Source organism: Neobacillus bataviensis, from assembly GCF_019969725.1.
Genome location: NZ_JAHXYW010000012.1, coordinates 1 through 114464, shown reverse-complemented (window position 1 = coordinate 114464; position 114464 = coordinate 1). Strand labels below are relative to the sequence as shown.

Annotated in this window: 129 protein-coding genes and 1 pseudogene; 82 read left to right on the top strand and 48 right to left on the bottom strand. The window is 40.6% G+C overall.

The genetic code is table 11. From position 1 onward, the window contains the following. Positions 1-150 precede the first annotated feature (150 nt). Complete coding sequence (locus LC455_RS24240) at positions 151-1650, top strand: mechanosensitive ion channel (RefSeq protein WP_223594843.1); 1500 nt, start codon at positions 151-153, stop codon at positions 1648-1650. A gap of 36 nt (positions 1651-1686) precedes the next feature. Here LC455_RS24240 and LC455_RS24235 read toward each other — a convergent pair whose 3' ends face one another. Together LC455_RS24235 and LC455_RS24230 are read right to left on the bottom strand one after the other, a co-directional pair. Then, positions 1687-2433, bottom strand: coding sequence for a hypothetical protein (locus LC455_RS24235; protein WP_223594842.1), 747 nt, complete (start codon positions 2431-2433; stop codon positions 1687-1689). A gap of 49 nt (positions 2434-2482) precedes the next feature. Continuing rightward, positions 2483-2755: a hypothetical protein gene (locus LC455_RS24230; RefSeq protein WP_223594841.1), complete on the bottom strand. Its 273-nt coding sequence runs from the start codon at positions 2753-2755 to the stop codon at positions 2483-2485. 140 nt (positions 2756-2895) lie between these two features. On the opposite strand from LC455_RS24230, the gene LC455_RS24225 reads away from it, so the two are divergent. The 3 genes from LC455_RS24225 (at position 2896) to cls (ending at position 5923) form a co-directional block, all read left to right on the top strand. Then, positions 2896-3831 (top strand): magnesium transporter CorA family protein, encoded by a 936-nt coding sequence (locus LC455_RS24225; RefSeq protein WP_223594840.1) that lies wholly within the window; start codon positions 2896-2898, stop codon positions 3829-3831. An 83-nt stretch (positions 3832-3914) separates the two neighbouring features. Then, positions 3915-4244 (top strand): general stress protein, encoded by a 330-nt coding sequence (locus LC455_RS24220; RefSeq protein WP_440446421.1) that lies wholly within the window; start codon positions 3915-3917, stop codon positions 4242-4244. A gap of 137 nt (positions 4245-4381) precedes the next feature. Beyond that, positions 4382-5923 carry a cardiolipin synthase gene (cls, locus tag LC455_RS24215; RefSeq protein ID WP_223594839.1) on the top strand — a complete coding sequence of 514 codons (1542 nt, stop codon included), beginning with the start codon at positions 4382-4384 and terminating at the stop codon, positions 5921-5923. A 121-nt stretch (positions 5924-6044) separates the two neighbouring features. Here the strand turns inward: cls and LC455_RS24210 are convergent, their stop codons facing one another. Continuing rightward, positions 6045-6902, bottom strand: a complete 858-nt coding sequence (locus LC455_RS24210) for an SDR family oxidoreductase (RefSeq protein WP_223594838.1) — start codon at positions 6900-6902, stop codon at positions 6045-6047. Positions 6903-7077: 175 nt separating this feature from the next. On the opposite strand from LC455_RS24210, the gene LC455_RS24205 reads away from it, so the two are divergent. The 6 genes from LC455_RS24205 (at position 7078) to LC455_RS24180 (ending at position 11969) form a co-directional block, all read left to right on the top strand. Continuing rightward, the gene (locus tag LC455_RS24205) at positions 7078-7554 is read left to right on the top strand and encodes a TraR/DksA C4-type zinc finger protein (RefSeq protein WP_223594837.1); all 477 of its coding nucleotides are present in this window, start codon (positions 7078-7080) and stop codon (positions 7552-7554) included. Between the two features lie 33 nt (positions 7555-7587). Next, positions 7588-8886, top strand: coding sequence for a hemolysin family protein (locus LC455_RS24200; protein ID WP_223594835.1), 1299 nt, complete (start codon positions 7588-7590; stop codon positions 8884-8886). Between the two features lie 227 nt (positions 8887-9113). Continuing rightward, positions 9114-9428 (top strand): anti-sigma factor antagonist, encoded by a 315-nt coding sequence (locus tag LC455_RS24195; protein ID WP_223594833.1) that lies wholly within the window; start codon positions 9114-9116, stop codon positions 9426-9428. Positions 9429-9440: 12 nt separating this feature from the next. Then, on the top strand, positions 9441-9923 hold the full coding sequence (gene rsbW / locus LC455_RS24190) for an anti-sigma B factor RsbW (protein ID WP_223594831.1): 483 nt from the start codon (positions 9441-9443) through the stop codon (positions 9921-9923). Beyond that, the gene (sigB, locus tag LC455_RS24185; RefSeq protein ID WP_223594830.1) at positions 9889-10677 is read left to right on the top strand and encodes an RNA polymerase sigma factor SigB; all 789 of its coding nucleotides are present in this window, start codon (positions 9889-9891) and stop codon (positions 10675-10677) included. The genes rsbW and sigB overlap by 35 nt, the downstream gene beginning before the upstream one ends. Before the next feature lie 155 nt (positions 10678-10832). Continuing rightward, complete coding sequence (locus LC455_RS24180) at positions 10833-11969, top strand: fused response regulator/phosphatase (RefSeq protein ID WP_223594976.1); 1137 nt, start codon at positions 10833-10835, stop codon at positions 11967-11969. Positions 11970-12254: 285 nt separating this feature from the next. Here the strand turns inward: LC455_RS24180 and LC455_RS24175 are convergent, their stop codons facing one another. Next, the gene (locus tag LC455_RS24175) at positions 12255-12713 is read right to left on the bottom strand and encodes a Dps family protein (protein WP_223594828.1); all 459 of its coding nucleotides are present in this window, start codon (positions 12711-12713) and stop codon (positions 12255-12257) included. A gap of 167 nt (positions 12714-12880) precedes the next feature. On the opposite strand from LC455_RS24175, the gene LC455_RS24170 reads away from it, so the two are divergent. Next, positions 12881-15610, top strand: a complete 2730-nt coding sequence (locus LC455_RS24170) for a CHASE3 domain-containing protein (protein WP_223594826.1) — start codon at positions 12881-12883, stop codon at positions 15608-15610. After that, complete coding sequence (locus LC455_RS24165) at positions 15607-16464, top strand: CheR family methyltransferase (protein ID WP_223594824.1); 858 nt, start codon at positions 15607-15609, stop codon at positions 16462-16464. The genes LC455_RS24170 and LC455_RS24165 overlap by 4 nt, the downstream gene beginning before the upstream one ends. 39 nt (positions 16465-16503) lie before the next feature. Here the strand turns inward: LC455_RS24165 and LC455_RS24160 are convergent, their stop codons facing one another. Continuing rightward, positions 16504-16758, bottom strand: a complete 255-nt coding sequence (locus LC455_RS24160; protein ID WP_223594822.1) for a GlsB/YeaQ/YmgE family stress response membrane protein — start codon at positions 16756-16758, stop codon at positions 16504-16506. 47 nt (positions 16759-16805) lie between these two features. Further along, positions 16806-17135 carry an IDEAL domain-containing protein gene (locus tag LC455_RS24155; RefSeq protein ID WP_223594821.1) on the bottom strand — a complete coding sequence of 110 codons (330 nt, stop codon included), beginning with the start codon at positions 17133-17135 and terminating at the stop codon, positions 16806-16808. Positions 17136-17261: 126 nt separating this feature from the next. Here LC455_RS24155 and LC455_RS24150 point away from each other — a divergent pair, with 126 nt between their 5' ends. From LC455_RS24150 to LC455_RS24110, 9 genes are all read left to right on the top strand, one after another. Next, entirely contained in the window at positions 17262-17588 is a 327-nt protein-coding gene (locus tag LC455_RS24150; protein WP_223594820.1) for a general stress protein, read from the top strand. Positions 17589-17644: 56 nt separating this feature from the next. Beyond that, on the top strand, positions 17645-17824 hold the full coding sequence (locus LC455_RS24145) for a hypothetical protein (protein WP_223594819.1): 180 nt from the start codon (positions 17645-17647) through the stop codon (positions 17822-17824). A 276-nt stretch (positions 17825-18100) separates the two neighbouring features. Then, complete coding sequence (locus LC455_RS24140) at positions 18101-18337, top strand: DUF1146 family protein (protein WP_223594818.1); 237 nt, start codon at positions 18101-18103, stop codon at positions 18335-18337. Positions 18338-18575: 238 nt separating this feature from the next. After that, the gene (locus LC455_RS24135) at positions 18576-19394 is read left to right on the top strand and encodes a YwmB family TATA-box binding protein (protein WP_223594816.1); all 819 of its coding nucleotides are present in this window, start codon (positions 18576-18578) and stop codon (positions 19392-19394) included. Between the two features lie 32 nt (positions 19395-19426). Continuing rightward, a complete protein-coding gene (murA, locus tag LC455_RS24130) occupies positions 19427-20737 on the top strand; it encodes a UDP-N-acetylglucosamine 1-carboxyvinyltransferase (RefSeq protein WP_223594814.1) in 1311 nt (436 codons plus the stop codon). Between the two features lie 344 nt (positions 20738-21081). Then, positions 21082-22119, top strand: a complete 1038-nt coding sequence (spoIID, locus tag LC455_RS24125) for a stage II sporulation protein D (protein ID WP_223594812.1) — start codon at positions 21082-21084, stop codon at positions 22117-22119. A gap of 533 nt (positions 22120-22652) precedes the next feature. After that, entirely contained in the window at positions 22653-23486 is an 834-nt protein-coding gene (locus tag LC455_RS24120) for a M23 family metallopeptidase (RefSeq protein WP_223594974.1), read from the top strand. A gap of 115 nt (positions 23487-23601) precedes the next feature. Beyond that, positions 23602-23802 (top strand): hypothetical protein, encoded by a 201-nt coding sequence (locus tag LC455_RS24115; RefSeq protein ID WP_223594810.1) that lies wholly within the window; start codon positions 23602-23604, stop codon positions 23800-23802. 128 nt (positions 23803-23930) lie between these two features. Further along, positions 23931-25952 (top strand): penicillin-binding transpeptidase domain-containing protein, encoded by a 2022-nt coding sequence (locus LC455_RS24110; RefSeq protein WP_223594808.1) that lies wholly within the window; start codon positions 23931-23933, stop codon positions 25950-25952. A 121-nt stretch (positions 25953-26073) separates the two neighbouring features. Here the strand turns inward: LC455_RS24110 and LC455_RS24105 are convergent, their stop codons facing one another. Continuing rightward, positions 26074-26388 carry an MGMT family protein gene (locus tag LC455_RS24105; protein ID WP_223594806.1) on the bottom strand — a complete coding sequence of 105 codons (315 nt, stop codon included), beginning with the start codon at positions 26386-26388 and terminating at the stop codon, positions 26074-26076. 647 nt (positions 26389-27035) lie between these two features. Here LC455_RS24105 and spoIIID point away from each other — a divergent pair. The 5 genes from spoIIID to LC455_RS24080 all read left to right on the top strand — a co-directional run bounded on the left by spoIIID (position 27036) and on the right by LC455_RS24080 (position 30303). Further along, complete coding sequence (gene spoIIID, locus LC455_RS24100) at positions 27036-27308, top strand: sporulation transcriptional regulator SpoIIID (RefSeq protein ID WP_007086083.1); 273 nt, start codon at positions 27036-27038, stop codon at positions 27306-27308. 274 nt (positions 27309-27582) lie between these two features. Then, the gene (locus tag LC455_RS24095) at positions 27583-28584 is read left to right on the top strand and encodes a rod shape-determining protein (RefSeq protein WP_223594802.1); all 1002 of its coding nucleotides are present in this window, start codon (positions 27583-27585) and stop codon (positions 28582-28584) included. Positions 28585-28961: 377 nt separating this feature from the next. After that, positions 28962-29276 carry a DNA-directed RNA polymerase subunit beta gene (locus LC455_RS24090; RefSeq protein ID WP_223594800.1) on the top strand — a complete coding sequence of 105 codons (315 nt, stop codon included), beginning with the start codon at positions 28962-28964 and terminating at the stop codon, positions 29274-29276. Positions 29277-29369: 93 nt separating this feature from the next. Continuing rightward, positions 29370-29804, top strand: a complete 435-nt coding sequence (fabZ, locus tag LC455_RS24085; RefSeq protein ID WP_223594799.1) for a 3-hydroxyacyl-ACP dehydratase FabZ — start codon at positions 29370-29372, stop codon at positions 29802-29804. A 121-nt stretch (positions 29805-29925) separates the two neighbouring features. Further along, the gene (locus LC455_RS24080) at positions 29926-30303 is read left to right on the top strand and encodes a hypothetical protein (RefSeq protein ID WP_223594797.1); all 378 of its coding nucleotides are present in this window, start codon (positions 29926-29928) and stop codon (positions 30301-30303) included. A 33-nt stretch (positions 30304-30336) separates the two neighbouring features. Here the strand turns inward: LC455_RS24080 and LC455_RS24075 are convergent, their stop codons facing one another. After that, a complete protein-coding gene (locus tag LC455_RS24075; RefSeq protein WP_223594795.1) occupies positions 30337-30594 on the bottom strand; it encodes a hypothetical protein in 258 nt (85 codons plus the stop codon). An 88-nt stretch (positions 30595-30682) separates the two neighbouring features. Continuing rightward, a complete protein-coding gene (locus LC455_RS24070; protein ID WP_223594793.1) occupies positions 30683-31114 on the bottom strand; it encodes a YwpF-like family protein in 432 nt (143 codons plus the stop codon). Positions 31115-31359: 245 nt separating this feature from the next. Between LC455_RS24070 and ssb the strand changes: the two are divergent. The 4 genes and pseudogenes from ssb to LC455_RS24050 all read left to right on the top strand — a co-directional run. Beyond that, positions 31360-31695: pseudogene (gene ssb, locus LC455_RS32105) on the top strand (single-stranded DNA-binding protein); the annotation flags it as partial. Positions 31696-31900: 205 nt separating this feature from the next. After that, positions 31901-32128, top strand: coding sequence for a hypothetical protein (locus LC455_RS24060; protein ID WP_223594791.1), 228 nt, complete (start codon positions 31901-31903; stop codon positions 32126-32128). Between the two features lie 291 nt (positions 32129-32419). Beyond that, complete coding sequence (locus tag LC455_RS24055; RefSeq protein ID WP_223594789.1) at positions 32420-32848, top strand: hypothetical protein; 429 nt, start codon at positions 32420-32422, stop codon at positions 32846-32848. Positions 32849-32999: 151 nt separating this feature from the next. Beyond that, the gene (locus LC455_RS24050; protein ID WP_223594788.1) at positions 33000-34112 is read left to right on the top strand and encodes a 3D domain-containing protein; all 1113 of its coding nucleotides are present in this window, start codon (positions 33000-33002) and stop codon (positions 34110-34112) included. Positions 34113-34254: 142 nt separating this feature from the next. On the opposite strand, the gene LC455_RS24045 is transcribed toward LC455_RS24050, so the two are convergent. Then, entirely contained in the window at positions 34255-34626 is a 372-nt protein-coding gene (locus LC455_RS24045) for a winged helix-turn-helix transcriptional regulator (protein WP_223594973.1), read from the bottom strand. 157 nt (positions 34627-34783) lie between these two features. Here LC455_RS24045 and LC455_RS24040 point away from each other — a divergent pair, with 157 nt between their 5' ends. The 3 genes from LC455_RS24040 to LC455_RS24030 all read left to right on the top strand — a co-directional run bounded on the left by LC455_RS24040 (position 34784) and on the right by LC455_RS24030 (position 37732). Next, positions 34784-35992 carry an MFS transporter gene (locus LC455_RS24040; RefSeq protein ID WP_223594787.1) on the top strand — a complete coding sequence of 403 codons (1209 nt, stop codon included), beginning with the start codon at positions 34784-34786 and terminating at the stop codon, positions 35990-35992. Continuing rightward, on the top strand, positions 35993-36829 hold the full coding sequence (locus LC455_RS24035) for an aldo/keto reductase (protein ID WP_223594786.1): 837 nt from the start codon (positions 35993-35995) through the stop codon (positions 36827-36829). It abuts the gene before it with no gap. Between the two features lie 492 nt (positions 36830-37321). Then, positions 37322-37732, top strand: coding sequence for a CBO0543 family protein (locus tag LC455_RS24030; RefSeq protein ID WP_317851476.1), 411 nt, complete (start codon positions 37322-37324; stop codon positions 37730-37732). Between the two features lie 167 nt (positions 37733-37899). Here LC455_RS24030 and LC455_RS24025 read toward each other — a convergent pair whose 3' ends face one another. Continuing rightward, positions 37900-40794, bottom strand: coding sequence for a DEAD/DEAH box helicase (locus LC455_RS24025; RefSeq protein WP_223594784.1), 2895 nt, complete (start codon positions 40792-40794; stop codon positions 37900-37902). 448 nt (positions 40795-41242) lie between these two features. After that, complete coding sequence (locus LC455_RS24020) at positions 41243-42883, bottom strand: SWIM zinc finger family protein (RefSeq protein WP_223594783.1); 1641 nt, start codon at positions 42881-42883, stop codon at positions 41243-41245. A gap of 246 nt (positions 42884-43129) precedes the next feature. On the opposite strand from LC455_RS24020, the gene LC455_RS24015 reads away from it, so the two are divergent. The 5 genes from LC455_RS24015 to LC455_RS23995 all read left to right on the top strand — a co-directional run bounded on the left by LC455_RS24015 (position 43130) and on the right by LC455_RS23995 (position 48010). Then, complete coding sequence (locus LC455_RS24015; RefSeq protein WP_223594782.1) at positions 43130-45505, top strand: Ig-like domain-containing protein; 2376 nt, start codon at positions 43130-43132, stop codon at positions 45503-45505. A gap of 334 nt (positions 45506-45839) precedes the next feature. Next, positions 45840-46286: a PaaI family thioesterase gene (locus LC455_RS24010; RefSeq protein WP_223594780.1), complete on the top strand. Its 447-nt coding sequence runs from the start codon at positions 45840-45842 to the stop codon at positions 46284-46286. A gap of 102 nt (positions 46287-46388) precedes the next feature. Then, the gene (locus LC455_RS24005) at positions 46389-46847 is read left to right on the top strand and encodes a VOC family protein (RefSeq protein ID WP_223594779.1); all 459 of its coding nucleotides are present in this window, start codon (positions 46389-46391) and stop codon (positions 46845-46847) included. A gap of 108 nt (positions 46848-46955) precedes the next feature. Then, positions 46956-47495 (top strand): CBO0543 family protein, encoded by a 540-nt coding sequence (locus LC455_RS24000; protein WP_223594777.1) that lies wholly within the window; start codon positions 46956-46958, stop codon positions 47493-47495. 116 nt (positions 47496-47611) lie between these two features. Further along, on the top strand, positions 47612-48010 hold the full coding sequence (locus LC455_RS23995; protein WP_223594774.1) for a YmaF family protein: 399 nt from the start codon (positions 47612-47614) through the stop codon (positions 48008-48010). A 39-nt stretch (positions 48011-48049) separates the two neighbouring features. Here the strand turns inward: LC455_RS23995 and LC455_RS23990 are convergent, their stop codons facing one another. Continuing rightward, positions 48050-48964, bottom strand: a complete 915-nt coding sequence (locus LC455_RS23990) for an N-acetylmuramoyl-L-alanine amidase family protein (RefSeq protein WP_223594971.1) — start codon at positions 48962-48964, stop codon at positions 48050-48052. A 654-nt stretch (positions 48965-49618) separates the two neighbouring features. Further along, entirely contained in the window at positions 49619-49759 is a 141-nt protein-coding gene (locus LC455_RS23985) for a hypothetical protein (RefSeq protein WP_223594772.1), read from the bottom strand. Between the two features lie 577 nt (positions 49760-50336). On the opposite strand from LC455_RS23985, the gene LC455_RS23980 reads away from it, so the two are divergent. Beyond that, on the top strand, positions 50337-50882 hold the full coding sequence (locus LC455_RS23980; protein WP_223594771.1) for a hypothetical protein: 546 nt from the start codon (positions 50337-50339) through the stop codon (positions 50880-50882). Positions 50883-50935: 53 nt separating this feature from the next. Here the strand turns inward: LC455_RS23980 and LC455_RS23975 are convergent, their stop codons facing one another. The 4 genes from LC455_RS23975 to LC455_RS23960 all read right to left on the bottom strand — a co-directional run bounded on the left by LC455_RS23975 (position 50936) and on the right by LC455_RS23960 (position 53836). Beyond that, positions 50936-51373, bottom strand: a complete 438-nt coding sequence (locus LC455_RS23975) for a hypothetical protein (RefSeq protein WP_223594769.1) — start codon at positions 51371-51373, stop codon at positions 50936-50938. Then, the gene (locus tag LC455_RS23970; RefSeq protein WP_223594767.1) at positions 51373-52017 is read right to left on the bottom strand and encodes a PspA/IM30 family protein; all 645 of its coding nucleotides are present in this window, start codon (positions 52015-52017) and stop codon (positions 51373-51375) included. Before LC455_RS23970 ends, LC455_RS23975 begins: the two co-directional genes overlap by 1 nt. Before the next feature lies 1 nt (position 52018). Continuing rightward, positions 52019-52591 carry a hypothetical protein gene (locus LC455_RS23965; protein ID WP_223594765.1) on the bottom strand — a complete coding sequence of 191 codons (573 nt, stop codon included), beginning with the start codon at positions 52589-52591 and terminating at the stop codon, positions 52019-52021. 411 nt (positions 52592-53002) lie between these two features. Then, on the bottom strand, positions 53003-53836 hold the full coding sequence (locus tag LC455_RS23960) for a MerR family transcriptional regulator (RefSeq protein WP_223594763.1): 834 nt from the start codon (positions 53834-53836) through the stop codon (positions 53003-53005). Positions 53837-53954: 118 nt separating this feature from the next. Here LC455_RS23960 and norA point away from each other — a divergent pair, with 118 nt between their 5' ends. Beyond that, the gene (gene norA, locus LC455_RS23955; protein WP_223594761.1) at positions 53955-55148 is read left to right on the top strand and encodes a multidrug efflux MFS transporter NorA; all 1194 of its coding nucleotides are present in this window, start codon (positions 53955-53957) and stop codon (positions 55146-55148) included. Between the two features lie 208 nt (positions 55149-55356). Beyond that, positions 55357-55986 carry a DUF421 domain-containing protein gene (locus LC455_RS23950; protein ID WP_223594758.1) on the top strand — a complete coding sequence of 210 codons (630 nt, stop codon included), beginning with the start codon at positions 55357-55359 and terminating at the stop codon, positions 55984-55986. A 184-nt stretch (positions 55987-56170) separates the two neighbouring features. Here LC455_RS23950 and LC455_RS23945 read toward each other — a convergent pair whose 3' ends face one another. Next, positions 56171-56506, bottom strand: a complete 336-nt coding sequence (locus LC455_RS23945; protein WP_223594756.1) for a L,D-transpeptidase — start codon at positions 56504-56506, stop codon at positions 56171-56173. A gap of 215 nt (positions 56507-56721) precedes the next feature. On the opposite strand from LC455_RS23945, the gene LC455_RS23940 reads away from it, so the two are divergent. The 4 genes from LC455_RS23940 (at position 56722) to LC455_RS23925 (ending at position 60314) form a co-directional block, all read left to right on the top strand. After that, entirely contained in the window at positions 56722-57360 is a 639-nt protein-coding gene (locus tag LC455_RS23940) for a cysteine hydrolase family protein (RefSeq protein ID WP_223594754.1), read from the top strand. Positions 57361-57721: 361 nt separating this feature from the next. Further along, entirely contained in the window at positions 57722-59113 is a 1392-nt protein-coding gene (locus LC455_RS23935) for a DJ-1/PfpI family protein (protein WP_223594753.1), read from the top strand. Positions 59114-59414: 301 nt separating this feature from the next. Beyond that, on the top strand, positions 59415-59639 hold the full coding sequence (locus LC455_RS23930) for a cyclase (protein WP_223594745.1): 225 nt from the start codon (positions 59415-59417) through the stop codon (positions 59637-59639). Between the two features lie 99 nt (positions 59640-59738). Continuing rightward, positions 59739-60314, top strand: coding sequence for a dihydrofolate reductase family protein (locus LC455_RS23925; RefSeq protein ID WP_223594743.1), 576 nt, complete (start codon positions 59739-59741; stop codon positions 60312-60314). 38 nt (positions 60315-60352) lie between these two features. Here the strand turns inward: LC455_RS23925 and LC455_RS23920 are convergent, their stop codons facing one another. Further along, complete coding sequence (locus LC455_RS23920; RefSeq protein ID WP_223594741.1) at positions 60353-60910, bottom strand: helix-turn-helix domain-containing protein; 558 nt, start codon at positions 60908-60910, stop codon at positions 60353-60355. Positions 60911-61031: 121 nt separating this feature from the next. Here LC455_RS23920 and LC455_RS23915 point away from each other — a divergent pair, with 121 nt between their 5' ends. Beyond that, on the top strand, positions 61032-62312 hold the full coding sequence (locus tag LC455_RS23915) for an MFS transporter (RefSeq protein WP_223594739.1): 1281 nt from the start codon (positions 61032-61034) through the stop codon (positions 62310-62312). Positions 62313-62378: 66 nt separating this feature from the next. Here the strand turns inward: LC455_RS23915 and LC455_RS23910 are convergent, their stop codons facing one another. Beyond that, on the bottom strand, positions 62379-62774 hold the full coding sequence (locus LC455_RS23910; RefSeq protein WP_223594737.1) for a DUF3224 domain-containing protein: 396 nt from the start codon (positions 62772-62774) through the stop codon (positions 62379-62381). 184 nt (positions 62775-62958) lie between these two features. Here LC455_RS23910 and LC455_RS23905 point away from each other — a divergent pair, with 184 nt between their 5' ends. The 4 genes from LC455_RS23905 to LC455_RS23890 all read left to right on the top strand — a co-directional run bounded on the left by LC455_RS23905 (position 62959) and on the right by LC455_RS23890 (position 66041). Further along, positions 62959-63471 (top strand): GNAT family N-acetyltransferase, encoded by a 513-nt coding sequence (locus LC455_RS23905; RefSeq protein ID WP_223594732.1) that lies wholly within the window; start codon positions 62959-62961, stop codon positions 63469-63471. Positions 63472-63515: 44 nt separating this feature from the next. Beyond that, positions 63516-64721 carry a macrolide family glycosyltransferase gene (locus LC455_RS23900; protein WP_223594731.1) on the top strand — a complete coding sequence of 402 codons (1206 nt, stop codon included), beginning with the start codon at positions 63516-63518 and terminating at the stop codon, positions 64719-64721. A 66-nt stretch (positions 64722-64787) separates the two neighbouring features. Next, positions 64788-65576, top strand: a complete 789-nt coding sequence (locus LC455_RS23895; RefSeq protein ID WP_223594730.1) for a hypothetical protein — start codon at positions 64788-64790, stop codon at positions 65574-65576. 6 nt (positions 65577-65582) lie between these two features. Continuing rightward, positions 65583-66041: a hypothetical protein gene (locus LC455_RS23890; RefSeq protein ID WP_223594729.1), complete on the top strand. Its 459-nt coding sequence runs from the start codon at positions 65583-65585 to the stop codon at positions 66039-66041. A gap of 73 nt (positions 66042-66114) precedes the next feature. Here LC455_RS23890 and LC455_RS23885 read toward each other — a convergent pair whose 3' ends face one another. After that, positions 66115-66270 (bottom strand): hypothetical protein, encoded by a 156-nt coding sequence (locus tag LC455_RS23885; RefSeq protein ID WP_223594728.1) that lies wholly within the window; start codon positions 66268-66270, stop codon positions 66115-66117. 271 nt (positions 66271-66541) lie between these two features. Here LC455_RS23885 and LC455_RS23880 point away from each other — a divergent pair, with 271 nt between their 5' ends. The 4 genes from LC455_RS23880 (at position 66542) to bla (ending at position 71937) form a co-directional block, all read left to right on the top strand. Continuing rightward, positions 66542-66928, top strand: a complete 387-nt coding sequence (locus LC455_RS23880) for a BlaI/MecI/CopY family transcriptional regulator (RefSeq protein ID WP_223594727.1) — start codon at positions 66542-66544, stop codon at positions 66926-66928. Further along, positions 66928-68724, top strand: coding sequence for a BlaR1 family beta-lactam sensor/signal transducer (locus LC455_RS23875; protein WP_223594725.1), 1797 nt, complete (start codon positions 66928-66930; stop codon positions 68722-68724). Before LC455_RS23880 ends, LC455_RS23875 begins: the two co-directional genes overlap by 1 nt. Before the next feature lie 116 nt (positions 68725-68840). Further along, positions 68841-70895, top strand: coding sequence for a peptidoglycan D,D-transpeptidase FtsI family protein (locus LC455_RS23870; RefSeq protein ID WP_223594720.1), 2055 nt, complete (start codon positions 68841-68843; stop codon positions 70893-70895). 127 nt (positions 70896-71022) lie between these two features. After that, positions 71023-71937: a class A beta-lactamase gene (gene bla, locus LC455_RS23865; protein ID WP_440446425.1), complete on the top strand. Its 915-nt coding sequence runs from the start codon at positions 71023-71025 to the stop codon at positions 71935-71937. A gap of 490 nt (positions 71938-72427) precedes the next feature. Here bla and LC455_RS23860 read toward each other — a convergent pair whose 3' ends face one another. The 5 genes from LC455_RS23860 to LC455_RS23840 form a co-directional block, all read right to left on the bottom strand. After that, positions 72428-73144, bottom strand: a complete 717-nt coding sequence (locus LC455_RS23860) for a HoxN/HupN/NixA family nickel/cobalt transporter (RefSeq protein ID WP_223594716.1) — start codon at positions 73142-73144, stop codon at positions 72428-72430. Positions 73145-73261: 117 nt separating this feature from the next. Beyond that, positions 73262-73582 (bottom strand): hypothetical protein, encoded by a 321-nt coding sequence (locus tag LC455_RS23855; RefSeq protein ID WP_223594715.1) that lies wholly within the window; start codon positions 73580-73582, stop codon positions 73262-73264. A 118-nt stretch (positions 73583-73700) separates the two neighbouring features. Continuing rightward, on the bottom strand, positions 73701-74168 hold the full coding sequence (locus LC455_RS23850) for a DUF3291 domain-containing protein (protein WP_223594713.1): 468 nt from the start codon (positions 74166-74168) through the stop codon (positions 73701-73703). 156 nt (positions 74169-74324) lie between these two features. Further along, the gene (locus LC455_RS23845) at positions 74325-74534 is read right to left on the bottom strand and encodes a helix-turn-helix domain-containing protein (RefSeq protein ID WP_223594711.1); all 210 of its coding nucleotides are present in this window, start codon (positions 74532-74534) and stop codon (positions 74325-74327) included. An 11-nt stretch (positions 74535-74545) separates the two neighbouring features. Next, positions 74546-75028: a DUF2975 domain-containing protein gene (locus tag LC455_RS23840; RefSeq protein ID WP_223594710.1), complete on the bottom strand. Its 483-nt coding sequence runs from the start codon at positions 75026-75028 to the stop codon at positions 74546-74548. Between the two features lie 207 nt (positions 75029-75235). Here LC455_RS23840 and LC455_RS23835 point away from each other — a divergent pair, with 207 nt between their 5' ends. After that, entirely contained in the window at positions 75236-75712 is a 477-nt protein-coding gene (locus LC455_RS23835) for a hypothetical protein (RefSeq protein WP_223594709.1), read from the top strand. Between the two features lie 139 nt (positions 75713-75851). Here the strand turns inward: LC455_RS23835 and LC455_RS23830 are convergent, their stop codons facing one another. The 6 genes from LC455_RS23830 to LC455_RS23805 form a co-directional block, all read right to left on the bottom strand. After that, positions 75852-76445: a YdeI/OmpD-associated family protein gene (locus LC455_RS23830; protein ID WP_223594707.1), complete on the bottom strand. Its 594-nt coding sequence runs from the start codon at positions 76443-76445 to the stop codon at positions 75852-75854. 18 nt (positions 76446-76463) lie between these two features. After that, positions 76464-76835, bottom strand: a complete 372-nt coding sequence (locus LC455_RS23825; protein ID WP_223594706.1) for an iron chaperone — start codon at positions 76833-76835, stop codon at positions 76464-76466. A 72-nt stretch (positions 76836-76907) separates the two neighbouring features. Continuing rightward, positions 76908-77435 carry a permease gene (locus tag LC455_RS23820; RefSeq protein ID WP_223594704.1) on the bottom strand — a complete coding sequence of 176 codons (528 nt, stop codon included), beginning with the start codon at positions 77433-77435 and terminating at the stop codon, positions 76908-76910. After that, positions 77432-77914 (bottom strand): hypothetical protein, encoded by a 483-nt coding sequence (locus tag LC455_RS23815; protein ID WP_223594702.1) that lies wholly within the window; start codon positions 77912-77914, stop codon positions 77432-77434. Before LC455_RS23815 ends, LC455_RS23820 begins: the two co-directional genes overlap by 4 nt. Beyond that, positions 77907-78248, bottom strand: coding sequence for a PadR family transcriptional regulator (locus LC455_RS23810; RefSeq protein WP_223594700.1), 342 nt, complete (start codon positions 78246-78248; stop codon positions 77907-77909). The genes LC455_RS23815 and LC455_RS23810 overlap by 8 nt, the downstream gene beginning before the upstream one ends. Positions 78249-78385: 137 nt before the next feature. After that, the gene (locus LC455_RS23805) at positions 78386-79480 is read right to left on the bottom strand and encodes a site-2 protease family protein (RefSeq protein ID WP_223594698.1); all 1095 of its coding nucleotides are present in this window, start codon (positions 79478-79480) and stop codon (positions 78386-78388) included. Positions 79481-79815: 335 nt separating this feature from the next. On the opposite strand from LC455_RS23805, the gene LC455_RS23800 reads away from it, so the two are divergent. Continuing rightward, complete coding sequence (locus tag LC455_RS23800; RefSeq protein WP_223594969.1) at positions 79816-81315, top strand: malate:quinone oxidoreductase; 1500 nt, start codon at positions 79816-79818, stop codon at positions 81313-81315. 62 nt (positions 81316-81377) lie between these two features. Here LC455_RS23800 and LC455_RS23795 read toward each other — a convergent pair whose 3' ends face one another. Continuing rightward, on the bottom strand, positions 81378-81761 hold the full coding sequence (locus LC455_RS23795; RefSeq protein ID WP_223594696.1) for a DUF1398 family protein: 384 nt from the start codon (positions 81759-81761) through the stop codon (positions 81378-81380). 614 nt (positions 81762-82375) lie between these two features. On the opposite strand from LC455_RS23795, the gene LC455_RS23790 reads away from it, so the two are divergent. Beyond that, positions 82376-82819, top strand: a complete 444-nt coding sequence (locus tag LC455_RS23790) for an RNA polymerase sigma factor (protein ID WP_223594694.1) — start codon at positions 82376-82378, stop codon at positions 82817-82819. Here LC455_RS23790 and LC455_RS31965 read toward each other — a convergent pair. Further along, positions 82767-82982 (bottom strand): spore germination protein, encoded by a 216-nt coding sequence (locus LC455_RS31965; protein ID WP_223594692.1) that lies wholly within the window; start codon positions 82980-82982, stop codon positions 82767-82769. The two genes, LC455_RS23790 and LC455_RS31965, sit on opposite strands and share 53 nt — an antisense overlap. Before the next feature lie 81 nt (positions 82983-83063). Further along, entirely contained in the window at positions 83064-84152 is a 1089-nt protein-coding gene (locus tag LC455_RS23780) for a GerAB/ArcD/ProY family transporter (protein ID WP_223594690.1), read from the bottom strand. A gap of 317 nt (positions 84153-84469) precedes the next feature. Here LC455_RS23780 and LC455_RS23775 point away from each other — a divergent pair, with 317 nt between their 5' ends. From LC455_RS23775 to LC455_RS23765, 3 genes are all read left to right on the top strand, one after another. Continuing rightward, positions 84470-85465 carry an aldo/keto reductase gene (locus LC455_RS23775; protein ID WP_223594689.1) on the top strand — a complete coding sequence of 332 codons (996 nt, stop codon included), beginning with the start codon at positions 84470-84472 and terminating at the stop codon, positions 85463-85465. A 22-nt stretch (positions 85466-85487) separates the two neighbouring features. Further along, positions 85488-85943 (top strand): NUDIX hydrolase, encoded by a 456-nt coding sequence (locus tag LC455_RS23770; RefSeq protein ID WP_223594684.1) that lies wholly within the window; start codon positions 85488-85490, stop codon positions 85941-85943. Between the two features lie 158 nt (positions 85944-86101). Further along, a complete protein-coding gene (locus LC455_RS23765) occupies positions 86102-86989 on the top strand; it encodes an AraC family transcriptional regulator (protein WP_223594682.1) in 888 nt (295 codons plus the stop codon). 23 nt (positions 86990-87012) lie between these two features. Here the strand turns inward: LC455_RS23765 and LC455_RS23760 are convergent, their stop codons facing one another. Together LC455_RS23760 and LC455_RS23755 are read right to left on the bottom strand one after the other, a co-directional pair. Further along, complete coding sequence (locus tag LC455_RS23760) at positions 87013-87168, bottom strand: hypothetical protein (protein WP_223594677.1); 156 nt, start codon at positions 87166-87168, stop codon at positions 87013-87015. A gap of 127 nt (positions 87169-87295) precedes the next feature. Then, positions 87296-87817, bottom strand: a complete 522-nt coding sequence (locus LC455_RS23755; protein ID WP_223594676.1) for an ECF transporter S component — start codon at positions 87815-87817, stop codon at positions 87296-87298. Between the two features lie 405 nt (positions 87818-88222). Between LC455_RS23755 and LC455_RS23750 the strand changes: the two genes are divergently transcribed. The 3 genes from LC455_RS23750 to LC455_RS23745 all read left to right on the top strand — a co-directional run bounded on the left by LC455_RS23750 (position 88223) and on the right by LC455_RS23745 (position 90791). After that, positions 88223-89011, top strand: a complete 789-nt coding sequence (locus LC455_RS23750) for a putative protein N(5)-glutamine methyltransferase (RefSeq protein ID WP_223594675.1) — start codon at positions 88223-88225, stop codon at positions 89009-89011. Between the two features lie 111 nt (positions 89012-89122). Further along, the gene (locus LC455_RS31960; RefSeq protein WP_369075767.1) at positions 89123-89638 is read left to right on the top strand and encodes a CBO0543 family protein; all 516 of its coding nucleotides are present in this window, start codon (positions 89123-89125) and stop codon (positions 89636-89638) included. Between the two features lie 511 nt (positions 89639-90149). Next, positions 90150-90791, top strand: coding sequence for a copper homeostasis protein CutC (locus LC455_RS23745; protein ID WP_223594672.1), 642 nt, complete (start codon positions 90150-90152; stop codon positions 90789-90791). A 51-nt stretch (positions 90792-90842) separates the two neighbouring features. Here LC455_RS23745 and LC455_RS23740 read toward each other — a convergent pair whose 3' ends face one another. After that, the gene (locus tag LC455_RS23740; protein ID WP_223594671.1) at positions 90843-91424 is read right to left on the bottom strand and encodes a TetR/AcrR family transcriptional regulator; all 582 of its coding nucleotides are present in this window, start codon (positions 91422-91424) and stop codon (positions 90843-90845) included. Positions 91425-91701: 277 nt separating this feature from the next. Here LC455_RS23740 and LC455_RS23735 point away from each other — a divergent pair, with 277 nt between their 5' ends. The 4 genes from LC455_RS23735 to LC455_RS23720 all read left to right on the top strand — a co-directional run bounded on the left by LC455_RS23735 (position 91702) and on the right by LC455_RS23720 (position 96445). Next, positions 91702-93147, top strand: a complete 1446-nt coding sequence (locus LC455_RS23735; protein ID WP_440446424.1) for a DHA2 family efflux MFS transporter permease subunit — start codon at positions 91702-91704, stop codon at positions 93145-93147. Between the two features lie 23 nt (positions 93148-93170). Then, entirely contained in the window at positions 93171-93929 is a 759-nt protein-coding gene (locus LC455_RS23730) for an SDR family oxidoreductase (RefSeq protein WP_223594663.1), read from the top strand. A 540-nt stretch (positions 93930-94469) separates the two neighbouring features. After that, a complete protein-coding gene (locus LC455_RS23725) occupies positions 94470-95825 on the top strand; it encodes a TrkH family potassium uptake protein (protein WP_223594660.1) in 1356 nt (451 codons plus the stop codon). 41 nt (positions 95826-95866) lie between these two features. Then, positions 95867-96445, top strand: a complete 579-nt coding sequence (locus LC455_RS23720) for a GNAT family N-acetyltransferase (RefSeq protein ID WP_223594658.1) — start codon at positions 95867-95869, stop codon at positions 96443-96445. Between the two features lie 161 nt (positions 96446-96606). Here LC455_RS23720 and LC455_RS23715 read toward each other — a convergent pair whose 3' ends face one another. Continuing rightward, on the bottom strand, positions 96607-97431 hold the full coding sequence (locus LC455_RS23715) for a M15 family metallopeptidase (protein ID WP_223594656.1): 825 nt from the start codon (positions 97429-97431) through the stop codon (positions 96607-96609). A gap of 267 nt (positions 97432-97698) precedes the next feature. On the opposite strand from LC455_RS23715, the gene LC455_RS23710 reads away from it, so the two are divergent. Then, positions 97699-98457, top strand: coding sequence for a M15 family metallopeptidase (locus LC455_RS23710; RefSeq protein WP_263297889.1), 759 nt, complete (start codon positions 97699-97701; stop codon positions 98455-98457). Between the two features lie 140 nt (positions 98458-98597). Then, complete coding sequence (locus tag LC455_RS23705; RefSeq protein WP_223594652.1) at positions 98598-98750, top strand: hypothetical protein; 153 nt, start codon at positions 98598-98600, stop codon at positions 98748-98750. Between the two features lie 30 nt (positions 98751-98780). Here LC455_RS23705 and LC455_RS23700 read toward each other — a convergent pair whose 3' ends face one another. Next, positions 98781-99404, bottom strand: a complete 624-nt coding sequence (locus LC455_RS23700) for a LysE family translocator (protein ID WP_223594651.1) — start codon at positions 99402-99404, stop codon at positions 98781-98783. A gap of 159 nt (positions 99405-99563) precedes the next feature. Between LC455_RS23700 and LC455_RS23695 the strand changes: the two genes are divergently transcribed. The 4 genes from LC455_RS23695 (at position 99564) to LC455_RS23680 (ending at position 101217) form a co-directional block, all read left to right on the top strand. Further along, positions 99564-99986 carry a CBS domain-containing protein gene (locus LC455_RS23695; RefSeq protein WP_223594646.1) on the top strand — a complete coding sequence of 141 codons (423 nt, stop codon included), beginning with the start codon at positions 99564-99566 and terminating at the stop codon, positions 99984-99986. A 114-nt stretch (positions 99987-100100) separates the two neighbouring features. Further along, complete coding sequence (locus tag LC455_RS23690) at positions 100101-100247, top strand: hypothetical protein (protein ID WP_223594641.1); 147 nt, start codon at positions 100101-100103, stop codon at positions 100245-100247. 112 nt (positions 100248-100359) lie between these two features. Further along, positions 100360-100830 (top strand): hypothetical protein, encoded by a 471-nt coding sequence (locus tag LC455_RS23685; protein WP_223594635.1) that lies wholly within the window; start codon positions 100360-100362, stop codon positions 100828-100830. Between the two features lie 198 nt (positions 100831-101028). Beyond that, entirely contained in the window at positions 101029-101217 is a 189-nt protein-coding gene (locus tag LC455_RS23680; RefSeq protein ID WP_088087141.1) for a hypothetical protein, read from the top strand. A 428-nt stretch (positions 101218-101645) separates the two neighbouring features. Here LC455_RS23680 and LC455_RS23675 read toward each other — a convergent pair whose 3' ends face one another. Beyond that, a complete protein-coding gene (locus LC455_RS23675) occupies positions 101646-101852 on the bottom strand; it encodes a DUF1657 domain-containing protein (protein WP_223594630.1) in 207 nt (68 codons plus the stop codon). A gap of 218 nt (positions 101853-102070) precedes the next feature. Then, complete coding sequence (locus LC455_RS23670; protein ID WP_223594626.1) at positions 102071-102241, bottom strand: hypothetical protein; 171 nt, start codon at positions 102239-102241, stop codon at positions 102071-102073. 257 nt (positions 102242-102498) lie between these two features. Between LC455_RS23670 and LC455_RS23665 the strand changes: the two genes are divergently transcribed. The 3 genes from LC455_RS23665 to LC455_RS23655 all read left to right on the top strand — a co-directional run bounded on the left by LC455_RS23665 (position 102499) and on the right by LC455_RS23655 (position 104823). After that, positions 102499-102708 carry a hypothetical protein gene (locus LC455_RS23665; protein ID WP_223594623.1) on the top strand — a complete coding sequence of 70 codons (210 nt, stop codon included), beginning with the start codon at positions 102499-102501 and terminating at the stop codon, positions 102706-102708. A gap of 284 nt (positions 102709-102992) precedes the next feature. Continuing rightward, complete coding sequence (locus LC455_RS23660; protein ID WP_223594622.1) at positions 102993-104018, top strand: DUF3231 family protein; 1026 nt, start codon at positions 102993-102995, stop codon at positions 104016-104018. Positions 104019-104274: 256 nt separating this feature from the next. Further along, positions 104275-104823, top strand: coding sequence for a DUF3231 family protein (locus tag LC455_RS23655; protein WP_223594619.1), 549 nt, complete (start codon positions 104275-104277; stop codon positions 104821-104823). Between the two features lie 163 nt (positions 104824-104986). On the opposite strand, the gene LC455_RS23650 is transcribed toward LC455_RS23655, so the two are convergent. Next, positions 104987-105901, bottom strand: coding sequence for a DMT family transporter (locus LC455_RS23650; protein ID WP_223594617.1), 915 nt, complete (start codon positions 105899-105901; stop codon positions 104987-104989). Positions 105902-106302: 401 nt separating this feature from the next. On the opposite strand from LC455_RS23650, the gene LC455_RS23645 reads away from it, so the two are divergent. The 3 genes from LC455_RS23645 (at position 106303) to LC455_RS23635 (ending at position 109144) form a co-directional block, all read left to right on the top strand. Continuing rightward, positions 106303-107529, top strand: a complete 1227-nt coding sequence (locus LC455_RS23645) for a phospholipase D-like domain-containing protein (RefSeq protein ID WP_223594615.1) — start codon at positions 106303-106305, stop codon at positions 107527-107529. Between the two features lie 362 nt (positions 107530-107891). After that, positions 107892-108533, top strand: a complete 642-nt coding sequence (locus tag LC455_RS23640) for a DUF421 domain-containing protein (RefSeq protein ID WP_223594614.1) — start codon at positions 107892-107894, stop codon at positions 108531-108533. Positions 108534-108706: 173 nt separating this feature from the next. Then, the gene (locus LC455_RS23635) at positions 108707-109144 is read left to right on the top strand and encodes a VOC family protein (protein ID WP_223594613.1); all 438 of its coding nucleotides are present in this window, start codon (positions 108707-108709) and stop codon (positions 109142-109144) included. 223 nt (positions 109145-109367) lie between these two features. On the opposite strand, the gene LC455_RS23630 is transcribed toward LC455_RS23635, so the two are convergent. The 3 genes from LC455_RS23630 to LC455_RS23620 form a co-directional block, all read right to left on the bottom strand. Then, complete coding sequence (locus LC455_RS23630) at positions 109368-110534, bottom strand: MFS transporter (RefSeq protein WP_223594968.1); 1167 nt, start codon at positions 110532-110534, stop codon at positions 109368-109370. Positions 110535-111045: 511 nt separating this feature from the next. Continuing rightward, the gene (locus LC455_RS23625; RefSeq protein ID WP_223594612.1) at positions 111046-111564 is read right to left on the bottom strand and encodes a GNAT family N-acetyltransferase; all 519 of its coding nucleotides are present in this window, start codon (positions 111562-111564) and stop codon (positions 111046-111048) included. A 24-nt stretch (positions 111565-111588) separates the two neighbouring features. Next, entirely contained in the window at positions 111589-112041 is a 453-nt protein-coding gene (locus LC455_RS23620) for a MarR family winged helix-turn-helix transcriptional regulator (RefSeq protein ID WP_223594611.1), read from the bottom strand. Positions 112042-112222: 181 nt separating this feature from the next. Between LC455_RS23620 and LC455_RS23615 the strand changes: the two genes are divergently transcribed. From LC455_RS23615 to LC455_RS23605, 3 genes are all read left to right on the top strand, one after another. Next, positions 112223-113308, top strand: coding sequence for a right-handed parallel beta-helix repeat-containing protein (locus tag LC455_RS23615; protein WP_223594610.1), 1086 nt, complete (start codon positions 112223-112225; stop codon positions 113306-113308). Between the two features lie 133 nt (positions 113309-113441). Then, entirely contained in the window at positions 113442-113894 is a 453-nt protein-coding gene (locus LC455_RS23610) for a C40 family peptidase (protein ID WP_223594609.1), read from the top strand. A gap of 130 nt (positions 113895-114024) precedes the next feature. Next, entirely contained in the window at positions 114025-114312 is a 288-nt protein-coding gene (locus LC455_RS23605) for a hypothetical protein (RefSeq protein WP_223594606.1), read from the top strand. A 56-nt stretch (positions 114313-114368) separates the two neighbouring features. Here the strand turns inward: LC455_RS23605 and LC455_RS23600 are convergent. Then, the coding region (locus tag LC455_RS23600; protein WP_223591631.1) for an IS3 family transposase at positions 114369-114464 on the bottom strand (96 nt) is incomplete at its 5' end.

Here is a 114464-nt window from a genome sequence, read left to right as displayed (position 1 = left end):
GAAAAAGATTTGAAACCTCACTTTTTTGAAAATTAAATTCCTTCTACTATATGTGTCTGGAAAAATAATTTTAGCTGCTTCAAATCGGTGGTTTTAAAAAAAATATCGAGGGTATTACAGTTATCAACCAAGATAAAAGGAGATGAATTCATGAATACACACGATATGATGCTAGGGTGGTACACCTACCTGGACAAGCTTCCAAACCTGCTATTTGCTCTTATTGTCCTGCTGATTGGCTGGATCATTGCCAAATTTATCGGAAAAGGGGTGGAGGCAGCCTTAAAGAAAACAAGCTTGGATAATAAGCTTTTTTCTAATTTCAGTAAGCGAAAATACTCTTCTGAAAAAATAGTAGGGAAAATTGTTTACTATCTTTTATTGGTTGTCGTTTGGATTATCTTTTTTAACATGCTGAGCTTGAGCTTTATTGCGACGCCGCTAGTGGGAATGCTATCGGCGATAACCGGTGCGATTCCCAATCTTTTAAAAGCAGCGCTGATTTTACTGCTTGCCTGGGCGGTGGCAACGCTCCTTCGTATGCTTTTTCATAAAGCGTCTGCCATGTTCCATTTACAACAAAGATTAGTCGGCTGGAGGATGGCGGAATCGGAAACGAGTGCCCAAAATAAGATTAATAGTATCGCCAAAGCGCTGTTCTATTTTGTTCTTTTATTATTCTTGCCAGGTGTTTTGGGTGCATTGCAGCTGGAAGGGGTATCAGAGCCGGTCGCGGGAATTTTGTCAGGCCTGCTTTCCTTTATTCCGAAACTGTTTGCAGCCGCACTTATCGTATTGGTCGGCTGGCTGATTGCGAAAATCGTCCGTGATATTTTGACCAATTTTTTAAGCAGTATTGGGACTGAGAAATTGGGTGAACGTTTTGGACTGAAGGTGGAAGGGACGAGCCTTTCCATTATTGCAGGAAACATCTCGTTTATCTTAATCTTAATTCCAACGATCATCACTGCTTTGGAGAAACTAGATTTAAAAGGGGTTTCCGAACCAGCTGTTGCCATGCTTCATAACGTGGTCACACTGCTTCCAAATATTGCAGTGGCCGTCATACTGATTTTAGCTGGCATAACCTTGGGGAAATGGGTGGAAAAACTGGTCGCGCAAATGCTGTGGCGTTTACGTTTTGATCATTTGTTCCAGCAAATGGGGATTGGCTCCGTTAAGCCTGAGCAATCCAAGTACAGCTTATCGAAAATCGTGGGATTGCTGGTAAAAATAGTTGTTGTTCTCTTATTTACGGTGGAAGCCCTGCAAATTGTTGGCCTGGACTTCCTGGTGACCCTGGCAACCGGAGTAATTGCCTATTTACCAATGCTATTTGCCGCTCTTGTGATCTTGGGAATTGGATTATATGTTGGAAATTTAGTAGAACGCATTTTACAAAATATTTTAAAAAATACCTACTCCAGAACCTTAGCATCGTTCGCCAAATATGCCATTTTCACGATTACTGTCTTTATGGCATTAGACCAAATTGGCTTGGCCCATTCAATTGTCAATGCTGCCTTCATCCTTGTTTTAGGCGGATTAGCCTTAGCGTTTGGCCTGGCGTTTGGTCTTGGCGGCAGAGACTTTGCTTCCAAGTATTTGCGGAAGCTGGACAATAAAATGGATCAAAATAATAGAATATAAGAGTTCAAGAAAAAATAGCAATCCTTGATTGGATTGCTATTTTTTTGACTGTGTTATTGCTCCTTGTTGATTTTCTATTGAATGGGGGATATTCTCCAATTTCTTCTCCATGATGGTAATAGCCTGTTTAAATTCCCGAAGGATGACCTCCTTATCGCCAAATAGAAAGATTTGGTCGCCTTCGTGTATTTCGGAATGATAGACATTTTTTCGAATAATCAAGTCACCTCGTTTGATAAACAATACGACGAAGTCCAACTGGTCAATGTCATTTATCGCTTGCTTCAGTGTTTTTGAAACAGCAAAAGATTCCTCAAACATATGAAGGTTAAGCAAGAGATCCTCACTATTTGTTAAAAATACTTCGCGTATGGGCAAATCGGCCAGCTCCACATTCTGTTTCATTTTTCGATTAAACAACCCTGCCAGTTTCTTCTTTGCCCAGGAAAGCTTTAATCCGCCAAATGCCAGTAGGATGGCCCCGCCCACATACAATACTTCTTCCATACTCAGCTCATCTGATAGGAAATTGCTAATCGATGAAATGATGACGGCCAGGGAGAAGGCGCCAAAGAGGATGAGGAAGGTGGCGAGTTTCCTTCGGACCGGATGGCCCAAGATTAGCTCGGATTCTCCTGTCGTAAAGCCGGTGCCAGTCATCATCGAAATAACCTGAAACCTGGAAACCTCCACTTTAAGACCGGTTAGCTGAAATAGTATAACGTGAATTTCGATAACCACTAGAATGATGATGAAATAGATGAATAAGAAAAGTAGATTCATTTTTCACCCCACAAAAAATGAGTTGAGGCACGCATGCCTCAACTTTCGATTATTGCATTTTCTCATTATAGAATTTCACGGAATACAAAGCTCCCTCGTCTACCATTTTATTATCCTCCACATCATGGGGATGCGGGACCCCTCCTTTTTCGATTGGGAGATTTTCGCTTTTATGAAAGGGGGTCGGTTTTACTTTTCGTTTCAAATCGCGAAGCTTGCTTTCAGCTTTTATCCGGTTGGGTTTTGACGATAACCACCATGCAGCAGATGCCCCCAAGCCTACAACAATCATTGATTTAATTGGCAGCGTTGTTTTCATCATCAAGGCCTCCTTTAGCTTTTCAATAGCTTTCAATGGCTATTTAACAGTTAAATACCCATTTGCATTCCGAATGAAACGTAAGTTTTATTTTTTTCAAAAACGGGGAATTAGATAGAAAATGGTTGCCGAAAGGAGACGTTATGAAAAAATATAATCGGTCCAAAAGGTGGAAATGGTCTCAATTCAGTGCAAACGACATGGAGCGAATTAAGCCGCTCCTCTTACAGGATGGCAGTGAATGGCTCAAAAAGGTACGGGATAATCGCAGCAATTATTTGAGAGTGAAAGCCCCCGAAAACGGAGAAAAGGTGGTTTATGGATCGCTTATCTATCAGCAAAGTTTTGAAGACGATCAAGATTATAAGATTTTTCATTTTTATGTAACAGAGGATCAATGGATCACCGTGGACCTTGCCCTTACTACGTTTAAACATATCAATCTTGAATTTCTTGTCAGGCAAATCAATCGAACGGAACATGCCGTGGATGGATTCTTCATTTTTCTGGGAGAACTGATGAATGAAATGCTGGTGGAGATCGATCAATTTGAAGTGGAGCTAAAAACCCTCATATGGAGCATTCGTAATAGAAATGAGACAGGAATTCTCGAAAAAGTCTATCGGCGCCGGCATGAGCTGCTGGTTTGGAAAAGTCTGCTGATTCCAATACGCGAATTAAAAATGGGGATTGAGGAAGCGGACTTTGAAGAAGTATCAAGAGGAGAAATATTTACAAGAACATGCAGGCGGATTGAACGGGCAGTTGTCCTGCTCAACGAATATGAACATGAAATCGACTCGATTATTAATTTAGAAGAAGTGATTTCCTCTCATCGCGGCAATGAAATCATGAAAACCCTAACGGTCATCACAATTATCTTCACTCCGATAATGGCTTACGGGGCCTTGTGGGGAATGAATTTCAAGTATATGCCGGAGCTTGGATGGAGACATGGATATTTATTTGCCTTTATCCTGGTAATCCTTACGACTCTCTTGCTGTATGGTTATTTGAAAGTCAAAGGCTGGACAGGCGATCTCTTAAAGGGAAAAAAAAGAGGTTCCTTTTTTAAATAATAGGTTTTGATCCCTGAAATTCGTGGTACTACATGAGTATAAGGTTAAACCAACCTTAAAAAAATCAGAAGGAGGAATTCAAGATGGACCGAAAAGATGATCAGAACATGAGCATGGAAGAACGAGGACGCAAAGGTGGACAAGCCACCGCTGAGAGACATGACAAGGAATTCTATCAGGAGATAGGTCGAAAAGGCGGGGAAGCCACTTCTGAAAACCATGACAAGGAATTTTACCAAGAGATTGGCCGCAAAGGCGGGGAAGCCACTTCTGAGAATCATGACAAGGAATTTTACCAAGAGATTGGCCGCAAAGGCGGGGAAGCTACTTCTGAAAATCATGATAAGGAATTTTATCAAGAAATTGGTCAAAAAGGCGGAGAATCGCGCAATAACCAGCGGAATGACGACTAATATACCGAAATGACGATATTAATAAAAAGCTTGCACAACATCGTGCAAGCTTTTTCCATTCTTTCAATCGGGAGAGTTTTTTTTAGCCAAAAACGGGTATTTATCTCTTAAACAGTGATAAGCAGGGAGAAGGGCATATGAAAAAGCATAGATTGGAATTTTTCTTGGTGATCTTGATGCTGGCTTTAGGATATTTAGTACTATTCAGAGACATCTCTTTTCAGTGGACAGTGGTATGTATCGCACTTTATGGTGTCATCATCCTCAGTACGGTGATTTCGTTAATCATGGAAAATCGCTCCGTACAAAGTACGCTCTTATGGATTTACATTTTAGTGTTATTACCTATATTCGGATACATCTTTTATTTGTATTCCGGTCAGTTGTTGTTAAAAGGCCTTCTCTTTAAACATAAGCGCATGAATGATCGTGAGATTTTTGAAACCAGTCACCACAGAGTTATGCTCGACTTTTCTCAGCTCAATGAGCGCCAGAGGTGTTTTGCCCGCTACTTGGAGCGGTCAACCTTAACCCATCCAAACACAAATACGAAAACAAAAGTTTTAAAAAATGGCAAGGAAACCTTTCGGGAAATCAAACAAAAGCTTTTGAATGCGAAGGAATTTATACACATGGAATATTATACATTCCGCTATGACCGGCTCGGAAAGGAGCTAGTCGCGATTTTAGCCGAGAAAGTGAAAGAAGGAGTAGAGGTTAGATTGCTCTATGATGCAGTAGGCAGTTTGTGTCTTTCGAGATCAGATCTTAAAGCAATGCAGGACGCCGGTGTGGCTGTTTATCCTTTTTTGCCCATCAAAAGCGGATTTTTGAATCAAAAATGGAATTTCCGCAACCATCGCAAGATCATTGTCATCGACGGCACATCAGGGTTTGTCGGCGGCTTGAATGTTGGGGTGGAGTATCTCGGGGAGGACGAAAACATCGGATTTTGGTGTGATACCCATGTCTATTTGGAAGGAGACGCGGTTCAGACGCTGCATAAGGTTTTTTTGGCAGATTGGGAGTATGTTTGCAGGGAGAGGCTGATGGAGGAGAGGAAACCCATGCAGGTGGAAAGGCAGCCGGAGGACAAATCAAGGCAAGAGGGTTCGAAACCAATCCCCGTTAATAAGGACGGCTTGGTCCATGTCGTGGCGACCGGTCCAGAAACTCGCAAGATGAGCGATCATTTTTATGCGATGATTACCTGTGCGGCCAAATCGATTTGGATTGCTTCTCCGTACTTTGTCCCTAATCAGGCGATTCTGACTGCCTTAAGGATTGCGGCTGCAAAAGGGATCCAAGTCCGGGTGATGGTACCTGAAGTGAATGACGGCTTTCTGACCCAATATGCTTCCCGCTCGTATTTTCCAGAGCTATTACGTGCCGGAATCGAAATTTACACGTACCAAAAGGGATTTTTACATAAAAAACTGATCATCGTCGATGGGTATATTGCCTCGATTGGAACCGCCAACATGGATTTGCGCAGTTTTCATCTAAATTTTGAAGTCAATTTATTTTTAACGGGGACGGAGTCAGTACAAGACTTGATTGTCCAATATGAAGAAGACCTAAGGGAATGCCGACGGATTCGTCCTGTTCAATTTTACAAACGCCCGACGTCTGAACGGGTGAAGGAATCTTTCGCCCGCCTGTTTTCGGGTGTATGGTAAACGGGACTGTCAACGAGGGAGAGAAAGATTTTATAGGGCAGGGCTCATTTAACAGTTAACAGCGAATCCTAATGATAATTAAAAAAGGCATTCGGATAAATTTCCGAATGCCTTTTTTGAATTAATTCGTCACAAATTGTCCGCCATTAATATGAATGATCTGCCCGGTCATATAGGAGGAATCGTCGGAGGCAAGCAGGACGTAGCTTGGGGCGAGCTCATAAGGCTGACCAGGACGCCCCATCGGAGTATTGGTACCGAATTTTTCCACTTTTTCTTCAGAAAAGGTCGAAGGAATTAACGGGGTCCAAATCGGTCCGGGCGCTATCCCGTTGACGCGGATTCCTTTTTTTACAAGCGATTTGGCCATCGAACGGGTAAAGGTGACAATCGCTCCTTTTGTAGAGGAGTAGTCAATCAGCTGCTCATTGCCCTCGTAGGCTGTAACAGAGGCTGTATTGATAATGCTGCTTCCTTCTTTTAAATGCGGCAGGGCGGCTTTGGTAAGATGGAACATCGAAAAAATGTTGGTTCGGAATGTTTTTTCCAGCTGTGCTGTGCTGATCTGCTCAATCCTGGGCTGTGGATGCTGTTCTGCTGCATTATTAACCAGAATGTCTAAACTGCCAAGCTCCTTTACCGTCTTCTCAACTGCGTCCTGACAGAAGGACTCCTCGCCGACATCTCCTGGGATAAGCAGACAACGGACGCCTTGCTCTTCTACTTGAGCTTTTGCTTCCTCCGCATCGTTATGTTCATCGAGATAAACAAAAGCAATATCTGCTCCTTCTTTCGCAAAGGTGATTGCCACGGCCTTGCCAATACCGCTGTCGCCACCGGTAATTAGGGCTTTTTTTCCTTTTAATTTGCCGCTCCCTTTGTATTGCGGATTATCGTCCTTCGGTTTTGGGTTCATTTTTGTTTCTACCCCAGGCTGTTGATCCTGATGCTGGGCAGGTTGTCCATTTTGTAGATTCATCGTAATCCTCTCCTTTATTTATTGAAATCTAGCAAAAAAGGGACTGCTTTTTCATAATCAGCCTTTAATGACGCTACAGTTAGTGAAATACCCTGATATTCCCGTCGTAAACACAGGTTTTACCATTTCACTATAAGGGTATGTACATGGCAGGAAAAGAAGAGGAGGAAACGATATGCTGACAGAGCAACAACTGATTTTTTTAAACCACAAATTAATCCAGACCAAACAAGAAATGCTGCAAGTGCTAGAGGGGAACCAGCCAATCACGTTCGAGGATTTTGGTGAGCTAACCAGCTATGACAACCACTTTGCCGATCAAGCCACCGAATTGGATGAAATTGAAAAACAAAAAATGATCCATCAGACAGCCAAAAATATAGTCGATGAAGTCGATGAAGCACTGGAGCGGATGCGGGAAGGAACATATGGACTCTGCATCGACACAGGAGAAGGAATTCCGTTTGCGAGGCTTGAAGCTCTTCCTTATGCCAAGCGGACAGTAGAGGCACAAGCAACGTTTGAGAAGGAAGGGGCTATAAGCTTTCTCGAGGAAAAATCATTTTCCACGTCAAAACAAAATACAAGAGGAGATACACGAATTCAGACAGCAGACGAATTGATGACTGTGCATGGCAACTCATCATCCTAACTCCAACACATTATTTAAAAGGAGGGGAAGTGGATGGTTATAAAGTTAGTAAGTGTTGCCCTATTAATCGCCTTAACGGGCTTCTTTGTTGCGATTGAATTTGCAATCGTCAAAGTACGTCCGTCGCGGATTGATGAATTGGTAATGAGCGGAAAAAAAGGGGCAGTTTCCGCAAAACGGGTCGTGACCCATCTGGATGAATATTTATCAGCCTGTCAGCTCGGGATCACCGTGACAGCGCTTGGACTTGGATGGCTGGGGGAACCGACCGTAGAAAAGCTGCTCCATCCATTGTTTGGACTGCTTCATTTGGGTGACGCAGCGGCAGGAATTTTGTCATTGATAGCTGCTTTCATTTTGGTCACTTTTTTGCATGTTGTGGTAGGGGAATTAGCACCCAAAACCGTCGCCATCCAAAAATCCGAAACCATCGCACTTCTTTTTTCCACGCCTATCATTTGGTTTAACAAGGTGATGTATCCCTTTATCTGGTTGTTAAATAGTTCTGCCCGGTGGCTGGCTGGCCTGTTTGGCTTAAAGCCTGCAAATGAGAATGAGCTGGCGCACTCGGAAGATGAGCTGCGGCTGCTGTTGGAGGAAAGCTATAAGAAGGGGGAAATCAATCAGAATGAGTATCAATATGTTAATAATATTTTCGAGTTTGATGAGCGTGTGGCCAAAGAAATCATGGTGCCAAGGGTAGAAATGAGCTGCCTTTCGGTAAGTGATACGCTGGAGGTAGTCATTCAAAAGTTGAAGACAGAAGGGTTTACCCGCTATCCGGTCATGGAGGAAGACAAGGATCACATTATTGGTGTGATGAACGTAAAAAGGTTTTTGACAGCCAAATTAATGAATAAAGGTCCTTATCAAAATTGGAAGATTAAATCCTTCATCCAGCCAGTGATTCGTGTCATTGAGACGATTCCGATTCATGACTTATTGATTCGGATGCAAATGGATCGCACCCATATGGCGATTTTAATGGATGAATACGGCGGCACGACTGGGTTGGTGACGATCGAAGATATCATTGAAGAAATCGTAGGCGAGGTAAGGGATGAATTTGATGCAGATGAAGTCGCCGAGATTCGGACGCTAGCAGCTGGAAAACACTTTATTGTCAATGCGAAAGTAGGAATTCGTACCTTAAACGAGCTGCTTGGGACCGACTTAACCGCCGAGGATGTGGACACAATTGGCGGCTGGTATTTAACACAAAGCACTAATGCATGTAAAGGTTCAATAGTGGAAGCAGATGGATATATGTTCAAAATACATGAAGCGGACGGGTGCCATCTCATGTATTTGGATGTGGAAAAGGTTGGTTAATAGAAGTGTGTTCACTATAGATATATAACGGGCTGTTTCGAAAAACAGCCCCCTAATTAAAAAACCTCATGATCTAGCTAAATTCACCCAGATCAGAAGGGATATACGGCCAGCTAGTATAATTTGGTATAATAAAAAAATAAATTCTGAAGTTTTCTAAAAAAATAGGTTTTGACTTTTAGAAATGCGGGTAAGCAAAAATAAATAGTTTCAGAGGTGAGGATGGCATGAATTTAAAGATAGAGAAGCAGCAGAGTGAAAAAGGAATATTGGTGCGGGTGGCAGGTGAAATTGATGCGTTTACGGCCCCGAAGCTCCGAGAGGAACTATTGCCGCTAGCTGAAGGAAGCAATAAATCGATTATTGTCAATCTAAAGGATGTATCCTACCTGGATAGTACCGGTTTGGGTGTCTTTGTCGGTTTGTTTAAACAGCTCAAGAAAAGTGACGGAGAATTACAGCTGACGGACTTATCAGACCGGCTCAAGCGCCTTTTCGAAATTACAGGCTTAAGTCATATTATGAATATTTCAGTAAATTAGAGGTGGGGGAACATGAACGAAGTCATGGATTATATTGAAATGAAAATTCCGGCAAAACCGGATTACGTTGGTGTTATCCGCTTAACGTTATCGGGAATTGCCAGCCGCATCGGATATACATATGAGGAGATCGAGGACATGAAGATCGCGGTAAGCGAGGCCTGTACCAATGCGGTTCAGCACGCTTACTCCATGGACGAAGGCGGCGAAGTGATTATCGGTTTTGGGATCTATCCCGACAAGCTGGAAATCATGGTCGCGGACAGCGGCAAGAGCTTTAATTTTATCCAGACAAAAAATGAACTGGGCCCTTACACTGAATCCAGTACGGTCGAACAGCTGTCAGAGGGAGGGTTAGGTTTATTTTTGATTGAGACGCTTATGGATGAAGTCAGGGTTTTAGAACATTCCGGAGTTACGGTCTTCATGGTGAAGTATCTGAGTGGGGAGCGTGAAAATCATGACCAAACCATCGCAAACCGTGAAACGAACTAAGGAAGAAATCGATGCCCTGATATGGGAATTCCAAGAAAACGAGAGCGCATCGGCACAAACGATCCTTGTGGAACATTACACCGCATTGGTCGGGAGCCTGGCGAGGAAATACTCACATGGGAAAGAATTTCACGAGGATATCATGCAGGTTGCGATGATCGGGCTGTTGTCCGCAATCAGACGGTATGATGCAAGCGTCGGAAGATCATTTGAAACGTTTTTAATCCCGACCGTCATCGGTGAAATCAAGCGTTTTTTACGGGATAAAACCTGGAGCGTACATGTACCGAGACGGATTAAAGAAACCTGGCCGAAAATTAAAAAAGTGGTGGACGAGCTGATGAATCGCTATCAACGCTCGCCAAAGATCCATGAAATAGCTGCACATATGGAGATTTCCGAAGAGGAAGTATTGGAAGCGATGGAAATGGGAAAAAGCTATCAGGCCGCTTCTGTCGATCAATCGATTGAAACCGGTAAGGATGGAAGTTCAGTCACGGCTCATGATATTATTGGAAGAGATGATGAAGGCTTTGAAAAAGTCGACCAGCGGCTCCTTCTCGAGAATGCTCTTCAGGTTTTAAACGACCGCGAAAGGGAAATCATCCATTGCACGTTTGTTTCGAACCATAGTCAAAAGGAAACGGGCGAGCGATTGGGGATTTCGCAGATGCATGTTTCGAGGCTGCAGAAAAAGGCGCTTGAAAAACTGCGAAAGGCCGTTGAGGACAATGCCTATCAGCGGGTGGAATAAGGTGTGCTTATAAAGCGGTTTAAAAGGCCGTCTTTTGGGCACAGCGGCACCTGTTCGACTATTGTTGCTTTAATACGTTAATACACTCAGGTGTCAGGCGCCTTCTCGGGAGCAGGAAGTTTTTTTACAAAAAAGGGGTTGGCTATCGGATGCCTATGAAAATTGCCATTGTGGACGATAATGTGACGAATTTAATGATTATTGAAAAAATCCTGAAGAAAGCGGGCTATCCTAGATTGGTTAAGATGACATCTGCCAAGGAACTATATCAGTTTTTGCAGTTGGATGGGGCTGGTCCTTCTTCTGTGGTGCCGGTAGATTTGATTTTAATGGATTTGATGATGCCGGAGATTGATGGGCTTGAGGCTTGCCGGACGATTCTGGCTGATGAGCGGTACTGCGACCTGCCAATCATATTTGTCTCGGCAATGGGAGATTCGTATAAGATGGCCGAGGCGATGGATGCGGGAGCGCTGGATTATGTGATGAAGCCGATCAATAAAGTGGAGCTGCTGGCGCGGATTCGGTCGGTGCTGCGGTTGAAGCATGAGAAGGATTTGCGCAAGGAACGGGACCAGCGGATTCAATATGAACTGGATTTGGCCAGGCAGGTGCAGCGAAGTATGCTCAGCCGCCCGATTCAGGAAGGCGATGTCACGATTTCTGCGGTGTATAAGCCGTCCTTTGAGCTGGCCGGGGACTTGTATGCCTGGTACAAGATCAGTCCGAGCCGGTATGGCGTGATTTTGCTTGATGTGATGGGACACGGGATATCGTCTTCATTGGTCTGCATGTATATTTATTCTGCTTTAAAAGATACGATTACGGGGATATCCGATCCGGAGGAAGTCATGAAGGAGCTGAACCGGCGCATGAATCAGCTTCACATGCCCGATAGTCTTTTAAACTATTATTTTACGGCGATTTATTTTGTGCTGGATACGGAAGAGCGTTGCATCGAGTATGTGAATGCCGGGCATCCGCAGGGGATGGCGCTGGTGGATGGGGAAGTAAGGATGCTGGATGAGGGTTGCTGTGCGCTTGGCTTTTTTGAGGAGATTGAGGTTAAAAAAGGCGTGATTCCGTATAAGGAAGGAGCGCGGATTTTGCTGTTTACGGACGGGCTCTCGGAGTGGCTGGAGGAGGAGTATGCGGATGCGAGCGAGAAGCTGATCAGCTGCTTGCAGGAAAATGACAATCCGGAGTCGCTGCTGCACCAGCTGCAGCCATGCTCCGAGCTGGTAAGTGCCCAAAAGGACGATATGTGTCTGGTGATGGTGTCGGCGAATTGAGTGTTGTTGCTGGATAGAGGATGTTGCGGGAAATGTTTAGGGTAGGCACTGTGGACGGATCATAGTGCCTGTTGGCATGGAAAAATAGCTAAGGCGGGCAATGTGCGTGGTTCACAGTGCCCGTTGGCAGGAAAAAAGTAGTACAGTCGGTCACTCTGGAGAGTTCACTTGTGCCCGTTAGCATAAAAAAGAGTACATACGGTCACTGAGGCGTGGACAGGGAATGGACTCACCTGTTTTGCCCCAGCCCAGCCGTATATCCTCCTACTCAAATGCCAATCCCATCTACTCCGCCAAATAGGCCTCCAGCATCCAACGGTGTTTTTCCAACGAAGTCCGAATCTCAATAAACAAATCCGCTGTCGGCTGGTCATCGTTGTCCTCCGCCGCCGTGATTCCTTCCGTTAACTCACCGCAGACCGTATTAAAGTCATCTGCCAGCGCCTGAACCATCTCGGACGACGACTCCTCGCCCGATGCCTCCTCAATCGAAGCCAGCTTTAATTGCTCCTTTAAAGTTGCCGTTGGCGAAGCCCCCAATGACAGCATTCTTTCGGCAATCGTATCCATATGAAGCGCCGCTTCCGCATACAACTCACCGAATTTGACATGCAGCGTGAAGAAATTTTCGCCTTTCACATACCAGTGATAATGGTGCAGCTTCATATACAATACCGAGAAATTGGCCACCTGTTTATCGAGCGTCTCTGTCAACATCACGTTTTTATCTTTTGTTTTTGCCATATAAATAACCTCCATAACTAGTGATACCTATGTAATACCCCAAGCCAAATATATGAAACTATGAAATTTTTTCCATAGAACTTAATTCCCATTGGTCTACCAGGAAATAAACGATATGATAGAATATAGATAGATTTTTCAAAAAATAGGGAGGCGGCTGCATCACAATGAAGGGCTTCAACTTCAACATACGAACAAAAATTATCACAGGCTACCTGACCATCCTGGCCTGCCTCGTGCTGGCTCTGCTCATGGTCATGAATAGGATGACAGCACTGCAGAACGAGGTTGACTTTATATCCCAGCATGATATTGAGGTTCACGATCTCGCCAATCAGATTCAAAAAAATGTGCTCGAGATGGAAACCGGAATGAGAGGGTACGCGATTACGGGCGAGGAAGAATATCTTGAGCCCTATCACGAGGGGAGCCGCAGCTGGCTCGACAACTACAATAAACTTCATTCCCTGATTAAGGGCAACAGCACTCAGCAGCGGAACCTCGAGGAGATTAAACCACAGATTGAAAAATGGCAGGCGGACTCCGGTGAATATGTCATCAATAATAAAAAGGCAAATAACACTGCCGCTTTAAACGAGCATTTCACGAAAAATGCCGGAAAGAAAGTGACCGATCAGCTTCGGACCCAGCTAGAATCCTTTCTTGATAAGGAAAAAAAAATGACGGATGACCGTACCGCCAAGCTTATACAAAACACTGCCAATGTAAAATTAATCATATATGCCATCATCTTTTTGGTCACGGTTATTACCGTTGCCACGGCCATTTTCTTGTCCAATTCGATTGTCAGGACGATACGACAGGTCGTGAAAACGATTAAAAGCATCACCGATTCTGAGGTCGACCTAGCAACAAGAATCGAAGTGCATACGAAGGATGAGACTCGAGAGCTGGCAGAGGCGATGAACAGCCTGTTGAACAGCCTCGAAAAACATAGCTGGGTGGAAAAGAGTATGACGGAAATTTCTACCATGTATCAGGGGATCACGGATATTACCGAATTGGCGAAATCCTTTATTACTAAGCTTGCACCCTTGCTTGACGCCACTAATGGAGTCGTCTATCTACGCAGAAATCAAGGCGGCGAGATCGACTTTGTCAAGGTAGCGGGCTACGCAGTCGCGGAGGAAGAACGCGCCGCTTCCAGCTTCAAGCTGGGAGAAGGGCTGATCGGCCAAGCGGCACTTGATAAAAGAATTTTTCTCATCGATCAACTGCCGGAAGACCATATCAAAGTGACCTCTGGCTTAGGCGCTTCTTCGCCAAGAAATTTAATGGTTGCCCCAATTCTCTATGAAGGCAGGGTGGAGGCCGTGGTCGAATTTGCCGCGCTCAAGCCGTTTCTTTCTCAGCACCTGACCTTGCTCGACCTGCTCCAGGACAAATTTGGCTCATCGATTACGAGCGTGCTTGGGCGGATGGAAGTGGAAAGGCTGCTTGGAGAATCGCAGGTATTAACTGAGGAATTGCAGGCGCAGTCAGAAGAGCTTCAGGCTCAATCTGAAGAATTGCAGATGCAGCAGGAGCAGCTCCGGATTTCAAATGACTTTTTGGAAGAACAGAAGCACGACGCCGAGCAAAGAGCGGCCGAGCTAAAAAAAGCGAAGGACGAGCTGGAGGAGTATTCACTCAAATTGAAGATGAGTTCGCAATTTAAATCCGATTTTCTGGCGAACATGTCGCATGAGCTGCGCACGCCGCTGAACAGCATCCTCATTTTGTCGCAAATGCTCATGGAGAATAAGGCGGAATTGGATCAAGATGAGGTCGGCGAGTACGCCCGCGTCGTTAATACAGCCGGTGCCGATTTGCTGCGGCTGATTGATGATATCCTCGATTTATCAAAAATTGAAGCAGGAAAAATTGAAATCCTGACCGATGAAGTCAATGTGACAGAGCTGCCGCAGATATTGAAAAGCTTATTTGCTCCGGTAGCGGCAAAAAAGAATTTGACGTTTGAGGTGCACAGACATCCAAATGTCCCTGCGGTCATTTCGACGGATGGCCAACGATTGCAGCAAATTTTAAAAAATCTGTTATCCAATGCCTTCAAATTTACGGAACAGGGCTCTGTCTCGGTACGCATTAATCTCGCTGACGCTGAAAAAGTACCCGACATTCCAGCAGGAGTGCCTGTGCTGGCGATCTCAGTCACGGATACCGGAATCGGGATTCCGCTCGAAAAGCAGCAAATTATTTTTGATGCTTTCCAGCAGGTCGACGGGACGACGAATCGGCAATACGGCGGGACGGGTCTCGGGTTATCGATTTGCCGCGAATTTACCCGTCTGCTTGGAGGTGCCCTTGACGTAGAGAGTGAGGTTGGCAAGGGAAGCACGTTTACATTATATATCCCGAGTAAACTGGACCAGGACATCCTTGCACTGGAGGAAGTGGCAGCTGCCATTAGCGTAACGACAGAGGACGAGGAGAGAATAGAAGAAGAATCGACTCCAGCCGAACAAACGGCAACCTCGAATGATCAGCTGTTTAAAGGGAAAAAAGTGCTTTTGGTGGAGGACGACGGACGAAATGTATTCGCCATCGTCTCGGCTCTTGAGCGCAAGGGTGTAGCTGTACAAGTGGCAAAGAACGGGAAACAGGCGATTGAAATTTTACAAAAACAAGAGTTTGATTTGATTTTTATGGACATCATGATGCCGATCATGGGCGGCTATGAAGCGATGACGATCATCCGAAATGAACTCGGGATGCACGATCTGCCGATTATAGCCTTGACGGCCAAGGCCATGAAGGGCGAGCGCGACAAATGTATGGATGCAGGAGCCTCGGATTATATCATGAAGCCATTAAATATCGATCAGTTGTACTCGCTGATGCGGGTGTGGCTGACTGAGCAGGTGAACCCGCGGTGAATCCTATCATATCTCAAGATACAGAGGTATTGGCGCTGAATGAGAGGCAGGAAGTCGAAATCAATCTGCTTCTAGAAGGTCTCTATCAAATGTACGGCTATGACTTTCGCAGCTATGTCCGCGCCTCATTGACCCGAAGAATCCTGAACCGGATGAAAGCGGAGCGGCTCCCGACGATTACGGCTTTATTGGAAAAAGTGCTGCATGAGCAAGGCTATTTGGAGCGTCTCCTCAATGATTTATCGATCCGGATGACGGAAATGTACCGTGACCCGAGCTTCTTCGCTGTCATTCGCAACGAAGTAGTGCCGCTCTTGCGGGAGCTTCCGGAGATTCGGATCTGGCACGCCGGCTGTGCGACAGGGGAGGAGGTCTATTCCATGGCCATCCTGATCGAAGAAGAGGGGCTGGCGGAAAAAACCCGCATCTACGCGACCGACATGAATGAAAAAGCCCTTGTCGCTGCTCAAAAAGGCGCATTTCCTTTAAAAAAAATGCAGCAATACACGAAAAATTATTTGAAAGCCGGAGGTAAAAAGGCCTTTTCCGAATATTATTCGACAGACCATCAATTTGCCTATTTTCGGCCGAATTTGAACGAGAACCTGATTTTCGCCCAGCATAATTTGGTGACAGACGGCTCGTTCAATGAGTTTCATATGATCCTCTGCCGCAATGTAATGATTTATTTTGACAATAACCTGCAGCAGCAGGTGCACCGCCTGATGTACAACAGCCTGGCGCAGGGAGGTTTCATGGGACTCGGAAGCAAGGAATCGATTCTGTTTATGCCAAAGGGGCTGCAATACGAGGAATTCAATCCACAGGAACGGATATATCGAAAAGCTTTTTAAAGAAGAAAAGACTGCCTCACATAGGGCAGTCTTTCTTCTTTAGGCTGAGCGTTTGAGACTTCTAAAAATTAGGCTGACGATAAATACGAGCACGATGGCTCCGACGAGAGCTGGAATGACATAAAATCCACCAATTACCGGCCCCCATCCTCCTAATATTATGGACCCGAGCCATGCACCGATAAAGCCTGCGATAATATTACCAAAAATACCTCCAGGCACATCACGTCCAAGAATAAGTCCGGCAAGCCAGCCGATGACTCCTCCAATAATTAATGACCAAATGAATCCCATGAAGCATCTCTCCTTTCTTTTCAATTAAGTACCCGCAGTATAAGAAGCTAAACCTGAAATTTTTTCTCATTGGATGCTGGTGCGATCTTGTGCTTTTTCATTGATTCATGACATGCCTTTAATTCTTCCGTTAACTTTTTAAACCCTTCTTCATCGCGTTCATCCAGGCATTTGTCAATCTGGCGCCTTAACAAAATGATGTTAGAAATGTTTTCCGCTTGGCGTTTTTGGGCGACATGCTCATTCCACGTTTTTGGCTTTTCCCAGCGATAATCGCTCAATTTGGTTAAGCGCAATCCGCATTTGCACAGCGCTTCATTCACATTAATCATATAAAATTCGGCATTCCCACAATCCCTGCATAACAATTTCTTCATCACCATACCACCTCCATATAATTGCTTCTTATATACCCACGCTAGCTGTATTAGTAACCTAAAAAAATAGGTTTTAATTTTTCAAAAGCGGTTATACAACCTGTAAACACGAAAGGAGGAAGAAAAATGAAACATGTCAAAGTAGTTGAAAATGGGGTACAGGCAAGAAAAGAAATCGAACAATTCATCATGGATGGTTATAAAAAGGATGAGATTTATTTATTGGCGCACGACCAACATCGCTCGGAAGATTTAACGGATCAACTGGACATTAGCAGCATCGGTGTCGCCGAGGAGGGAGTTCTGGATTCGCTGGCAAACGTTTTTCGGACGCGCGGTGACGAATTAAGGTCAAAGCTTGAGTCATTGGGTCTGTCCACTAATGAAGCCGAGCACTTTGAGGAAGAATTGGACCAGGGAAAAGTAGTTGTCGTCGCTTCAAAAACAGCCTAACCAGTCTCGCAGGCTCCCTTATGGGGGCCTGCACCTAAAAAGGGAGGAGAAAGAACATGAAATATTCCAAGATCAACTTTGAAAAATTAATCGGAGGACACAGGATGGCAAGACAAAAGATAAGACTCGCGCGCCGTTTGGAGGCTTATTTTGAGGAACCAATTATCCACCGTGAGATTCATGGAGAAAAAGTATATGTACCACTAAATTTGCACAGGGTGTGGAATGAAGTGTAAGGATAATTAACTGCCTAAACAGCGTTTAAACAGCAGTGAACGGTGTTTAGGCGGTTAATTTTTTTAGCTGTGTTTAAGGTTAAAATTGAATTTGTAACCATGTTGATTGGAGTAAAAAGACGAAGAGGAACCCGGGACTCACACGAAAAGCAAAGCGTTAGAAGCGGAATCATCGGCACTGAATTTTCAAAAAATTCTCCAATAAAAGGAAATCACTCGAATTTTTTAACGGCGATATGGTAGAATAGTCATTGGATTGAAAAAGGGGGTACCAGCATGATAAATGATTTTGGCCAAATAGCGCTAGTCAGTATTATCTCGCACATAGTGTTTATCGCGCTTTCGTGGTGGGCCTTGCAGGCGATCCGCCTTGAGAAGCTGCTGCGGCCAAACCATGTGTTTCAGGCGCGTTTACTGTACATATTATTAGCCATTTTCATCGGTTCATCAGTTAGTAACTTTTTCCTTGATTATCTGCAATGGTCCCAGCAGCTGCCGTTGATTTTACAATAAAAATGATAAAATGGAAAAAATTTAGGTCTTCGTACATGTTCCCATTTGTCCATATTTTGAGTACAATTCTCGTTGTGTGGAAAAAATATTAGTCAGTGATTTAATGTGATAAAGTGAACATGAAACCTTTGTACATTGTTTCACGTAATAGATATTGAAACTTGTCTAAAAGTGACGACATTTCCCAAGTATGCTCTGCTCTTCCTTGGAAATAATGGTAGTAAAGGGGAGACGAGAGATGAAGAGAAACAGTAAGATTTTTTTAGGCATGGTTTCAATTTTATGTTTTATTCTGGTTGTAATTGGGAACCGAACAACTGAAGCAAACGGCGGCCTGGATATTTTTAACAAAGAAAAAGTAGACGACGGGAGAGCGTCCATTTTTCAAAACAGCGGCGGACAGGATTTGGTGAAGATCGGCTCTGTTTTAAAAGCCGAAAATATTTTGCTCAATGAATGGTCGTATTATGCACGAGAACATCTGGCAGGCCTGAAGAGTGAGAAGGAAGTTCAGGAATACGTGGATAAGCTTCAAAAAAAGTTTCCCGAGTGGGATTGGTCCGTGAAAAACACCAGCGAATATCGGGAAGTGACAGCAGTATCTCCAACATCTAAACACCACAGTGAAATGCTTCAAATTATGGCAACCCACACAAAACAACCTATCGATGCGTATATAGTTTATAGAGTTAGCGGGAGAGATTGGAATAAGATGTCAGAGGTCTTTTTCACTACCGAGCAATTCAGAAATAGGATATCTGACATATTTCGAGGAAAACCTACAGTTTTCTCTTGTATGAAAGGCGTTTTCAGTGATAAGATTGATACGGCTTTACCTGTGGAGGCTAACAGGCTAATGTCAAGCTTTAATGCAACAGAGATCGAAGCGTTAAAAGAGGAGAATTTCATGTCTGTTTCGGCATCATCGCCAATGTTTACAGGCTCCATAGATAATAAAGAAAATAACATGAATTTACAAATTGGCATACGCTCCGAAGGATTGGGCGCAGGAACTACCGTCGTAGTTGGCACACCAATCATTACGATTGAATATTAATATAGAGAAAATGGACGCGGAGGGGAATACTCTTGGAAAAGATCATCGTCCGCGGCGGACAAAGGCTTAATGGAACGGTTAAAGTGGAAGGTGCAAAAAATGCCGTCCTGCCTGTTATCGCTGCAACATTATTAGCAAGTGATGGAAAAAGTGTAATTCGTGATGTACCTACACTCTCCGATGTATACACAATTAATGAAGTTTTACGCAACTTAAATGCTGAAGTGGTATTTAACAATAATACAGTTATTGTTGATGCATCCAGAGAGTTAAAAGTTGAGGCGCCATTCGAATACGTTCGTAAAATGCGCGCGTCTGTCCTTGTCATGGGATCTTTATTGGCACGTAATGGCCGGGCTCGTGTAGCTCTTCCAGGTGGTTGTGCCATCGGATCTCGCCCTATCGACCAGCACTTAAAGGGCTTTGAAGCCATGGGTGCAACAGTGAAGGTAGGGAATGGCTTTATCGAAGCGGAGGTAGAGGGCCGCTTGAAAGGTGCCAAGATTTACTTGGATTTCCCAAGTGTTGGTGCAACGGAAAACATTATGATGGCAGCAACCCTAGCGGTTGGAACGACTATCATCGAAAACGTCGCAAAAGAACCAGAAATCGTTGATCTTGCAAACTTCCTGAACAAAATGGGCGCTAAGGTACGCGGCGCTGGTACGGGCACTCTTCGAATTGAAGGTGTCGATGTGTTATTTGGCGCAGACCATAACATTATTCCGGACCGGATTGAAGCAGGTACCTTCATGGTAGCTTCGGCAATTACGGGTGGAAATGTGCTGGTGAAGGGAGCAGTTCCAGAACATTTATCTTCCTTAATTGCCAAGATGGAAGAAATGGGTGTAGAAATTCATGAGGAAGAGGATGGCGTCCGCGTTATCGGTCCTGATCGATTAAAGGCCGTAGACATTAAAACGATGCCGCATCCAGGCTTCCCAACCGATATGCAATCACAAATGATGGCTTTATTGCTTCGTGCTGAAGGAACTTCAATGATTACAGAAACGGTGTTTGAGAATCGTTTCATGCACGTTGAAGAATTCCGCCGCATGAATGCCGATATTAAAATTGAAGGCCGTTCTGTTATTTTAAATGGTCCTTCGAATTTACAGGGTGCAGAAGTGTCTGCGACAGATTTAAGAGCCGCAGCTGCATTGATTTTGACTGGTTTGGTTTCTGAAGGCGTGACACGTGTGACTGAGCTGAAGCACTTAGACCGCGGCTACGTGGATTTCCACGGCAAATTAGCTGGGTTAGGCGCAGACATCGAGCGCGTGAAAGAAGTCGACGAGAGCTTCATCGAAGTCCAGAAATACGTTTCGGATATGAATGCTTAGGTTTATTATATTGAATTGAGTTTCAGTTTGAGTTTGGGATTCAGTTTGAGTTTGGTGGAAACCGAAGATTGGTGTACGGTGGTCTGATATCCGACCAGCGTGGCAATCTTCGGTTTTTTCTGTTTTTATGGTGTTTGTGGTGTTAGTGTGGTGTCAAGCACCGCTCGTGGACATTTGTCTTTTTGTGGTGTCAGGCACCATCTGTGGACGTTTGTTTTCCTGTGGTGGACACTGTGAGATCGGGCCAAAAAATTTGTAATAAATGCTTGTCCGCTTCCATATGTTTAAGTGAGATGTATTCGGGCGGTGTGTCCGGCTGCAAATTACAAACTGGAGGCACAATCATGAAAAAAATCAAACCATTCATCGCACTAGCAGCATTCCTCATTGCCTTGACTCTAATTATCCCCGCTGTACTTGTATTACCCTTTTCAGATGAACATAAGGCAAGTGGAAAATTAGGCGAGAATCTAGCCAAGTCACCGGGAAAGGTCACAGATGTGACGTCCACATCTAAAGATCCTGCGGTGGAGGTGGCGGTCTTTCGTTTTTCAAAGTCAAAAATCGAAAAGGTCCAATTAGAGGATTACCTCGTCGGAGTTGTTGCGGCTGAGATGCCGGCTGATTTCGAGGAGGAGGCACTCAAGGCCCAGGCGCTGACGGCAAGGACCTATATCGTTCACAGATTGATGACGAAGGATACGCTCGGCGTCCCAAAAGGTGCTCAGGTCAATGACACCCAAAACCATCAAGTGTACATGAATGATGATGAGCAGAGGAAATCTTGGGGCAAGGACTATGACTGGAAGAAGAAAAAGGTTTTAGAGGCCGTCCGGTCGACGAGCGGGCAAATTCTGACTTATGAAGGCAAACCAATTGATGCGTTGTTTTTCTCCACCAGTAATGGCTATACGGAAAACTCTGAGGACTACTGGTCCGGCAGCATTCCTTATTTAAGAAGTGTTTCGAGTCCATGGGATAAAAATTCGCCTAAATTTAATAGCCAAAAAGTGATGACAGTTCGGGAGTTTGAAGCGAAGCTAGGGGTAAAGATTGGTTCAAGCGGGACGATTGGTAAAATTGTGGAACGGACAACAGGAAAACGGGTTGGCAAGGTGAATTTTAACGGAAAGGTTTTCAGCGGGAAAGAAATTCGCGACAAATTAGATTTAAAATCCTCCGACTTCGCCTGGGAGCGAAAGGGCAATAACATTGTCATCACAACAAAGGGCTTCGGACATGGCGTCGGGATGAGTCAGTACGGCGCAAACGGAATGGCAGAAGAAGGTTCGGATTATAAGGAAATTGTGAAGCATTATTATAAGGGAGTCGAAATCACCCCAGCAGAAAACATGCTGGCGACGATAACGGCGCAGAAATAGTGTTTGGGAGCCAGGCGCGCGGATGCCTGGCTTTTTGGTGTTTTTGTTGGGCTTATTCGGGGGATGTCCTGCTCGAAAAAGGGAAGTGACCGATAAAATGTTGAAAGTGACCGATAAACCTAAAAAAGTATAAGCCCTCGATTACAAATTTGGAGTTACGTGAATTCCTACATATTGAATCCCCGACAAGTCCAAATCGAATCCTGCGTAAACTGGGCTTTACCTCAACAGGGACCAAAAAAGGCAAAATTTATTTTCTACCTCGCACATAACTAAGTACATTCCCAAGCCGCACAGTTATTCCTATAAACAATGTCTCAATGGAATTTTTAATGAATACGAAAAGAGTAATAAATAGGTAAAATCGTCTACTCTATTAAATACAACTAGACGGAGGACAGCACCCCAAAAAAAATTTCCTCCATTCATGCATAAAAACTCCCTCAGTGTCGAAAAATAAGTTTTAAAATTTTTTTCAGACTAGTGTATATAATTCTACTTATCTGTTCAGAATGATTGCTGAGGTGATGAAAATGAGAGAGGAAGAAAACAAACGATCTTCTCAAAGTTCCAGTGCAAAACGCTTTTTTAAGAAGCGTTGGGTCTTTCCAGCCATCTATATCGCAAGTGCAGCAATCATTTTAACCGGAGTTCTTTGGTATCAAGCGAGCGGCAGTAAAACAGATAAGTACGACTACAAGTCTACTGATATCGCTGGTAAAAAGAACCAGGCACCAGCTGTTGAAGTTAACAAAGCTTTAGAAAACTTCAAAATGCCGGTGGCCATGGAACAAGCTCCAGTTATCAAAACGAAATTCTATGATTTCAATGCAAAACCAGAAGACCAAGAAGCAGCTTTAGTATATTACGATAACACCTATAACCAAAGCACAGGTGTCGATATTACCGTGAAAAATGGCGAAACGTTTGACGTTTTGGCTTCATTAAGCGGAACTGTAACTCGTGTTGAAGAAGATGCTGTTCTCGGTAACGTGATTGAAATCGAGCACGACAATGGGGTTGTAACACAATATCAATCCGTAAAAGATATTAAGGTCAAGGTTGGCGACGAAGTAAAACAAGGACAAGTTCTTGCCAAGGCTGGACAAAGCTTGTTCAATGAAAAAGCTGGAACGCATGTACATTTTGAAATTCGTAAAGATGGTGTGGCTGTAAACCCAACAAACTACTTTAACAAATCGTTGAGTGCTTTACAGGAAGACATACAATCGAACGATAGCACAGAGTCAGTGGAAATGCCAAAACAAAAGCAAGAAGATCAAATGATTGACGATCCTGCTTCTGATGACACTCCTTCTGATAAAGAAGACCAATCTACTGATTCAAAAGACAAGAAAAACTCTTAATTTTGTTATAAAGGGGGAAGAGGGAACTCTCCTCTTTTTTTTGTTTTTTAAGGATGATAATGCAATTTTTTGAAAAACTTACCTCGCGGTGACTTTCTTCATGGAGGTAAAAAACATGCCAGCAATTATTCGTTTGGGATTACTCATTATTTCTTGGCTGACCATCTGTTATCTACCAAAAGAATCAGTAAAAAAATATGCACCGGTGGCCACTTTTTCATCCTTATTGGTTTTGGTTCTAAGTATTTTATCCTTTAAGCTTCGCACTCTCACTCTAAGGATTCTAACTATTCATATCAAAACCAAAATCCAGTGAATAAACTGGATTTTTTCCTATCCTTAGTGAGCGAACATATGTGTCCTCCAGTGATGGACAAATAAGTAGAAATGTCTTTTTGTGGTGCCTGACACCATGTTAGAATGGTAGATAAAGGAGGGATTTTTTTGAAAAGATTAGTGGGGGCCATGCTCGCATTATTGGTTGTTGCCCTGTTTATTACTGGCTGCAGTAAGGAACCGAAGCCCCAGGACAGATTCTCCGACTACATAGCTTTATGGAATCAGCAGAAGTTTGATAAGATGTATGATTATCTTTCAAATGATGCGAAACAGAAAATCACCAAAGAGGAATTCACCAGCCGCTATCAAAAAATCTACCAAGATCTTCAGATTAAAGACCTCAAGATTGACTTCAAAAAACCAAAAGAGGATAAACAGGCCGATAAGGAGAAGGCTCAATATTCTTTTACCGCTAAAATGAGCAGTATTGCCGGACCTATTCAATTTACCCACACAGCAAAGTTGCAGAAGGAAGAACGAAACGAAAAAACGAACTGGTATGTAGACTGGAATACAGAGTTTATTTTTCCAAAATTAAAGGACGGCGACACGATTGGCCTAAGCACGGTTGCCCCGAAACGTGGGGAGATTCTCGATAGGAATGGCAACGGGCTGGCGGTGAACGGCCAAGTGTATGAGGTGGGCGTGATGGCCGGGGAGGTAACCGAGCCAGTGATGGCGCAGCTGGCTCCTCTATTGAAAATGACACCCGAGCAGATCAATAAGGCAATGAGTGCAAGCTGGGTGAAGCCCGGGTTGTTTGTGCCGCTGAAGAAAGTGTCGATGGATGACACAGAGCGGATTGCCCAGCTGGTCGCACTTGAGCCAGTCAAAACGCGGAAAGTAGACGCGAGGATCTATCCTTTTGGCCAGGCTGCGGCACAGCTAATCGGGTATGTAGGGCCGATTACGGCAGATGAGCTGGAGAAGCGAAAGGACAAAGGTTATACGAATCGTGATGTAATTGGCAAGCGCGGGCTCGAGCAGGTACTCGATGAGCAGTTGAAGGGCACGAGCGGTGTTAAAATTGTGATTAAAAAGAAGACTGGTGGTACCGGCACGGGCTCCGGCTCCGGTTCAGAGGAAGTGCTTGCGGAAAAACCTGTAGTGGACGGTAAGAATGTTAAGCTGACAATCGACGGCGGGACGCAGAAGGCGATCTTTGACGAGATGGGTGGGGAAGCCGGCTCAGCCGCAGCGATGAATCCGGTTAATGGGGAGACGCTGGCGTTAGTCAGCAGCCCCTCGTTTGACCCGAACCAAGCGGCGCTGGGGTTTTCAGCGGATGAGTGGAAGGCGCTGCAGGAGGATGCCAAAAAACCGCTGACTACACGGTTCAAGCAGGCTTATGCGCCTGGATCGGTCATGAAGGCCCTAACGGCATCTATCGCACTCGAGAGCGGTTCTATAAAGCCGGAGGAGGCGGTGCCAATCCTCGGGAAGAAATGGCAAAAGGATGCCTCTTGGGGCGGCTATTTCGTGACACGTGTGCACGAGGGCAGTCCGATTAATTTAGAGAAGGCATTCGTATTTTCGGACAATATTTATTTCGCCCAGGCGGCGTTGAAAACGGGCAAGGATGCGTTTGCGAGCGGGCTGAAGAAGTTTGGCTTTGAGGAAGAACTGACATATCCGTATCCGCTTGAAACCTCGAGAATTGGTGCGCTGGAAAGCGACATATCGCTAGGCGATACGGGCTACGGACAAGGTCAGATTCAAATGAGCATCGTTCATTTAATGGCTTCTTATACTCCATTTATGAATGGTGGCAATATGATAAAGCCGATTCTATTGGATGAAGAGCAACGGAGCCAGGTATGGCGGGAAGCGGTGGTCTCGAGTGAGCATGCAGGGATGGTCGCGGCTGATTTAAGAAAGGTCGTGGCGGATGCAGGAGGTACGGGGCATGCGGCCGATATGGCCGACTATCCGTTGTCTGGAAAAACGGGCACGGCTGAGATCAAGCAGAAGCAAGGCGAAACCGGCACTGAAAACGGCTGGTTTATCGCCTACAACACCAATTCTCCGAGCCTGCTGGTGGCGATGCTGGTTGAGGGAGTGCAGGGCCGGGGCGGTTCACAGGTGCCGGTGAAAATGGTGAAAAACATTTTGATGAAAATAAAGTGAGGTTGCCAAAAATCAATCCGTGCTGCGGGTTGGTTTTTTTGTCGCCGGCACGTATGCCGATATGCCGATATGCCGGTGAAATATCCGCACAGGCGAAACCACTTGTATGAATTTTTGGGGGCTATGATTCAACAGGCTTATATTGATATTTTTCCAAGTCAATCACTCCATTCAAGCCCACTTCTACCCCTTCAGCTTCAAGCGACCACAATTGCTCCTGGTAGGATTCCTCGTCCTGCAGGGCGATTTGCCCCTTGGCATTGATGACACGGTGCCAGGGCAGGCGATGCTTTTTACTCATGGAATGAAGGATGCGGACGACTTGCCGCGCTGCTCTGGGACTGCCAGCCAGCGCGGCAATTTGTCCATAGGTCATAACTTTTCCAGCAGGGATATTTCGAATGATTTCTACGACATTTTCTGTGAATGGAGTCACGGCAATATTCCTTTCTAAGGCAGCATAAACTTATTATATAAGAATTTTTATCATTTTGGTCGAGGTGGTCGAAGGTGATGGCAAAAAAATTGAGGGATTTTAGGGTAGAAATTAGAGAGAAACACCGTTTCTGACTACAAAATTGCCCCTTTTGAAAAATTTTTTGCTCGACAAATTTCTCAGGAAATAATGCTTACAATGATTGTATTTCCTAAAAAAACCTTGGTAATAAGCGGTTTTGGGCAATACACCAAGATTGTCGAAAAAGTGGAGGGTGTCCTATTTTTCAAAAAATTTCTGAAAAGCCTTGTCCCGATTGGGGATTTTGTGCATAAACCCGTATCCAAGCTAATAAACTGTTACAAACCTTTACAAAGAGAGTGTTTGAGGTGAAGAGTCGTTTGTAGTTAGCGGGAATTCAGCCGGGGACATGATTATTCATTGTATGATCAGAAGGTACATTACTTTCTGCCGCATGGTGCCACTTCTTAAATAAGTGGGCGTCCGCCACAGGTGGACAAAATGGCAAAAATGTCTTTTTGTGGTGCCTGACACCACAAAAAAACTCATGCGGAAGCAGAATTGGTCGAAGTGATAAGCGGGTCTCATTTCACACTACTCACATCCAATTTAGGGAGGGCGAGAGTGTGCACGATTACATCAAAGAGAGAACTATCAAGATTGGAAAGTATATCGTGGAGACGAGGAAAACGGTTCGCGTGATTGCGAAGGAGTTTGGCGTATCCAAAAGTACAGTCCATAAGGATTTGACAGAGAGACTACCTGAAATTAATCCAGAGCTGGCAAACGAAGTAAAGGAAATATTAGATTATCATAAATCGATTCGTCATCTCCGGGGCGGCGAGGCGACAAAAATGAAGTATCAAAAAGAAGAAAAGGAAGGAGAGGCTGTTAAGTAAGCCATGATCCCTTTCGAAAATAGCTAATTTCTTGATGTTTGAACCTCGTTTCAAACATCACTTTTGTTTTAAAGGAGATTAAATTTTCTAACGAGATTTTCGTAAGAAACGAACGTATTTAATGTTGTTCTCTTGTATTCTTCCCATAGCTGTCATATTTCTGCAAAATTCTACGTTATTTTTTTATATTGTTATGGAAATTGTAATGAATATGATACAATAGACAATTAGGAAAAGAATGTGGAATTCCGCTCTGAGGAGGAAAGAAAAGAGAATGTTTGCAAGGGATATTGGGATTGATTTAGGAACGGCTAACGTGCTGATTCACGTAAAAGGCCGTGGAATCGTATTAAACGAGCCTTCTGTCGTTGCCATTGACAAAAATACAAACAAGGTTCTTGCCGTCGGTGAGGAAGCCCGCCGCATGGTCGGACGTACACCAGGAAATATTGTTGCGATTCGCCCGCTTAAAGATGGCGTTATTGCTGACTTTGACGTAACAGAAGCAATGTTAAAACATTTTATTAATAAACTTAATGTAAAAGGCTTTTTATCCAAGCCGCGCATCTTGATTTGCTGCCCAACCAATATTACAAGTGTTGAGCAAAAAGCGATCCGTGAGGCTGCTGAAAAAAGCGGCGGGAAAAAGGTCTATCTAGAAGAGGAGCCTAAGGTGGCTGCGATTGGCGCAGGGATGGACATTTTTCAGCCAAGCGGCAATATGGTAGTGGACATCGGGGGGGGAACGACAGATGTTGCAGTGCTTTCAATGGGCGATATCGTGACTTCTTCCTCCATCAAAATGGCCGGCGACAAGTTCGATATGGAAATCCTCAACTACATCAAGCGCGAGTACAAGCTGTTGATTGGTGAGCGCACAGCTGAAAATATTAAAATCAACATCGGTACTGTATTCCCAGGTTCACGTTCTGAGGAAATGGAAATTCGCGGCCGTGACATGGTGAGCGGTTTGCCGCGTACGATTACTGTTCGTTCTGAAGAAATCGAAGGCTCCTTGCACGAATCCGTGGCCGTAATCGTTCAGGCTGCCAAAAGTGTCCTTGAACGTACACCCCCAGAGCTTTCTGCCGACATCATTGACCGCGGCGTCATTCTGACTGGCGGCGGAGCATTGCTGCACGGCATCGACATGCTGCTTGCGGATGAACTAAAGGTTCCGGTTCTTGTGGCCGAAAATCCAATGGACTGCGTTGCAATCGGAACGGGCATCATGCTTGATAACATCGATCGGATTCCGAACCGGAAATTTGGATAATTGGATTCTGACCACAGCCCAAAATTAGTGTTTTTTCTAATTTAGGTTGTATGACATCTTACCACGAAAAGTCTAATGTGCAGGCTGGGATAAGCCTCATTCATTGGACTTTTTTATTTTTTACTTTTTATAATTCTGTGATAATAATTTTTAATAGTTGATTGGAGCGCCTGGAACGCAAATCAATTACAAAACGAAAATTTTATAATTAAATTCCCCATTTTTCGCGTTTTTTTAACATGAATTGACTTTTTTCTGTAAAAAGTTAATGTGTAATGATGAATAATTTTTTATAATAGAATAAATGTGACATAATATGTATTAACTCACTGATTCCGAAGGCGAATAGCGGAATTCGGTTAAAGGGGAAATAAAGCATGTCTGTAAATAATCTAAACCAACATCAAGTGCGAACGAGAGAAGAATATAAAAAAGCGGTTCAAAAAGTAAAGGAAGAAAAGACAGAAGTGAAGCCGCAGAAAATTAAAGCCGCAGCCCCAAAAGGGAAGGAACGGGTCAGGATCCGTCTGATTCCGATTTGGCTTCGTCTAGTTCTGTTGGTCGTGTTCGTCTTTATCAGCCTCATGGCTGGAGCGGTCGTCGGCTACGGCGTACTTGGAGGCGGGAAGGCAGCAGATGTATTTAAAGAATCCACTTGGACACATATCCGCGATTTAGTTGATAAAAAATAAATGAGAGGAAGGGAGCTAATTCCCTTCCTTTTTGTGTACCTTAAGTATAGAATAGAAAATAAATACGAGCTACTAGTAGGAGGTACTAATTCTATGCTTGATATCGATCAAATTAAAGAAATTATTCCGCACCGATACCCATTTTTGTTGGTAGACCGCATTTTAGAAGTGGAAGAAGGGGTTCGTGCGGTGGGCATTAAAAATGTTTCGGCCAATGAAGAATTTTTCAATGGCCATTTTCCTGATTATCCAGTAATGCCTGGTGTCTTAATTGTCGAAGCACTTGCACAGGTCGGAGCCGTGGCCATGTTGAAAAAAGAAGAAAACCGCGGCCGGTTAGCCTTTTTTGCAGGAATAGACGGCTGCCGCTTTAAAAAGCAAGTAAAACCCGGTGACCAGCTTCGTCTTGAAGTGGAAATCATCCGTCTGCGCGGGCCGATCGGAAAAGGAAAAGCCGTTGCATCCGTTGATGGCGAAGTCGCATGCGAAGCGGAAATCACTTTTGCGTTGGGGGACAAAAAGGAATAGGCCGGACTTGGTTCCTGGCCTTTTTTTTTCAAAAAAATTCCACAAAAGATTTTTCAGGTAATGGAGAAACTAATATCAGACCATGGCAAGGTCGAATATTAGTTGAAAGGGGCCATTCGCCTTGAAGAAAAAGTTGCTTCTATTGTTTACAGGGTCAATATTATCCGCAATGCTGTTAGGACTGGCTGGTTGTAATAATGATAATGATCAAAATCCTCCGCCGCCAACCAAAAACAGAATTGATAACGATTTGGATAATGATGGGATTAATGACAGATATGAAAGAAATAACTTGAATAACCGTAACAATGATTTAAACGACAATCTGCGTAACAATGATATGAATGACAATAATATCATTGACCGGGATAACTATCCGGAATCTGAGGATAAAAACAGACCTACGGACAAAGACCCATCGAAGGACAATAATACTCCACGAGAAGAAATAATCGAGGATGATATTGACCGCAACGACAGAGATAATAAAGACGAATAAGAAAAAGGGACAGCCCGAGCGGCTTGTCCCTTCTTACATTCCCTGTGCAAAAAAGAATGCACCAAGAACGACCAAGATTAAGAGTAATATATATCCTAAGCCGATGACAATCGTGATAATCCAGCCCAGTACCTTGCGACCTGTTTGGATTAAGTAAATACCAAGGGCAATTGGGCCAAAAATAAATCCTAAAATCGCCCATAGCCAGCCCCTTTTTTGATGCTTGGGTGCATCGATTGCCAGGTAAACCGCAATCGCAATTTGAATCAGTAAACTGATTGTACCGCTCAAAATGGTCCACTCCTTTGACAGGTTTACTTTAAGTATGTCTTGGACTGGAGAAAACATGTATAAAACCAGTCCGGAGACTGGTTTTGGGCTAGGTGTTCTTCACTTTTAGCTTCGGCTTGCTCTTCATTTTATCCTTGAATTCGTTAAGAAGGGCCGGGCCAGTAAGTCCTTTTTGGAGCAGATTTTCGAGCAAAAGCTCGGAATAGTCGCTTTTATTACGGCGAAGATGGCCTTCAAATAGGACGCTGATGTGCTTTTCAAATTTCGTTAACGAGCTAATTTTCGTTTGGAAAAACGCAGGTGCGTTCTCCTTTTTGGTGATAACGGCTTCGACAATGATGTCGCGTTTTTGCTCGAAAATGTTTTTGAAATAATCATAGAGGGAGAGATCGGTATAAGCCTCCATCAGCCAGGTGGAGCGGTCGTCTTCTTTATTGAGAATCAAGCCATCTTCTAACGGGACTTCAACCGAAGTATCATCTTCCACAACTTCCAACGAGAATAACTTAAACGATTTCATCTTGACCTCCTGTGTTTATTTTTCCTAATTATAACATACGCCAAAAGAAAGCAAATGTCGAAAAATATTTGTCGAAATGAGGAATATCAGTTTTTATTGAAAAACGAACAGCTTTCCTTGACAAAAACCCCCTGGAAAAACAGTTTTTTGAGCAAAAACTGTCTCGAAAAAGCCCTTAAGGCGGTTTTACAGGCGGCGGGCCCGGAGCGTATGATGAAACCATCAAATGCGAAGGAGTTGAAGACATGATCAATCAAGTCACTCTTGTCGGCAGGCTGACGAGGGATCCGGAATTAAGGACGACGACGGAAGGGACGCATGTAGCGCAGATCACGCTGGCGGTAAATCGCCACTATCGCAACCACAATGGAGAGATTGAAGCCGATTTTGTCCAGTGCACCCTTTGGCGGAATGCTGCCGAAAATACGTGCAAATATTGTCGAAAGGGAACCGTGTTGGGGATAACCGGCCGGCTGCAAACCCGCCATTATGAAAAAGAGGGAAAGAGAGTGTACGTTACTGAAGTGATTGCGGAGTCCGTACGCTTTTTAAGCGCCAAGCCCCAGCACGAGGTGGTATCTGAACAAAGACGTGAAGCTGCGCCGGAACAAAGGCGCGATACAGTTCCAGAGCCAAGACATGAGTTTGTGCCGGATCAAGGCCGTGGTCCAGTCCCAGAACCAAGACATGAGTTTGGCCGTGGTTCAGCCCCAGAGCCAAGACATGAGTTTGTCCCAGAACAAAGACATGATCCTAAGCCAGAGCAAAAAAGGGAGGAAGTCTCCATTGGATTTTAACAATAAAAATGCTGCCAACTTAGAGCAGCTGCTGGAAAGTTTGATCAAAATGGTTGGAAAAGCCAATCAAAATGTCGACAGCCTTCAAAAGCGCGTTAGTCAGCTGGAATGCCTCATTATGGAGGAGCAGCTTGAAATCAGGGAAAGAGGCCCCCTTAGAATCCACTCCAATTACCCTTCTAAAAGCTCGAAAAACATTCCTTTTCCCATAAGCTAACCAACGATTTCCCCAGTATAAGAAAATCAATCAAGTCTTCGAGGCCATCCCCAATTCTGAATTCCGGCAGCAGTTGATTGCCGGAATTTTTTTTGTATAAAAAATAATCCTTTGGGCAAACTAAATGAAAAACCCCCCTGTTTTTTTAGAAGAAGCCGCTGAACACGTGTCAGCGGCTTCTTTGATGTTAAAGCTTTATGATTTTTTTCTACTTTTTGCAGACACATGGAAGGAAAGAGATAAATTATCGTCGAATAATGTATACAAATGTAATATTTAGGGGGATTTTGTTTGAAGAGTAGAAATTCATTAATTTTTATCGGAGAAAAAAAGAGTAAGAAAAACCTGCAGTTCACAAGAAAACCCAGCTTTTACGATGCCATCCTACTTTCAAATCAGTCACCGCAATCACCTAAGGCCCCATCCTATCAATCTATCCCGCTCGACAGCAAGGCAAACATTCAAATCCACTTCTATGATTCCAGCATTCATCTTATCTACCAAAAGCAATCACTAAAAATTTTTTCCCGTCACCGCCATTTAACTGAAACAGAAGTATTCGACCTTTTTCACCACTTTGCCGTCAAAGAAGGTGATAAGGTGTCCTTTTTGAGCTTTTTCCCGAGTGGAAAAGCAAGTACGCGAAAGAGAAAAAAGGTGCGCGTTTTGTCGGAGGAGAAGGAACTGGAGGAAGATGAAGTCGAAGATACATATATTTAAAATTCATAGTTCGAAAAGCTGACACTGTTATGACACAGAATTGACACTTTCCTTTGTATTATGACAATTTGTGATACTCTTTTAATCTATTTGTAACATAACTGGTACATTGTTCTGGTATAACTATAGTACTAAGGAAGGGAGAAAACGTATGCAAACGACAATAAAGCGTATCATTCTCGTGTTACTTACATTGGTGTTATGTGAAACTGGTACAATAGTTACATATGCACAAACCAATAGCCAAGCCCTACATAATGCTAAGCAGCAGCTTCAGCAGCAACAAAAATTAGTAGAGCAAAAAGCACAAGAAAAGCAAACCGTTAATAAAGAAATCGAACAAATTCAGCAAGAATTACAATCTCTATATACATTTATTACACAAAACAAAGAATCAATGGCTAATACGCAAAAGAAAATAGATGCAACCAACCAGTTGATCGAAAAGAAGAAAGAAGAAATCGTCGCCCTTGAGGATAAAATTCTTGCCCGCAAAGGGATTATGAAGCAAAGGGCAGTCGCGCTTCAGCAGAACGATAGCGTGAGCCTTGTGATTAACCTTTTCTTCGAATCTGACAGCATCTCTGAATTCATTCAGCGTGCAAGTGCGGCGTCTGCTTTAATGGACGCGGATAAAGATATTTTAACAGCACAAAAAGAAGATCTTCAGAAGATCGAAGACGATAAAAAAGAGATTGATAGACAAGAACAGAAATTAGAGGAAGATCAAAACGTACTTGCGAAGCAACAGGCAGAGCTTAATCAAAATCTTCAAAAGAGACAGCAAGCCTTAACCGCCATGCAGCAAAAATTAAGTCAAATTGTACAGCAAATGGCACTAGCCGAGCAGGAAAAGGCCGGCATTGAATCACAGATGAAAGACATCCAAGCGAAGATTGCCAGCCAAGCAGCAACGGCAAAAGCGCAGCCAGTATCAGCTCCAGCTCAAAGCAAACCAGCGGCAGCGGTCAAGGGTAAAGAGATGTATGTATCGGCATCCGCATATACTGCTTCCTGCGCGGGATGTTCAGGTATAACTACTATGGGCTACAATCTAAAGGCCAATCCAAACCTGAAAATAATTGCCGTTGACCCAAGTGTCATCCCTCTAGGCAGTAAAGTATGGGTAGAAGGCTATGGCACCGCAATTGCAGGCGATACGGGTGGCGCTATCAAAGGGCACAAAATCGATGTGTTTATGCCAACCCAATCTCAAGCTTTAGCATGGGGCAGAAAAACAGTAAAAGTCATTATTATGCAATAGAATTAAGAAGAGATCCACAAACCTAGAAGGGATGTGGATCTCTTTTTTTGGGGTGCTTTTTGGTGTCAGGCACCACTCGTGGACATTTATTCGATATTGTCCATGTGGAATGGACATCGGGTGCACTTTCTACATCATTTACTTAAGGTCCTTGTTTGTTTAGGATGTTGTCCTCAAGGACGGAGAATTTGTCACCATATACTTTGGTGATGTGTTTTTCGCCCCAGTCGCACAGGGAATTCAGAATCCCCTCCAGGCTCCGGCCATACTCACTCAACTCGTATTCCACCTTTGGCGGCACCTGATTATAAATAATCCGATTGATTACGCCGTCCTCTTCCAGCTCCCGCAATTGCTGGGTCAGCATTTTTTGTGTAATGCTCGGCATAAGCCGCTTCAAATCACTGGTCCGCTTTTTCCCGTGCGTCAAATGACAAAGAATCACACACTTCCATTTGCCTCCAATTACCTCAAGTGTCGCTTCAACCGATATATTGTACTTCTTTTTTTCCATAGGCATAGCATAACATCCTCCTAATTAATAGGCACTAAAAAGTACCTATATTACTTTTAGGTATCTATAGCACTTTAAAGTGCGTACTTCCTAATTACTTGCATATATCCCATAATAACATTTGCAAGTGGAAAAACAAACTAGAGGAGGAAACATCATGCCTTTAAATAAAAGACAAAGCACACTCGCGCTGCTAGCCTTAGCCGTAAGTGCCTTTGCCATCGGAACCACCGAATTTATCAGCGTCGGCCTGCTGCCGCTGATCGCCAAAGATTTACACATATCCGTCACCACCGCAGGACTGACGGTTTCCTTATACGCCCTGGGGGTCACAGTCGGCGCTCCAGTCTTAACATCCTTGACATCGCGCATGTCACGGAAAACCTTGCTGCTGTGGATCATGATTATTTTTATCATCGGCAACAGCATCGCCGCCAGCGCCACCACTATCAGCGTTCTGCTGGTAGCACGCGTGATTTCAGCCCTGTCGCACGGTGTCTTTATGTCCATTGGCTCAACCATTGCGGCGGACCTTGTTCCGGCTAACCGACGTGCGAGCGCCATCTCGATCATGTTCTCCGGCCTAACCGTCGCCACCGTGACCGGCGTGCCGTTCGGAACCTTCATCGGACAACAATTCGGCTGGAGGCTCGCCTTCGTCCTGATTGTGGCAGTTGGCGTCATCGGCTTCTTCTCGAATCTGGCTCTCGTTCCTTCCTTTTTGAAAAAAGGAACTCAGACCAGCCTCCGCGATCAGTTCAAGCCCTTGACCAATGGCCGGCTTTTACTACTTTTCAGCATCACGGCGCTTGGGTATGGCGGGACATTCGTTGTTTTCACCTATTTATCACCATTGCTCCAAGATATAACGGGTTTTAAAGAAGGAACCGTTGCCGTTATTTTGCTCGGTTACGGTGTGGCCATTGCGATTGGCAACATGGTCGGCGGAAAGCTGTCGAACCGCAATCCAATCGGTGCCTTATTCTATATGTTTATCGTCCAGGCCCTTGTGCTTTTTGTCTTGATGTACACGGCCCCTTTTAAAATTGCTGGCTTAATCACGATTATTTTGATGGGACTGCTTGCTTTTATGAATGTCCCAGGCCTGCAAGTTTATGTGGTGATATTGGCGGAACGTTTCGTACCGAGTGCTGTGGATGTGGCGTCCGCCTTGAACATTGCCGCCTTTAACGCTGGAATCGCGATTGGTTCCTACTTGGGAGGAGCAATCACGGATTCTATCGGACTTATCCATACCACATGGATCGGTGCGTTGATGGTTTTGGGGGCAGTTATCTTAACAGGTTGGAGCCGTTCGCTGGAGCGGCGTGACCATAGTTTTTCAAAATTAGAGGAGGTTTGTTAAATGAACTTACAAACAACAACAACACTAAATAACGGAGTAAAAATGCCATGGTTTGGTTTAGGAGTATTTAAAGTGGAGGAAGGCCCTGTGCTGGTGAATGCAGTGAAGTCTGCGATCAAACATGGTTATCGCAGCATTGATACAGCAGCTATTTATGAAAACGAAGCGGGCGTCGGAGAAGGAATCCGTGAGGGGCTGGCGGAAGCGGGGATTTCCCGTGAAGACTTATTCGTCACCTCCAAGGTTTGGAATGCCGATATTGGCTACGAAGAGACCATTGCTGCATACGAAAGAAGCCTTACGAAGCTTGGTTTAGAGTATTTAGACTTGTACTTGGTGCACTGGCCGGTTGAGGGGAAATTTAAGGAAGCCTGGCGCGCACTCGAGACGTTGTATAAAGAAGGCCGGGTTCGGGCGATCGGCGTGAGCAATTTCCAGGTTCATCATCTTGAAGAGTTGATGTCTGAGGCGGAGATCAAACCGATGGTAAACCAGGTGGAATACCATCCGCGCTTAACTCAAAAAGAAGTTCAGGCGTTTTGCCGGGAGCACGGAATCCAGCTGGAAGCGTGGTCTCCTTTAATGCAGGGGGGATTGCTGGACAATCCTGTTTTGGGGGAAATCGCAGGCAAATACGGAAAATCGCCAGCACAGGTAATTTTGCGCTGGGACCTGCAGAATGGCGTCGTCACGATTCCAAAATCGGTTAAGGAACACCGAATTATAGAAAACTCACAGGTATTTGACTTTGAACTTTCGGATGAGGACATGCAAAGGATCGATGATTTGAACCAAAATCACCGCGTCGGGCCGGATCCGGATAATTTTGATTTTTAATTGTGACATTCACGGAATAAAATGTGAACACCGCGGAATAAGTCTGAAACTCCGCGGAATTCCACCGGGAATCGGCGGGAATAATTATGGATTCAGCTGAAATATCATCAAATTCGGCGATATTGAAAAAAACTAATCGGGAAACCATCCCGATTAGTTTTTTTATGGGTAAAAATGCAGGAAGGATTTGAAATTCGACCACGGGTAACATAAGTTTTCAACACCTATATATGTAGTCGAGGGGCTTTTTTAGCATCAGTCAGCACTATCATCTTATCTATTAATATTTATCTTTCTAATCATCCATCAAGCAGTGAAAAAAAAGAACGGAAAAAATCAATTCTACATGACGTAAATGGTATTAATGATACGTTTTAGGTAATTGTAATAGTATACATGATTGAAGGGATGTTTATATTGGAAAAAAAGTTATTAAATTTAGTTCTTGCAATGAGTCTTGCTTCTTTTCCATTCTTATTCAGGGGATCAAAAATGAGAGACAATCTAATTGTTTTTTTCTCAAAAGGTGTTCTTGCCACTTTGGTTGACGCCTTTGTGGTGGGTACCAATAAAGTGGCCTATCCAGTCCGCCCGTTTCCGAAAATTTTTAAAACGAATATTATCTATGATATGTTGTTTTTTCCTATTCTAAGTGTAATCTGGGTTAAAATATCAGAAAATGATAATTTCGGGAAAATCCTGTTAAAAAGTATGATATTTAGTGTCCCTATGAGTATTGCTCAATGGTATTTTGAAAAGAATACCAGATTATTTAAATGGAAAAAGTGGACCGTAATGCACACGTTTGGAAGCATAAATTTTACTTTGTTTACGATTAGAGGATTTTTTTGGTTACTAAAAAAAATAGATATGTTTAAGGCTAATCAAAATGTAACCGATTAGTAAAGCCCTCCTCACTTCAAAAGGGTTTGTGCCACGTCGACAAAGTTACCCATCCCTTCACGAAGCTGCTTTTCATTTACGTATGAATAGCTTAGCCGGATCCAAGAGTGATGGCTGATATAATAAATCATAAACTTAAGGGACCCTAATCGATTAGGGTCCCTATTTCATCCTAAATTCACCAGATCCTTCAGTTCGTCCGTGGACAGTTCGGTGATCCAGTTTTCACTTTGAATAATTTGGTCGTTTAAAAATTGTTTCTTTTCAAGCATAGCGTCGATTTTTTCCTCAAGCGTCCCTGTGCAGATTAGCTTGTGTACATGGACAAACCGCGATTGGCCGATCCGGTAGGCGCGGTCGGTGGCCTGATTCTCAACGGCCGGATTCCACCAGCGGTCGTAGTGGATGACGTGATTCGCCGCCGTCAGATTCAAGCCGGTTCCACCAGCCTTCAGGGACAGTAAGAACACAGGGAACTCGCCGTTTTGGAACCGTTCAATCATATCGTCACGCTGCGTTTTTGATACGCTGCCATTGAGGAACGGTACCTCGACGCCGAAGTTCTTTTTCAACGTGCTTCGAATCATTTCACCCATTTCGATGTATTGCGTGAAAATCAGACAGCTTTCGCCTTGCTCGAGCACCGCTTCAATCAATTCGACCAGCTTTTCCAATTTATTGGAGCGGTCCAGGAGCTGTCGGTCAGCGGATTTTTCTTTTAAATAAAGAGCAGGGTGGTTGCAGAGCTGCTTTAAGCGGCTGAGCATTTGTAAAATTAACCCCTTGCGCTCGAAGCCGGATAATTTTTCAATCTCCGCAAACGTATCATGGATGAGCTGCTCGTATAATGAGGCCTGCTCGGCAGTGAGCGGGCAGTATTCCTTTTGCTCGAGTTTGTCTGGGAGGTTGAGGGCGACCTCTTCATCCTTTTTCGTGCGGCGCAGCAGGAACGGACGAATCATTGATTGCAGCTGCTGCACTTTTTCCTTTTTCTCATCTTTTTCAATCGGAATCACGAACCGCTTTTGGAATTGTCCCAGGCTGCCAAGATAGCCGTGATTGGTAAAATCAAAAATCGACCACAGTTCGGATAGGCGGTTTTCCATCGGTGTTCCTGTCAGTGCGATGTGATGGCGGCCGCGCAGCTTGCGGACCGCCTTCGATTGTTTCGTTTGCGCGTTCTTGATGTTTTGCGCTTCATCGATGGCAATGGAGCTCCACAGCTGCGACTCGAACTCCTCGGAATCCAGGTGGCTCAACCCATAGGAGGTGAGCACAACATCAGCATCTTTGACCTTTTCGGAAAAACCCTCCTCTTTCAGGCGATTCGGACCGTAGTGGAGGTAGACGTTCATCTCCGGAGCAAAGCGCTCGAGCTCCTTCTGCCAGTTTCCAAGCACAGAGGTCGGACAGATGATCAACGCCGCCTTCGTCGGCGTTTTCGCGGGTGCCTCGTCCTTCGATTTCTTGCTCCGTGTAGTGGGAACGGTGTCAGGCACCACGGCCTCCTCATCCTTCACCTTCAACAAATAGGAGATGAGCTGGACGGTTTTTCCGAGGCCCATGTCGTCGGCGAGGGTGGCGCCAAATCCGTACTGGCGTAAAAACCACAGCCAGCTCATGCCGAGCTGCTGGTAGGGACGGAGCTCGCCGTTCAGCCCGGCAGGCACGTCTACCAGCGGTATTTCGTGCACCTCGGATAGCTGCTTCATCATTTGCTTCCATTGACGGTTCAACTCAATTTGAATTTTCGCAAACGCCTTCGGATTTTCTAGTTCATCCTCTGATTCGCCCGCCTCAACCAGCTCCTGCTCGAGCAAATCGCGGACATGCAGGCCTTCTTTTTCAGCCCGTTTCATCAAATCCTGAATTTGGCGGATGAACTGCGGATCGAGCTTTACCCAGCGGCCTCGGATATACACGAGCCTTCTTTTTTCCTCCACCAGCTTGCCGAATTCTTCTTCAGACAGATCGACCCCGTTCATCGAAAAGCGCCAATTAAAGTCAAGCATAGCCTGAAGACCGACGAACGAAGGACGGTGGCTGGACGTTCCTTTCAGCGACGCTTTCACCTTGAGGTTGGCATTTTTCATGGCCTGCCACCAGGAAGGGAGGAGAATCTCGACATCAAGCGCGAGCAGCGTCTCACTTGCCTCCGTTAAAAACATCCACGCTTCTTCCTCGGTAAGGTGTGTTTTAAAATAACCGTCCTCGCCAAGCCATGGAATCAGACGTACCCAGCGCTCCTGCTCGCGGTCCACTTTTTCTAAAAATGGCCGCCACTTCGCTGGTATTTTTGCGACTCCTTCAATATCATAAACTTCATCGGTATTTTTCTTGCCACGCAAAAAGACATCCAGCGTCCAAGCGCCTTCGCCTTCAATCGGTTCATCGAGCCGGAGCCCGATGGTGAACGGAATGTCGCTTTCCTTAATGCCCACCCACTCGAGCCAGCTTTCTTCATCAAAATAGCGGGCCAGCTCACGGCCAGAGATATTTTGCTTTTTCAAGAGGTCGAGCTTTGGTCCGAATAGCTCTTTCATCGCCGAATTTCTGGTGAGATAGGCGTCGAGTGCGCTATTGTATAGATCAGAAATGTAGGTGCGTGTGGATTGTGATGCATTTGGTTCGACCTCTTGTTCCCAAAAAGACGGGTCAAACTCATCCTGGACCCGTTCCGGCAGCTTCCAGCGGAAATCACCGTTCTCCCAGACCGAGAAGTCGGGGAGCCAGTCTTTCTCCAAGATGCCTTCATGCAGGGAATGAGCCGCGGCCAGGCAAAGCTCAGATTGCTCATTCCAGTCCCATTCAATAAAGCGGTTGAATGACTCCTTGGCAAAAAGGGAGACCAGCTGCCAGCCGCTGACTGACACACCGGGGACATCGTCGACTGTCTCAGTCTCAAGGAGTGTCCCGAAGAAGCTTTCCGCATGGCTGCTGAAAACGAGATTCTTCCAGTTGGATGGGTCCATGTTGTTGCCATGCTCATCCTGAGCCGTCAGGAAAAATCGGTCCTCACTTAATTTAGTTGTCAGCAATTTCATAAACCTTGTTTTAAGCATCGTTATGTAAACTCCTTTAAGGGGGAAAGAACATCATAGACGGCTATTTGGAGTTGGAGGGTTGGTGCGTATCTTCCAAATAATGTCTAAATGTACAAAACACCTCTAAAAATAGACAAAAGCTATTAAAAAATAGACAAAGTCATCAAAAAAATAGACAAAACCACTGAAAAAATAGACAAAACCTCAATAAAGTAAAAAGGTTTGTGTGAAAAATCCTCTAGAAACATGCCTAAAAGTACTATTTCATAAAAAATAGGTGAACTTTGGGTATCTTATTTGCGCATAGCCCAATTTTATTTGTGAATCCATGGGGTTTATTTGCGAATCAAAACAAACCATTCATAATGTCCACCCGACGTGGACAAAATGGGGGAAGTGTCCACGCGCGGTGCCTGACACCACCAACTGACACCACCAAAGACACCACCAATAACACCACAGCGCGCTATTCCGTTGATACCTCAATTAACTTGCTCCGCTTGCATTCTTCATGAAAAGCCCGTAATCTCTTGGTGCGTTCCATCAGGGTATCTAAAAAATACTGCCAGTCGTCGACACGTTTCAGCTTTTTGTATATGGTTCGGAGTTTTTTCAGATGCCGGACGGCCATTCGGTAGCTCGCCCGGTTTTTCTGGTCGATTTCGCGCTGGGCGGTTTGGTGGAGCATCGCCAGCAGCACCTCTGGACGCTCCTTCTCGACGATTTTCAGCTTATCCTTCGGCAAATCATAGAATTCCATGCCGACGAAAGCATGGAGCTCGCCCCACCGGTCGTACTGCCCGCGTTCAAACAGTAAATACTCATATTCTGCAAAACTATATGGGAGCGTCTGCAGTAAAGCCCGTTCATACAAGTCCGCCCGGTCGTTTTCCGCACAATAAGAGGCAATCGACCGGAGCGCAGTCCTTGTGAACGTCGTGCAGCTGCGATACCCGCCCAACACCTCTAAATAGCTTTTTATTTTTTGTAAAAATAAATCAACGACCGGCCCGACGCGGCGCCACGCTTTCAAATGACTCAAATAGTCAATCCAATAAACCAGATAGGGCGTGAACGTGGAATCGTTAACCATTCCGAGCATTTTCAAGGCCAGCTCATCGTTTTGGAGCAGAAAATTCAAGTGAATCCTGCCAGCCACAAGCGGAAGAGGATTTTCCCAGTCCTGAAGCTCCTTCCCGCGCGCTTGAATCTTTTCGAGTTCGGCCTCACGCCAAAGTTTCTTTTTAAAAAGCGAGGCCCACAGAAGGCGGTACAAGTAAATCCGCTCATATTCCAGCACCGAAGCACAGGTCAGCAGCTCGAACGCATCTTCCTTCAGTTTCTCGATAAACTCATCAAAGGCAAAAGGCAGCGATTGCACCCCAAATTTGCCGACTAGCTCCTCAGCATCATCCATCAAATTATGGAAGAGATGAAGATAGACACGCTTAACCATTTCCTCACCGTGCCCAAGCTCCTCCGTCAGGACGGCGAGCTTGCGGAAGGAAACCACAATCCCGATCAAGTCATAGAGCATGCGCCATTCCTGTTCGACAGGCGCACTGGCTTGGATACGCCTAGAATAGATATCGAACAACTCGGGAATGACGTAAGGACTCGTGTATTTTTTCGTAGCGAGCAGGGTATCAAAACTGACCTCAAATGAGTGCACCCAGCGGCTGTACTCCGGCTTTAGCACACCGTTCGCCTTGATTAAATCCTTCGCTGTCTGCATGCCCCAGCTCGAGAGCTCCTTCTTCTCCTGCATCGGTTCGCGCCATGCTGTCACCCAGTCCGAAACGCTGCCCACCTTCGCATATGCCGCAAAGAATACAGCCATCTTGTGGCGGCACCAGCCTTCTTGCGGACATGAACATTCGCTTAACGTATAAAAACTGAGGTCGAGCAGCACCTTTACCGGCGTCACATCCTGCACAACCGCTGTAACCTCATCTTTTTCTCTATGTAATTGGGTAACCAGTCCTTGCCGGTACAGCATTAGCCCTTTTTGGACGAGCCGCGCATCCTCGGCAGAATTTGGGCTCAGAAATTCCCGGATTTCCTCTGTAAAGTCATCCATTATTTTATTTTCAGGTGTCGACTCCAAGGCCGCGACCCCCTTTATTTGAAAAATAAATACGTTTGTTTAAAAAAATCAATATTCCTTTATTATACCCAAAAACTTGCGGTTAGAGGAGGGGGGCGCTCGAAAAGCGTATTCTAGGAAAAAAATGACCATACAAAAATCACTAGGGCTATAAGCCTATTATTTTTTTACTAATGAATGGAATCTTACGTCCAAGTTGGCAATATATTTTTCAATGTATAACAATTTAAGGAGGCGATAGTTGGTTTGGGGAAAAAGATTTTTCTATTGGTGCTAAGCCTTTTGCTGCTGCTGCCGGGAGCGGGGCTGGCATCAGCTACTGGCTCAAAAACTATTTCGAAATCCACTAGCAATCAAGTAAAAACTCAAGCGGTCGCAAATGCCAGTGACACGAACACGCCGGTTGTGCAAAATTTTCAAACCTCACCATCAACAGTAAAGCCGAATGCGAACGTGCAATTTACGGCTGTGGTGACAGACGATTCAGCGGTGGAGGGAGTGGATGTCCATCTTTACAGCAGTTCTGGGCAATTCCGTTACATCTCATTGTCCGTCGATCAAGCTTCCGGAAAATGGACGGGTACGTATAAAGTGCAGTCTATCGACGAAAATGGACTGTGGACGGTAGAAGTTTCGGCATGGGATGCAGCCGGCAACTTGATGCAGCAGGAACAAGGCAAAGTGACCATTGTGAATCCGGCCGTGGATGTTACACCGCCTGTCGTAAAGGATTTGCAAGTCTCTCCGAAAACCGCAAAACCAAAGGAGACCATTAACTTTACGGCAAGTGCGACCGATGAAACAGGCGTAACGGCAGCAACCGTTTACCTGACAAGCGACTCCAGAGACTTCCGTGAAGTTCCGTTAAAGTTTGACGCGGCGGCAGGAAAATGGGCTGGCTCGTATCAGGTACAAGACAATGATGAAGCTGGAGCTTGGACAGTGGAAGTGAATGCCAGCGATACCGCCGGCAACGGTACTTGGTTTACCGATCCAAACGGCATTACGAATACGAATGCAAATGCTGACACCACCGCTCCAGTGGTCGATAGTGTCGAGCTTTCCGCAACCCAAGTCAGTCTTGGACAGGAAATTGGTATTTCCGCAGCATTGAACGATGATCAATCAGGGGTAAGTTCAGCAGCAGCTTCTTTAGCAAGTCCGAGCGGCTTAATGCGTTCTGTTGACCTTACATACAATAAGCAGTCACAAAAATGGGTCGGCACGTATAAAATTAGCCTTGCAGATGAGCCGGGTGAATGGACCTTAAGGGCACTGGATGTATCCGACAAGGCCAGCAACCGCACTTGGGATTGGCAGGATGGGAAGACTTTCACCGTCACAAACCCGGATGCGGATACGAAGGCTCCAACGTTTGAAACCGTAACAATAAGCCCATCAAACGTAAAAACCGGCGAAAAAGCAAAAATTGCTGTGACAGCACTCGATGATAAATCCGGTGTGGCAGCGGTAGACGTGCGATTATCAAATCAGGAGCACAATGCACAGGATACAGCGAGTCTCACTTATGACGAGTCGGCACGTGAGTGGGTGGGCTGGTACCAGGCTGCGAAGGATACGATGCCAGGTGTCTGGAAAATAGATTCTATTTTTATAAAAGATAAAGCAGGTAACAGCGCGACCGTTTTTGCCGATGGGTCGTTCACAATTGAATCGGACACAACCCCGCCTGCAAAACCAGAAGTGAAGAAAGTAACGGATAAGGATCATGCGGTCACAGGTACGGCGGAGGCAGGTGCGAAGGTAGAAGTAAAGGCTGGCGGGTCTGTTTTAAGCTTTGCAACTGCTGGTGAAAATGGTGAATTTTTGGTTCCAATTACACTTCAGGTGTCAGGCACCGAACTGAGCGTCACAGCCACCGATCAGGCTGGTAATGTTAGTGATGCCACAGTGGTGGTGGTAAAAGATGTGGATGCGCCTGCTAAGCCGGTTGTGAATGCTGTAACGGATAAGGATAAAGCGGTCACAGGTACGGCGGAGGCTGGTTCCAAGGTAGAAGTAAAGGGCGGGGTCCATGTAATCAATTCAGCGGAAACTGGTACGGATGGCAAGTTTTCGGTCCCAATTCCGACGCAGGTGTCAGGCACCGTATTAACCATTGTCGCTATTGATAAGGTTGGAAACGTGAGCGAGGCTGCAACGATTGTCGTCTCAGGGACAGCGGCAAATCTTGCTGGCTGGGTGTCCCGGGATGGCAAATGGTACTATTATGATCCCGTCAGCTTCAATCTGAAAAAGGGATGGTATAAGGTCGGAGGCACTTGGTATTATTCCAATATCGATGGCGTTATGCGAACCGGTTGGCTGAAGGATGGCGTCAACTGGTATTACCTCAAATCAAGCGGAGCCATGGCAACGGGCTGGCAGAAGGACGGCGGTGCTTGGTACTACCTCAAGCCAAGCGGTGCAATGGCAACCGGCTGGTTGAAGGACGGCAAGTACTGGTACTACCTCAAATCAAGCGGTGCGATGGCAACGGGCTGGCTGAAGGACGGCAGATTCTGGTATTACCTCAACTCGAGCGGCGCCATGGTAACAGGCTGGGTAAAAATCTCAGGAAAATGGTATTTCTTCAATAGTAATGGGACTTTAAGAGGATAAGAGGACTCCCTTGGCCAGATGGCTGAGGGAGTTTTTGTTTGAGGTGGGGGGAGTGGGTGGCAATCAGCGGGTAGATGGGGGGACAATCAGCGGATAACGGTTGTCAATTGGCGGAAAGCGAGTGCCAATAAGCGGATAGAGGTCGCCAATCAGCGGATAACGCAGCCTAATCAGCAACTATAAAAAATATCGGTCGGATAGAAGAAGATATCGGTCACTTCTGCAAACTTATCAGTCACTTCTAGTCCCGCTCCCCCAAAAAAGACACGCTCATCCAATTCATGGTATGATAAAAATACAGAAAATTCAAACTAACCAAATGGAGGCCATGACGATGAAGCATTATAATCAATTAAATAAGGTATTAACCGGGGATGCTCCTGGAGCACCGATTACGCAGCTTCTTGGGATTGAACTAGTTGGACTGGAAGAGGGAAAAGTGGTCATGGAGATGGAGACCTCGGAACGGCTATACAATCCAATGGGGACACTACATGGGGGAATCCTCTGCGACCTGTCGGATGCCGCGATGGGTTATGCGTTTGCGAGCACTTTGGCGGACGACGAAGCTTTTACCACAGTGGAAATAAAACTAAACTTCCTGAAACCAATTTGGAAATCAAAGCTTCGTGCTGTTGGACAAGTTATCAAAAAGGGGAACTCGATCGGCCTGCTCGAATGCCATGTTTATGACGAAAAAGAAAGCCTTGTTGCCCATTCCACTAGTACATGTATGATCTTAAGAGGCGACAAGGCCAAGGGCAGATCGACAAAAGAATAACCTACGACTTTTGGTGGAGAAATAATCCCACCAAAGCACAATGTCTCCAACCAATAAAACCACTAAAATGAAATCATCAAATACAGATTGGTGGTATGCTCAATGAGAAATGCGAAACTATATGAAACCCATGTTTACTGTAAAAACCTAGAAAAATCAATTGAATTCTATCAATCACTCGACCTGGATCTTGCCTATGTGCTTAACGAAAGAAGGGTCGCCTTTTTCTGGCTTGGTGAACCTGGTACAAAAGAGCAAATGCTCGGAGTTTGGGAAGTCCCAGAGGACCAATTTTTCAAAAAGCACTTCGCTTTCGCACTATCGGTAGAACAATTACAAGAACTGCCACAATACCTTGAAAGCAAAGGAATTGAGCTTCGGCCTGCGTTTGGATTTGATGCGTCGGAACCGGTTGTCCATGCCTGGATGCCAGCGGCTTGTTACTACTTCGAGGATCCGGATGGAAACTCCCTTGAATATTTGGCAGTACTAGAAGGAGACCCGCAGCCAGAACTTGGAGTTATCCAGCTTAGCCAATGGAAGCAGCATCAAAATGTATAAAGTAACGAACTCCCTGGTCATATTGGCTACGGGGGTTTTTTTATGTTGGAAAAAACATAAAAGATAGGAAAAATTAGATTTGAATTCCAATGCAGAGGTTGTGACAACATGTATCAACAAATGGAGGAGCTGCATAAAAGCCTTAACCAAATACAGAAAGAATATTGGATTCATACTGATTTATTTTCCTTTCAATGGTGGGTTATTGCGGTTGTCAACTTCGGGCTATTTTTCCTATTCATAGTCCTCATTGACCGACAAAGAATATTACCCATCACCATTGCCTTTCTTGTTGCCTTTATTATAGTTGGTACTTTGGATGAAACAGGAGTTAAATTTAACCTGTGGGAATATCCTCATCAATTATTGTTTTTTACAGCAAGATTTAATGCTGCAGATTTTGGAATAGTGCCGAGCCTTGTCGCACTGCTTTACCAATATTGCAGTAAATGGAAGCCCTATATCATTGGCAATCCTCTTTTATCTGCCCTAATTTCCTTCGTGGGGGCAACTCTTTTTTCCAAAATGGACATATATAAGCTTTTGAACTGGAACTATTTTTACTCATTTCTAGTTAGTCTTGTAAGCTTGATTGTTATTAAGGCAATCGTGGATTTGATTGTAAAAAAGAGTAAAAAGCACAATTAACACGATTATAAAAAACGGCTTCATTAAAAATAAATAAGAAAGTACAAATAGCTCATGAAAAGGATTCCCTTTGAATATATTTTTTTCGTATGCAATTAAGAGGGGGGTGGGTTCTTATGAGCTGGAATCAAGGAAATGCCAATTCAAATAGGAACAGGAAAAATTCAAATAGGCAGACAAGTGTAAGTCCGACTGAGAATACAAACACCGTTCAAACCCACGTGCATGAATTCACCGCAAGCACGAAGTTAGCAGAGGAAGATGATGATCGGCATAATCATCGTTTCGCAGGTGTGACCAGTGAGGTGATTCCGATGGGGGATAGTCATGTTCATACCATCATGGTGAATACGGATTTTTTAGATCATCATCACGAAGTCGCGATTACAACTGGTCCTGCCATCGATATCGGAGGCGGAAAACATATTCATGTAGTTCAAGGAACAACCACGCTTGACGATGGCCATGTTCATGAGCTCTTTTTCACCACTTTAATCAACGCACCGCTTGTATAAAAAAAGCCAGTCCCAAGGTTCAAGGGACTGGCAATTTATTTAATTATACACATAATCATATTTAGAAGAATGATAATGATGGAACTTGTGGTTCGCATCGAAATAATCCATCGACACTTGGAACGCCTTCTTCGTGCTATCCCAAAACACGAGCACAATGACGTCGGCAGAACCGTTCGCTAAATCCTCTGCGCCGAAATCATCAGCATCCCAATTCACCGCCTTATATGTGCCAGGACTGCTGACCTTCAACGTATACAACCAATACTTTTCGCCCTCAATCCCTACCAAATCATGATACCCGGCACCAAGCCGCGATTGCAGATCAGACTGCGTCAACCCCACATCAATCCACTTTTTCAACCCTTCCACAGCCGAAACAACATCCGCATTTCCAGCCAGGGTCATCCGGCCGTTATCCATCAAATAATATCCATCAGCAAAATTCTGCCGCAACATCCCGCCATCACGCAAACTGAAATAATACCAGGCCGAGCCAATCCATTTCCAACCCTTAACCATTGCACCCTTCGAATCCAAGTAATACCAGGTGCCTGACACCAGCACCCAACCGGTCTTCATTGCCCCATGCTGATCGAGGTAATACCACTTGGCGCTATCCAACACCCAACCGGTCTTCATTGCCCCGTGCTGATCGAGGTAATACCATTTGCCGGCATCCAGCACCCAGCCGGTCTTCATCATGCCATGCTTGTCCAAATAGTACCAATGGCTCGCGTCCTTCACCCAGCCTGTCCGCATCGCGCCATCCTCACCTAAATAATACCATTTGCCAGCATCCAGCACCCACCCGGTCTTCATCACACCAGCATCATAAAAATGCCACGTTCCACCCTCAAGCTTCCAGCCTGACGGATTCCCCTCCGCCGAAACCACATTCGGAAACACATGCAGCAGCACAAGAGCCACTAGAACAACCAATAACTTTTTCATTTTAAGCAAACGAACCCACCTCACGTTTCTATTACTGGTTTAGTCTTAATATTAGTTCCAAGCCCCGTAATTCCTTCCAGAATCGTCAGACAAAAACTGCACCCTAAATTTAGCTAGAAACTAGCAAAATTAGATTTTTTCCGGGGAAATACTACAAAAAAAGTCAAAGTTTCAGGAAAAGTACATAGATATTCTATGTATTTGTGTGATACAATTACCAAAAAATGTAGGGAAGAGTGATTTCTAATGAAAAAAAGAATAAAGCCTCTTTTAATAACTTTAATAGTCTTATTTGCATTGTTTATATCACAGGTAAATATTTATTGGATTTACTATTTGCAGGTGCATGTGGGAATCAAACTTTAAAAAGTGTCCCGTCCCCAGGCGGAGATAAAGTAGCTTATGTCTTCTTAAGAGACTGTGGAGCCACAACGAACTATTCACCGCAATTATCGATATTAGCGAAAGATGAAGATCTTGAGAATGAATCAGGAAATACATTTATATCGGATAAAAGTTTTTCGATTGAATGGCTTAATGAAAGTACTCTAAAGGTTACTTATAATAAATCTTCCGAAACCTTCGAAAAGGATACTAGTGTAAATGGCGTAAAGATTAAATATATTGGAGAAAAAATATTTAAAAAGCCAGCCCTTACTTCGGGGCTGGCTCTGTATTCATATTGTCACCTTTTGATAGATTAGAAAATACCTCAAACAGCTGCGTGATATAACTATTAAGCTCGAAACCATCTTCTGTAGCAAACTCAGATAATAACAATTTATTCTCCTTCATTAGCCATTCCCCCTCGATTTCTGAACTATCATCAGTATCGACAAACTAGTAGTCTCTTATACATGGAGTTATTCTACAAAATAAGAGGTGCATTCTACAAAATTCACTGAGTAATCTACAAAATAAGAGGTACATTCTACAAATCTAGATAGTAATTCTACGAATTCCTCCTTATTCTACAATTGCTCATAATCCCATAAAAAAACCCCTCAATAAGAGGGGCAAAAAGGGAATAAACTCTTGGTATCTATATGATTACCATTCTTGCTGAATTTTATACCAGCCTTTCAAATTAGTAATAAGAAAATATAGGAAATATTTCAATTGAAGAACAGGAAAGACTGATTACACAGATCTCGCAATGATGTTGTATGTGGGTGATACACTTAGTCCTTTTAGTTCAGCGGCGCTGATAATTGGGATTTTATGTAAGTTTGGGGCTTTTCTGTATAAATGCAGGAGGGCTCTTTTTATGGTTGGAAAAAAAGGGAATTATCTTATGGTATAATTAGGAAGTTTGTTATAAACTCATAGTTAGGCAATCAGCTTGACAATCAAAAAGGGGGATTCCTATTCTGTGAAAAATATAAGATTATGGGGGCTTTTATTAATAATTTCAATCATACCTATAATGCTTTTATATAATTACATTAAGGAGGAAAGGGCGAAGGCGGCAGATTTAATGTATTTGGACCAAGCACCAAAAGTTCGGGTTGATAATCATAATATAGAAATTTATTCTTTTAATAGGTGTACTTACAGGGATAATCCTAGTCCAATTAATCCTTGTACGACGACTTCAAAAGAAGAAGTCTTAAAAGGGAAATCTCCAATTTTTTTAGAGAAAGGGTCTATCCTTGAGATTACTAGTCCCATCCCGCCACGGGGATTCCAAGACGCAAATACACCTAGGGATGAGATGAAAGGGAATTGGGAGCTTTCTTTAACAAAGGATGGGCGTAATTTAGGACCAACCGATATTAAACTTTCATACAAAGTAACAAAAGAAGATTATATCAATATTACAGAATTACCAACAGGTGCAGGTTATTATTTAGGGGAATTAAGGATAGGTACTCCTTCTGGGAGTATCGAATATGTTTTTCAGTTTAATATAAAGTAATGCATATCAAAAAGACTGCAATATGCAGTCTTTCTGTCTTCATAAATATCAGACTATGATTGTAATTTTTCCAATCCTTTCAAAGCCTGTTCCCAGTCATTTATGTTTGATCCATCCTTCCGTGGTTCCTTAGGTGCCGATTCTTTGTTCGAGCGAACTTTACCGCTCTTCCAATATAGTTTACCCATCCAATAAACAAGGGTTCCGGCCATCATAATCGGTAGGACAGGAAGAAAGCCGATGAAACTAATGATATATCCCAGCCATTTTTTCTTACTAAACCTGCGAAGGTACCAGCCAACTACTAAAGCTGCTAGAGTGATAGAAACGAGTAAAACACTGAACAAAGATAATTGAAAATCGCTAATCCCCAGCATTACACCCCAATGAGAAACAATGGATCCTAAATTACCTGGCACCAGCTCTTTCACATCAACTAGTTTTGCTTGCAGGCCAGACTCCAAGGTATTTATGAAACTAGTAGCGTTCATTACTTACTTTCCTTTAGCAGGGCCAACTCACGTTCAACCGCTTCTTGTACTTCCAAGTTTACCGTTGGGGCAGAAGGGATAAAGTAGGAAGCAGCCGAAGCCTGTGCCTCTAATTGCTGGACATAATCTTCTACTCGGCGGAACCCTTTCAAGGCATTGTCCGTACTGAAGGAAGCGACCACTTTTTGCAGCTGCTGTTGTGCCTTTGCCGCATGTGCACGTGAGATTAGCACCAGTCGTCTGTTCGATAATTCGTTGTATTTTTCAAGCAATGTATCAATTTGTTCACGAAGAGCTAATGTCTGTTGTTTCATTGCCTCATGCTGCTCTTGATAGAGTTTCAGTTTTGCTTCCTGCTGTAATTTTTCTTGAAGAGCCATTCTTGCGATGGTATCTTCACCTTTTTCAACTGCAAGCTCAGCTTGACGTGTACGTTTTGCCACCACTCCCGAGGCCTCTGCGACAAGCAGCTCATGACGTTTTTCTAAGTACAGCTGATGACCTAATGTTTCCTTGGCCTTCTCAACCTGCTCGTCCAATTCACGCATATATTGATTCAATAGAATGATTGGATCTTCCACCTTATCCAATAATTCATGTAAGTCCGCCATTACGATTGTTTTTACTCTATTAAAAATACCCATTTTACTTTTCCTCCTTAGTTATATTCTTTTCCCATGCATCTAGTATTTGTGAGTTGCTGCTAACCACAGGTGCTGCTGTATAGCCGATAGGGCTGTACCCCTTTTGCTTAGAGGAACCTGCTTTCTTAAACAACCAGTAAGCACCTGCCCCAATTGCCAGAACCGGAAGGGCTGCTTTTAAGGCTGCTGCAAGGCCAAGACCAATTAATCCATAACCAGCCCACTTCTTCCAAACTTTATCTCCGGCATGTTTGCGAAGGGAGATACCGAAAAGTGTAATACCTACACCGATAAGGGTTCTTGTCCAACCGAAGTCAAAGCCAAAGCCAAAGCCATGCTTCCCGCCATGCCCCATCATGCGATGACCTCGACCGCCCTGCATCATCCCTTGACCGATGCCGCCCTGGGTCATACCCGGACCTTGACCGCCTTGCATCATGCCTTGTCCAGATCCTCCCTGCATCATGCCATGACCGCCAAAGTGGCCAAAGTGCCCGATACCTGGAAGTAAATGAGAACCAGCCCAGATTGCTGCTGCTCCGACTGGAAGCCAAAATAACCATTTTTTCTTCATTGTGTAATTCCTCCTAAAACTGACATGTATATGTTTTTTTGTTGTTATCTCGCTTACAGGATTGATTATGCACAATGCCCCTTAACTTTTTCTTAATAAAAAATAAGTTTTTAAAGCTTCTGCTTTTTTTATAAAAAGGGTGAAATCTGTAAACAGCAGTAATTGTGGAGGATGGGAATGGTTTAATAAAGGTAGACTGGTTGAACTATGGGAGAAATAATAGGTTTTAGGAAATCCTACGAATAAGCGAGTATTCGGGGGAGAAAATCGAATTATACTGAGGGAGTTTAACAACAGGGTTCAATAAAATACATATTATTAATACAAAAAAGCGTGAAAATACCACGCTTATCATTGTCTTTTTTTAATTGTAACGGGGGCAAGATTTAAGATACTAGAATTAATGAGAAATTAACTCTCTATTTGTTCGACTTGAATCATAATTTTGGTGACGTAATGTTCCTTATGATTCATTACAACTGTATCATAAATATACTCTTCAAAAACATAATCACCTAAGGCTAAATTTAAACGTTCCATCTCTGAAAAAAGTCGCTTATATGTTTTATGTATTGTTTTCTCATCCCCAATATGATATCCAATGAGAAAATCGCCTTTCACAGCCTGAAAATACGGATATCCCACCTTTGGATGTGGTTGCTCAATATATAAAAAGCTATAATTAGAGAATTCTCCCTTCATTACATGCTCCCGTTTCGTAATACCACCTATTGGATATCCTGAATCAAGATGAGATATGTTCAATTCATTAATAAAATCTGAAATAACTTCAATAAATTCTTCATCAGTTACATTTTCAATGTTTTTACTTAGATAAAGTGTTGCTTCCGGTAATTGTTTAAGCGTAATTCGTTGAAAATCAAGGTGTGATGCTTCTTCCATTAATGCAATTTTTGCATCAATCATTCTTTCCTTCATTTCAATCTCCTTACGCTTTTTCACAATCTCTTCTTTTTTTTGGTGCATTAATGATAAAAAACTTTCAGGAGATTTATTTTGTGTATATTGTTGAATATCGTTCAGCGACATACCAAGATCCTTTAATAAATCAATAACAAAGAAAAGCTCTATTTGGTGAATTGAGTAATAACGATAGCCTTTTTCATTTTTCCATAGGGGAGATAAAAGTCCAATTTGATCATAATAAAAGATTGTCTGTTTGTTTACCTTACAAAGCTTCGCAAATTCCCCAGTAGTTAAATATTTGCCATGTTTTTTATCCATTTTTTAGGGTACCCCCTTGACTATATAGTTACTATATACACTAGGATGGAAATTGTAAACAAATGAAAATAATCCAAATTAGTTTAAGTAATTTGTATTGTTAAGGAGAGTGGAAAAGATGAAGACTCATAAAGTCACCTTAGGATTATTATTAATGAATTTATTCATAGCCTTTTTGGGAATTGGTCTTGTAATTCCAGTCTTACCTACGCTGATGAATGAATTAGGCATTACTGGAACAACAGTTGGTTATTTAACAGCAGCATTTGCCATAGCTCAATTGATCGTTTCACCATTCGCAGGGAAAGCAGCAGATCAATTCGGCAGGAAAATTATGATTGTTATTGGCTTATTTATTTTTGGCATTTCAGAATTCTTATTTGGGATCGGAAAAGGAATCGAAATGCTATTTATTTCCCGCGTATTAGGAGGAATTAGTGCTGCTTTCATTATGCCAGCAGTTACAGCTTTTATTGCTGATATTACAAATTTGGATACTCGCCCGAAAGCACTCGGGTTTATGTCAGCTGCCATTAGTACAGGATTTATTATTGGTCCAGGTATTGGTGGATTCTTAGCGGAATTTGGAACACGTATACCATTCTTCTTTGCAGGAGCACTTGGTACCATTGCGGCTATACTTTCTATTATTTTATTATCTGAGCCGAATCGCAGAGAAGATAATAATGAACAAGTCTCCGACAGTAAGATGGGTTTCAAACGAATTATTGCCCCAAAATATTTCCTTGCGTTTATTTTAATTTTTATTGCCTCATTTGGTTTAGCAGCTTTTGAATCGTTCTTTAGTCTATTTGTGGACCATAAATTTCAATTTAAACCGTCCGATATTGCCATTGTTATCACAGGTGGTGCAATTTTTGGTGCAGTTTCACAAGTCGTATTATTTGATTGGCTTACAAAAATTTGGGGCGAAATTAAACTGATTCGATATAGCTTAATATTATCAGCCGTACTTGTCTTTTTAATGACTGTTGTTCATTCATATTTCTCTATTTTACTTGTTACATTTATTGTTTTTGTAGGATTCGATATCTTCCGACCAGCAGTTACTTCATACCTTTCAAATATCGCCGGGAACGAACAAGGTTTCGTTGGTGGAATGAACTCTATGTTTACAAGTTTGGCTAACATTAGTGGACCAATTCTAGGGGGTATATTATTTGATATAGATATCAACTACCCTTACTACTTTGCGACTGTGATACTATCTCTGGGAATAGTTATCACATTGTTCTGGAAGAAGCAAACAAGTGATTCTTCAAATGAAGTGAAGACTAGTGTAGCTAATTAAGCAAATTGAAATAATGTCGAAAATTGTGAAACATTGTACTTAAACGATAGGGTGCAAGAGTAGGTTCGTTTAAGAATAAATAAGTTATTAGCCTTTATTTTAAAACACTTATACATTAATTTTTGTTATTACCTTGTTTCCAAACCTATTTACATACTTGCATGGTTTTAACAAATAATAACAAAAAACTTTAAAGGAATGAGAAAAAATGATGGATTTTTTAGAAGATCTACCTTCCTTGCCTTATCTTTTAAAGGCATCGTTAATTTTTTTGGCTGCAATTATTCTTCTGCGTATTGCTGGGAAGAGATCGCTTGCAGAAACCACGGTTTCAGAAGCTGTGTTAAGGATTTCAATTGGTGCCGTACTAATCCAGCCTTTAGCATTGAGACATGAATGGGAAGCAATTTATGCTGGAACTTTACTTATAGTGGGAATTGTATTAGTAGCAAAAATACAAATATGGTTTCCTAAAACTAGAAAATACATTAATGGAGTACCATCCGTACTTATTAAAGATGGACAGATGAAGTTAGAAGAGCTAAAAAAAGCCAGATTAACGACAGATGAGCTACAAAGTGCACTTCGCCTAAAAAAAATAGGAAATGTCGAAGATGTTGAATTAGCAATATTAGAGGCAAATGGTAAAATATCCGCTGTCCTAAAGCCTAATAAAACACCTGCAACCAAAGAAGATATCCTAAAAATTATGGATATCTTATCCGAGAATGGTATTCGTTCCTCATCACAAAATCAGTCTGAAGCGAAAACGCCACCATTATTTAAAGAAGCTTATTCCGAAGGAGAGATAGTGGACTATAAAACTCAGTTACATTAATTGCTAACTTTTTTCTTTTTACTATACATAAATTAGCTTGTTTACAACTGGTTCTTATATAAAGGATCCAGCTTTTTTTTGAAGTTATTAAACAAACGAGTGGAGGGAGAAAGATAAAAAACCATCTCTATTTAAGTCGTACTTAACCGAAATAACGTAGTAAAAAAGTGCGAGAAGTATAGGGTCATTTATGAATAACAACCCTAGTACCAATCGGAACTAAAGATGATAATTCCAGAACATCATGATTATACATTCTAATACATCCATGAGAGACATTCTTTCCTATAGAAGATGGATTATTTGTTCCATGTATACCGTAATGTGGTCTTGACAATCCCATCCAAAGCACTCCAAATGGTCCGCCAGGATTAGGATCCTTGTTGATAATCGTGTAAGCTCCTGTAGGTGTTGGTGACAATATTTTTCCAACTGCAATTGGGTAAGTTTTTAAAAGTCTGTGATGATCAAAAAGTTTTAATTGGTGTTTTGATGTTGATACATCTATCCATTTCGCCATGAAGATCAACTCCATTTTTTGAATATTTTATGAAGTAAATCAGGCATTTGTTAATTTACAAGAATTAATGGACGGTTAATAAGAAAACAAAACTAAACTGATTCCCAAAACGGATGGTAATTGCACCTTGACGGGGGTAAAAAGACCTAATGTGCATGCTGTAATATTAGTGGCATCGAATTGGAATAATAAGCATGGTAAAGGGGGTGAATAGGTTGGAAAAATTAAAAAAGAACTTGGAACGGAAAAACACGGCCGTCATCGTCGTGGATGTGCAAAACGATTATTGCCATCCCGGTGGAGCGATTGCCAAAAGCGGAAGCGACGTCAGCGCGGTCAAAAAAATGATGCCGAGCTTGCACAGCTTGTTGGATGCGGCAAGAGAGCACTCCGTTCCAATCATTTTTCTGCAGACAAATCATGAGAAGGCGACTGATTCTGAGGTGTGGCTTTCCCGGTTTCCGGATGGTGTCAACCCGATTTGCCAGACGGGGAGCTGGGGAGCGGAATTTTACGAAGTTTCGCCGCAGCCGAATGACATCATTGTGAAGAAGCATCGTTACAGCGGGTTCGTTCATACTAGGCTGGAGTCCATATTGCGAACTCTTAAAATCGAAACATTGATTTTAACAGGCGTCAGCACGAATCTTTGCGTGGAATCAACCGCCAGAGACGGGTTTATGCTGGATTATCGAATCGTGCTCATGAAAGATGCCTGCGCGGCTTTTTCGCAGGAAGAACACGATATGACCTTAAAAACCGTGGATACCTATTTTGGAATGGTGGCAGATACGGAACAGGTTGTTTCCTTTTGGCAGATGCACGCAACCCAATCTCCCCAGTTTTTGACCTAAACGGTTGATGGACAAAAAACGACCATACTTATTAGACAAGCACAACAATTCACGTAAATAAAGACGGCCTTTCGCCTTAAATGCAATCATAAAGATATAAAAAAAATAACCTTAATGGCAGAGACATTTTCAGTCTCTGTCTTTTTTATGGTCTGAAACCAGCTAAATCTGAAGTCTGATATAAAAATCAAGCTCCAGCACAATGATTGAAGCTTTAGAAAAAAAGTAATATGAAATCAAGAAATACCAAATACCCTGCGGGGGTACCACAAAAGTTTACGGTAATACCCAAAAAGAGTGCGGTTTTAATCCTGTTCTAACTTAGTAGAATGTAACACATAATCCGGAGGAGGAATTTAAAATGAAAAGGTTTGTAGCACGTTTCGTTGTTTATGTATTGAGTATTGTTGTGTTTGTGGGAGGGATTGGGTTGTATGGCTTTAAACGGCATCAAAAAGATTTTTACTTAAACGTCCGCCATGAGTCGGTTCCTTCGCTGCAAGGAGTGAAAGTCCCTAAGTATAACGCTCATAAACCTACAGTGGCAGTTGTGATGGCAGATTCATCAATACCAACGGAAGATTTCGATTTTCTCATTCCATACACACTGTTTTCGATGACGGATGCCTACAATGTATATGCTGTTGCACCGGACAAAAACATCAAGTCTTTATCAGGAGGTTTGGATGTGGTCCCGCATTACTCTTATAAAGAATTAGATCAATTATTAGGGAAGAGTCCTGATATTGTCGTAGTCCCTTTCATGCCCATCGTTGATGAAAAAAAATATCAACCAACTCGTGAATGGATTCAGAAGCACTCGAATGAAAAAACCACTTTCTTGAGTATTTGCGGAGGTTCACAGAATCTTGCTGATGCGCGCCTTTTAAAAGGAAAATCAGCCGCCTCACATTGGCAAGCGATTCCAGGATTAAAAAAACAGTATCCTGATACACATTGGGTAGAAGACTTGAGGTATGTTCAAGAGGGGAATGTTTTAACCACTGCTGGTCAAAGCGCAGGGATCGATGGTGTGCTGCATTTGATAGCCAAACAGTTAGGAGAACCTATGGCAGCAAAAATCTCAAAAGAAATCAATTATCCTTCTTATCATTTCGTTCAAAATCCAAAGGTAGACCAGCCTTTTTACGTGGATATTAAATTTGCAACATATTGGCTAAATCTTGGATTCCATTGGAATAAGAAACAGATGGGTGTACTACTTTATAAGGGTATGGATGAATTAGCTTTATCTTCTATCTTTGATTCTTATGGAGACACCGGAACGACACAGATATCAACCATTGCAAATTCAGATGCTCCTATTGCCACTAAACATCATCTTAATATCGTGGCTCGACATCAAATTTCGAATGCACCAAAATTAGATAAAATGATCATCCCTGGCAGCACGGCTAAATCACTCGCCGAGGCAGATATAAAACGTTGGAGCGAAAAAGGTAATGCTAAAGAAACAATTTTGATTCATAGTGATTCACCAAACAGATTTGTATTTGAAGCGCCATTGGAAGACTTAGCTAAACAAGAAGACGTTTTAACTGCCAAGCATGCGGTGAAACGATTTGAATATCATGAGAATGGCATCCATCTTGTGGGCAAACCATTTCCTCTTGAAACATACGGCGGTATTCTTCTAACCGTTTTACTAGCTTTGTTGACCGCTTTCTGCATTGACAGACGATTCATTATGAAGAAAACCATTTTCAAATCGGTAAACAAGTCAGTTAACTGAACGGCTTTTGAGCGGTAATGAGTTTTTTGGTTCTTGGTTTTCAGGAAATGGAAAAACACAGCTTGTGCTCGTTGGCGGAAAAAGGTTGAATTTAGGGGATTTATCAACGAATCCGCGCACATGGTTTACAACGGAAGATATAATTACGAGCGTAATAGTTTTAAGACGGAGCTGTCATTTTGGCAGCTTTTCTTGTTGTACAAATGGTGCGCGTAAGGGAAAGAACGGGTAGAAGGTATTTGTATTGTATTACCAGAATATAAATAAAACACTTAAAAACTAAGGTTAAGGAGGGTTCGTAATGGATAAAAGAGTTCTATTCGACTTTGAAATTGAGTTTACTAATGGCGGTGGAATTCAAGGGCAGGAATTCCGCCTTGATATTGATGGAGATGACATTTCTGATGAAGCGTTAGCTAGGTATATTGTAGAAGATATGCGGTTGCTAATGGTCGGTAAAGTAAGAATACTTAATAAGAAAATCATAAATGAAAAACATAAGAGAAGACCTGCTGACGAGAAATAATAAAAGATTATTTTACGGTTTATGCTGAAAAATAAATGAGATTTTACAAAAATTAGTGGATATTTTTAATGTTGTCTGACTATAAGGAGGAAAAAAACTGTGTTTAATAACGAAAGACCTAGAAGAATACTTTTAGATCTTGCAGTTACTTTAGATGGATTTATTGAAGGCCCAAAAGGTGAAGTAGATTGGTGCATTATGGACCCTGATATGGACTTCCATAATTTCTTAAATCATATTGATACTATTTTTTATGGAAGAAAAAGTTATGATTTATGGGGGCAGTATACCCCTGATATTGAAGTTTCTGATTCAGAAAAAGAAATTTGGGAATTGGTACATAGTAAAGAGAAATATGTGTTTTCCAAAACACAAAAAAAGTCTGAAAATAACGTAACATTTATAAATGAAAATATTGTGGAAGAAGTAATGAAATTAAAGAATAAGTCAGGAAAAGATATTTGGCTTTATGGTGGGTCGAGTCTTATTACAACCTTTTTAAATCTAGGGCTTGTTGATGAATTTAGATTATCTGTTCACCCAATTATTTTGGGGGAAGGTAAACCCTTGTTTATTGACATAAAGCAGCGGGTGAATCTAAAACTGGTTGAAACAAAAAGGTTTTCTTCAGGAGTTGTTCAATTATGTTATCAACTGAATGAGAATCTAAAGTGATTAAAAAACAGAATGCCGTGTAAGTGGCATTCTGTTTTTTATGACTCTGGATAGTAAACAATCATACTTAATCTTGTAAGATCATTACTTGGATTTGAATAAGAATGCGGGTTGTCAGCTTTGAACTTAATAGAATCACCTGTTTGTAAAATATGTTCCTTGTCATTAACAGTCAGACAAAGAATACCATTAAAAACTGTTATACATTCTATGGCTCCAGAATTATGGGGATTTGCTATCAAACTAGCTGAAGGTTCCATTTCAACTGAATACATTTCAAAAGGCTTTTGATCCTCAAAACTAAAGTAAGGAAAGAGACGATACAAACCTTTATCTTCTAAGAGTGGGTCAATATTTTCTTTTCTAACAATTTCAGTGTCAGGAACTTCGTACTTCATTAGAGAAGTAAAAGGTATTTTTAATCCATCAGCAATTTTCCATATTGTAGTTATAGTTGGGTTGGACTCTTCTTTTTCAATTTGCCGTAAAAGGCTTTTACTCACTCCAGTTATGATCGACAAATCCTCCAAACTCAATTTCCTTTTTTCTCTAATCCTTCTCAAATTATTTGATATGATTCCCTGAATTTTTTCCAAATTTAGAAACCTCCCGTTGTACAATATAATAACCATATTGTACAATAAAATAAAACAATATATTGTTCGTTTTGGTCACTATAATAATTTTATCATTAATACTAAGTTTGTGGGTGATGTTTTGATTCGGAATCGTATTCATTATAGTTGGATAATTTTAATCGTTTCTTTCTTCTCTATTATTGCAGCTGGAATTGTAAGGTCATCTTCAGGGGTCTTCATAGAACCTTTCGAGAATGAATTTGGATGGGACCGTTCGGTTATTTCACTGGCTTTTGCTGTTGGTTTATTTTTGTATGGTATATCAGGTCCTTTTATGGCAGCGCTAATTGAAGTATTTGGTTTAAAGAGGATCATGGTGTTATCAATGGCAACATTGTTGACCGGTACTTTGCTTACCTTTATTATGCAACAGTCGTGGCAACTAATTATCATTTGGGGCATTATTATAGGATTAGGTTCAGGGTTATTTTTAACCGTACTAAGTCCATATGTAGCGAACCGATGGTTTGAAAAAAGAAGGGGACTGGCAATAGGAATATTAACAGCAAGCACAGCAACTGGGCAGTTAATACTGCTTCCCATTATAGCGATCATTATAGATCACTATTCGTGGCGTTGGGCGATTGCTTTAATAATGATTCTTAGTGTGATTATGCTAGTAATCATATTACTTTTTATGAAAAACTCTCCTAAAGAAGTTGGTATTCTACCTTATGGTCTTGAAAAGGAAACAGAAGAATATATCGTTGAACAGAAGAAAAATCCTATTATGATTGCTTTCAACGGATTATTTGAGGCAGTAAAAGCGAAAGAATTTTGGTTGTTAGCAGGTAGTTTCTTTATTTGTGGACTTTCAACAAGTGGATTAATTGGCACCCACTTTGTATCTTATTGTATCAGCTTCGGCATACCTTTGGTGACAGCCGCATCGCTGCTTTCGTTTATGGGGGTTTTTGATTTAGTAGGAACAACACTTTCTGGTTGGTTGTCAGACCGTTTTGATAATAGATGGTTATTATTTTGGTACTACGCCTTAAGAGGTGCATCCCTTGCTCTACTTCCTCTTGCGTTGTCTGAAGGTTCCTACACTTTACTTGTTATTTTCGCTATATTTTACGGGTTAGATTGGATTGCAACCGTACCACCAACGATTGGAATATCAAGGCGAATTTTTGGAGTTGAAAAGAGTGGAATAATATATGGATGGATTTTTGCTTCACATCAGGCTGGTGCAGCAGTTGCAGCCTTTGGTGGTGGACTGATCTATAAAATATTCAATTCTTACACTTGGGCATTTTTCTTGGCAGGAATATTTTGCTTATTAGCAAGTTTGTTTGTAATTGTCATTAAAAAGCAAACATCTGAGATAATCGTTAAAGAGGATTCTTTAAAGATATAACATTAACATGCTCGTTGGACGAAAAGGACATTCCCGGTAGTACCGAGATGCCCTTTTCTTGTTATGTTAGAAGTTAAAGTCTAGAATCATCTTACTGGTTTCGCCTGTAAACTTATAATTATAAGACCCTTTTAAGTTTTTTAAGTCACCGGTTGCTTTGATAATTGTTGCTGGAGAATCTAGATTTCCTTTATCAAATATTCCTTGCTCTATAGCCGTAAATGTCCCTTGTTTTCCCTTATAAGTTCCTTCGAAATGCAGAAATCCGGAAATTTTAGAAGTGGCCAAGTGACCATCATCAATAGTAGAGTCTATATAAAATAATAGATATTCAACAAAAGCTTTTCCTGTTAATTCACCCTCAATATCATATTCGACATGGGCAATATTAATAGGAAATTCTTTTCTAGTGTCGTCTACTGGCTGTTCATCCCATTTGCTTACTGTAAAAGATACCTCCATACGTAAATCTCCCTTCATTTTTAAATAGTAATTCACTTCTAGTATAATATCCAAAAAGTACCATTATCAATAATAGAATTGGAGTGTTTTATTTTTGTTAACCAACAATATCCTTAAATAGAGGATTTTTAGCTTTCGTTAAAGAAAGAGTTAATAAAAAGTAGTGTGAGGGGAAGGAGATTATTTGGAATCAAGTAACCATATCATTCAGATAAAGCCTTGGGAGGATAATGACCTTGATTTACTTTTTCGTATAAACACTCCAGAAATGATGCAGCATCTTGGTGGTCCGGAGAGTAAAGAGCAGATTTTGAATCGACATAAACGATATCTTGAGCTTGGTAATAGAGGGAGGATGTTCAGCATTAGATTTTTGCCAGAATTAGAACCAGTTGGTTCTGTGGGTTATTGGCAAACAACTTGGAACAATGAAAGTGTATATGAAACTGGCTGGAGCGTTCTACCCTCATATCAAGGGAAAGGAATAGCAACAAGAGCGGTAAAGTTAGCGATAGAAGAAGCCTCTAGTGAGAACAAATACAAATACATTCACGCATTCCCATCAATTCAAAATCCTGCTTCTAATGCAATTTGTCAGAAGCTGGACTTTGAGTTTATCTCTGAATGCGAATTTGAATATCCACCAGGAAGCTTTATGCGGTGCAATAATTGGCGTTATAATTTAATAGGACAATAGCTATATTAAAATTTCTCGGATGAATTACCTAAGGAGTGGTAAAAATGGCGCGTGTTTTATTTATTAATGCCGGATCGGAAGGACATATCAACCCAACCATTGGAGTTGTGCAAGAGCTTATTTCGCGCGGTGAAGAGGTTGTGTACTTTACAATAGAAGCTTTTAGAGACCGAATGGAGAAGACGGGAGCTGATGTACGCACATTGGACGGTCAAAACTTTATAAAAGCTTTTATCTCGGGTGGTAGAAATTATTTACTTGAAAGAATTAATGGTCTTATACATACGGCAGATATTGTTATTCCCAGCGTGCTTGAACAGATTGAAGGAGAACAATTTGATTACATTATCCACGATTCCATGTTTGGTTGTGGACGGTTCCTTGCCCAAATCCTAAAGCTTCCGGCCATCAATTCTTGTACTTCCTTTGCGCAGACAAAGGAATCCTTCGATCAAATGTTAGAACAGCTTCCTAAAAGCATTCCGACAGAACGGCTTAAAGAAATAAACGATGAATATCAAAGCCTGACGTCAAGGTTGAAGGAAAAATATGGTGTCGAGATCCCTTCTCCTTACGAAGTTTTTTGTAATCCTGCACCATATACCATTGTTTATACAACTAGGGAGTTTCAACCATTTGGAGAAGTATTCGACCAAACCTACAAATTTATAGGTCCATCCATCTCGACACGATTCACTCAAGAAAACGTTGACCTTTCGGCTATCAAGGGAAAAAGCCTAATTTACATTTCACTGGGGACTGTCTTTAACCAAGCTATTGATTTTTATAAGCTTTGTTTTGAAGCATTTGGGAACAGTGATCATACCGTGGTCATGTCGATTGGGGAAAAAACTCAACTAGCTGATTTGGGGGAGATCCCCCAAAACTTCATTGTGAAAAATTACGTTCCACAAACAGAGGTACTAAAACACACAAAGTTATTTATCACCCATGGTGGAATGAATAGTACCAATGAGGGTCTCTACTACGGGGTTCCGCTAATTGTCATCCCACAAAGCGCGGATCAGCCGATCATTGCCAGGCAGATCGCCAATATCGGGGCCGGTATTCAATTACAAATGCAAGGTTTGACGGCAAACCAACTGCGTGAAGCCGCAGATCATGTGTTAAACGATCCATCATTCCAAAAAGCTGTTTCAAGTATAAGAGAATCCATTCAAAAAGCGGGTGGGTATCAACAGGCTGTCGAGGAGATTTTTGAGTTTAAAAGAGAATGCGATATAGCTTAAAAAGGTCAGGATAAATATATCCCACTTTTGGAAACATATTATCAATAATTCCTAAAGGTGGATTAAATGAACAACTATACAAATGATAATACTGCCAGACGATATAAAGCCCATGTTAGTATTTTAGGTACAACACAACTACATTTACGAAATCCTTATATTATTGCTTGGTGGTCCGCAGCGTTCCCTGGATTCGGGCATATGCTATTATCAAAATATCTTAGAGGATATGCCTTATTTATTTGGGAAGTTATCGTTAATCTTAAAGCCCATGTTAATTCTGCAATGATTTATTCCTTTCAAGGGAATATAGATATGGCAAAAGAGGTATTAAACACAAGGTGGCTCCTTATGTATATTCCTGTTTACCTTTTCGGTATTTGGGACAGTTATCGGACAACAGTTGATATGAATAGAGTCTACATTTTAGCGGAAAGAGAGGATCACCGTTTTAATTCGTATGTAATGGGGGCATTAGAAATTAACTACCTAGATAAACGAAATCCAGTTGTTGCCGTTATGTGGTCAATGTTTATTCCAGGTTTGGGTCAGCTCTATATTCACAGGATATTAACGGCGATATTTCTCATTGTATGGTTAGTGGTATTTCATTATCAATCGCATTTTGCAGAAGGTATTTTACTTTTGATATTAGGTAAAGTAAAAGAAGCTACCTCTGCTTTAAAACCAGAATACCTCCTTTTTATGCCTTCACTTTTTGGGTTTGCTGCTTATGATGCTTATGTTAATACAATTGAGAATAACAAGCTTTTCGAAAGAGATTTAAGGAATCATTTAACCAAGAACTATCAATCGGTGGGTTTTAAAATATTAAAAGGACAAAAAGTGAAGTGATCCCAATTGCAGCTTTTTTCAACATTTGAAACCACTAGTTATTTAGAAATGGCAATTTCAACGTTAGAAAAGAAAGGAATTAAAAAAGAAAGTATATTTGCTGTACCTCTGGATAATAGAAAAGAAGAACGTAAAATTTTTGATACCCTGCATCGCTCAGATGGGACTTCCCTTATTGATATTGGCATGGGGATTGGTACTGCTTTCTCGGTAATTGGAGCAAGTATTGGATTTAAATTAGCTTGGGGTCCCATTTATTGGGGACTGATTGGTGCATTTGTTGGGTTTGTTCTTGGCTTTGCTATTCGGCTTTTTATGGAATTGGTTGTAAAGAAAAATAAAAGAGGTATGAAAGGCAAACACTCTGAAATAATCTTAATTATTGATTGTGAAGAATCACAAGTTGAATTAATTGAGAATATACTTTGGAGTCATTTTGCTTTAGGAGTAGCCAAAGTAAAATAACGGGTAGCTTAATTGAAAAAACAGCAGGACAGTCTAAACTAACCAACTGTCCTTGACTGATGGCATAACTAGATTAAACTTCATTCTCTCTCTTCGTGATTACTGTTTCATCACCACATCGGTTACATGTAAACCAAGTTGCAATATATCCCCATCCATCGGGTCTCTGATTTGTTTCTTCATAATCGTGACCTTTTAATTTACAGATGATTTTCGCTAAAATACCCATCATAAAAACCTCCTTCAATTAAAAGTTAATTTTTTATTTTTTTCATCTATATGCTCCAAGGCTTGTAATCGTTGTTTTAAGTTTTTACTACAAACATTACAGGGAAGTAAACTTTGAAAATGAGTAACTTTATATCTTAAATACGGTGAAGGTTATCAGAATATATCCTCAGCATGCAAAGGGGGATTATTTACCATAGGCTAAATTTCTTTATGTTTTTAGACCGTCTTGCTATAATAAATACTACAGTTGTAAAAGTAGGAGGGCTATCATGAAGGATATTCCACAAATATCAGAAGCAGAATATGAAGTGATGAAGGTTATATGGAACTTTGAGCCGATTTCGACTCCTGAGGTAGTGGAGAAATTATCAAATAAAAGTGATTGGAAGCCAAATACCATTCACACCATGCTGGCGCGCCTAGTTAAGAAAAAGGCTTTGCACGCAAGAAAAGATGGCCGAGTGTTTATTTATTCTTCGCTGGTTGAAAAGCACGAATATGTTGAGCAAAAAAGTAAATCCTTTTTGCAGCAGTTTTTCGGAGGCACGTTAAATTCAATGATATTAAATTTTATTGAAAATGATAAGTTATCGAATGAAGATATTTCGGAATTAAAGAAAATATTATCCATGAGAGACAGGAAAGGTGAAAAATAATGGATACCATGCTGCTGCGGATTTTAGTTAGTACAGTCGTGGTATCCCTCCTTATTTTCATCATTCTGTTAATTAAAAAGCTATTAAACAATCATATGACGGTGAAAGCACATTATCATATTTGGTATTTTCTTTGCATTCCAATCCTTGCTGCCTTTACACCTTGGAATTATTTTCGCCTTGGAGAAGGAACGAGCTATTTTAAAAGCTTACTTTTTTTTCATAGAGACCCGCCATCGAAGAGTGAAAGAATGAATGGAGTGGATGCCTCTCAGGCGCCAAACAGCAATTTATTACATGATTTTACTGTATCGGTAAACAAGTCAACGCCTGATTTCGTCTACCATACATTTTTTACAGTTTGGGTCATTGGAGTGGTTCTTTTTGTTGTGGCTGCTGTTTATTCAAACTATCAAATCTATCAGATGAAAAAGTCAGCTACAGCTGTTCATAACCAAAAGTTAAATGATCTATTAGAAGCGTGCAAAGAGTTGGTTGGGGTGAAAAGAAACATAAGGCTGCGGGAGACCTCTCTTATTACCTCGCCTATCACAGTGGGGATTTTTCAACCCTATATTTTTTTACCAAGCAAAACGGGGGAAGCATTCTCGTTAAATGAATTAAAGTACGTGTTTTTGCACGAGCTGTACCATCATAAAAGCAAGGATCTGTTCGTGAATTATGTCATGTGGTTGTTTCGTATTATTTATTGGTTTAACCCTTTCGTGTGGTATGCCTTAAAAAGGATTCGATTCGATCGGGAATTAGCCTGTGATGCTTCCGTTTTAAATCTCTTGGATGAGAGCGGATATATCGAATATGGGCATACCATCATTCGGTTTGCAGATAAAAAATATGATCGTACCCTTGAACATTTTGCTCCAGGTATAGGTGGCACAAAAAAACAAATCACACAAAGAATCCAGTGCATTGCAAGCTTCTCTAGCGATTCTCTATTATTGAAATGGAAAAGCAAAGTCATCTACGCTCTTTTAGGAATTGTTATGCTATTGCTTGCTCCAATCACTACCGTTATTGCCAGCCCAAATGATGTGTATCGATTTAGCGGCAATAATGCGGTCTATGAAGATTTAAGCTCTTATTTTAAGGGCTACAAGGGAAGCTTTGTGTTATATAATCCCTCTAAAAACCAATATCAAATTTATAATCGAGAGATGAGTGAACAGAGGATTTCTCCTGATAGCACTTATAAAATATATTCTGCCTTATTTGCATTGGAATCCAATGTGATTTCAACGAATAACAATAAACAGGTTTGGGACGGGAAAAATTATCCCTTTTCAGAATGGAATCAAAATCAAAATTTAGCGACTGCCTTGAGCCGTTCCGTTAATTGGTACTTCCAAAATACAGATCGGGAGGTAGGGAGAAAGCAGCTGCAAGATTATTTTCACAAGATAAAATACGGGAATGAGGATCTTTCAGGGAATTTGGATAGTTACTGGATGGAATCTTCCTTAAAAATATCACCCATTGAGCAAGTCCAATTATTATACCAATTAGAAGAGAATCAATGGGATTTTAAAGCAGAAAATATCAAAGCGGTAAAAAGGGCAATGTTAATCGATGTCCAAAAGAATGGACGGTTGTATGGTAAAACGGGAACCGGCATGATTAATGGAAAGAACGTAAATGGCTGGTTAATTGGCTTTGTCGATAAAGGTGAAGATCGTTTTTATTTTGCCATTAATATTCAAAATAGGAATGGGCAGGCCCAAGGAAGCAAGGCAGCGGAGATTGCCAAGCAGATCCTGCATCATAAAAAGATATATTAATAATGAACCCCAGAAAGGTTTATCCCACCTTTTTGGGACTTCTTTCAGACTAAATACTACAATTGTAGTATTTAGGAAACTTTGTACACAAACTTCCCAGAAAGGGCTGATGCGCTTTGAAGCAGAAAAGGCAGAAAGAAAATATAGTAAAAAACCCAATCCGATGGAGACTGAATGGCCTCTTTTTCATGGTCTTTGTTCTTTTTTCAATCCTGATTCTCCGCCTGGGCGTTCTCCAAATTTTCAAAGGGGAAGCCTATGCGGCTCAGGCAGAGAAGACCGATGTGACGCCCGTCAGCTATTCAGTTCCGCGTGGAAAAATATATGATACGAATCATAAGTTAGTGGTCTACAATATTCCAGAAAAGGCGATTATCTATACACCGCCGAAAAATCCGCAGCCGGGCGAATTGCTTGAACTGGCCCAAAAGTTAAATACCTTTCTGGTCATGACTGATAGAGAAATCAATAAAGTAACCGATCGGGATTTGAAAGATATCTGGTTGTTGGTACATAACAATGGCACGGATTTAATCACAAAGAAGGAGGAGAAATTATACAAACAGGAAAAGCTGAATGACAAGGATTTATATCAATTAAAATTGAACCGCATTAAAGAAAGCGATCTCCAGTCAATGGACAGAAACTTGGCATCCATCTACCGAAAACTTTCTTCTGCCATCGCTTTAACGCCGACGATGATTAAAAATGAAAATGTAACAGAGGAAGAATATGCGAAGGTCAATGAAAATCTGGAAAATCTGCCGGGTGTGGATGTCACGACCGATTGGAAGAGGGGCCGCACCTACGGGGAAACGTTTTGGAATATGCTTGGGGACGTAACGAGTGCAGAAGAAGGCCTTCCGGCTGATAAGGTAGAATACTATACGTCTAAAGGATACAAACTGAATGACCGCGTCGGGAAAAGCTATATTGAAGAGCTTTATGATGGGGTGTTGCAAGGCCAAAAGGAAAAAGTGAAAACGGTGACAGATACAAATGGAAATGTGGTGAGTACAGAGACTGTATCGGAAGGGAAGAGCGGCAAGGATATTGTTCTGACCATTGATATGGAGTTCCAAGCCCAAGTGGAAAAAATTATGCAGGAAGAGTTAGTCAGTGCGATCCAAAAGCCGCATACGGATACGCTTGACACGGCCTTTGTTGTGGCGATGGAACCGAAAACAGGCCGCATTCTTGCAATGTCAGGAAAAGTGTATAACAGGCAGTCCCGGGAGTTTACCGATTTTACACCGGGAACCTTCACTTATGCGTTTGAACAGGGGTCCGTTGTAAAAGGGGCCACCGTATTAACCGGATACCAAACGGGTGTCAGAGATTTCGGGGAAATCGAGCTGGATGAGGTCATGCGATTTAAGGGGTCAGGAACCTTTTCCTCTTACCAAGTCATGAACAGAATTAACGAATTAGAGGCATTAGAGCGTTCCTCAAACGTTTATATGTGGAAAACCGCGATAGAAATTATGGGCGGCAAGTATGTCCCCAATGGCACATTGAATATCAATCCGAAAAAAATTGAAACCATCCGCTATTATTTCAACCAATTTGGCTTAGGCATTCCGACCGGAATTGGTTTTAATAATGAAACGGCAGGAATTAAAGGAACCAATACAAGCACCTACTTTCAAATTGCCATCGGACAATTAGATACCTATACACCGATGCAAATTGCCCAGTATATTACAACGATTGCCAATGGAGGATACCGGATGAAGCCCCAATTGGTGAAGGAGATTCGTGAACCTAATAAGAATGGCACTGAACCGGGCAACGTCATCGATGAAATTGAACCAATGGTGTTGAATCAGGTGGATATGAGTGAGAAGATGCTAAAGCGGGTTCAACAAGGTTTTTGGCTGGTTACCCATGGTTCCAAAGGAACAGCGAGAGGATATTTTAAAAACGAACCCTACAATGCCGCAGGTAAAACCGGGACCTCCGAGTCCTATAAAAATGGGGTGAAGACTTGGAATCTTTCTTTTGCTGGTTATGCTCCATTCAATGATCCCGAGATTGCCATTGCCGTTATTGTACCAAATGCCTTCCGTGATGGTTATGCTCAGCCGCACAGTGCCGCTAATATCATCAGCCAGCGGGTCTTTCGGGCATATTTTGACCTTAATGAAAAAGGACAGCTAACTACAAAATGATATTGACATCTTTTTATTACACGTGTAATATAACATGCGTGATTAAATACTACATATGTAGTATTTATATTTTCAGAACATCTAATAATAATAGAAAGAGGTTAAGAACTTGAGGAAAACACATGATATTTTCAGCAAAAATAATTTTATATTTGCCCTGCTATTGCTAGTGGTTGCAATTGTACCCCTTACCGGCTGGTCAATGAGCACCAATAACCTTTCTGACAAGCCCGAAAAGGCAGTCACAAAAACACCTGCACACCAAATACACCGTGAGTTTGCAGAACTCGAGAACAAATATGATGCCCGGCTCGGAGTTTACGCTATCGATACAGGGACACATCGGACGGTCTCCTATCGGCCTAATGAGCGGTTCGCTTACGCATCTACTTATAAAGCTCTAGCCGCTGGTGCATTGCTGCAGCATTACTCAATTGAACAACTCGACCAGTTAGTCACATATAAGAGCGAGGACATAGTTTCGTATTCACCCGTCACATCGCTTCATGTAGATACCGGGATGACTCTTCGGGAAGTTATTGAGGCCGCTGTTCGATATAGCGACAACACCGCAGGGAACCTTTTATTAAAGAAACTGGGAGGCCCTGAGGGATTTGAAACAGCACTGAGGCAGATTGGCGATAACGTTACCCAGGTTGATCGCTACGAGCCGGATTTGAACTCAGCAGTTCCTGGAGATACACGTGACACCAGCACACCAAAATCACTTGCTACGAGCCTCAAGTATTTCGCAGTTAGCGACTTGCTCCCTACTGAAAAACGTACAATCCTGACAGATTGGATGCGGGGAAATGCCACTGGAGATGCATTGATCCGGGCTGGTGCACCAACAAGTTGGGAAGTCGATGATAAGAGCGGGGCAGGAAGTTATGGAACGCGGAATGACATTGCGATTGTTTGGCCGCCGAATAGAGCTCCCATTGTCATCGCAGTCTTATCTAGCCGCGATACACAGAATGCCACCTATGACAATACGCTAATTGCAGAAGCTGCCAAGGTCGCACTTAACGCTCTGAAGTGAAGAGATAAATAAATTTACTTATCATTAATTCTCGATTGCATCAGTCATCATATACAATCATTAGAAAGATTAGTATGTGCTGACTGATAAGAGCTTATTTACAAAAGCAATATCAGCTACTTTAAAAGGTTTCCCTTCCTCAGGTTTTTTATCATAGAACTTTCGTGGGTGTTTTCCTGAAAAATCTAGCTGTTTTTACGGCAGCCTAGTCTAATAAGGGTATTTTAAATAATAATCTTTCAACAAATTTCGATAGGTAACAGCAGCTGGTGGTACCGGTGGTGGAGGAATAAATGGAACCATAATTGGCTTATACCATGGATGGTAGGGATGCAAAATTATGTAATAAACCATTAATATCATCCTTTCAATCAAAGTTACAGTAATTTATGAGTGTTCACCCAAATATGATTGGATGGATGCCTAGATTATTAAATTACCAATAATTATAGATAAGAGAGATGGAAGATCCATCTCTCAATAGTTAAAACTATTGTATCCAAAGTTTAAATAGTCCTTCAGTTACTCCTAAGTTGTACATATAAAATATCCCAAACCCAATACTAATTACACCGGTTATTTGGGTAAGTGTTTTATTCAGAGTTACTTTTTTGGCACTGAAAACGAATGGAATCCCAATGATGGTGGTAAAGAAAAGCATTCCAATAATGGTCCCTGCACCAAATATAAGAATATAAACAGCCGCTTCCCAAACACTTTTTACGGTACTCATCGTTAATAGAACCATCGCTCCACTACCAGCAAGACCATGTACTAAGCCGATCACCAAGGATTTTAAATAGGAAACATGTTTATGCTGGAGTTTATGCTCATGTGTACCATGATGTTCATGAGAGTGGACATGTTTATGGTTTTCTCCATCGTGATCATGCTGATGTAAGTGGATATTTTTAAAGGAAAGAATCGTTGAAGCGCCAAGATAAACAAGCATGATTCCTACTAAAAACTCTAATGACATAGCCCATTTTTCAGGTATTTCACCCTTCATAAAGATAAGAATAATGCCAATAATAAATAATGTAGCGGTATGACCTATTCCCCAGAATACTCCTGCTAAAGACGAGCGAAATAATTTTTTACTTTGACTAGCAATGGTAGATACGGCGATTACATGATCTGGTTCTATTGCATGCTTGATCCCAAGCACAAACCCTAAAGCTAGAATGGATAGAAAACCTACCTCCACTAATTTTCCTCCTTAAATTCATATATTCATAAATAACCTGCTTTCTTAATAGTACCACAGAAGTAGATTGGCGTTTGTTTATTAAACATATTTATTTAATAAGGGGGAAAAATACTTTTAAAAATTAAATTCTATCCCGTTTTCTATATAGAGTGTGTTTTGTAATCCAGTTTGGTTTACCAGATATTCAAATATATTTTTGGCTGTGCTTCTAATAATTACGCTCAGACCTAAATTGTCAAATACACGTGCATAGCAGCGGATGATCAACTGATCATTTTCTTTTAATAGATGATAATAGACGGTTTCTTTCTGTGTTTTTGAAAAACAGTGGATAAATAGATATTCATCTGTTGGTACAATTCCTTTTATCAAAAGTTCCTTTTGAACAATTCGTTTGATTTCCTCAATTTGTTTTTCTGATAAATTTATTCTCATACCAGCTTCACCATCTTATTTTAAAATTAAGAGAGTGGCGATTTTGGCCACTCTAATTTATAGAGTTTTAACACATATCCTCTAATTCTATGAATGGGGCAGGTAGTAAAAGCGGTGTCTATTTAAGCGAGAATGTCTCTCCTGCTTCATCAAATGCATGCTTATAGTCAAACGCATAAGGAGTTGGTCCATGCTGAATATAATAGTTGTATCTCTTGAAAGCTTCCTCCCAGGATACATCTTTCACCTTTTCCGTCCACCACACCACATATGTAGGTGGTTTCTCCTGTTGCGGTTCAATCCACTTGTTCCTGTCTCGTATGGCGTTCTTATGTCGCCCTGAATAGGTAAAGGAATATAAAGATTGCAGGCTTTTCCATACCGTCAGTGTAAGAATGGGCGCACCTTCCCCCTTGATCGCTTCCTCAGGGAATGGTACTCCATCTGGGGAAAACTCCTCTATAAGCTGCCCTGATATAGCGGCCTGTTGAACGATTTTGTATCCCACTTCAAAAAAATCACGAGAGGCAGGATGTTCATACGGATGCTTTAGCCTGCCAACAGTATAGATCGCAACAAAAGCCATAACGATCTCCCCATTTCCACTTTTTACCTACATATATTCGAGAAGGACTGGACTAATTCCAAATATAAAGGTGCATTCTACATATTTATGGTGGTATTCAACAATTTTTAGGGAGCTTTCTACAAATTTAGAAGGGTATTCTACAAAAATCAACCCTCATTCTTCGCTTTTGTACTCTAAAATATCTCCAGGTTGGCATTCTAATGCTTTACAAATCGCCTCTAAAGTTGAAAATCGAATCGCTTTTGCCTTTCCATTTTTCAATATAGAAAGATTCGCCATCGTGATTCCAACCTTCTCCGAAAGTTCAGTTACGCTCATTTTCCTTTTAGCCAGCATCACATCAATATTGATAATAATCGCCATTGTTTTTCACCTCAGACCGTTAAGTCATTTTCTGATTTAATATCAATCGCCTCTTTTAGAAGCTTTTGAAGGACCGCAGCAAAGACTGCAATCACCATGGAAGCAAAGGGAACAACCAAACCGACAAAGATGACCCCTGGAGCATCGTCTTTCTCCGCAAAGAGATAGAAGAGCGGCAAGGCGAGAACATGCAAGGCACTGATTGTGATGGCACAGTGTTTGATTTTCTTTAAAGCAATGACAGATAAGTCGGTGAAAGCGATATTTTTGTCAATATAGCGTAAAAGTTTGAAAGCTTGATACAAAGCAAAGTAAAAAGGAATCGCCGATGCATAAAAAACGGCGCAAACGAGATATTTTATAAAAGCAGATTCTGGAAGCAATTTTGCTGCAACATTCCCCATCTCAGGCACCAAAAAGATGCACAACGCAAGAATCGGAATTCCAATAAGAATAACAGCTATCTTTAAAAACAGTGTTGTCACTTGTTTCATAAAAAGCACCTCACTTGTTAATTGTAAATTGATTTTAATACATTATTTATCGTTTTTCAATAAAAAATCAATGATTATAATTATGTTTTTGTTGTTATGTATGCTGATTTGCCGAGTGTTCAACGGCTAGTACAGATGAAGCAGGTATATCTAACTAATATGTAGAATTTTAGGAAAATAGAGGATAAAGGGTAGGTGGTTAAAAAGATGAAAAAAGGCATTACTATATTAATGGTATTAATAATTGGAATAGTAATTGGGATTTTCGGTCAAAGGGAATACCAAAAATTCCACCCAAAAGGCAATCCCACTGGAATGACGGCATCTAATGAGGATAGCCGGGTGAAAGTATCGATGTTTGTTTCTGTCCCGATTCAAACATTTAAAGGTAAGATCATTCAATTAAAAACATCGGTTGAAAATAAAACAGATCAATTGATAATTCTTCCATCAAAAAATTGTAAGCCTGTTTTTGAGATATCCCATTATTATGGCGATAAAAAGGTTGATGAAAATACAGGGGAATGCCTGAATGATGATCTTGTTTTAGGAAAAGATACTACATATTTTCAATATACAATCTTACCTTATAATGAGAAATATTTAAAAAAATATAAAACTGAAAGAATTGCGGTAACGGCTGAGGGTGTAACAGTTAGTGGGGAAACTCGACATAGCCAATGATTAGGAAGAAAGGGCAAAAAGAAAAGGCGTTGTAATATCATACAACGCCTAAATTGCTATCCTTATTTCTCGTAGCCTTGTGCCAGCGAAATGGAGGATTTTTTGATTTTGAGAATGCTAAATCAGATGAAGGTATATTCTAATCATTTAATCCTTTTCCACCGAGAATTTGCGGCACATATTTTTCAATCCTTGATACTCGTGTTTTGGATTGTTTAGGCTGTGAAAAGTGAAGAAGGTAGGCTCTTTGCCGTCCTGGCGTCAACTTTTCAAATGCCGTTTTAAAGGCAGGGATTTCACCGAATTTATTTTCAAGTTCTTCAGGAATTATGTATTCTGTCGTCTTTTTAAAATCCACTTCTAAACCGGATTTTTCCACTTCAATGGCTTCATAAATATAGTCTTTCAAGATGGTTTCCATATTCACGATTTCTTGAAGATTGGTGAATCTAATCTGGCGCGCCGCCTGTACATTCTCCGTTTGTTGGATTAGAATCCCATGGGTATCCTTTAACAAGGCACCCTTGTGAAACAGAAGCGCACAATACTCTTTAAATCCATGTATTAAAACGATGTTTTTATCCTTAAACGTGTAACAAGGATGCATCCACTTAAATTCTTCGGTTAGTTCACAGTCAAGAACGATAGCTCGCAGCTTCTCATATTCTTCCTTCCACTTTTTTGCTTTACCTAAAAATTCATCAACCTTCGAATTCAATTTATTATTTGTCATCCAGGACACCCCTCATCATTACTTCCGCCAAAAAGTGGAACAGTCAGCCTTATCCAAAATATTAAACTCAATCATTCTCTCAAGTAAGGAGAAATCAACCGGACTGCTCCACGGGAAACGTACCAGTCCCTTGGTGTGACCATAGCCAGCCTGCACAATTTCTTCAGAAAAACGAGTAATTCCTGCCTCTTCAGGGGCAACAGCCAAATGTTGTTTGGCAACGCTAAAGCCAATAATATAGGTGCCGTGATCGGTAAACATAGGCTGATTCCACTTAATTTCTGGCATTAGATGTGGGTATTTTTTAGCTACCCATCCTAAAACTTCTTCCGTTCGCTCCCGATGCTGCGGGTTATCAATACGTGCTAAGAATTCTGCAAAAACTTCCACGTTGTTCCCTCCTAAAATGTTGTTGGAATAAAAAAGAGGATACAGTACATACTATATCCTCTTATTTTTAATCTAAACTTCTTTAGTTATATCATACTGTAACAATTGGCGATGATCATAAAATTTTTCAAAAATAACGCCCATCAAATAGAAAAATAATAAGCCAAAACAAATGTGAATGAGTGTAAATGTTACTCCAAATGATGCAAATTCATATACAATAACCGGTAATTTTGCGGTAGTCCAAACTCCTAAAAAAAATACAATATAGCGTATGCTTGCTCCTTTTTTTAATAGAAGTGCTGCAATTGGAAAAGCCACGTAGAGGGGACCAGCTGCAATTACGCCCAATAATAGGGAGAACAAAATGCCATAGATGCCGGATTTTTCTCCCATATATCTAATTAGTGTTTCTTTCTCCACCCATTTGTCAAGCAAACCGACGAATATTAAGACTGGGGGGAGTAGAAACAGCATATCTAAAATACTTTTTCCGGTTAATTGAAATGCGTTCCATCCCACCGATTGGTTTATAAAAGTTAGGATTAGGAGTCCAGATAACAAAATCAAAAAGAAACGATATCTTTTTAATGTATTCATCCCATCACCACCCAAATAATATATGAAAATAGTAAAGCCATTAACATTGCAGAAGCGTTGCGAGCATAGGCAAAGCTGCGCCCGAATATCTTTTGTTCCATCGGTAACGTTGTGATGCCTACGGACATTAATGTAGACATTAATACAGCTACTTGGGGAAGTCCTGCCCCATTTTGGACTAACGTATGTCCAAGAGGAAAGACAACAAAGCTTGGAACTAGGGCAATAGATCCGATAAATGCTGAATAAACAATACCTGTCAATCCCGATTTTTCTCCAATGATGGAAGAAATGAAGGATGGAGTTAAGATAGATAGTGACAGTCCAACGAAAAGCATAATGGATAACATGTCAGGTATAATATTCCGAAAGCTTTTCCATGACTTTGATAGAGCCTCTTTTGTTTTATTACGATCTTTTATAAAAGAAATACTCAGAAGAAGAATCGCCAAAGCGTAAAGGATCGCACCACTAATCATGATCGTACCCCTTCCATTCTTTGTATTTATTTAAGAAAAAGGATAAATTCTTCATTTTTTCTTCAATATCTATTTGAAAATCATCTAATTTTCTTTTTCCAACTGGAGTAATTTTGTACATCTTAATCGGCTTATCTTGTTCAGATGTGTCCAAATAAGACTCAACAGCCCCTTCTTGTTCTAAAGTTTTTAAAGTGCGATAAAGAATGGCACTATCAATTGGATTGATGGGAAGCTGTTGTTCACATTTCTGCAGAAGTTTCCCTCCATAGCTATCTCCCTCTGTTAAAAAAAGCAAAAGAAAGGCACCTGTATGTCTCCCTGTATGTTTCATAAATATATAACCCCCTAATCAATGTCTTACTGTTAATAACAGTATACTGTTATCGACAGTAATATGTCACTAACAGTATGTATTTTTTTAAAAAATAAAAAGGTACACCCCTAGGTATGAGAGTGTACCCTTAAAAATTATCTATTCAACTCGCGTTGTATCTCCGGATGATTCATAAGAAGGTCATTTCCATAATAATAACTAACGGCCAGTGCAACAACTAGACCAATATAGATGAAAAATAATTGCGCTTTTGTTTTTTTATCCGTTTTATAATAGGTTTCTGTTGTCAGCACCTCTTTTTTATAGACTGCTACTTTTCCTTCCAATTGCTTGAGAATCCCTTCAATAACTTGCTGATTGTTGATGTTATCTTCCTCACTCATAGAAAAGGTTCCTGATAAGTGTTGAAGATAGAGCTCTTTTTTCATTTTTTCAATTTCCGACCTCAGTTTATTGAGTGTTTCAATCAAATCCCGGTTGGTGATTTTCCATTTTGCCTTGCTGGCCATTTCTTGGATGGAATCTAAATCATGGGATTCCTGCTTTAATTTTACTAGTAAGTGTTCGAGTTCTTGGACTTCCAGTTGGTCATCCTTTAAACGTTTTTGTTTTTTATATAATTTGTACCATTCCATTGAGCCCAGGATGACGATAAAGAATCCTAAGAAACTAATATTCATGATGGAATAAGCCAATAATAAGATGATCCCTAATCCCCACAGCTTGGTGCTAATCCCTGCGGCGATTCTTCCGCCATCTAACGGAGTGATGGGAATTAAATTAAATAAATTAATCATCGCGCCCAAAATTATGAGAAGGGCCCAGAATGGTTCATTAGTGTATAAATACAAAGGAATGGCAGGCAAAAACGATAACAACCCAAATAATGGACCCATGTAGGCGACAAATCCCTCATCTTTTGCACTTTTAGGCATTTCCTTCATTCCGATAACGGCCCCCATAAAAGGAATAAATATAGCCGGACTGACAGGCAGCTTAATCCTTTTAGCCGCATATGCATGCCCCATTTCATGGACAAACAACAAATAGACTAAAGCTACGGCGAATTTCCATCCAAAAATTAAAGCGTAGGCCCCGAGGGTAATAAACATGCTCAAAAGCGTTTGCAGTTTAAGAAATTTAAAAACTACTAATATATATTTTAATTTGCCTAATAAAATCGCTGCAATTGTTCCTAATACTCCCAAAGTGGTTTTCTTTTTTTTCACATAAACATCCCCTTTTGTAGAAGAAAATGACGTTTTAAGTCTATTATACAAGAAAATATTGGCAAGGAGCTTTAGAAAAATTTTCGCATCAATAATCCAAATATAAAGGGATTTTTGGGGGAAATGGAAGGTTTTTAATCAATGTGGAAGTACTTCTCACTTTAAACAAGTGATTAAATAAACTATAATTATCGTATAATAGAAAATAAATAACCTTAATACAATAGAAATAGTAGTATTTGAGACAGAAAAGGTGTGTTACTTGGTCGCGCCTCAGTTTGGTGTGCGCCGCTGCATCTTTCTGCAAATTTCAGGAGAAAAGGTTGGTAAAAATGATGAGCATAAAAGAAACGAAAACAGACGTCATTTTGATCGGCGCCGGAATCATGAGTGCAACTTTAGGAACACTCTTGAAGGAACTAGTACCGGAAATGGAAATTACTGTGTTTGAAAAGCTCGCCAACGCAGGAGAAGAAAGCTCTAACGAATGGAATAATGCGGGAACGGGGCATGCGGCACTGTGTGAGCTAAACTACACTGTCGAAAAACCAGATGGTTCTGTAGATATTAGTAAAGCTATTAATATTAATGAACAGTTTCAGGTTTCTATGCAGTTTTGGTCCTATCTTGTAAACAGCGGGCTCATCCAAAATCCAGAGGAGTTTATCAGACAATTACCTCACATGAGTTTAGTACATGGGGAAGAAAATGTTTCATTTTTAAAGAAACGATTTGAAGCGCTGTCAAACAATCCCCTATTTAAAGGGATGGAATTCTCTGATGACCATGACAAACTGATTGAATGGATACCGCTTATTATGGAAGGCCGTAACTTGAATGAAGCGATTGCGGCAACCAAAATCGACTCAGGAACAGATGTTAACTTTGGTGCTTTAACGCGCATGTTGTTCGACCACTTAACGAAGCAAAACGTCGAATTGAAATACAATCATCAAGTTGATGATATTAAACGGACTAGCGATGGTTTATGGGAATTGAAAGTATGGAATATGGCTACTGGAAACATCGAACGTCATACGGCCAAGTTCGTCTTTATTGGCGGCGGGGGTGGAAGTCTTCATTTACTGCAAAAAACCGGTATTCCTGAGTCAAAGCATATTGGCGGATTCCCAGTAAGCGGTCTATTTATGGTATGTAACAATCCAGAAGTCGTCGAGCAGCACAATGCAAAGGTATACGGCAAGGCGAAGGTTGGTGCCCCGCCAATGTCTGTACCGCATCTTGACACCAGATTTATCGACAATAAAAAATCGTTGCTATTTGGACCATTTGCCGGCTTCTCGCCAAAGTTCCTAAAAACAGGCTCCATGATGGACCTGGTAAGTTCCGTAAAACCGGATAATCTCGTCACGATGCTGGCTGCCGGTGCCAAAAACATGGGATTGACCAAATACCTGATCGAACAAGTAATGTTATCGAAAGAACAGCGCATGGAAGAGCTGCGTGAGTTTATCCCGAACGCGAAAGCTGAGGATTGGGATTTAGTCGTAGCAGGACAACGTGTGCAGGTTATCAAAGATACGGAAGCTGGCAAAGGAACGCTTCAATTTGGTACGGAAGTAATCACAGCTGCTGATGGCTCGGTTGCAGCACTACTAGGAGCATCTCCAGGTGCTTCCACTGCCGTTCACGTAATGCTTCAGGTAATCAAAAAATGCTTCCCAGATCAGATTTCGGAGTGGGAAGGGAAAATCAAAGAAATGATACCTTCCTATGGCATGTCACTAATGAAAAACCCAGGGCTGCTGGAGGAAGTTCATACTTTCACAGAAGAGGCGCTTGGTCTGCGTGAAAAAGAATTGGTGTATAGCTAAGTTGAAACAAAGAACCTTTAATCTTATTTTGGATTAGAGGTTCTTTTTTATGTATGGATTTATTAAAGCTGAAGCGGTTCTACGAGTTGTTCCCCATTCATTCCCATGTAAATAGCCTTTTTTTCGGTAATATTTACGTTATAGGATTTAATTCCTGCGTTAGCGATCTCTCTTAGAAAGTCCAAAAAGGGAAGTGTAATGTTTGCGATTATTTGTACTGCCTGATTTCTATCAAAGTGTTTGGAAATCACAAAATTAACTTGAGGTTCAGTTTGTAACTCGGAGTTCTCGCCTTTGTATGTGGCTTGACCAGTGGCAACATCAATATCGTATTCAACAATCCCAATTTGAGATAATTCCTCCAAAAATTCCGCAAAGCTTGTCTTTCCAGTGCTTCTTCTTTCAATAACTTCATGAACCTCTTTTTCCGTTATTTTGTCACTCATGATCCGTTCCTCCATCGATAATTTATCTTCATCATTTTAACCTTAGAGATTGTTCTTATGCCTAAAATAGTAATTATCAGAGGACAAGACAGTCGAAAAATCTAAAATGTCCTATAGCCGGTTCTATCGGACAAACCCAAGAGCCAAATATCCTAAAATGTCCCATAAACCGTTTCTATGGGACAAAACCAAGCAATAAATGCCACAAAATGTCCCATAGACCGTTTCTATGGAACAAAACCAAGCGCCAAAGACTCTTAAATGTCCCATAGCCGGTTTCTATGGGACAAACCCAAGAGTCAAAGACCTTAAAATGTTCCATAGCCGGTTTCTATGGGACAAACCCAAGAGTCAAAGACCTTAAAATGTTCCATAGCCGGTTTCTATGGGACAAACCCAAGAGTCAAAGACCTTAAAATGTTCCATAGCCGGATTCTATGGGACAAACCCATGCACCAAAACTCTAAAATGTCCCATAGACCGGTTTTAAGGGACAAAACAATTCCCCAAACCAAAGAGCCGAGTCCTCAATAAGAAAATTTTTTTTTAAAATCCTCGTCCAAAATCAACCATTATTTGGTCTAATAATGTAGAGAACAAAAAGGGGTGAAAAAATGACTTTATCTGGAAAAGATGGCATCTTGAATGAAAAGTTATCTATTACATTATTTGAAACACATAAAGATTCGATATATAGGATGGCCTATTTGTATATGAAAAATCAAGCGGACTCCTTGGATATTGTCCAGGAGGTTGCCTATCGCGCTTTTAAAAACAGAAAAAGCTTAAAGGAATTGAGTTACTTCAAGACCTGGATCTTGAAAATCACCATCAACGCATCCATTGACCTTTTAAGAAAGAAAAAGAAAGTGGTAGAGCTTCATTTTACTAGTGAACTAGGAACACAACAGACAGAGGAAAAGTACTCTGATTTATTGTTACATGAGCTCTTACTTGGTTGGATTAGAGGAACTGAAACCAATTGGGGAGTAACAGCGAGCCAATTTAGGAATCTTCGCCACTGTATACATTTGAAACTTTTATTTTACCTAAATTAATATTAGTGAACGAGTTTGAGCAGCCATCGCCAAAATTAAAATTGCCGCCGATGATTGTGCTATTGGCGGTATGGCTGTTTTGATAAGTTGCGCCGAAATTAATGTTGGCATTATTTATTAGTGGTCCAACCTTAAATTGGCCAATATTGATTGAGCCTGCCATTTCTATCACCATCCTTATTCCATATTATTTTAAAATAAGGCTTGTGATTGTCCACATGCCCAGCAAAAGGGTAGTATGTTACTAACCTTTTTTCAGCTTCTTCACAATCAGTAACAGAAAGAATAATAAAGGTATGTACCCGTAATTTATGAAAAAGGATATTTTCCCCGTATAATCGAGGAGGATATGAATTTGCTGCCGTGTCTTAAAAAAATTAATACAGATTAATACGACCATTGAAATCAGAAGAACCCCATATTTCTGCTTTAGATTCGTCACTCTTTTTAAAGTCCTGCTCGCACACCATAGGCTTAGGCAAACACTTGGGAGAATCACAATATTCCAATTGGCGATGCCAATGAGATCAAATCTCTCCACAAAAGGCAGTTCGACTATTTTCCACATCGTCAAAGTGGGCCAGATGTACCTTTTCAACTGTCCTTCTGAAAAATAAGCAAACGTTATGACAGAAAGATAAAGATATTGAAAAGTGGTAAAAAACGCACCATAATGCACCCATTTTTTTGATTTTTGTGGTTCTTTGATAAACGGATAAATGAACAATAGAATCTCATAGCCAAGGTATGTAATGGACATTTGATAAGATGCCTTGACCAATTCTATTAACGAGTGATCAAAGATGGGAAGTAAGTTTTTAAAATCGGCATATTGTAACGTAAACAAAAAAGTGAACATTAAATAGCCAGGGAGTACTGTTCCGAAGAATGCCACCCCTGTCACGGTCCTGAACCCTCCAAAAACAATGTAAATGGCTAAACCACAAAAGGCCAGGGCAAACCAAAAGGTACTCATATCCTGAAATACCCATACTTGAATAACCTCAATAAACGATCTAAGTGTGGTAATCATGATCAGGATAAAATAAACAACGAATGGGAGGGACAGCAGTTTGCCTATTTTTTTTCCAAATATGAAAGTATGGGCTGCCACGATATCTCCATTAGCCGTTTCAACAATCTTGTATATGATCCATACCAAGACATGGACACTTAAACCGGCAATAAGAACGGCTATCCATCCATCATATCCTGCAGATTGAGCGATTATGCGCTGAAAACCAAGAACACCTACGCCAAACTGCATTTGGTGAATGATAAAAAAAGCTAAAAAGGGCGATACTTTTGATTTTTCAGGTACAGTGTGTTCCATAGCGCTTCCTCCGGTTCCTATTCGTTTATGCTTTTCTTCCTTGGTGTACTACGAATAGGGGTGTGTCCCTATAGCTTCTTAATTTATATTTTCCTTGTATGAAAGAATTATCAATCATGTTATTTAACAAACGGCTTTTTTCTTGTTGTGGAGCAGTTCAAGAAGGAATTTTATTATTTATTTCGAATAGGAATAAAATTAAAATCGCAACACATCTCCTTTATATCGGTTGAAAAGTAAGCCTTTAAAATTCTTAATGTGTAATCGGTGGCGTTTCTTCAACAATTAGGAGACGGCTGCGGAGGGGGAAATGTTCAATGAAAAAACGAGCACTTGGTCAAAACGGTCCTCTGGTTTCTGAGGTTGGTCTAGGCTGTATGGGGATGTCATGGCTATATGGTAATGCTGATCGAAGCGAAAGTATTGCAACAATCCACGCGGCACTTGAGCAAGGCATTACCCTTTTTGATACAGGGGATTTCTATGGCGATGGACACAATGAATTACTTCTACGTGAAGCATTCCAAGGAATCCAACGGGAAAATGCGTTCATTTCAGTAAAATTCGATGGCAAGCTACACTCTCAGGGAAAGAGTCATCAAGAGAGTGATAACCACCCTCATACAGTTAAGAATTTCCTTGAGGATTCCCTGTTGCGCCTAGGTGTTGAATACATCGATCTTTATCAACCTGGCACAGCTTGCATTGATCCAAACGTACCAATTGAAGAAACGGTTGGTGCAATTGCCGATATGGTAAAGAAGGGATATGTGCGGTACATTGGTCTTTCAGAAGTAGGAGTGGATACAATTCGTCGCGCACACGCTGTACATACGATAAGTTGGCTGCAAATGGAGTACTCACTATTTAATCGGAGCATCGAATCCAATATTTTGCCAACTTTACGGGAATTAGGCATTTCACTTTCGGCCTACGGTGTTCTCTCAAGAGGGTTGTTGAGCGGTACATGGTCAAAAGATCGGGTACTAGATTTGGATGATAAACGCAGTAATGGTCCGCGGTTTGCTAGCGAAAATCTCCAAAAGAATTTATCCCTTGTCGAGGCACTGCGTACAATTGCTAAAGAAAAGCAAGTAACGGTTGCGCAACTTGCCCTCGCATGGGTTCTATCTCGGGGTGAAGATGTTATCCCATTGGTTGGGGCAAGAAAGAGATCACAACTTAAGGATTCAGTCGGTGCACTTGAACTAAATTTAAGTCCAGACGATCTTTTACGGATTGAAGAAGCCGTACCTTCAGAACTTGTCGCCGGCGAATACTTCCCGGTACCACGGGAAAAATGGTTCTTTTAAATAGTAATGATAAGGAGAAAGTATGGCTCAAGATGGGATTGTTTTAGTAGTTAGTGTTTCAATATTCAAAGATGAAGAAGTTTTAATAATTAAAGAAAATAAGCCAAGTGCATTGAATAAGTGGAATTTTCCAAGTGGAAGAATTGAATCTGGTGAAGACGTTTTATATACAGCTAAAAGGGAAGTAAAAGAGGAAACAGGATTAGACGTGGAACTTACTAGTTCTACTGGTATTTATAACTTTATTAGTAGTGCAGGTAATCAAGTTATTCTGTTTCATTTTACGGGTGAAGTCACAGGGGGTTCATTAACAATTGAAGAAGATGAAATTATAGACTGTAAATGGGTAAAGGTGATTGACCTTGCGGACTTTGATAATAAAGAGCTTCGTGATGCGAGTGTAATAAAACAAATAGTAAATAATTTAGTTCATAAAAATTTCTATTCAATAAATATTTTTAATCAACAAATTATGTAAATAAAAATCCATGTTCAAACCACTGGGCGTTTCTACAAGAAGTGGAGACACATTTTTGTTATTTTATAAGGCTGCTATTTACCCTACAAAATTGGGCATCAATTGTCGGAAGGATCAATTCAGTCTCTGCTATTCTTTGAATGAAGGGAGGTCAGATAATGGATTTATTAAAGAACATGAATGAAGCATTACAGTATATTGAAGAAAACCTTACTCAAGATATTGACTTTAAAGAAGTGGCAAAGTTAGCTTTCTGTTCCGAATACCATTTTAAAAGAATGTTTTCTTTTCTTGCAGGGATTTCGCTATCCGAATACATTCGAAGAAGACGGCTCACTCTTGCAGCACTTGAACTGAATAATAGTAACTTAAGAATTATTGATGTTGCGATTAAATACGGATATAGTTCACCAGATTCCTTTACCAGAGCTTTTCAAAGTTTGCATGGTGTAACACCATCAGAAGCCAAAAATACTGGCCAGTTATTAAAAGCCTATCCACGAATGACCTTCCAACTATTCATTAAGGGAGGAACCGAAATGAATTACCGAATTGAAGAAAAAGAGGCATTTAACATCGTGGGTGTCATGAAAAGGGTGCCGATTGTTTTCGAAGGAGAGAACCCAGAAATCAATGCTATGTGGAAAACATTGAATACGGAGAAGATAAATAAACTGAAGGAATTATCAAATGTTGAACCAAAAGGGATCATTCAGGCATCTACTAACTTTTCAGAAGGTCGTATGGAGGAAAAAGGTGGTCTGGATCATTATATAGGTGTGGCGACAACAAAAGAGTGTCCAGAAAATCTTTTTAAACTAGAAGTTACTTCCTTAACTTGGGCTGTATTCGAGTCAGTAGGTCCTTTTCCCAATACACTGCAGGAAACTTGGGGACGTATTTATTCTGAATGGTTTCCGTCCTCAAACTATCAACAAACAGAAGGACCAGAAATATTGTCGATTAAAGACAAAGATTTAACTTCACCAACTGTAAAAAGCGAAATTTGGATTCCAGTTTTGAAAAAATTCGAAGCCAAAAAATAAAAAACCACTCTAAGAGTGGTTTTTTAATCGCGCATGGCTCCTGCCTCTCGAGAAGTCATGGCACCTTGTCCTTGGCTTACATCGCTTTGAATTTCTTGTTTTACCTTTTGGGCATCAGTCCCAGCAGATGCTGGCTTCATAGTAGAACTCATATTACTTGCTTGTTGATTCTGTTGCATACAAATCCCCCTCAATTTTTGGTTTAACGATTTTATTATTTACAAAAAAACTCGGCATATCCCGAAGATTTGAGCGGCACAATAAAGGACTGCCACATTAGGCAGTCCTTCAAATGTCGTTATTTTATTAAGCTCTTTTCTTAAAACGTCCTACTAGAGGTACTACAATGATACCTGCTACTGCGACCTGTAAAATGTTACCGGGGACGGAGCCGAATGGTTGTACCCAGTTACCGTAAAGAATTACTTCGGCAAAATAGTAGCCAACCACTTTTATGATCAGTGCAGTTGCAACGGCCAGAGTGTGAACAACGACTCTGTTGCCAGGTACTTTTTCGGAAATGAGTCCGACTACGAAGCCCATTGCACCAACGATGACAAAAGTAAACGGTGACCAGATGGCCCAACCGGAGATAACATCAAATAAGCCCATACCGAAGGCACCGGCGATGGCACCTGTTTTTTTGCCGTAAACCATGGCTGCTATAAAAAGAGGAACGTTACCTAGATGGATGAGACCTCCGTTACCCATAATTGGGAGCCTTATGTTGATGAACATTGTGGCGACAAGGGTTAACGCGATGAAAAGTGCATTGATGACAATGGCTCTAGTTTTAGATGATTCTGTTGATGGGAATGTTGTATTCATATGTTTAACCTCTTCTTTTTTTTAAAATAATATCATATTATCAGACATTTAAAAATACATAATTTTATTATTACCAAAGGCGGTAAACAAATGAAGGTATCATATATCTTTGCTGTTCTCATATTTTAAACGGGTGCAAGAGTTGAAGAGATAAAGTCCTTAAGGACATTTCGCCTGCTCCTGAAGGGAGATTTGTCCTCAAGAGGCGTTATTAAGGACATTTTGCTTGGATTTGAAGTGGGTTTTGTCCTCAAGGGGTGTTCTTAAGGACATTTTGCTTGGTCCTGAGGCGAGTTTTGTCCTTAAGAGTGAGGAGAAGGGTAGTGGAAGAAGGACTTTTCCAATTTTTAACGAACTCCCTATAATAACCTTTACAAAGATTGGGTGGTTATTATAGGGACGCAAATGAATGCAGATATTGATGACCAAATTAAAAAAAGTATAACCGAGAGACTTCGGACCGCAGGTTGTGTTTTTGCAGAAGAAGAGGCGCGGCTTCTAATTTCTGAAGCACAGACAACGGATGCACTGTCCGATATGGTTGGTCTTCGAATCACAGGTACCCCGCTTGAACATGTCCTCGGTTGGGCGGAATTCTGTGGCAACAGGATAGCAGTTGACCCAGGAGTTTTCGTACCCCGCCGACGTACCGAATTCCTTGTCCAAAAGGCAGCAGCCCTTACTGTACCTGGTGCTATAGTCGTTGATCTTTGCTGCGGTTCTGGAGCAGTAGGTGTCGCGATAGCAAAAGCCCTGGGAACAATTGAGCTGTATGCGGTCGACATGGACCCAACCGCAGCAAGCTGTGCCCTCCGTAATGTTACAACCGTTGGTGGCCTTGTCTATGAAGGGGATCTCTATGAGCCGCTGCCTGCCAAACTACGCGGGAAAGTCGACATCCTAGTAGCAAATGCACCATATGTACCTACCGAAGCAATCCAGCTGCTTCCCCAGGATGCACGTCTTTATGAACCAATGGCAGCGCTTGACGGAGGAAATGACGGGCTTGATATTCAGCGAAGAGTAGCGAAAGAAGCATCTCTTTGGCTTGCTCCTGGAGGGCAGCTTTTAATAGAGACGAGCGAAAGGCAGGCACCCAACACTGTTGAAATCTTCACTCAAAACGGGTTAATCCCTCAGTTGATTCGCAATGATGACTTGGATGCTACCATTGTTATTGGAACCAAACCCTAGAGCTTCTCTAAAAAGGACAGCTCTAACGAAATAATACTAGTATCCTTCAGCTTTTTTGTTTAATACTTTTCACAAATTTAGCAAATATTAAAACCAAAATGTTGAATAAGGGTGTTCCTATTGCGCGTTGCTCTGTGCTTAACTCTTGTACTTTGCTGCTGGAAATTTGGCGATGTGAAAAACTGGAGAAATTATTACCCCACTATTTTATACTTGGTTGTAAATAATTTATTATATAGCTACTTTGTTGGCGAGAAAAATGTTCTATGGAAATTGGAACCTGATTTCTTATTAAACAATTCCTTTTCATTTTTGGTTCAAAACTTCATTAATTTTCCATGTATCGTCATTCTATTTTTGACCTATTTACCTAAGTCCCCAAAGAAAGTAATAACCTATTTATTAATATCGGGTTTCATTCTTACTGGTATTGAAACCATAATGTTTCTTGCTGGAAAAGTCTCGTATCATAACGGTTGGAATTATTGGTGGTCTGTGGCCTTTAATTTCTTATGGGCCATAATGCTGAGATTTCATTATCTAAAGCCTATCCCTGCTTGGGTGGTTTCGTTTTTATTTGCGGCATTTTTTATCATTTACTTTCATGTTCCATTGCCTAAACACTAAATACTTGCCAAACGCTTCATTCCTTCGACATTCTTCTACCGTATCTAGATGAAAAAAACCAGTAATGATACGGGGTGAAGCCATATTTAATTAAACGTTTGATTAATGATGAAAAATAGGGAACCCAATTGAATTCTGTCAGTACATTAAAAATTTGTCCTTTTTACTTGGTTGATGGCGATTTTTAAGGTAATCTTTCAAACAATTTTCGCAAGGCTTTCATCACAAAAAACGTCAATCCCGCGGTTATTGCCAAATTTAATCAAACGATTGTTTAGTATAGCACTTAAAGAATTTTATCGAATATTCTCGATTGGTGCAGAAAAACAAATGCCTTACCATTTCAAGGATATTTTTCAACAAATTTTTTGTCTTCCCAGGGACAGAAAGCTTTATTTAACTGCGTTCTTAGAGATTTTAATCAAACGTCTGATTAAAATCGAATCCGGTAGAAATGAATCGGGTTATGTCAGTTTACAGAAGTTTTAACAGCTCAGAAAGGATAGTCTAAATGCTAAAAGAAGTTTGTGTAGAGAATTTTACATGGGTTCCTCAAGCAATTGAAAAAGGGGGCCATCGAATTGAGCTTTGTGACAACCTCGCTGTTGGCGGCACCACCGTCAGTCACGGGGTGGCTGCCAAAACGATTTCCTATTGTCACTTGAAAAATATTAAGGTAATGTCCATAGTCAGGCCAAGAGGCGGAAACTTTATTTTTTCGAAAGAGGAAATAGAGATCATGCAAAATGATATTATCCATTTTAAACAGTTAGGGACAGATGGTGTGGTGATCGGCTGCTTAAATGATTTAGGCTGGATAGATGAGGATGCTATGCTCAGGCTGCTGGAATCTGCGGAAGGACTGGATGTCACCTTTCATATGGCTTTTGATCATATTAATCATGAATACCAGTTTAAAGCGATTAATTGGCTTGTGAAACATCGGGTAGATCGAATTTTAACACACGGGGGGCCAAGCTCTACACCAATTGAAGCTAACCTAAGCCGTTTGAAGGAATTCGTGGATTATGCAGCTGACAGAATCATTATTCTGCCCGGCGCGGGAATTACAGATAAAAATCTAAATCATATTGCAGACGTGTTAAATGTTAGTGAGGTACATGGAACCAAAATTGTGGGGAAGCTTTGGTAGATGGAAAAACCCGAAATTCCTACTAAAAGGAAATCGGGTTATTTCTCCTGGCTACTTTCCCCCAATTCGAAAAAGCATACTCAACTGCTTGGCAAGATATTGCGGTGTATAAGGCATATCGTTACGCAGCCAAGCAATAATTGTACCTATCAGAGCGGAAGAACCGTACCAGATTGCCACATCCCTTTGGATATCACCAGAAGCACGAAAGGAGTGGATCCCGGTTCTCTTTGTTATGACTTCTGTTAGGATTTTTAATAACCGCTCTGTAAAAATGGGCGTCCTTCTGGTACCAAGAACCACTTTATAGAATTTACCATTCTCGGCTATATGCTCAAGCAGGCTTTCGAGCATCAACGAATCGGTTTCACCGGTGGATTCCTTATCAGTTGCACTCCTCATAATTTCCTCAATACCCTCGGCCATTTCCTGCGCCATTTTCTCCATCATGTCTTGAATATCACGATAGTGAAGATAAAACGTAACACGGTTGATCGTTGCACGCTCCGCAATCCGGTTGACCGTTATTTTATTTAGCTCCATCTCCTGAAGCAAATCGATTAAAGCATCCTTTATTAATTGGCGCGTCCGCAGTATTCGCGGATCGACGCGAGTATTTTCATGATCCGTCATGTCTAATCACCTTTCCCTCAAATTGGAAATTTACAATTATTCCAGTTGTGTCTATTATCTTCTGAATTAACGACATAACTCACAAGAATGATAACTAATATACACTTCATCAAGAATTGTCGGTTGTTATTACCCACTATCTAACTATAATATAATTTATACAATGTTAATTATTCAACACGTTGTAAAAAAGTTCACATAAATGTTAGAAAGGATGGAAAAATAATTGAGCAAAATTTCTATTACAGACACCAATTCCATAAAAAAAGGCCCTATCATGTTCATTTTGATATTGGGAGCTTTCATAGCAACATTAAACCAAACACTCATGAGCGTCGCCGTACCTGAACTGATGGTTGACTTCAACATATCTGCCGCAACCGCACAGTGGTTAACAACAGGTTACATGCTGGTAAACGGAATCTTAATTCCGATTACGGCCTATTTAATGCAGCGATTTACAACCCGCGAGCTTTTTCAAGCTTCCATGATTATCTTTTTGGCAGGAACAATCGTTTCCGCTCTAGCAACCGGATTTCCGGTCTTGTTAACCGGACGCATGATTCAGGCTGCAGGTGCCGGAATCATTATGCCGCTGCTTACGAATGTCATTCTGACACTGTTCCCTGCGGAAAAAAGAGGAGCAGCCATGGGAATGGTCGGGCTTGCGATTATTTTCGCCCCTGCCATTGGACCGACACTGGCCGGCTACATTATCGAAAATTACAAATGGGAAACAATGTTTTACGGAATGATTCCTTTTGCTGTCCTTGTCATAATATTAGGATTCATTTACCTCCGAAATGTATCAGATCGAATTAAAACAAAATTTAATGTTCTGGCTGTCACCCTCTCAACGATTGGTTTCGGGTCATTGCTTTATGGCTTCAGCCGGGCTGGAAGTCTTGGATGGTCCGACTCAGAGGTAATAAGTACAATTGCCGTTGGCGTCTTGGCCCTTGTCCTTTTTTCATGGAGGGAATCGAAGTCAAAAAATCCCCTGCTGGATTTGCGTGCGTTTAAGTACAATATGTTCACCTTAACGACCATTATCAATATCGCGATAACAATGGTGATGTATGCAGATATGATGCTGCTTCCGCTATATCTCCAGAATGCCCGTGGATACACAGCGATTGAATCAGGCCTGCTCCTTCTACCTGGTGCGCTGATCATGGGCTTCCTGATGCCGGTTACCGGCAAGCTGTTCGACCGCTTTGGCGCGAAATGGCTGTCAGTTATCGGAATGGTCATTACCATTGGCACCACACTTGGTTTTACCAACTTGACTGACTCGACGAGTTTTACCCTTCTGGTTCTTATGTCAACAGGGCGCCGAATTGGGATGGCCTTGATGATGATGCCGATTCAGACCGCTGGTTTAAACCAATTGCCACCGCAGTTAAATGCACACGGAACGGCCATATCTAATACCATTCGGCAGGTTGCCGGTGCTGTAGGTACGTCGCTTCTGGTTACGGTTATGACCGACCGGACAAAATCACATCTGCAGGATATGATCCCGACTGCGGCTCTGAAAGGCTTGACCCAAGGGCAGATGATTAAGGAAGCCTCTATCCAAGGTATTAATGATGCCTATCTTGTCATTGTCGGAATCGGCATCATCGGATTGCTGCTTTCCTTCTTTATCAAGAAGGGTAAGCAGGCTTCCAAAGTGGAGTCCAAGGCTCATTTAAAAAAGGCAGTAGCAAATGAAGCTTAATCAAACTAATGGGAGGAATCGAAATGAGACTTGAAAATAAAGTAGCGGTAGTAACAGGTGCTGCATCTGGGATGGGTAAAGCGATTGCGATTCTTTATGCAAAAGAAGGAGCGAGAGTAGTCGTTTCGGATATAAACCTTGAAGCAGCAAATCAAACAGTGGACGAAATTAAGTCAAATGGCGGGGAAGCCGTAGCAGTGATGGCCAATGTTGCGAAAGAAGAAGATATCCAAAACCTGATTGACACCGCAGTTCATACTTTCGGAACATTAGATATTTTAGTCAATAATGCCGGCATCATGGATAACTTTGAACCTGCCGGTGATATAGAAGATGAGAAATGGGAGCGTATTTTTGCGATCAATACAACAAGTGTTATGCGTGCAACACGCAAATCCTTGCCGATCTTTTTAGAAAAACAATCCGGCGTGATTATTAATGTTGCTTCGGCCGGCGGACTTCAAGGCGCGAGAGCAGGAGCCGCTTATACAGCTTCTAAGCATGCAGTGGTTGGTTTTACAAAAAATACGGGATTCATGTACGCAGAAAAAGGGATTCGCTGCAACGCGATTGCCCCAGGCGGAGTGGAAACAAACATCGGTGCATCCATGAGCGGGATTAACGAATTCGGCATGGGTCGCATTCAAGCTGGATTAGGTATCAATCCACGTGTCGGTAAACCAGTGGAAATTGCTAATATCGCTCTTTTCCTTGCTTCAGATGAATCAAGCTTTGTGAATGGTACCGTGATTACCGGGGATGCCGGCTGGACAGCTTATTAATTTTTCGTTAAAACCGTCAGGGATTTGATCCTGGCGGTTTATTCTTTGGTCAAAATATATGGTGCTTAAACGCCTCCTAAAGGAGGTGTTTTTCCGTTTTTTGTCTAATTGTCCAAACCGTCAGAAAAATTATCCAAAGTGGTCCAAAAAAGTCCAATGTCCTTAAAAAAATGTCCAATACACCACAAAAAGTGTCCAAAGCATATGTGGAGAATTAAACATGTGATTTCGCATTTCCTTTTTTTGGTTAAATGGACAAAACTATTAAAAAAATAGACAACCCCTTTAAAAAATAGACAATGTGCCCTCAAAAATGAACAAAACACCCCCAAAAATAGACAAAACACCCAAAAAAATAGACAAAGCTTCGGCAAAGGGCCAGCATAAAAGTATCGCAGGGTTATTCTAGCGAGTTTATTTATACCAACATGAAAATGGTTTGAATTATTCTATAAGCTAAATCTATAATAAAAAGGAAGTCACCGTGCTTAACATATTATGGCAATTATATCTTTCGAATATAAATAGAAATGGTGAAACATGAAAACTCTAACTAAGAAAAAGAAGAAGTCACTAAAACCTGCCCAAATCATCGTGATTTATTATCTGCTAGCTGTGGTTGTCTCGACCATATTATTAATGCTGCCCATAACACTGAAGCCCAATGCTAAAATTTCGTTTATTGATGCCCTCTTTACTGCGGTAAGTGCCGTTAGTGTAACAGGGTTAGCTACCATTCCGATCAATGAGGTTCTCAGTGTTCCAGGAACCATTATTTTTGCGATCATTTTGCAATTTGGCGGGATCGGCATAATGTTTCTTGGAACCACAATTTGGCTTTTAATGGGGAGACGTATTGGAATAAGAGACAGAATGCTTATAATGACAGATCAAAATCTTTCATCTTTTTCTGGAATCATTAAACTTATCAGAAATATTCTGTTCCTATTTATCATCATGGAAGTAATAGGGGGCATTATTTTTGGTATCTACTTTTTAAAATACTTTCCTAGCTGGCAGGAAGCTTTTTTACAAGGTTTCTTTGCAGCAGTCAGCGCGGCAACAAATGCAGGATTTGATATTACAGGAGAATCATTGATTCCTTTTGCCAACGATTATTTTGTGCTAATGCTGACCATGGTGCTGCTAATCGTAGGAGCGATTGGGTTCCCCGTACTGATGGAAGTGATTCATTTCTTTAAACATAAAGGGAAGACGCCATATAAGTTTTCTTTATTTACAAAAATCACGACCCTTACATTTTTTGGATTGATTGTAATAGGCACGATTCTCATCTACCTATGTGAATATAATCATTACTTTGCCGATAAAACTTGGCATGAAGCTTTTTTCCATTCCCTTTTTTATTCTGTGTCTTCTCGAAATGGCGGGCTGAGTACAATGGAAATTAGGGAATATTCCACCGCTACCCTTTTTATTTTGAGTATTCTTATGTTTATCGGGACCTCTCCAAGCAGTGCCGGGGGAGGAATAAGAACGACGACTTTTGCGATTATGTTATTGAGTGTCTATTATTTCGCTAACGGAACGACAACAATTAAAATTTTTAAAAGAGAAATTGCCACGGAGGACGTCATCAAGTCCTATATCGTCATTGCTACCGCTATGATGCTCTGTTGTGTCAGCACCATTATCCTTACGATTCTGGAACCGGGCTTTTCACTAATGGAGATCATCTTTGAAGTGGCATCCGCATTTGGAACTGTCGGGCTCTCCATGGGGATCACGGCAAAATTGGGCATCATGGGCAAAATTGTCATTATGCTTTTAATGTTCATTGGCAGAATCGGTATCTTTAACTTTTTAATCATTATGGGAGGAAAACCAATTAAAGCGAATTATCAATATCCAAAAGAGCGAATCATTATTGGTTAATAGAGAAATTGTCAATGCCGAGTGTAGGGAGAGTGAGCAAAGTGGAAATATCCGAACATATTTATGCGCGTTCAAATCGCCTGATTTTGAGACAATTTTCACAGCAAGATGTTGAACCCTTTTATTTGTACCGTTCGAGTCCTAAAGTGGCTAAATTTCAGTCCTGGGAGAATTATCAACATCACGATGCGGAAGTTTTTGTGGAGAAGCAATCGAAGTCTGTGCCGAATCAACCTGGCACATGGTTTCAGTTTGCCATTGCTTTAGAGGAGACGAATCAACTAATCGGAGATTGTGCGCTGCACACACTTCTGGCCGAGCCGCGGATTGTTGAAATTGGCTATACCCTCGCCGAAGAGCATCAGGGAAAGGGTTATGCCAGTGAAGCGGTGAGAGCGTTGTTGAGTTATGTATTCAATGATCTTGGAAAACACAAGGTCATAGCTTTGACAGATGTTAGAAACGAAAACTCCATCCGGCTGCTTGAACGCGTAGGCATGAGAAGAGAAGGTCATTTGTTGGAAAACTACATGTCAAAGGGACAGTGGGTGGACGAGTATCAATATGCAATGCTAAGGTCGGAATGGGAGCAACAGTTTAAAGGCAAGTACCAGGACTAGCCAACATTTCTGAATATCTTAGTAGAGAAATTTTTGCCATTCTTCAAATAAAGTACTGCTTACAGGCAAAAGGAAACCCCGCTTTACCAGATAGAAAAGTGGGGCGAGGTTAGCCGCGGAGCGTGAAGCTTGCGCGGTTTTTTTGTATCGAACATCACGATTTACTTCTTCAGGATTGGGAAAACGCCGTAATACTCTTCTAAAGTCAAGTTTCTTTTTTTCATTTCCTTCGCAACGGCGGTGCCGACGTAGCGGATGTGCCATGGTTCGTATTTGTAGCCAGTCACGTACTCTTTTCCTTTTGGATAACGGATGATGTAGCCGAAATTGGCACTGTTCTTATCCAGCCATTTTGCTTCTTTTGTAGTGGCGAAACAAGAGGCAGCCGCACATTTCCCGCTGCTTCCGCTAACATCGATGGAGAGCCCCGTCTGGTGTTCACTGGTGCCAGGGATGGCACTGTAAGTTCTTGCTTTTTCATACCCGTCTCTTTTGACGTAACGGTTAAAGACGGCCGCCTGGGTTGCATACGAACGGTAGGCAGAGACCCCGCTTAAATAAACCTTGTCTTTTTTGGCCGCCGCAAACATCCTTTCGAGTGCCACCGCCGCCTCTTTTCTCAACTTCCGTTTCTCAATTTTTTCTTTAAAGAGAAAGGAGGTATTAGGATAGACCAAATTTTTCGGCACATATGTTTTAGGCAGATAAATTTTTTTGTTCACGATTACTCCCAGGGAAGCAGGGTATTTCGTGGTATAAATTGCCTTCCCATCCTTACTCGTTGTCTTATTCACATACGACATGTTTGTCCCTATGTTGTTTGGGTTCGAATGGGACCGGTTGTTCATCGGGGTTGGGGTCAAGGACTGATTTGTGTCGTTTTCGGTATTTTTGGGTGAAGATGATTGATCCGAATCTCGGTTACAGCCCATAAGGGTGAAGGAGGTAATAAGAGCGACCCATGCACAGACCCATTTTTTTGCCATATTATCCGACTCCTCAATATCAAATTGACTACGTCCACCGTTTTTTAGACCGATGTTACAAATAGGGTTTGAAATTCCATTACAATCTATGCATAAGGTGTTTTATGTCAGAATCCAGTAGCAAAAGAGTTATGCTAACTGTAAAATATGAATTATTTAAGTGTTACTTAATTGATCGTTAAGTTTTCTGGAATTATCTAAACGAAAACGCCATGATAAAATTTTACTTGGAATTTTAGGTCCAAATGAATTGTGGATGTGTTCAAGTTGGATAAATTATTAATCAGGGACTGCATCATCATTTTTGCAGTAATCATAACTGGTTATACAGAAATTTTTCACGATACCAAAAGCAAACCTGAAGTAACAGTGGTTCATGCAAAACATCATGATCATACTATCCAGATTGACACTGACCCAGAGAGCATTACAGTACTCGTAAATAATCGGTATAAACTGCCAGAAAATTATACTCCCCCAGGTCTTATTAATGCCGATATTCCCTTTATTTTTCAGGAGAAAGCTGAAAAGCGAAAGATGCGTGCAGAGGCCGCAGATGCGATTCATGAATTATTTACGGATGCAAAAGAACAGGGTATTTCATTTTTAGGTGTTTCGGCTTATCGAGCATATTCAACTCAAACGACATTATTTAACTCTTATGTAAGTAGAGATGGGTATGAAGAGGCAAGCAGGTACAGTGCTTTGCCTGGCACGAGTGAACATGAGACAGGTCTTGCCATTGATGTTACCGGAGGAGATGGCAGGTGTGCTACAGAAGATTGTTTCGGAGGAACAAAAGAGGCGATTTGGCTAGAGGAGAATGCAGCTAAGTATGGCTTTATTATTCGATATCCGAAAGGCAAAGAGGCCATTACCGGTTATCAATATGAGCCTTGGCACCTTCGTTATGTTGGCAAAGCAATGGCTCTTAAAATTATGAACAAAGGAATTACTCTGGAAGAATATTTTAATGCTGAACCAGTTAATATGAAACAAAAGCCGTCAAGCTCCAAAGGGAATTGACGGCTTTTTTTGGTAATGATTAGAGAAAATGAAGTGAAGCTTAATAACTCGTTCAAACATCAGAAATACACTAATAACATTGGACAAAGTAAAATAAAAGTGTTGTTTGGTAGATAATAAATCTATTGGATGTGATATTAATGGAAAGAATTCCAGTTATATATCAAGGTGAAAATTATCTATTACTTCATCAATACGCATGTGGTTACTGTGAGATTATCGAAGATGGAGAATCCAATTACAAAGTTAAACTGGTACATTTTTCTGAATTAAAGCTGAACCTGATCGCCTAAGAAGCGGTCATTTTTTTTTGAAAAAAACATCTAAGGTCTTTTTTCGATAGCAAGTTTTATTCCAAAGCCCAAAACAACAAATCCTGAAATTCTTTCGATGGCTCGTTGAGTAGCAGGTTTTTTCATCCAAGAACTGATGTAATTAATTAAATTCACATACACGATAGACCAAATGATCGTTAATACTGTATAAGTTAGTCCCATCATGAGAAATTGCAAAAATGGTTTCATGCCGGTCGATAAAAATTGTGGAAAAAATGTAAGGAATAAAACAGCTATCTTCGGATTAAGAAGGTTCGTCAAAAACCCTTGTCGAAATGGAGACTTGTTCTTATATTTCGTTTGATGGCCGTCACCAGATGAACCTTTATTTTTCTTAGAAGACCATATGGATGTTACACCTAAATAAATGAGATAAACCGCACCAACGTATTTAAAAATAGAAAATAACAAGGCAGATTTTACAAAAATAGCAGAAAGACCAAAAACCGCTGCTGAAGTATGAATAATAAGTCCTGATGTAATCCCAATAACCGTATCAATGCCACCTTTTTTTCCAGAGGTAACGGTGTTTTGGGTGATTAATCCAATATCAGGACCAGGAAGAATAACAAATAAGAGTGACATGATAACAAACAGATAAAAGTTCTCCATAACTAGCCCCGCCTTCATAATTTCTTCTAAGATACCATATACGGGCAGCGTTTGGAATATTCAATTTTCAGTTCTTTTTTAAGTTTTTAAAGTTGTATTTATAGATTATTTACGAGGGGAAATACTACAGTAGTATTCAAAAAATAAGGAGGAATATGTATGACAATTGTACGTGAAATCATGTCAAGTAACGTTAAGGTGTGTGAGCCACACGCACCAGTCACCGAAGCAGCTAAAATTATGCGTGATGTTAACTGTGGTTCTGTTCCTGTTTGTGAAGGCAAAAAAGTGGTTGGAATGATCACTGACCGGGATATTGTCTTAACTTGCGTAGCGGAAGAAAAAGATTGCAAATCAGTTCACTGTCATGATTGTATGACCAGTGAGGTCATTACTTGCTCACCTGATTTGGATATTCATGAATGTGCTCGCATGATGTCCGAGCATCAAATTCGACGGATTCCTGTGGTTGAAAATGGCGAGATGGTAGGAATTTGTTCAATAGGTGATCTTGCGACCGTAAATATTCATGTTAATGAAGCCGGAGAAGCATTAAGTCATATTTCTGAACAACTCCATTAATTGTATGTTAAATGCCCTCGAGATTTATGGGGCATTTTTTTATTGCGAAAACAATATTAATATAATTAATTAAGATAACAATATTAATGAACAAATCCAAAAGGGAGAATTGAGATGACTAAGGATGAGCTGATTTCAATAATCAGTAAAGAATTAACAAACAATCCCCAGCGAGATAGTTTAGATATTGCGAAAATGTACAATATTCCAACAGTTATTGTTCAAATATATAAAAGATGGATAATAAAAGAATTAACATAGGGAAAGGGTGTCATTTTGGCAGCTTTTCTTGTTCGAATAACGGGGCAGAATAGCTACATAACGGAGGAGATATAATAAGTTTAATAATTCCTTTGGAAAAAGGGGTATTAATATGACAATGAAAAATCAGTGGTTACTTAATATTGTAATGATAGTACTCTCATGGCTTACAATGCCTTTGTTAGGATGGCGGACTATAAGGAGGTTTTTACCAGCATCAATCCTTGCTGTTCTAATGTGTAGTTTGGATGCCCTAATTGGAAAAAAGCGCAAATGGTGGTCATTTTATAATAAACCACAGTCCTTAATTCAAAATGAATTTCCTTTTCTCATAGGTCCAATGTTGGCGATGTCTTTATGGACATTAAAATGGGCATACGGAAATTTTAAAAAGTTTATTATTTTAAATGTTATTGGCGAAGCAATTTTTGTATTTCCTATTACAAGGGTATTTACAAAATTAAAACTATATAGATTAGTTCAATTTAACGAATTTCAATTCTTTCTATATTTCTTTTACAAGGCTTTTTTCTTATATGGATTTCAATACCTTTTTGAAAAATGCAAAAAAACTAGTGATTAGTTAAGTAACGGGTGCGGCTCTTCAAGATGAAGGTTGCCTTTTATTGTTCCAAAAGAAAGATTGTGAAATATTATACTTAAACTATAGGGTGCTTTAGTTGAAGAAGCCAAAAGGACCTAAATGGTCCTTTTTATATTTGGTAATAAAATACGAATTTCATTTATTGTATTGGAAATACTATCTGTCGAGGTGAAATAAATGAGCAGATTTAAAGTTGTGTTTGAGAATACAATCCAAAGTGGTGGGTTTTCATTGGAGCAGTATTTGATAACATTACATCAAGAAAAAGATATGTTGGATTCATTTGATGGTCATGATGATTACGAGTTGGACATGAGGTTATTTGAAGGGGAGATTCAGAAAGTTAACCGATTGTTGGAGAGCTAAGGCTCTCTTTTTTATTTTCTTCTTCAACTACCATGAAAATTAACTTCTGTTAGATCCGAAAAATGGCAATACTTAAATAGACGCAGCTCAATCAACTTTTTAAAAGGGGAGGAGCGTCTGATCTTTGGTGTTTACTAGTTAATGGATTAGGAAACTTCTGTTATCGCAACGGTATAGGCTGCGGCAATCTCTTTTTAATTGTACTAACGGATGCAGTATAGTTTAACAAGAGGATTCTCTTTTAAGTCACATTTGAGGTAAAGGGCGACAAAAAAAAGAAGCTCCATATGGAGTCTTCATTTTAGTTGCCTGGAGTGATGGCGGTTTTAACAGATATACGTTTTGAAATTGTTTCCAAAGTATTATATGGAACTTAATTGATAATGTTAATTCCAAATAATGGTAAATACCACTTTGTTTAGACAAAATTATTGTTGTTTGTATTGTGGTTCCTCGGCTTGGATTTCTTGAAGACGTGGTTCAAGACTATCAAGAACAGATTGTGTTTGTTGTGCAGCTTGTTGATAAAGTTGTTTAGCGTTTTGGTTGTCAGTTGCTAAAGCGAAGGCTTCAAAGCTTGCCTGTGCACCTTTTAAACTTGCTAAAGCTGTTTGAACGTCTTTTCCAACTGTCATTTAATAACCTCTTTTCTCAATAAAATTGAAATTACAAAAGTAGTATGTGGAATATTTAGTAGCTTATGTATTGGAGATTTACTAATTACAAACTAATACAAAACCATCCTAAAAAGGATGGTTAAGGAAAATGGACCAGATTTTATTATGTAACATCATATGCAAATTTTGATTATCTATATTTAGGCAAGAACACAATTTTCAATATTTTGGATGATTTATTTCCCCCATAATTTTTTAACATTAAGCGGTACTATCTCTCTTCCATTTATTTGTTTATGGATAATGGGATTTTTGAAGGGGTCATAATTATTTCCACTACCTGCTATAGAAAAACGGGCACGTACATCAACACCTAGAATATTTTTAACGTATTTGTTGATCGTCATTTTAATCATCTCCTTCATTTAATTACTAAATATTATCTTTCTTGGGAATAAAAAAATTCAAAAAAATTTTTGTTCACAAATACGGGATATTACGCAATAGAAATTAGGGGACTTGTTTAACTAACGGGTGCAAGAGTTGAAGGTTGGGACTACTGCGGCGATACCCCTTTTCAATTTTGAGGTAGTTTTTACCTTTAATAAAAATTAAATGTAGGGTGATTATATAGAAGTAATTTAAAACAAAAGGAGAGATTCTCATGACTCAAATTGATGTAAATCAACTAAATCGAGCAAAAGCAAATGTATCACTCACGCAGGAATTGTTAACAAAAGCAATTGAAAAGGCAAATTCAGATCCTGCACTTGCTCAGGAAGCGATTAAACAGGCTTCGAACGAAATTTCGTCTGCTTTAACTGCCGTAACTCAAGTAGAAAAGTCATCACAAGCCCCATCGACAGAATTATAATATCGTTTTTGAATGAAATACTAGAAAAGTAGTTGTAAATCCCCTTGACAATGTCAGGGGATTTTATTATAAGGATTAATTGCTGATTGTTCTTAAACTACTTACATAGGCAAGATAAGATTGTGAAATATTGGGTACTTACACTAACGGGTGCGATTGTTCAATAAGAGCATTCGCTTTTTCTTGTTCCGCTAACGGAGGAGGTTAGTTAAAGTAAAAAATCACATAATTAATCCTTTTTTGGTTAATAGTACAAAATAAAGTATTATTTTCGGAGGATTAAGATGCCCGAATTTATAAAGGAAGAAACCCCTCATAACATAAGATTAACTGCACCTGAAATTGCTAACATTTGGTCACAGTATCAGAGTGATACGATGGCAAAATGCATTTACAAACATATGCTTCAAATTGTTGAAGATGCCTCTATTCGTCCGATTTTAGAATTATCTTTGAAATTAGCTGAGGGGCACATTTCCAAAATAAAGGATTATTTTTTACAAGAAAAATTTCCTATACCCCACGGATTTACTGAGGCAGATGTGGATTTGTCAGCTCCTCGTTTGTTTTCAGATGAATTTTGCTTATCTTATACCTACATAATGAGTGTCAATGGTTTAGCTGGCTATGCCGCCGCTTTAACAACAAATATGCGTCGGGATATAAGGGAGTACTTTGTACATTGCCAAAATGAAACAATGGAACTTTTTAACAAATCATTAGATTTACTATTGGAAAAAGGTATTGTATCTAGACCACCATTTATTAACCCTTCCGAACAATATGAGTTTATTGAATCCCCTAATTTTATTGAAGGTATATTCCGAGGGAAAAGACCGTTAAATTGCATTGAGTTAAGTAATATTTACTGGGATTTGAGAAAAGTTCAGTTAAGTAAATCACTCACAATGGGTTTCTCTCAAGTGGCTAAATCTCAAGATGTTAAGAACTTTTTATGGCGTGGCGTAGAACTTTACAAAAAACACATTGAGACGTTGGAGGACTTATTGAACAATGACCATCTTCCAAAGCCAAAATCGGAGGAAGCGGAAGTTACTAATTCAACAATTTCACCTTTTTCTGATCGTCTTATGATGCATCACAAGGCTCTTTTAGGTTCTACTTCCATCGGTGTTTATGGTTCAGCCATAGGTACCAGTCAACGGACAGACTTAGGAATAAAGTATTTACTCCTTTTTACGGAAATGGCACAGTATATGAAAGATGGATTTGATATTATGATTAAATACAAATGGGCTGAACAGCCACCTTTGGCAGATGATAGAAAGAAATTATCAGCACAACAATAATATATTTGTGAAGGAATGTACTTACACTAACGGGCTAAGAGCTCAAGAAAGATCGCTGCGGCGGTCTTTCTTTTTTCACTAACGGTGCAGTTTAGTTAAAGATGAAATGTGAGTGCTTCTTTGCTATTTAACCTCTATTTTTGTCCAACTTTTATCAATTCTTTTTTAGTTTCAAATTTTGCAGGTGTTGTCCTTTGAATAAAAAATCTTTCTATACAAAAAATATGTGTATTCTACCAGCTCAGGAGGGATTCGCATGGTAAATATGTTGGAAACAGTTATTGATGCCATGAAATCACTGACAGTACAAGACCAAGACCAACCGCTTCATGTTGGAGAAGTAATGTCATGTTGGATTTACTTAGCAGGACTTGAACTAGCTAAAGTATCTGTTCAAGCAGGAATAAATACGACGACAGATGATGAACTAAAAGCAATTCTTGAAGAAGATATGAAATTAGGAACCAGTCAAAGAAAACAACTCCATGATTTCATGATTAAGGAAGGGATTCCACTGCCTGCCGCCCCTGAAGAAATGCCAAAATCAGACCCTAACAGTATCCCTCTCGGTGTTAAATTAACGGATGATGTAATAGCAAACGAATTATCTTTAAAAATCGTAAGTTTAATTATGCGTGCAGCGGGTGCTGCCTCTGAATCGATTCGTACAGATGTTGGTTTATTATTTATTCAGTTTCAAACAGAAAAATTTGCTTTCGCAACTAGATTAAAACATTTAATGCGTAAACGCGGATGGATTAAAGTACCACCTTTTTACGTTCCACCCGGTTCCCCACAAACATAAAGTTAGAGGGAGCATTAGATAGTTATATATGAAAAATCTTTGTAAGCTAAGAGTGAATTTGATAAAAAGAATACAGCTGCCATTTAGGCGGCTTTTATTATTGAAATAAATGTTAAACAAGGATTGGAGTAATTATAATAGGTTTATTTTCAATGATAACTTGCTAAAATTTTTGATTTCTAAGCTGTTCCTTGTTCTTGACCAACATCTGCTTAAAGTCCACTTCCATAAGAATAATGGATAGCATAATAAGCATTCCTCCAACAACTAACTGAACTGTAAATGATTCAAAGCCAAACATTACTGAAAAAATACTTCCAAAAGCTCCTTCAAGCATCATAATTAATCCAGCAGTTGTTGCGGAAGTATGCTTTTGAGCTACAACCTGAACCGTTTGACCAACAAACGAACATATAATTCCCATATATAACAATGGCACTATTGCAACAGACCAATTGATACTAGTAAGCTGTCCTTCCTCTACGAAGAAGAAAAAAGCCAACCCCCCTATGGCTTGGACAACTCCAAGCATAAAAGCTACAATGCTGAAATCAGTTGTTCTTGCTCCGTAACCGAGATATACAATAGAGGCTGCATAAAACAGGGCACAAATAAAAGAATAAACGTCACCGATATTTATGTTTATTGCTTTGTTTAGTATTCCAGTTAATATAGTCATTCCAAGTAAACAAAAGGCAATGGAAACAAAGCTTTTTACTGGGAGTTTCTTTTGATATAGAACCCAAGCCAAGAAAGGAATAATTACTACATATGTTGCTGAAATAAAGGCGTTATTGGATGGAGTCGTGTACTGAACACCAATGGTCTGTGTAATAAATCCGCCAAAATTAAGCAATCCCGCAATGAGCCCGACTTTAAAGTCCTTAAGGGTCATTTTAATTATCTTTTTATAAAAAAACATAAATACTAAAACAACAAAGAGAAAGCCTCTGGAAAAATTTACGAATCCCGGAGATACATTTGCATCTAGAGCTATTTTTGTTACAACAAACCCAGAACCCCAAAGTGCCGCAGCTATCAAGAGTAGCAGGTTTGCCATTGACTTTGTCATTTTCATTTGTTAATTCTCCTGTTCTTATTAATAAAAAATCCCGCCTCTTAAGTAAAGAGGCGGGAACGATCTACTCTTATACAGTTTTCATTGAAAATCCAACGATAATTAGTAACGGAATTGATTTTCCGACACACCCCAAATGGAATTTTGGGGGTTTTTAAGAAGAAAATTAGCTTTCGTATCCCAAACAATTCTTCTTTATACACTTTTGATTCATCTTTAATTTACTAAATTATCTTTATGTAATCAACCCATAGTTTTGATGTTTATGATAGATATTCTAAAAATATCGCCTTCCAAATTATTGATAACATTATGTATAGAAAGACGTTCTAACGGGATAGTTTTGTCCCGATAACAGAAACTAACAGAATGAAAACGATAATATATAAAGGAGATTACATATGTTGAAAAAGATACCGAAAATCCTTCAAGTACTCCTAATTGTATTTATCGGCGCATGTTATGTTTTGCTTGTTTGGGGTAAAATTGACAGAACAGCAGCCGAAAAAAGGATGGTATTTGACCAGCAGCCCATCCAATACCCGATTCGTCAAAGTAATATTACTTTGTATACGGAGGGTAAACAGTTAAACAATCAATTATTCTCAGATATAAGGAAAGCAAAAAATTACGTGCATATCAACTTTTTCTCTATTGCTGATGATAAAGTAAGTCATCAATTTCTGGATTTATTGAGACAAAAAAGCCAGGAAGGTGTAGAAGTATATTATTCAGTGGATAGTCTGGGTGGAATTTTACTAAAGAAAAGGGAAAGAGAATTATTGGTTAAAGCAGGAGTGCATTTTACGTATTACAATAAGCCTGCTTTTCCATATCTTTTTGCTTCTTTGGATCGTCGGAATCATCGCCGTATTTCAATTATTGATGGAAGGATTGGGTACATTGGTGGATTTAACATCGGCAAGAAGTATTTAGGAGAAAAAGTAAAACTCGGTCACTGGAGAGATTATCACCTTCAAATACGAGGAGAAGGAGTTCAAGATCTAGAACATCAATTTGTGTTAGACTGGAGGAAAAACTCAGCTCAACAGATCCCTATCCACAGCGCGACAAAGGAAAAGGGAGCAACCTTGCATCGATTTACTTCATATTATAGCGGAGTAAAACTTGGGCAAGATTATGCAATGCTGTTTCATCAAGCAAAAGAGTCCATCGTTATAGTAACACCTTATTTTATATTAAATGACAGAACTATTTGGAACTCATTAGTGGATGCAAGAAAAAGAGGAGTTCGTGTTAAAATTCTGTTCTCACCTCATTCGGATGCACTGTTGGTTAAAGAGGCAGCGTATCCATATATTCGAAAAGCATTAAAACAGGGAATAGAAGTATACGGTTATAAAAAGGGCGTGATACACGGTAAAGTATTCTTGATTGATAAAAACGTATTGATGGTAGGGACCGTAAATTTTGATTCGCGCTCGTTTCATTTAAATGAAGAAATGAATTGCTATATCCATGACCCTGTCTTTATTTCTAAAATAAAGCCAGTCATCAATGAAGACTTCCAAAATTCAAAGCGAGTAACATCCTCTGATGTCAATCAATTATCTATAAAAGAAAAACTGAAAGAAAAGTTTGCAAAAATGATTGAGTATTATTTGTAAAAACTAAGTACTTTTATTTTAAGGAGTAGTAGTGTTGAAATTGAGCTTCATGGATGGCGAACGGGTGCTTTCCTTCAATAAAAATCAGCAATGATCTTCCACTAACGGGTGCAAGAGTTAAAGATTGGGATGGCTGCGGCGATCTCTTTTTCTTATTATGCTAACGGGGCAGGACAGTTGAGGAAGGCTTAACTAAAGTTAAGAGCGATAAAGTGCAAAAGTGAGTCAGTGGAAAGATACAATCCTCTTCTTCACTTTTGTAATTTTTTCTATGTTTTTGCTTTTTGAAGATTTGGATAATAGAGGGAAATTTGGGGAAGATATCTGTAACTCTGTTTAATTGAATGGTGGTTATTTATTATATGATATGGGATTATATTTGGAAGGCGATTTTGATTGTTCTTGAGGGAACAGTGCTTTTGAGGGTGGCAGGTCGGAAAGCAATTTCTCAAATGTCATTGGCTGAAGCTGTTATAATGATTGCAATTGGAACTTTACTTATTCAACCTGTAGTGGGAAAAAATATTTGGACAACCTTTTTGGTTGCTAATGTTCTTATCGGAACACTTTTAGTAATTGAATTTATACAAATAAAATCTGACAGTTTTGAAAAAATGATTACAGGTAAAGCGATGGTGGTAATTGATAACGGTGCTTTGAATGAAAAAAACCTGAAGAAACTTAGGTTATCGGTGGACCAACTTGAAACGAAACTTAGACAAAATAGTGTATCTAAAATAAGTGACGTTAAATGGGCAACCCTGGAACCAAATGGTCAATTAGGTTTTGAGTTGAAGCACGATGCTCAACCTGTAACGAAAAAGGAATTTGATGATTTCAAACATACTATCGTTAATTTGATCCCTAGTAATTCGCAACTTACTCATATAAACGAAATTTTAAACTTGATAAACAAACAGTACGAGGTCGAAAGTCAAGAGGACATTTTCGAAGAGATTAAGAATAATGAACATAAAATCCCCCTACCAAAGCATTTACAATAACGGGGTCAGATCCCCTGCTAGGAACCTACTGCCGTAGATACGGCTTTTTTTATTGATTAACGGGGAAGGTTTGTTAAAGAAGGATATTTTCTGTTTTCAGCGAATTAGAATTTCAAACAAACCTTACACGAATACAGGTATTGAAAATAACAGGAATATAGGAGGTACGAGATATGAAGATCAATAGAATAGATCATGTGAGTATAAACGTAAATGATCTTTCAGAGGCTAAAGCGTTTTTTCTTGATTTAGGACTTGAAGTGCAAGCGGAATGGGAATTGGATGGAGAACAGTTGGACAGAATAGTTGGGCTTAATGATGTTAAAACGGCATGTGTAGGATTGGGGATGCCAGATGGTCAGGCATGGATAGAGCTAGTCAAATTTTACACGCCGTCAGATGAAAAAGATATTCAGCAACCTTTGGCAAATACGCTGGGTATCCGACATATTTGCTTTGCTGTTGAAGATATTGAAGCTATTGTTGCAAAATTGAAAAAGAAAGGCACGGAAATCTTTAGTGAGATACAGCGATATGAAGAAAGTTATAAGTTATGCTACGTTCGTGGTCCAGAGGGAATTATTTTAGAGTTGGCGGAGAAAATCAGATAAATATTGAATGGGACTTTAAATGATTTAGATCTCCAACTTTAAAGATTTCTTCTTAAACTATAGGGTGCTTGAGTTAAAGAAGGATTGCTGCGGAGATCCTTTAAGAACTGATATAATGAAATATTTAGAAAAAAAAGCATGGATAAAACCCACGCTTTTAACATTAGGATCTGATCTGATGGTTCTCTAAAGTGTTTTAAATATTTTTAAAGAACGTAATATTTCATTCATTTTCCAATCTATCATTAGGCAAAAAGAAGGCAAGAATGGAACCAGCTAATGGAAGTAGGGAAAGGATTGTAAAAACGGTAGCTACGCCAAAGGCATCTGAAATGCCACCCATGAAGACAGAACCAATCCCACCAGCTCCTACACCGAATCCAATCGATAGACCAGAAGCCAACCCAATATTTTTAGGTAACATGTGTTGCATATAAACAACACTTACTGAAAAAGAGGAAAGAACGCAAAATCCGAAAAATAACAAATCTATAATGGAGAATACCCCATGTAAATAGGGAAAAATAATAGCAAAAGGAGTAGCAAGTAACATAGAGGTGACAAGTAAACGTTTCATCCCTATTTTGTCCGACCAAATCCCGCCGATAAAAGTACCAAGTGCTCCTGCTCCAACAAAGACAAAACTAAGTATTTCGGACTGTTGGATGGATAAATCATGCAAATAGAAAGGTAAAAAGATGACAACTCCTATTTGGCACCATGAACGTAAAATGATGACGCCACAAAGGATGGTTGCTCCCATTATATTGTTGGTTCCTTTTAATTCCTTTTTACGAATAACATTGGATGACTGTAATTTTTGTCCTAACCATGGAAGTATTTGTCCAGTCAAAAAGATAGAAAGGATGGCGACAGGGATGAGCCAAAGGAGTCCGTGGATTCCCGAATGTGTGACATAAATGGAAACCAACAAAGGACCGAAAGCTTGGCCTGAATTACCGCCTACTTGAAAAATGGCTTGAGCCAATCCCTTTTTAGAACCAGCAGCAAGATGGGTCCCGCGAGAAGCTTCGGGATGGAAGGCACCGGAACCAAGTCCTGAAATAGAAATAAAGAATAGTAGCCATGGAAGTGATGGTGCAAGACCAGTTAAGGCTAGACCCATAATGGAACAAAAAACGCCTGCTGGAAACAGCCAAACTCTAGGTTTGCGATCCGCTAACATCCCGAAAAGAGGCTGTGAAACGGATGATGTTAAATACGAGAGTAAAACCACTAAAGTAGACTGGGTGTAATTCAAATGAAAAAAATGTTTGTATAATACCACTAAAGCTGGAACCATTCCTGTGGTCACTAAATCATTCAAAAAGTGTGCTCCAGAGAAAGTAAAAACAGCTCGACGAAAAAGAGGTTCTTCACTTTTGACCATTGGTTGGGGCGCTGTTGCCAACGTAAACATCTCCTATGTAAATAATTAATTTATATAAGCAATAGTTATTTCATTGTACCACGAGCTCTTATGTTTGGTTTCTTAAATAAAGCAAAATTTCCTTCGACATTCTTCTAACGTATTTTGAGAGAAGAAATGAGTATGAATGCGGGTAGAAGCCAAAGTTAATTAAACGTCTGATTAAAGGCGAAGAATCGGGAATCTTATTGAATTCTGTCAGTCTTGAAGAAATTTGTCTTTTTTACAAGGTTGATGCGATTTTTTCTGGTATTTCATAAACATTTTTCGATAGGTTTCCATCACATAAATCCTTCTATAGCGGGGTTATTCATGGTTTTAATCAAACGATTAATTAATATAGCACATAAGGAATTTCCCCGAAAATAATCGATTGATGTGGAAAAACGAATGTCTTAGGATAGATATAATTGGGTTTGAAAATATGCCAATCTGAAAAGAGCTGCCAATTTGGCAGCTCCGTTTCGTTCTGTTATACGAGTGTTTTGGTCATGATAAAGTCTATTTGTTCATCATCGCCCATATAAAAAGAGTGGGCTCCCGTTTGCACAAACCCCATTTTTTTATAAAAAGCAATTGCATTTTCATTATTTTCCCAAACGCCTAGCCAGATTTTCTTTTTATTACCTTCCATCGCAATTTCCACAGCTTTATTAAACAGATATTTACCAAGCCCGTGCTTTTGAAATTCCTTCTTTATATAAATCCTCTCGACTTCTAGTGATTCCTCACCCATTTCTTCAGACTGAGCATCATTGGTATTGACCTTTAGATATCCAGCGACTTCATTATCAAAATATACAAAAAAGAATTGCGAAGAAGTATTGGATAATTCTTTTTCTAATTGTGGTATGTTAAAGGCCTTTTCCAAATAGGCATTCATATTTTCAGCTGAATTCTGCTCCTTAAATGTCTCATAAAATGTTTCAGAACTAATTTCTTGCAGCTTGCGTGAATCTTCAAAGGTACATGGTTTTATATTTATAGTCATTTATAGTTGTCGCTCCTCTATATATTAATAATTTCTCTTGTTTCCCTTTTTGACATATTCCCAGTCTTTTTCTATATTCTTTCTTACTTTTTGAAGAAGATTAAAAATGGATTCTATTTCTCCTTCGGATAATCCCTCTAATGCCACGATATTGGAGTAATCATTTTCTCTTTTTATAAATGGATAAACATGTTTTCCTTTCTCTGTTGGAAAGAGCTTGTTAATTTTTTTGTTATGTTGATCGTCTTTCTTTTCAATAAAGCCATTCATTTCAAGTTTTTTCACAGCCCGAGCGGCTGTTGTTCGATCTACTTTTATCATCTCTGCTAACTTTTCTTGAATGATTCCAGGGTTTTCACAGATTCGCACCAAGTACAAATACTGCCCTTTTGTAAGGTCATATTCTTTGAATTCAATATTACTTATCGAATCTAATGCCCTTGCAATCATTCCAATTTCACGGAGAATTTCCTTCATAAGTAACTCCTTTTTTCAAAAAAATATGTTGCAAATGCAATAAAATTAGCATGTATTAAATGTAACTTAACTTTGTTGTATTTGCAACAAAAAATAATGACTCCATTTAAACCCTTGTACCTTTCAAATTGCAATGGACATGCATACCAATAGCATTAACTAATTTTGGAGGTACAGATACATGAGTATAATCGTGGTTCCTAGAGATTTTCCTACAATTCAAGCAGCGGTAACAGCTGCACAGCCAGGTGATTTAGTCTTTGTAAAAGAAGGAACGTATCATGAAAGTGTAAACGTATTTAATAGAGGGTTAGCGATTATCGGGGAGAAAGGAGCCGCTCTTGACGGGAATCATTCATTGCCTTTTGGATTTAGAGTGGGCCAATCCTCCGCAAACCTAGCCTCTGGTATTGAAATAAAAGGTTTTACTATCCAAAATTACATTCAAAGTGGAATATCAATAGAATTTTGCGATTTTGCGTATTGCTTAGAGAATGTGATTAAAAATATCAAAAATGATGGTATCTTCATTAACCAAAGCGTTGTCTTTACGAATGGAGCTACTCATTTATTTAAAAAAAATAAAATAACGAATATTGGTCAAAACGGATTCAATATTACGGATCCTAACATCAATGTAATGATTCAAAATGAGATAAAAGACGTTGGAAAGAATGGCATAAATATAAATGTTACTCAATCTACAGTTCCAGTTAATCCTTTCACTTCAATCATTCAAAATAAGATACAAAAGGCCGGACAAAATGGAATCGTTTCAGCCGAGCAGGCTTTTTCGGGGTTAATATTTCAAAATGAAATTCAACATACTGGCAGTGATGGAATATCTTTAAATAATGGAACCATGTCCATCATCGAAAATAATATTACAAGATCAAAAGGGAATGGAATAAGAATAAATAATCCTTTTAGCTCGCTTTATCAGTTGAATATAAGTTTTTGGAACGCAGAAAGTGGCATTTCGATTATTTCTCCAGCCAATGTTCCAACTCAAGGATTTAATTATATTGAAGAAAATCGTACGTCGAATAATAAGAAAGATGGAATTCTGGTTAATCAAAACAACAATTTTATTATTAGGAATAAAGCGAATGAAAACGATGATGATGGACTTGATTTAAACTCCAATGATAATGAAGTGGTTGAGAATATTGCTTGCAATAATAGGAATCAGGACATCGAAAATAGTGGCATGGGGAATTCATTGTTTAGGAATAAGGATTGTGAGCAGGATGAAAGCACTAGTTAGCAAAAAGCGGAAAGAGGTTGTGCTGAAATTATATTAGAATAACTTTGTAATATAATTATCATCTTGTTGTGATGAGTCTGTCATACCTTTCTAGTATAGTGAACGTATCAACTCACACTAGGAGGTAACAACCATGCTAAAGAAATTCATCGTAGTTTTTACTATTATAGCTTCTTGTGGCTCTTTGTTCGCCGCCAAGGGTGAAAAAGCGGAAGCAGCTTATAATTATCATACAGCAGCGATTTCGATTGCGAAATCGAATATAGGAGTTCCATACCGATGGGGCGGGATGTCTCCAAGTGGTTTTGACTGTTCAGGTCTTGTAAAGTATTCTTACGGAAAAGCAGGAAGAACACTAAATCGCACGGCAGCTCAAATGTATTATGGAAACGGATATCGACCATCTAATTTGCAAATAGGCGATTTACTATTCTATGGACCAACCAAAGCAAGCGCCCCAACCCATGTTGCCATCTATATTGGATACGGGAAAATGATTATGGCATCATCCTCAAAAGGGGTCATGATCACCTACACAAGCAACCCATATTGGCATGCTAGATATATTGGAGTAAAGCGAGTATAAAGAAGACCATCACTGACGATGGTCTTTTTTTCATTTAATCTAAAAAAAGTGGCAGGTAAATAGAGGAAGGAACTACATAATATGTACAGAAATATAATGTTTAAAATGAAATGTTTGGGGAGGCAAGAAAATGGAGATATATATTGCGATTGGTATGATCGCTTTAGTAATCATACTTACTTCACTCATTCGAACCTTCTTATATAGGAACTGGAAATTAATTTACACTGCATTCGGCAATGAGGAATACTTCAGGATAATTGCAAAATTAAAAACGGAAGGAATAAAGTATAAAACGGTAACGCCATACAGCTTTGATAATCGGACTAACCAATTTAAGGATAATACGCAATATGATATATACGTAAAAAAAGATGAGGAACATTTAGCGGTTAAATCGTTGCAAAAAAGAAATTAAGCAAGCAGAGAGCAGGCTGCCATTATGATGTGACCCCCAAAAGTTAGAGTTTTATATTAAGCAGCTAATTGGCTGGTATGGGTACGGTATTGAACCGGACTCATGCCTGCCAATTTTTGCTTTATACGCTTGTTATTATAGTAATTGATATA

Coding starts and splice junctions, on each gene's coding strand:
- LC455_RS24200 (WP_223594835.1), top strand. CDS start 7,588: ATGGTTATAAAGTTAGTAAGTGTTGCCCTATTAATCGCCTTAACGGGC.
- LC455_RS23845 (WP_223594711.1), bottom strand. CDS start 74,534: ATGGCGATTATTATCAATATTGATGTGATGCTGGCTAAAAGGAAAATG.
- LC455_RS23680 (WP_088087141.1), top strand. CDS start 101,029: ATGAGCAGATTTAAAGTTGTGTTTGAGAATACAATCCAAAGTGGTGGG.
- LC455_RS23830 (WP_223594707.1), bottom strand. CDS start 76,445: ATGACAAATAATAAATTGAATTCGAAGGTTGATGAATTTTTAGGTAAA.
- LC455_RS24115 (WP_223594810.1), top strand. CDS start 23,602: ATGCCAGCAATTATTCGTTTGGGATTACTCATTATTTCTTGGCTGACC.
- LC455_RS23800 (WP_223594969.1), top strand. CDS start 79,816: ATGAGCATAAAAGAAACGAAAACAGACGTCATTTTGATCGGCGCCGGA.
- LC455_RS23840 (WP_223594710.1), bottom strand. CDS start 75,028: ATGAAACAAGTGACAACACTGTTTTTAAAGATAGCTGTTATTCTTATT.
- LC455_RS24040 (WP_223594787.1), top strand. CDS start 34,784: ATGCCTTTAAATAAAAGACAAAGCACACTCGCGCTGCTAGCCTTAGCC.
- LC455_RS24195 (WP_223594833.1), top strand. CDS start 9,114: ATGAATTTAAAGATAGAGAAGCAGCAGAGTGAAAAAGGAATATTGGTG.
- cls (WP_223594839.1), top strand. CDS start 4,382: ATGAAAAAGCATAGATTGGAATTTTTCTTGGTGATCTTGATGCTGGCT.
- LC455_RS23700 (WP_223594651.1), bottom strand. CDS start 99,404: ATGGAGAACTTTTATCTGTTTGTTATCATGTCACTCTTATTTGTTATT.
- LC455_RS24035 (WP_223594786.1), top strand. CDS start 35,993: ATGAACTTACAAACAACAACAACACTAAATAACGGAGTAAAAATGCCA.
- LC455_RS24000 (WP_223594777.1), top strand. CDS start 46,956: ATGTATCAACAAATGGAGGAGCTGCATAAAAGCCTTAACCAAATACAG.
- LC455_RS24030 (WP_317851476.1), top strand. CDS start 37,322: ATGAGAGACAATCTAATTGTTTTTTTCTCAAAAGGTGTTCTTGCCACT.
- LC455_RS23665 (WP_223594623.1), top strand. CDS start 102,499: ATGACTCAAATTGATGTAAATCAACTAAATCGAGCAAAAGCAAATGTA.
- LC455_RS23820 (WP_223594704.1), bottom strand. CDS start 77,435: ATGAATACATTAAAAAGATATCGTTTCTTTTTGATTTTGTTATCTGGA.
- LC455_RS24150 (WP_223594820.1), top strand. CDS start 17,262: ATGAAACATGTCAAAGTAGTTGAAAATGGGGTACAGGCAAGAAAAGAA.
- LC455_RS23985 (WP_223594772.1), bottom strand. CDS start 49,759: ATGAAGGAGAATAAATTGTTATTATCTGAGTTTGCTACAGAAGATGGT.
- LC455_RS24160 (WP_223594822.1), bottom strand. CDS start 16,758: ATGGGATTCATTTGGTCATTAATTATTGGAGGAGTCATCGGCTGGCTT.
- LC455_RS23990 (WP_223594971.1), bottom strand. CDS start 48,964: ATGAAAAAGTTATTGGTTGTTCTAGTGGCTCTTGTGCTGCTGCATGTG.
- LC455_RS23790 (WP_223594694.1), top strand. CDS start 82,376: ATGACTTTATCTGGAAAAGATGGCATCTTGAATGAAAAGTTATCTATT.
- LC455_RS23635 (WP_223594613.1), top strand. CDS start 108,707: ATGAAGATCAATAGAATAGATCATGTGAGTATAAACGTAAATGATCTT.
- LC455_RS23770 (WP_223594684.1), top strand. CDS start 85,488: ATGGCTCAAGATGGGATTGTTTTAGTAGTTAGTGTTTCAATATTCAAA.
- LC455_RS23605 (WP_223594606.1), top strand. CDS start 114,025: ATGGAGATATATATTGCGATTGGTATGATCGCTTTAGTAATCATACTT.
- LC455_RS23610 (WP_223594609.1), top strand. CDS start 113,442: ATGCTAAAGAAATTCATCGTAGTTTTTACTATTATAGCTTCTTGTGGC.
- LC455_RS23935 (WP_223594753.1), top strand. CDS start 57,722: ATGAAAAGGTTTGTAGCACGTTTCGTTGTTTATGTATTGAGTATTGTT.
- LC455_RS23750 (WP_223594675.1), top strand. CDS start 88,223: ATGAATGCAGATATTGATGACCAAATTAAAAAAAGTATAACCGAGAGA.
- LC455_RS24240 (WP_223594843.1), top strand. CDS start 151: ATGAATACACACGATATGATGCTAGGGTGGTACACCTACCTGGACAAG.
- LC455_RS23620 (WP_223594611.1), bottom strand. CDS start 112,041: ATGAAGGAAATTCTCCGTGAAATTGGAATGATTGCAAGGGCATTAGAT.
- LC455_RS23670 (WP_223594626.1), bottom strand. CDS start 102,241: ATGACGATCAACAAATACGTTAAAAATATTCTAGGTGTTGATGTACGT.
- LC455_RS24205 (WP_223594837.1), top strand. CDS start 7,078: ATGCTGACAGAGCAACAACTGATTTTTTTAAACCACAAATTAATCCAG.
- LC455_RS23875 (WP_223594725.1), top strand. CDS start 66,928: ATGGATACCATGCTGCTGCGGATTTTAGTTAGTACAGTCGTGGTATCC.
- LC455_RS23715 (WP_223594656.1), bottom strand. CDS start 97,431: ATGGCAAAAAAATGGGTCTGTGCATGGGTCGCTCTTATTACCTCCTTC.
- LC455_RS24070 (WP_223594793.1), bottom strand. CDS start 31,114: ATGAAATCGTTTAAGTTATTCTCGTTGGAAGTTGTGGAAGATGATACT.
- LC455_RS24180 (WP_223594976.1), top strand. CDS start 10,833: ATGAAAATTGCCATTGTGGACGATAATGTGACGAATTTAATGATTATT.
- LC455_RS24120 (WP_223594974.1), top strand. CDS start 22,653: ATGAGAGAGGAAGAAAACAAACGATCTTCTCAAAGTTCCAGTGCAAAA.
- LC455_RS23895 (WP_223594730.1), top strand. CDS start 64,788: ATGAACAACTATACAAATGATAATACTGCCAGACGATATAAAGCCCAT.
- LC455_RS23675 (WP_223594630.1), bottom strand. CDS start 101,852: ATGACAGTTGGAAAAGACGTTCAAACAGCTTTAGCAAGTTTAAAAGGT.
- LC455_RS23880 (WP_223594727.1), top strand. CDS start 66,542: ATGAAGGATATTCCACAAATATCAGAAGCAGAATATGAAGTGATGAAG.
- LC455_RS23740 (WP_223594671.1), bottom strand. CDS start 91,424: ATGACGGATCATGAAAATACTCGCGTCGATCCGCGAATACTGCGGACG.
- LC455_RS23775 (WP_223594689.1), top strand. CDS start 84,470: ATGAAAAAACGAGCACTTGGTCAAAACGGTCCTCTGGTTTCTGAGGTT.
- LC455_RS23950 (WP_223594758.1), top strand. CDS start 55,357: ATGATGGATTTTTTAGAAGATCTACCTTCCTTGCCTTATCTTTTAAAG.
- LC455_RS23810 (WP_223594700.1), bottom strand. CDS start 78,248: ATGAAACATACAGGGAGACATACAGGTGCCTTTCTTTTGCTTTTTTTA.
- LC455_RS24230 (WP_223594841.1), bottom strand. CDS start 2,755: ATGATGAAAACAACGCTGCCAATTAAATCAATGATTGTTGTAGGCTTG.
- LC455_RS23885 (WP_223594728.1), bottom strand. CDS start 66,270: ATGGGTATTTTAGCGAAAATCATCTGTAAATTAAAAGGTCACGATTAT.
- LC455_RS23765 (WP_223594682.1), top strand. CDS start 86,102: ATGGATTTATTAAAGAACATGAATGAAGCATTACAGTATATTGAAGAA.
- LC455_RS23760 (WP_223594677.1), bottom strand. CDS start 87,168: ATGCAACAGAATCAACAAGCAAGTAATATGAGTTCTACTATGAAGCCA.
- LC455_RS24145 (WP_223594819.1), top strand. CDS start 17,645: ATGAAATATTCCAAGATCAACTTTGAAAAATTAATCGGAGGACACAGG.
- LC455_RS23650 (WP_223594617.1), bottom strand. CDS start 105,901: ATGAAAATGACAAAGTCAATGGCAAACCTGCTACTCTTGATAGCTGCG.
- LC455_RS23645 (WP_223594615.1), top strand. CDS start 106,303: ATGTTGAAAAAGATACCGAAAATCCTTCAAGTACTCCTAATTGTATTT.
- LC455_RS23735 (WP_440446424.1), top strand. CDS start 91,702: ATGTTCATTTTGATATTGGGAGCTTTCATAGCAACATTAAACCAAACA.
- LC455_RS24135 (WP_223594816.1), top strand. CDS start 18,576: ATGAAGAGAAACAGTAAGATTTTTTTAGGCATGGTTTCAATTTTATGT.
- LC455_RS24235 (WP_223594842.1), bottom strand. CDS start 2,433: ATGAATCTACTTTTCTTATTCATCTATTTCATCATCATTCTAGTGGTT.
- LC455_RS24140 (WP_223594818.1), top strand. CDS start 18,101: ATGATAAATGATTTTGGCCAAATAGCGCTAGTCAGTATTATCTCGCAC.
- LC455_RS24170 (WP_223594826.1), top strand. CDS start 12,881: ATGAAGGGCTTCAACTTCAACATACGAACAAAAATTATCACAGGCTAC.
- LC455_RS23975 (WP_223594769.1), bottom strand. CDS start 51,373: ATGAACGCTACTAGTTTCATAAATACCTTGGAGTCTGGCCTGCAAGCA.
- LC455_RS23725 (WP_223594660.1), top strand. CDS start 94,470: ATGAAAACTCTAACTAAGAAAAAGAAGAAGTCACTAAAACCTGCCCAA.
- LC455_RS31965 (WP_223594692.1), bottom strand. CDS start 82,982: ATGGCAGGCTCAATCAATATTGGCCAATTTAAGGTTGGACCACTAATA.
- fabZ (WP_223594799.1), top strand. CDS start 29,370: ATGCTTGATATCGATCAAATTAAAGAAATTATTCCGCACCGATACCCA.
- LC455_RS23900 (WP_223594731.1), top strand. CDS start 63,516: ATGGCGCGTGTTTTATTTATTAATGCCGGATCGGAAGGACATATCAAC.
- LC455_RS24175 (WP_223594828.1), bottom strand. CDS start 12,713: ATGGCAAAAACAAAAGATAAAAACGTGATGTTGACAGAGACGCTCGAT.
- LC455_RS23970 (WP_223594767.1), bottom strand. CDS start 52,017: ATGGGTATTTTTAATAGAGTAAAAACAATCGTAATGGCGGACTTACAT.
- LC455_RS24045 (WP_223594973.1), bottom strand. CDS start 34,626: ATGGAAAAAAAGAAGTACAATATATCGGTTGAAGCGACACTTGAGGTA.
- LC455_RS23640 (WP_223594614.1), top strand. CDS start 107,892: ATGATATGGGATTATATTTGGAAGGCGATTTTGATTGTTCTTGAGGGA.
- LC455_RS23685 (WP_223594635.1), top strand. CDS start 100,360: ATGACAATGAAAAATCAGTGGTTACTTAATATTGTAATGATAGTACTC.
- LC455_RS24005 (WP_223594779.1), top strand. CDS start 46,389: ATGAGAAATGCGAAACTATATGAAACCCATGTTTACTGTAAAAACCTA.
- LC455_RS24090 (WP_223594800.1), top strand. CDS start 28,962: ATGTCTGTAAATAATCTAAACCAACATCAAGTGCGAACGAGAGAAGAA.
- LC455_RS23930 (WP_223594745.1), top strand. CDS start 59,415: ATGGATAAAAGAGTTCTATTCGACTTTGAAATTGAGTTTACTAATGGC.
- LC455_RS23850 (WP_223594713.1), bottom strand. CDS start 74,168: ATGGCTTTTGTTGCGATCTATACTGTTGGCAGGCTAAAGCATCCGTAT.
- LC455_RS23755 (WP_223594676.1), bottom strand. CDS start 87,817: ATGAATACAACATTCCCATCAACAGAATCATCTAAAACTAGAGCCATT.
- LC455_RS23745 (WP_223594672.1), top strand. CDS start 90,150: ATGCTAAAAGAAGTTTGTGTAGAGAATTTTACATGGGTTCCTCAAGCA.
- LC455_RS24010 (WP_223594780.1), top strand. CDS start 45,840: ATGAAGCATTATAATCAATTAAATAAGGTATTAACCGGGGATGCTCCT.
- LC455_RS23615 (WP_223594610.1), top strand. CDS start 112,223: ATGAGTATAATCGTGGTTCCTAGAGATTTTCCTACAATTCAAGCAGCG.
- LC455_RS23630 (WP_223594968.1), bottom strand. CDS start 110,534: ATGGTCAAAAGTGAAGAACCTCTTTTTCGTCGAGCTGTTTTTACTTTC.
- LC455_RS24220 (WP_440446421.1), top strand. CDS start 3,915: ATGGACCGAAAAGATGATCAGAACATGAGCATGGAAGAACGAGGACGC.
- LC455_RS23995 (WP_223594774.1), top strand. CDS start 47,612: ATGAGCTGGAATCAAGGAAATGCCAATTCAAATAGGAACAGGAAAAAT.
- LC455_RS23855 (WP_223594715.1), bottom strand. CDS start 73,582: ATGAGAATAAATTTATCAGAAAAACAAATTGAGGAAATCAAACGAATT.
- spoIID (WP_223594812.1), top strand. CDS start 21,082: ATGAAAAAAATCAAACCATTCATCGCACTAGCAGCATTCCTCATTGCC.
- LC455_RS23815 (WP_223594702.1), bottom strand. CDS start 77,914: ATGATTAGTGGTGCGATCCTTTACGCTTTGGCGATTCTTCTTCTGAGT.
- LC455_RS23795 (WP_223594696.1), bottom strand. CDS start 81,761: ATGAGTGACAAAATAACGGAAAAAGAGGTTCATGAAGTTATTGAAAGA.
- LC455_RS24225 (WP_223594840.1), top strand. CDS start 2,896: ATGAAAAAATATAATCGGTCCAAAAGGTGGAAATGGTCTCAATTCAGT.
- LC455_RS23910 (WP_223594737.1), bottom strand. CDS start 62,774: ATGGAGGTATCTTTTACAGTAAGCAAATGGGATGAACAGCCAGTAGAC.
- LC455_RS24025 (WP_223594784.1), bottom strand. CDS start 40,794: ATGCTTAAAACAAGGTTTATGAAATTGCTGACAACTAAATTAAGTGAG.
- norA (WP_223594761.1), top strand. CDS start 53,955: ATGAAGACTCATAAAGTCACCTTAGGATTATTATTAATGAATTTATTC.
- LC455_RS23690 (WP_223594641.1), top strand. CDS start 100,101: ATGACTAAGGATGAGCTGATTTCAATAATCAGTAAAGAATTAACAAAC.
- LC455_RS23660 (WP_223594622.1), top strand. CDS start 102,993: ATGCCCGAATTTATAAAGGAAGAAACCCCTCATAACATAAGATTAACT.
- LC455_RS23835 (WP_223594709.1), top strand. CDS start 75,236: ATGAAAAAAGGCATTACTATATTAATGGTATTAATAATTGGAATAGTA.
- sigB (WP_223594830.1), top strand. CDS start 9,889: ATGACCAAACCATCGCAAACCGTGAAACGAACTAAGGAAGAAATCGAT.
- rsbW (WP_223594831.1), top strand. CDS start 9,441: ATGAACGAAGTCATGGATTATATTGAAATGAAAATTCCGGCAAAACCG.
- LC455_RS24210 (WP_223594838.1), bottom strand. CDS start 6,902: ATGAATCTACAAAATGGACAACCTGCCCAGCATCAGGATCAACAGCCT.
- LC455_RS23780 (WP_223594690.1), bottom strand. CDS start 84,152: ATGGAACACACTGTACCTGAAAAATCAAAAGTATCGCCCTTTTTAGCT.
- LC455_RS23730 (WP_223594663.1), top strand. CDS start 93,171: ATGAGACTTGAAAATAAAGTAGCGGTAGTAACAGGTGCTGCATCTGGG.
- LC455_RS23945 (WP_223594756.1), bottom strand. CDS start 56,506: ATGGCGAAATGGATAGATGTATCAACATCAAAACACCAATTAAAACTT.
- LC455_RS23625 (WP_223594612.1), bottom strand. CDS start 111,564: ATGACTATAAATATAAAACCATGTACCTTTGAAGATTCACGCAAGCTG.
- LC455_RS24155 (WP_223594821.1), bottom strand. CDS start 17,135: ATGAAGAAATTGTTATGCAGGGATTGTGGGAATGCCGAATTTTATATG.
- LC455_RS23965 (WP_223594765.1), bottom strand. CDS start 52,591: ATGAAGAAAAAATGGTTATTTTGGCTTCCAGTCGGAGCAGCAGCAATC.
- LC455_RS24050 (WP_223594788.1), top strand. CDS start 33,000: ATGCAAACGACAATAAAGCGTATCATTCTCGTGTTACTTACATTGGTG.
- LC455_RS23960 (WP_223594763.1), bottom strand. CDS start 53,836: ATGGATAAAAAACATGGCAAATATTTAACTACTGGGGAATTTGCGAAG.
- LC455_RS23695 (WP_223594646.1), top strand. CDS start 99,564: ATGACAATTGTACGTGAAATCATGTCAAGTAACGTTAAGGTGTGTGAG.
- LC455_RS23655 (WP_223594619.1), top strand. CDS start 104,275: ATGGTAAATATGTTGGAAACAGTTATTGATGCCATGAAATCACTGACA.
- LC455_RS23705 (WP_223594652.1), top strand. CDS start 98,598: ATGGAAAGAATTCCAGTTATATATCAAGGTGAAAATTATCTATTACTT.
- LC455_RS24095 (WP_223594802.1), top strand. CDS start 27,583: ATGTTTGCAAGGGATATTGGGATTGATTTAGGAACGGCTAACGTGCTG.